The sequence below is a fragment of the Lachnoclostridium sp. An138 genome (genome assembly GCF_002160765.1).
Lineage (GTDB): Bacteria > Bacillota > Clostridia > Lachnospirales > Lachnospiraceae > Laedolimicola > Laedolimicola faecalis.
The window spans coordinates 1-115,343 of sequence record NZ_NFLF01000008.1 but is presented as its reverse complement, the minus strand read 5'-3'; the positions used below and the strand labels follow the sequence as shown (position 1 = coordinate 115,343).

Sequence of the window (115,343 nt, the reverse complement as noted above, 5' to 3'; positions counted from 1 at the left end):
AGATGATATTTGGAATAATGGACGGCCGCCGCTGTCCGTTCCAGATTCAGCCTGCCGTCCAGATGCGTTTCTATGAAATCAATGACCGCCCGGACGCTTTGAAGTCTGCGGCTTTCCATGGGATTTCCTCCTTCCTGTGTACAGAATAGCAGAACAGAAGCCGAAGTTTTTTATCATTCTTGCTGTTCTCACCGCATCTGCTTCCGTATCTCTCTCCACTCGGGCATGTGCAGATCCAGAAACGCCTTGAACCTGGCGTTGTGGCTTGGCTCGTAAAGATGGGCCAGCTCATGGAGCACCACATATTCCACACACTCCCGGGGCTGCCGGGCCAGCATCAGGGCAAACCACAGTTTTCCGGTCCTGGTATTGCAGGTGCCCCAGCGGGTCTTCATATCCCGGATCTGCCAGCAGGAACAGTGAAGCCCTGTCCTTTCCTCCCATTTCGGCAGAAGCTCTGCGATCTGCTCCCTCAGAAAAACGCGGTCCTTCTCGTCCAGCGGCCGAATCTGCGGGCTGCTGCCGTTCCTGCTGCCTGGGCTGTCCATGCTCTCTGTGCCGTACTGTTTTCTGTATCTTTCCTGCCGCTTCTCGATCCAGCTTCTCTTCTCCCGGACGAAACGCTCGATGTTCTGCCGGGGCATCCGCATGGGCGCGGATACCGTGACCGCGCCCTCCGGAGGCTTTACATACAGATACATGTTCTTTATTTTCTTTCGGTTTACCTCCACCGGAATTCCGTCAATCACCAGCTCCATGTCCCTGCTTCCTGTCCTCCTGCATCTTCTCCACCGGAATCTCGCTTTTCAGGCAGAAGGAATAAATCACCTTTTCCTTCACCCGCTTTCCGGTCAGCCGCTTCAGCGCGATCTCATAGTAATCCAGCTGTTTTTTATATTTTTCCAGAAGCTCTCGGCCGCTCTTCACATAATCTGTCTTGTAATCCACGACGACGATTTCCTCTTCGCCCTTTTCATTTTTCTCATAAAAGAAGGCGTCAATGATTCCCTGAATCAATACCGGCTCTTCGCTCTCACAGCCGATCTCAAGTTCGTTTGCAGGCATACGGATTACGAAAGGCTGTTCTGCGTGAAAGGCCTGCCTTGCCCGTGCCGCCGTCATCCGTTTCGCAAGATCTGATTTTGCAAACGCATAGATATCATAAGGCCGCACTGCGTCTGCCTGTTCCTTCGTCATCCTGCCTTCTTCCACCAGACGCGCCAGCTCCTCCTTCACCCGCTCAGAATGATAGAGGCCGGAGAAATCCAGACATTCCAGCGCCCGGTGGTAAGCAGTTCCCCGGGCCGCTCCGCTGACGGGCTCCGTATCCTGCATAAACCGCGGAATATAGGGCACGATTTCCTCTTCCGGATAAAGAAGCGTATCCTCGTCCTCCTCTTCCGTCTGACCGGCCCTTTTCAGCTCCGACACGCTCAACTTTCCCCGGAGGCTGACCGCCTCCTCATAGGGATAGACATAGGAAAGCCGTTCCTCCAGCGCTTTTGCATAAGCCGGATCGGAACCGGGAAGGTTCTCCGGGTGGGAGAAAATTTCCTTTTCTTCTTCCATCAGAATCTGCCGGCCCAAAGCCCTTCCGGCCTGCTCTCCCGGTGTCACTTTTGCCACCGCAAACGGGGAATCCTCCGGTACTGCTGCCGAGGGCAGAATCCAGTCCAGATACGTGCCTGCCGAAGAAATGGCCCGGAAGGAAAGGACCTCTCTCCTCCCTTCCGCCTGAAATTTCTGCAGCTTCTGGTCCAGTCCCGCGGCGCTTCCCAGAAGAATCAGCTTTTCCTTCGCCCTCGTAAGAGCCACATACAGAACCCGGAGCTCTTCGCCCAGCATTTCCAGATCCAGCGCTTTCTGCAGAATCCGTTTGGGCAGAGTGGCGGTCTTCGTCCTCTTTTTCGGGTCCACCCAGTCGACGCCGACTCCCAGATCCGGGTGGATCACCACCCGGCTTCTCGTGTCCTGACGGTTAAAGCTTTTTCCCAGGCCTGCCACAAGCACCACCGGGAACTCCAGTCCCTTGCTCTTATGAATCGTCATAATCCGGACTGCGTCTTCATTTTCTCCCAGTATGCCCGCTTCTCCGAAATCCTCATTGTAGCTCTGAAGCTGTTCTATATACCGCACAAAATGGAACAGTCCCCGGTAGCTGGTCTTCTCAAAGGCCAGCGCCCGCTGAATCAGCATCCGCACATTGGCCTGCCGCTGGCGGCCGCCCGGCTGGGCGGCCAGATAGTCGCCGTATCCGGTGTCTTCGAGAAGCTCCTCGATGAGCTCATGGATCGCCAGAAATTCCGCGCGCTCCCGGTATCCCCGGAGGCGCTCCCAGAATTTTGCCAGGCGCTCCCTTAAGGCCGCGTCTTCTCCTTCCTCCCGGTAGCGCATGCAGCTCTCATAAAAGGCCTTTTCCGGAAACGCACTCCGAATCTGCGCCAGATCCAGATCCGAAAAACCGCCGATCATGGATTTGAGCACCGCCGCCAGAGGAATATCCTGGCGCGGATTGTCCACCACCCGCAGCAGATTCAGCAGAGTCTGTATCTCTATGGTCGTAAAATACCCCGTTCTCGATTCCGTATGGGCCGGAATGCCCTCTGCCGTCAGCACCCGGGCATACTCCTCTCCCCATCCGGTCAGGCTGCGGAGCAGGATCACAATATCCCCGTACCGCACCGGACGGAACGCTCCCGCGTCCCGATCCCAGACCTTTTCTCTCTCCATCAGCTCCCGGATGCAGTCCGCCGCGGCGTGGGCTTCCAGCTCTCTTCCTGTGAGCTCCGCCTCCCTTTCTTCTCCGCCTTCTTCCGGCATATCCGTATCCAGCAGGAGCAGCTCCGGCGTGTTCATCTTCAGGCCGTCCCGGAAAGTTCCCGCAGTCCACGGGGAGACGGCGGCGGCTTCTGCTGCGCCTTCAGTCTCTCCGGCTTCTTCCTCCGGCTCAGGCATCTCTGCTCCCAGATACAGGGCCGCGGCGCTGTCGTAGCGGATTCCGCCCACGGCCTCCGTCATCAGCCTGGCAAAGACGCTGTTGGTCCCGTCCAGCACCTCTCTCCGGCTGCGGAAATTTTTGTGAAGATCAATCCGGATTTCCGAAGCCCCGTCTGTCTGGGGATAGCTGTGGTATTTCTCCATGAAAAGCTCCGGCCTGGCCAGGCGGAAACGATAGATGCTCTGCTTCACATCGCCTACCATAAAGACATTGGGCACGCCCTGTCCCCGGGCTACGCTGTTTAAGATAATCTCCTGTATCAGATTGCTGTCCTGATACTCGTCAATCATGATCTGCACATAGCGCCCGGCCAGCTCCCTGGCCGCGTCCGTCACGACAAGCTTCATCTCCCGGGTTCCGCCTTTCTGCTCCTGCCCGGCTTCTCCGGCGGAAACCTGCACGTCCTCCACCAGAATCTCCAGGGCCAGATGCTCCAGGTCCGGAAAATCCGCCAGATTCTTCAGGCGCTTTTTCTCCTGATAACGGTCCGCGAACTCCCCGGCCAGCCGCAGCAGCTCTTCCGTGGCGGGAGCCGCCTTTGCAAGCACCTCTGCCGCCGCTGCCAGAGGCAGGGAAAAATACTTTTCCTTCAGATCCTTCAGGCTCTTCTTCATGCCCTCCCGGAAGGCCTTGACCTGGTTCTTTTTCTCCTCGTCCACGCTTTCGTCCTTTTTCGGCGACAGGCGCGCAAAGGAAAGCCCGGAGAGCCCAAGCCTTATCTCCTCGTAGGTTCTGCAGGAGGCCAAAGTTTCCGCCTGTTCCAGATCCGAGCGGATTGCATCCTCATACATATAGGGACCACCGGAAGTTCTGCAGAATTCCCGCATTTCCTGAAGCTCCTCTTTCAGATCCGAAAAGGTCTGCCCGGCCAGCGTAAGAAGATATTCCATCCAGCTGCTCTTTTCCAGAGCTTCAGGGCTCACATCCCGGTAAGCGTCCATACACTGGGAAAGCCAGCGTTTCGGATACGGGTAGCTGATGGCGGCCTCGTAGAGCTGCAGGATCAGCGTCTCCAGCCCCGCGTCGCTTTTCCCTGTGGCATAGGCTTCCACAAATTCCGTAAATCTGGCGGCCTCTTCCGGGTCCTCCTCTGCGTAGTGATCCTCCAGAAGCTCCCGGACCACATCCCCCTTCAGAAGCTTCAGCTCTCCCTCGTCTCCGATGCGGAAAGACGGGTCCAGATCAATCTGATGAAAATAATTGCGGATCACATACTGGCAGAAGCTGTCGATGGTGGTAATCTGGGCGTTGTGAATCAGCGTCTGCTGTTTCTGCAGATGTTCGTTTTCCGGATCTGCCTCCAGCCGCCGTTCCAGCGCCAGGCCCACGCGCTCCCGCATCTCTGCCGCCGCAGCCTTTGTAAAGGTCACCACCAGAAGGCGGTCCACATCCACCGGATCTTCCCCCTCCATATCTCCGCACACGATAGAGAGAATCCGTTCCACAAGGACCGCCGTCTTTCCGGAACCTGCCGCAGCAGACACCAGCACGTTTTTATTTCTGACGTCAATGACTTTTTTCTGTTCCTCTGTCCATGTCATGCCCATCTATGCTTCTCCTTCCGGATTTTCTTCCCCGATCCTTCTCCAGATCTCCTTATCGTCAAACACAGGGAGCCGCCGCACATGGAAGCCCTTCGTCCTGGCGTCCAGCCCGCATACGCCCCGGTAAGCGCAGAAATCACAGGCCGTCTTTCCCTTCAGCTCATAGGGCGCCACATCCATCCGCCCCTCCAGCATCTCGGAGCCGATCTGCTGAATCTTCCGGTTTACATAAGAAGTCAGCTGCGCGAACTGCTCCTTCGTGGCCACAGGAGAACCGGCCCTTAAGGAGCCGTCCTTGTTGCAGGAAAGGGGCAGGACCGAGGATTTTCCGGGCATACTCTGATCCAGCAGCCGGATCACCTCCGGGTCCGCGTTTACAAGTCCGCCGGGCTTCAGCTTCTCCAGCATCCGCTGGGAGGCCTCATGCTCTTCCAACTCTTCCTCCGCATCCAGTACCGGGTCCTGAATCTGGTAATAAAGCACTCCCGCCGGAACCACATCTTTCCCCGGATGCTCCTGCCGCATCAGCTCCATGGCCGCGTTCAGGTAGACCACCAGCTGAAGCTGCAGGCCATGGTAGAAGGACAGAAGCTGAAAAGAGGTATTGCCGGATTTGTAGTCTATGACCTTCACGTAGACGTGGTTTTCGTCCTCACAGGTATCCACCCGGTCGATCCGGCCCCGGAGCCGCAGCTTTTCCTCCGGAGAAAGCTCGATATTGACCGCCTCCAGATCCGACACGCTGGAAAAGGAAATCTCATAATTTTCCGGTGTAAACAGTCCCTTCCGGATCTGTTCGCCCAGCGCCCAGACCGTCCGTTTCAGAATCCGTTTCATCCGCCGGACCATGTACGCGTTTCGGGCCGTGCTGTTCAGAACCGTATTTCCATAATCCACGGTCAGACGGTCCAGACACTCCTCCACCCAGCGGTCCGCCACCTCTCTGGGAAGCGTCTTCCAGTCATACTCACTTTCCTCCAGACGGCGGGAAAAGGCCTCCAGCGTCTCGTGAAACACCGTTCCCATGTCCACCGGATTGAATTCATACTGCTCCCGTTCCTTCAGACGCAGGCCGTACATCAGAAAATGCGCGTAGGCGCAGGCGGCGTACTGCTCCAGCCTCGTGACGCTGTTTTCCAGCACTGTCCCGTACAGGGCATGGGCCACCGCCTTTCCCAGACGGCTGTCCCTGTGGACGGAAAACGCGGCGTCCACAAGCTGGGAGAGCTTTTTTTCATAGGGTTCCCGGGCTGCGTACCAGCGGTAAAGCTCATAGAAGCGGGCGTCCCGTTCTCCCTCCCGGTATCCCTGCAGCCCCCGGGTCAGAAGCCGGATGCCTTCCTTCCGGGTCTGGGGCAGAATCCGGGACAGCTCCTCCCTGCTTTCTTCCCGCAGGGCAGAATCTCCCTCCTGCTCTCTCTCCTCCCTCTGGACAGAAAGCCCCGGAAACATCCGTCTCAGCACGTTGATAAGATAAGAGGGCCGCAGCGTCTTTCCGCTGCCGTCCAGCAGACAGAAGGACACATAAAGCCGCTCTGACGGCTTGGTCAGGTTCAGATACAGATAAAACCTCTGGATATAGCTCTGTTCCCGGGCCGTGGGCGCAAGCTCCAGCCCCTTCTGGCGGAGCTGCTCTCTTTCCATATCCGAGATCAGGCCCGCCCGGGAAGTGGTCCCCGGCACGCTGCCTTCGTTGACGCCCAGGAAAAACAGGACCTTCACATCCTTCAGACGGGTACGCTCCATATCGCCCGCCACGACCTGATCGACGCCGGGCGGAATCACGCCCACACGGGCCTCCGCAAAGCCCGCGTCCAGAATCTCCGCATACTCTCGGAGGGTCAGTTCTTCCTCTCCCAGCAAATCCACCAGCTTATCAAAGAGATCCATGATAATCCCGTAGATCTGATGGTATTCCTTTGCCAGCACCTGACTGCCCTCTCTCTTGAATCTTTCCTCAAAAGCGGCGAGCCTGGCCTGGACACCCCGGCCTTCTATGAGCTCATAGAGGGCAAACGTCCGCTCGCGCACTGTCACATGCTTCTTCCTCTGCAGCTTTGCAAAGGGAATCAGGGCGTCCGAAACACGCTGGCGCAGCCCGTCGATCTGCTCCAGCTCCTCCTCGCTCAGTCCCCGGTAAGACCGGACAAACCGGTTTTCCCATTTTTTCGCGCCCCGGATTCCCAGCGCCAGCACATAATTTTCCAGAATATCCGTCTCCTCATGCGCCATGCCGGAGAGACCGCTTCGGAGATAGCGGAACACTGCTTCGTAGGAAAAATCCTGCTCCACAATCTCCAGGGCGGCCCGGATAAATTCCACAAAGGGATTTTTCAGAACGCTCCGCTTATTGTCCAGAAAGCAGGGGATCTCGTAATCCTCCAGCACACGCTCCAGAACCGGGCTGTAGGCTTCCATATCTCCGGTGATCAGCGCAAAATCCCGGTAATGATACCCCTTTTCCCTTACCAGGGCACGGATCTGAGAAGCCGCCCAGGCAGCTTCCTCCTCCGGATTTTTCAGCACATGAAGGCTGATCTCCTGCTGTTCTCCTTCCGGCGCTGCGGCGTCTTTCCCGGAAGCTCCCTCTCCTGCTGCCCTGCGGCTGTTCACCCATGGCTTCTGCCGCAGGCGGAACAGGTTCTGTTCCAGAGACGCAAGGGCGCTTCCTGCCCGAAAACGGCTTTTTTCTGAAGGGCGCACAAAAACAGGCGGCTCCGCCTTCACCTGCACCTCCCCGGCCAGGCGCATCAGGGTCGTCACCGTCTTCTTGCTCATATAAAAAAGCTGATGCTCCCCTTCCAGGCGGTAAGGGTCCTCCCTTTCGTCCATGGTGACCGTCACAATCACCTTCTTCGCGTACTGCATCAGCTTCTGCATCAGCTTGTTCTGAATCGGCGTAAAGCCTGTGAAGCCGTCCAGGACAATCACGCTCTCCTGAATCTTCTTCGAGCGTTCCACCGTCTGGCAGAGCACATCCAGAAGCTCCTCCGCCGTAATATACTGATCGGCCAGATACGCGTGGAAAGCCTTATAAAGCACCTGCACATCACAGAGCTTGTAATAGAGATGGGGCCTCTCTTTGCTCTCCTCCAGAAAACGCTCCAGCATTTCCTCCGATACGGCATACTGGGTCAGCTCCGAAATCAGGGATTTGATTTCGTTGATATACCCCATCTTTTTCAGACCGCCGCTTAAGACCTTCAGCTCTCCCTGGTGCTCCTGGGCGATTTTCCGGAGCACCAGATTCTTGCCTGTCTCCTCCAGCACCTTGCCCACCGGCGTCCCTGTCTCCTCAAAGACACGGTAGGCCAGACGCTGAAAGCTCAGGACGTCAATATTCAGAATGCCCCCGTCCGGATGCAGGCTTACCAGCTCCTTCTGAGTCTGCATGGTAAACTGCTCCGGCACAATGACCAGGAACTTCTGATCCGGATGCTCCCTCGAATCTTCAATGACCTGACGGTACAGTGTATAGGATTTTCCTGAACCCGAATTTCCAAAAATAAACTGCAGTGACATTTCTCTCTCCTTCATCTCCGGATTTTTGTTCCGCATTCAGCAAAGAAGCAGGATAACTCCTGCTCTCTGCCTATTCTACACTTTTCAGTGACTCTACCATATCAATCTTCCGGAGCTTAAAATACTGCATGCCATTTACAATGATGGAAAAGGCAAATGTCAGAAGGATGCTGAAGATAAAGCTGTGGGGCCGAATCACCCGGCCAAACATCAGTGTATCCGTCTCCACCGTGGTCATCACATATCTGTGAAGGGCCACTCCCATGAGCAGTCCCACAGCCGTCCCGATCACGGTCAGCATAATATTCTCACGATTGACATAAGCCGACACTTCGCCATCGAAGAACCCCAGCACCTTCAGCGTCGCAAGCTCCCTTTTTCTCTCGCTGATGTTGATATTGTTCAGGTTGTACAGTACAATGAAGGCCAGCATTCCCGCGGAAATCACCAGCACCGCGATCACCACGTTCATCGTATCCAGCATATCGTACACCGTCTCCGCCGTGCCGCTGATAAAAGTCACGCTCTGCACCGCGTCGAGCTCCATATATTCCTCCTGAATCTTGGCCTCAAAGGCCTCGTCCGTCTGGGTGGTATTCACAAAGAGCATATTCCATTCCGGCTCGTTTCCGTAAAGCTTTTCATAGAGCTCCTTGCTCATATAAATATAGTGCATAAAATAATTTTCGGTGATATGCTCCACCACAGCTTCCACATGTTTTTCATCTTCCGTCAGAATGACCGTATCACCCTCGGACACATCCAGCAGCGTCGCAAGCTTCTCAGAAATAATGATTCCGCTGCCGTCCAGCTCATAGCTTTCCCCGCTTTTCCGATCCTGAAGAAGGATATAAGAGTCCAGCTTTTCTTCATCGGAAGGCACAATCAGGTACGCGCTTTTCTGGCCGTTTTCCCCTCCATCCTTTTCCACATCCACCGCTGTCTCCAGCATTTCCATGGAATCCGTGATCCGGTCGTCCGAAGCCGCCATGTCGAAAAATTCTGACTGCACGTCCGCTTCCGCATCAAAACCGATGGAGGCGTCATAGACAAAGATCTTCTCAAACTGCCCCTCTCCAAGGTAGGAGACGGAATCCTTCAGGCCAAAGCCCATGATCAGAAGGGCCGTACAGCCTCCGATACCGAACACTGTCATAAAGAACCGCTTCTTATAACGCACCAGATTCCGCACCGAAGACTTCTGGCTGAAATTCAGCCTTTTCCAGAGGAATGTGACGCGCTCCAGAAAGACTCTCTTTCCCGCCTTTGGCGCGGCGGGCCGCATCAGCTCCGCCGGAACGGAAAACAGCTCTTTATAGCAGGCCGCCCAGGCCGCTCCCGCCGTACAGAGCACGGCTGCCGCCGTGGCCATCACTGAATACTGGAAATTCAGGGGCGTCAGCGTATATGTAAGATCCGGATACAGGATCTGGTAAGCCACCATAATCACCATCGGCAGGAACTTCTGCCCGGCTACAAGTCCGATCAGACTGCCCAGCAGACTGGAAATCAGCGCGTACAGAATGTACTTTGCCGCAATGCTTCCCCTGCCATAGCCCAGGGCTTTCAGGGTTCCGATCTGCGTTCTCTCTTCCTCTACCATACGGGTCATGGTTGTCAGGCACACCAGGGCCGCCACCAGGAAGAAGATCACGGGGAATACCCGTCCGATTGCTCCGATCCGTTCTGCGTTCTGTCCATAATCTACATAAGAAGCGATGTAATTGCGATCAAGCACATACCATTCCGGAACTTCCATATCCGCAAGTTCTTCTTCCGCATCGGCAATCTGCTGGCGGGCGTCCGCGATTTCCTCATCTGCCTCCGCCTTTGCGTCGGCATATTCTGCCTCTCCGTCTATCAGCTCTTCCTCCGCGTCCGCGATTTCCTGCTCTCCGTCCACAATCTCCTGGCGGGCGTCCTCCAGCTCAGCCCGGCCGTCCGCAAGCTGCTGTTCCGCGTCGGCAAGCTCATCCTCCGCGTCAGAAAGCTGCTCTACCGATTCGCTGATCTTGCCGTTCGCAGCATCTATCTCAGCCTGGGCCGCGTCAAGCTGTTCCTTGCTGGCCGCAAGCTCCTGCTCTCCGGCTTCCAGCTGAGCCTTCGTCTCCTCAATCACAGGGCCCAGCTGGGCCATTCCTTCCTGACAGGCCGTAAGCTGGGTCTCAAGCTCTGAAAGCTGGGTCTCAAGCTCTCCCTGCTGGGTCTGAAGCTCCGCAAGCTGGGTCTCAAGCGCTTCTTTCTGCTGCAGCAGCTCTTCAGAACCTTCCGGTCTCTGTTCAGGGGGAAGAGCCTCGATACCCGCTATCTGGTCCAGCAGGGCCTGAACCTCTTCCATTCCGGACTGAACCTGCCCCAGTCCTGTCTGGACCTGTTCGATTCCGGACTGAAGCTGGCTCTCTGAGCTCTCCAGCTGGGCATACTGCTCCTCGTAAGGCTCCAGAGCCGCATAGCCGTCTTCGATCTGTTTTTTCCCCGCTTCATACTGCTCCCAGCCGCTCTCCAGCTGGCGCTCCGCATATATGATTTCCCGCCTGCCCCGGTCCGCCTGCTCCCAGCCGTCCGAAGTCTGCTGTCTGGCGTCCAGGTACTCCTGCTCTTTTTCCGCAAACTCGGCTTCTCCGTCTTCCAGCTCTGCCCGGCCGTCCGCAAGCTCCTGTTTCGCGTCTTCCAGCTCTGCCCGGCCGTCTTCCAGCTCCTGAGCAGCGTCCGCCAGTTCCGCTTCCGCATCCGCGATCTCGGCCTCGGCGTCCGCAATCTCCTGCTGTCCTTCCTCCTGGACTTCCGCATAGCGGATTTCACACCGCTCATCCGCGATTGCCTCAATCCGATCTGCTACTGTATCCACAAGATTTTCATACTCGTCTCCGTAGCAGTTCAGCTCTGCCGCGCCCGCCACTCTTACACAGATCTGAGTATAATAATCCATCGAAAACGCGCTCTCCGGAATCACCAGAAAACCGTTCAGCGTTCCATTTCCGATACTGGTCGTTCCGCGTTCCAGCGACAGATAATACGGACTTTTCACGGCTCCTACCACCGTGAACTCTGTAACGCTTAAGATATCCTCGGTATCCGTATCCGTAGCGGATCGAAGCGTAACGGTATCGCCTATTTGAAAGCTTCCGTCCTCCAGAAGCTGATTATCCACGACGCACTCATTTTCCGTCTCCGGCATCCGTCCTTCTGTCACAGCCAGAAGATTTATCGTATCCGGAACAGACATGACCTGCAGGTTGAACTGTTCCTTTTCCACCGTACCGAACATGTCCATGGAATAATAGGGCATAACCTCTTCTACGCCCTCTATGGCCGCGATACTCTGCGCGTCCTCCTCTGTCATGCCCAGGGCGCCCTGCACGCTGATATCCATGAGCCTGCCTTCATCATAATAGGTGTCCGCCGAAAGTTCCATATCCGGCTGCGTCGCCCGGATTCCGGAAAAGAAGGCTACTCCCAGCACCGTAATAAACAAAATTGACAGGAAACGATTCAGGGTTTTGCGGACTTCCATATAGAATTCTTTTCTCAGTGCCTTTTTCTTCATACCGTCCCCTGCCCGTTACCACTCGATTGTCTCCACAGACACCGGATGTTCATTCAGTTTCATCTGGCTGACACGCCCGTTCCGGATTTTGATAATCCGATCCGCCATAGGCGCAATCGCTGAGTTATGCGTAATGACAATCACCGTCATTCCACGCTCCCTGCAGGTGTCCTGCAGAAGCTTCAGAATTGCCTTGCCGGTACTGTAATCCAGCGCGCCTGTAGGCTCATCGCAGAGCAGAAGTTTGGGATTTTTCGCAAGCGCGCGGGCGATGGCCACACGCTGCTGCTCTCCTCCGGAAAGCTGTGCCGGAAAATTATCCGTCCTGTGCCCCAGTCCCACTTCTTCCAGCACCTGCCTGGCATCCAGGGGATCTTTGCAGATCTGAAGGGCCAGCTCCACATTTTCCAGAGCTGTCAGGTTCTGAACCAGATTATAAAACTGGAACACAAAACCGATATCATCTCTCCGGTAAGCCGTCAGCTGCTTCCCGCGAAGCTTTCCCACATCTCTTCCATCCACCCATACCTCGCCTTCCGTACAGGTGTCCATGCCTCCCAGAATATTCAGCACCGTCGTCTTTCCTGCGCCGCTGGGCCCGACAATTACCACAAATTCTCCTTTTTCAATTTCAAAATCAATACCATCCACGGCCGGAATGTCCACTTCGCCCATGTGGTATATCTTCTTTACCCCCCTAAGCTCTACAAAATGATTCAAGGAATATCCTCCTTTTCGCTTAGTCTCTCTCTATTTTAGCCTGTGCGCAGAAATTATTCAAGCAAATCTGCTTCTCCCGCTCCGAATGCTGACAAATCTTTGCTGAGCTCTCAGCCGGCGAATGGCTGAACGCGTCCGGACAGCAGCGCATTCCTTTTTTCGGACATAAAATCAGCGGGCATCAATTACTTTCATTCATTGACACCCGCTGTCATACTATGCTGTCCATTGGACTTATACCTCTCTTTTCCTATTCTGTTTTTTGTTCTTTTCAATTTTCTGAAGTCCCATTGACTTCTTTTGTTCGACTTCTTCTGTTCTCGGCTTTTTTTGTCTTTTCTTATAAAGCTTTTCTTTTCCGGTTAATTGTTCTTCTTCTTTTCTTCTTTTCCGGCTTCTTCTTTGTTCTTCTGCCGATTCTCATCGAACATTTTCTTTTTACCCTGATCTCCGTTCATATTTCTTTTGATTCAGATGTGTTTTACACCTGTTTCTTAAGTAATATCAGAAGATCACCTTTACGTCTTCGGTGGACTGTACCTCCTTTTCTTAGATTATAGGGTAACTCGTTAAGTTTTGGTTGGACCGTACCTCTCTTTCTTAGATTCACCTCATAATCTATATTAAATATAATTAATTATATTCTTTTAAGATGATGTGGTGTTGTTTCTTTCTTTTTCCTATCTCTTATCTTTGATTATATTATAGTCACCCCTTTCTTATTTGTCAACACTTTTTTGAAAAAATTTTTATTAAATCTGCTTTTATTTTCTCTTTCTATTTTTTCTGCATTAATTGTGCTTATTTTTATAAATATTCAGATTTTTCAGCCAAGTTCTATATTTACAAAATCGCCCAGCACATGAGGCACTTCCATGCACAGCCAGGTCTGGCCATCCTCCTGATAGGAATACCCGGCCGGATGCTCATTCTGTCCTTTTCCAAAATCGAAGCCTCTGAGCGCCGCGGCCAGCTGCTCTGCGTCTCCATAGAGAACCGTCAGACGCTCCTGAAACTCTGAGGCCAGTTCACCGCTCACCGTATAGTTCTTCCCATTCATCATATCTTCCGCAACCTGATTTACATTCACGTGATGGGCCAGGCGGATATTTTCACCGGTCTTCATATCTATATTGTAGGTATACTGGAACCGGGAGGGATATGCCGCTCCAGCCGCTGAAATCTCTCCGGACACCAGAATGGAAAGAAGCTCGTCATTCATGGTTTTGACATCAAAAGCGCCCTGAAGGGAACTGCCTTCCGCCAGACCTTCCGCCATCTCTTCCGCCTTTTTTTCCATTATACTGTTCCATTTCTCCTGAAGCTCTGTATTGGAGCAGTCCTGAATCTGAGGATAGGAAAAGGTCACCGCGCCCTCCTGAAGCAGACCTTCCGACACGGAATAGGAAGCCTGTACATAACTGTAAAGCTCCAGCCAGCCGTCATAGACCTGATGTCCTGTCTCCAGAACAGCGCCATCCACCGTCACTTTTATGGCAGAGGCGTCGTAGGCATCCAGGAAGGTGTTGACCAGGCTGCCCATCACCATCGTCTCTTCGGAGGTTCCCATGGAAGACAGCCAGGTGCCGAAATCCTCTGACAGGTTCAGCGTCAGCCGTTTATCCGTCACAGTGCCGTCCTTTGCCGTCTCCGTTCCTTCAGAAAAGCTTTTTACCGTCACCGTATCTGGCAGCATTCCGTAAGAGGCCAGATTCATGATCAGAATTTCCGGGGTAATCTCTTCTGTCATAGCCGTATTGACGCAGATATTTTCCGCTGCATCATCGCTGTGGTAGATTCGGATCGTGATTCCTTCCACCTCTCCTGCCGGAGTCTCCCGCTCATTCAGAACCGGCCGTTCCTGCTCTTCCAGGGTTCCTTCTGCCTGCGCTGTCTCATCCGTGCCGCTGTCTTCCTTCTGGCCTGCCTGTACGCTTTTTTCTGCCGTCTCCGCATTCTGCGCCCTGTCTCCCCCCGCAGAGCCGCAGCCGGCCCCGGCTGTCAACAGCACCGCAAGCAGTAACGCCAGAAATCCCCGTCTTCTTTCTCTCATACAGCTCCACGCCTCCTTCTGCCTGACAGCGGCTGCCTGGCGTATCGCACAAAAAAAGCAGCCGTTCTACTGATTGTAAGTATAACAGCTACTTTTTAATATTTTATGAAGAAAAACACCTGTTTTTACTAATTTTGAAGTATAAACAGTCTATACCGTCCTCTAGTTCTCTTCGGATCTCTCGCCGGTGATGGCATACTCCACCCACTCTGCGATGTTGGTCGCATGATCTCCGATACGCTCATAATACTTGGTGATCATGAACAGATCCAGAAGCTCCTCGCCTCTGCTGCTGTCTTCCCGGATAGCGTCCAGAATCTCGCCGCGCACTTTCAGGAACAGCTCATCTACCTCATCATCGCTCTTGATGACCTCTCTCGCCAGATCCAGCTTCATGTCCACATAGGCATTGACACTGTCATTAACCATTTTCATGGCCACAGTGCCCATCTTGCAGATATGCAGGAACTGATCCGGAAGCTTCTCGTTCATCTGAACCACGATCTCGGCAATATCCGCCGCCTGGTCTCCCACACGCTCCATATCTGTCACCATCTTGAGCGCCGCAGACACCCGGCGCAGGTCGCCCGCCACCGGCTGCTGGTGGAGCAGAAGCTTAATGCACATGGCCTCGATATCCCGCTCCTGCTGATTAATCTTGGCATCTCCGTTCATAACTTCCTTCGCCAGTTCAATATCACCGTCTGTCAGAGACCTGGTCGCGTCGGCAATGGCCTTCTCACAAAGGCTTCCCATGGCAATCATCTGTGTGTGCAGCTTCGTGAGCTGCTCTTCATAATAATCTCTCATTTTATTATCAACCAAACCTTCCTGAGATATAGTTTTCTGTACGCTCATCCTTCGGCATGGAGAAGATCTGATCGGTCTCGCCCATCTCGATGACTTCACCCAGAAGGAAGAATGCAGTCTTGTCAGAAATACGCGCTGCCTGCTGCATGTTATGCGTAACGATAATAATAGTATAATCCTTTTTCAGCTCCATGCAAAGATCTTCGATCTTGGAAGTTGAAATCGGGTCAAGAGCAGAGGTCGGCTCATCCATCAGCAGGATGTCCGGCTGTACCGCAAGGGCTCTCGCGATACAGAGTCTCTGCTGCTGTCCGCCTGACATGCCCAGGGCGCTGGTCTTCAGACGATCCTTTGTTTCATCCCAGATAGCCGCGTTGCGGAGGGATTTCTCTACGATGTCATCCAGCTTCGCCTTGCTGCGGATACCATGGGTTCTCGGTCCATAGGCAATATTGTCATAAATGCTCATAGGGAAGGGGTTCGGCTTCTGGAACACCATACCTACCCGTTTTCTCAAAAGGTTCACATCCATGCCATTGTAGATGTCCTGCCCTTCCAGCGTCACCTTTCCGGTGATTCTGCAGCCCTCAACCAGATCATTCATCCGGTTCAGAGTCTTTAAGAATGTGGACTTACCGCAGCCGGAAGGTCCGATAAAGGCCGTAATCTCATTGGCCTGTATTTCCATATTTATGTTTTTGAGAGCCTGAAAATCTCCGTAAAACAGATCCAGATTCTCGATTTGCATGATACTCATTCTATTTTACTCCCATCTGTCCTGCAGTGCATGAGATGTTCCTTCTCAGGCTCCTGTCTTTTGTCTTAATTTCTTCGCTACAAAGCTGGAAAGCGCGTTGATTCCGATGACGACCACCAGCAGTACCACGGCTGTGGCGGAGGCCTCGTTTACATGAAGGGCTTCGCTTGTCAGCACGTACATATGAAGCGCCAGGGTACGGCCGGAATCCATCGGCCCGGCATATTTGGCTACGGTACCGGAGGTGTACATCAGAGCCGCCGTCTCGCCCACGATACGGCCGATGCCCAGGATGACGCCCGCCAGGATTCCCGGTATCGCGCTGGGAAGCACGATGCGGAACACGGTGCGCAGCTTTCCGGCTCCCAGTCCGAAGCTTCCTTCCCGGTAAGAATCCGGCACCGCCAGCAGGGCTTCCTCCGTAGTACGCATAATCAGCGGCAGAATCATGATAGCCAGGGTAAAGGCGCCTGACAGCATGGAGTAGCTCCATTTCAGGGTCGTCACAAAGAACAGCATACCGAACAGGCCGTATACGATAGAAGGAATACCAGAAAGCGTCTCCGCCGTCACGCGAACCACGCTGACCAGCTTATTTCCCTTCTTCGCGTATTCTACCAGGTAAATAGCCGCAAAGATTCCAAAGGGCACCGCCAGCAGGAGGGACATCAGAATCATCAGCAGCGTATTGACCACCGCAGGCATCAGAGATACGTTGTCTGAATTATATTCCAGCGCAAACAGGGACGGCGTCAGATAGGGGACGCCTCTCACCAGGATATACGCAATCAGGAACACAAGCACCGCAAAGGTAATGAGGGCTGCCAGCATCACCAGAAGGAACAAAATCAGGGAGCCTGGATGCTTGAAGTAGGCGCGCAGTTTGTCGCCTGCGCTCTGTCTGTTAATCGCCTGCATTTTGTCCCCTCCTCAATAATGATACGCTTAAGTTGATAATCAGGATGAACACAAAGAGCACCACGGCTGTAGCAATCAGCGCCTCTCTGTGAAGCCCTGTGGCGTAGCCCATCTCCAGCACGATATTCGCGGTCAGGGTACGCACGCCCTTTAAGAGGCTGGTCGGCATCGCCGTCTGGTTGCCGGCAATCATGATGACCGCCATGGTCTCGCCGATTGCGCGCCCGATTCCCAAAACCACTCCGGTCAGCACGCCGGACTTGGCCGCGGGAAGCATGACGGTGAAAATCGTCCGTTCCTTGGTCGCTCCCAGGGCGAGGGCTCCTTCATAGTAGGTTCTCGTAACGCTTCTGAGGGCAGACTCTGTCGTTCCGATGATCGTCGGCAGAATCATGATTCCCAGCAGAATGCAGGCAGTCAGCATGACGTTTCCCTTGCTGCCCGTAGTCTCACGGATAAAAGGAACCAGAACCAGCATACCGAAGAAACCGTATACGACGGAAGGAATTCCGGCCAGAAGCTCGGTGGCGGCCTTTAAGGGCCGGTAAATCTTCGCCGGGCAGTACTCCGCCATGAAGATGGAGGTCAGAATTCCTATGGGAACTCCGATGACGATCGCTCCGGCCGTCACATAAATACTTCCCAGGATAAAGGGAAAGATTCCATATAAATCATTGGCAGGCCTCCAGGTTTTACCCAGAAGGAAATCAAGAGGCCCGATTTCCGCTATAGCAGGAAGTCCGTTTGCAAACAGGAAAATGCAAATCAGGGCTACCGCTAAGATAGAGGTGCAGGCGGCTATAAAAAACACCGCCTGCATTCCTTTTTCTTTCCAGTGACCGCTGAAAGCCTTTCCTGTTCTAGTTCCGGGTTCCTGGCTTTCCATCACTTTACTCATCTGTCTTACTCCTGTAATTACTGAACGTCAGCCCAGGTCGTCGTTGCTCCTGTGTAGATGCTCTGTACCTGCTCGGAGGTCAGTCCCTCAATCGGGTTCTCGTTGTTTACGATTACAGCGATACCATCCAGCGCAATCTGGGTTCCGGTCAGCTCTGCAGTCTCCTCTTCCTTCAGCTCACGGGAAGCCATTCCAATCTGGCAGGTTCCGTCGATAGCGGAGGTCATTCCGGAGGTGGAGTCTGTGGTCTGAATCTCAATGTTTACATCGCCGTTCAGAGCCATATAAGCCTCAGCCAGCTTCTCCATTACCGGAGATACGGAAGAGGAACCAGCAACTACGATGTCGCCGGATACGCTGCCGCCCTCGAATGCCGGAGCCGCGTCGTCGATGGTGATGTAGCCTTCCTCGCTTACGATTGCCTGTCCCTCAGCGCTCAGGATGTAGTTGATGAAATCCTGCGTGGTCTCGTCCGGAGTACCCTTGGTAGCGATGTTGAACGGTCTTGCTACCGCGTATGTACCGTCCTTTACGGTCTCCACAGAGGGAGCCACGCCGTCGATGGTCAGAGCCTTTACCGTCTCATTCATGGAACCAAGAGATACATAGCCGATAGCGTACGGATCTCCGGCTACGCCGGTCATCATAACGGAAGTGTTGTTGGTAATGGTAGCGTCCGGAGTAGTCATATCAACCTTCTCGCCGGACTCATCCTCCTGCTCGATTCCCATCAGCTCGATGAAAGCGCCTCTGGTTCCGGAGCCATCCTCACGGGAATATACGGAAATTGCTGCAGAAGTATCAAAATCACTTGCTGTCTCAGCCGCGTCTGCAGTCTCCTCAGTCTCAGCTGTGTCTGCAGTCTCGGTTGTTTCAGTTGTCTCAGTTGTCTCAGTCGTCGCTGCATCATTAGATCCGCCGCAGCCTGCCAGCATAGCAGCGCACAGAGTAACAGCTGTTAAAATGCTTACTACTTTCTTTTTCATAATTTCTTCTCCTTCTGGCCCGTGTCCTTGTGGGCCTGTTCTTCGTTTTCTTCCTCAGGGCTTTCTTTCCTGCCCTGCTTTTTTATCTTAAATTTCAAATGTTAAGTCTAAAAGCACATTTAGGTTAAGCTTATGTAAAGTAATCGTTATGTATTTGTTGATTTCCCCTGTCCCACTATGCTATAATAGGAATGTCGCCGGGTGACGGTTCCTGCTTATTTCTGTCGTCCGGGGAGCCCTCGAGCTTCTTATATAGAGGGAAGTCTTTTTATTTTTCTATATTTTTCGGAGGTCGTTATGGACTTATCTATGGAATACTTTCTTGCACAGGTGACATCCAATCCCCTGCTGCTGATAGCGGTCCTGCTCACGCTTGGCGTTATTCTCGTCAATGGATGGACGGACGCGCCGAACGCAATCGCCACCTGCGTGGTGACCCGGTGCATGCCTGTGAGAGCCGCTATTCTTATGGCCGCAGTCTTCAACTTTCTGGGCGTTTTCCTCATGAGTATACTGAACGCTACCGTAGCCGAGACCATCACAAAGATGGTGGACTTCGGTACCAATTCCCATGAGGCCATCGTCGCTTTAAGCGCCGCCCTCTTCGCCATCGTCGTATGGGCCGTTCTTGCCTGGTATTTCGGAATTCCTACAAGTGAAAGCCATGCGCTGATCGCGGGCCTGACCGGAGGAGCCATTGCTCTGCACGGCGGACTGGAAGGCGTCAACGGAAGCGAATGGATCAAAGTCATCTATGGTCTGGTCATCTCTGTAGTTATGGGCTTTGCCCTGGGCTTTTTCATCTGCAAATGCGTGGTTCTGATTTTCCGGAACGTGGAACGCCAGAAGACGGAAGGCTTTTTCCGGGGAGCTCAGATCTTTGGCGCCGCCTGTATGAGCTTCATGCACGGAGCGCAGGATGGACAGAAATTCATGGGCGTTATCCTGCTGTGCCTGCTTCTTGTAAACGGAAGCAGCCCGGGTACCGAAATCGCCGTGCAGATGCCCATCTGGCTGATGCTGCTCTGCTCTGTCGTCATGGGTCTGGGAACATCCATCGGCGGCAAAAAAATCATCAAATCCGTAGGCATGGATATGGTAAAACTGGAGAAATACCAGGGCTTTTCCGCTGATATCGCGGCTTCTCTTTCGCTGCTTTTCAGCTCTGTATTCGGCATCCCGGTATCTACCACCCACGCAAAGACCACAGCCATCATGGGCGTGGGCGCCGTAAAGCGTCTGTCCGCCATTAATTTCGGAGTGGTAAAGGACATGGGGCTGACCTGGATTCTGACCTTCCCGGGCTGCGGTTTTATCGGCTTTCTGATGACAAAGCTCTTTATGTGGCTGTTTTAAATTGTGAAGTCAACGAAACATCCCGCGCTGTCCGCGGGAATAAGTGATAAGTGAAATCATATTTTTTAAAATGAAAGGGAGAAACAATGGCAAACAAAGCAGATCGTCAGTATTTTGAAAATTTTATCGAAGCCTCCGACTACACCTGCCAGGCTTCCAAATACCTTGTAGAATGCCTGAACAACTTCAATCTGGACAACATCAAAGCCATGCTGGATACCATGCATGAGTTCGAGCACCAGGGCGATGACAAGCACCATGAAATGTCAGCCATGCTCGCCAAGGCCTTTGTCACCCCGGTAGACCGGGAAGATCTGGCCATGATCAGCCAGAGCATCGACGAGGTGCTGGACAAGCTGGAGGAAGTGCTGCAGCGCTTTTATGTGGACCAGATTCAGAAAATCATTCCGGACGCCATCACCTTTGCTGAAAAGCTCATGAACTGCTGCGAGCTCCTGAAGGGAATCATGGAAGAGTTCATCAATTTCAAAAAACCCGCCAAGCTCCATGAGATGGTCATCAAGCTGAATCAGATCGAGGAGGAGTGCGACGTCCTGTACCTGGAAGCCACCCTGAATATCCGGCAGCACTGCGCCGACGTCATCGACATTATCTCCTGGCGCGAAATCTTTGATTATATGGAAGACTGCGCCGACGCCTGCGAGCATGTGGGCAATTATGTAGAGCTGGTGGTGCTGAAGAACACCTGAGAAAATGTGAATTTTAAGAGACCTCTGCAATTTTCTATATCTCGTGTTCGGACGTCTCACGTACAGCTGTATGCTTCCGGACGGACTAAAAAACAGTCCGCCTGAATCATACAGCCGTTCGCGAGAAGCCGGGACACTGAGATAATAGAAAACCGCAGAGGTTTTTTACATTTCAGATTTTCTCCTCCAATCGCTAGCGGTAGGAGGTCTATATATGGACTATATCTAAGCCATATCTGATATTCCTGTTATTTCTTCTGTCTGTTTCTGCAAACTGTCGCGTATCCTGCACAAAATAATGCAATGATAATAATCGGAATGATTAGATAATTTCCAGAGGCGATCTCGTAATACAGAATTGGGGAATTCTCACCGGCTGTTCCCATTGATATGTAGCCTGTATAGATAAAATTCCATATTCCGTGGGCCGCCGCACAGGGCCAAAAGCTTCCGGTTCTGCTCCGTATCAGGCCCAAAAGCAGAGCAAGGGCGAAGATATAAAGCACTGTCAGAAGCATTTCTGCAGGCTCCTGCCTGTTCATAATGTGCAGCAGTGCAAAGACAATGCCCGGAATCAGAACAGCGGCCGTTCTCCCATATCGATCTTCAAAGTATTTGAACAGGACTCCTCTGAAAATCATTTCTTCTGCAATTCCTGCCCCGATTCCAAAGTCAATCAGCGCCCGTAGCAATGCAAACGGTATCTCATTCTGCGGAAGCAATCTCCAGTTTCCGGGGACCAATACTACCCTCAGCACTAGAATCACTCCCTGAAGACATATCGTCGTCACTCCCCAGGTTACCAAAGTATCTGCTTTGCATCCGGGCATCCCTTCCCTTCTGGGCATGCCCAGGACCCGTTTCATATATGTACCTGTCAAAACATATATAGCAATAAGATAAACACCGGTGCTGCACAGAAGATATACTATCGTCCCGGCCACGGTGTTTCCAAAAAGCAGGCGTACCAGTAACGCCCCCATCATTCCCAAAATCTCGGAAGCGTACAGAATCACCAGCCCCGCCAGAATATCCCGCACGCTTCTCAGCACCTTCATAAACAGACAATCCTTCCTATTATGTACTGCTTCTGTGTGCTCCCCCACAGCTTTCTCCGCTCCAGTGTAAAATACCCCGCAGCTTTCCATTATCCAAGTGTCCGGCTTCTCGCGGACATCTGTATGATTCAGACGGACTGCTTTTTAGTCCGTCCGGAAGCATATGGATGTCCGTGAGACGTCCGAACACCGGATATGGAAACTGCGGGGCCCCTTTTACACAAACTTATATCCCATTCCCCTCACCGTCTGGATGTACTGGGGATGATCCGGATCTTTCTCAATCTTCTTCCGGAGATTTCTCACATGTACATCCACCGTACGGGTTTCTCCGGAGTATTCATATCCCCAGATCAGCTCCAGAAGCTGCTCCCGGGTAAATACACGGTTGCGGTGGCTGGCCAGCAGATAGAGAAGCTCAAACTCTTTCAGAGAGAGCGTAATGGGATTCCCGTCTACAGTCACTTCCCGGGCCGTGTTATTGATCATCAAATCACCTACCAGAATTTTGTCCTCTGGCTGGGATTCTATCTTTTCCAGGGAGCTCCGGCGCAGCAGAGCCTTGACTCTTGCCAGAAGCTCACGGATTCCGAAGGGCTTGCTCAGATAGTCGTCCGCTCCCATTTCCAGGCCGAGAACTTTATCAATCTCCTCGCCCTTAGCAGTCAGCATAATCACGGGCATAGCTGTAAGCGCCGGGTCTGAGCGCATGGTTTTCAGGACCTCAATTCCATCTATTCCAGGCAGCATATAATCCAGGAGCACCAGATCCACCTGCATGGTTTTCATGATTGCAAGGCCCTTTTCTCCTGTCTCCGCCCGCAGCACCTCATATCCGCCTTTTTCCAGATTGTACTCAAGCAAATCCAGAATATGTTCTTCATCATCGATTGTCAGTATTACTTTTTTCGCCATAACCTATTTCCTTCCCTTTCAATAAGGCAGTTTCACTGTAAATTCCGTACCTACGCCGGGCTTGCTCGCCACTTCAATCGTTCCGTTGTACAGTTCCACAATGTGCTTTACAATCGAAAGTCCCAGACCGGTTCCTCCCTGAGCCTTTGATCTGCCCTTGTCTACCCGGTAAAACCGCTCAAAGATACGGTCAAGCTGTTCCTCCTCCATGCCGATGCCCGTATCCGAAACTTCTATTACCAGCTGGCTGACGGTACTCCTGCAGGTGATCGTCACCGCTCCGAATTCTGTGGCCTTCAGTCCATTGTCCACCAGATTGATCAGGAGCTGTTTCAATCGGTCACGGTTGCAGCTGTAAGGGCAGACTGACGAATCCGGATGAAAGATCAGACGCACATGCTCCTTCACCTTTGGCTGAAGGAGTTCAACCACTTCTGTAATTACCGCGTTTACATCACAAGGCTCCCGCTTTGTGTCCTTTTTGCTCTCTATTTCAGAGAGAAGCAGGGTGTCGCTGATCAGATTGCTCAGGCGGTCCGATTCAATCTCAATGATATCCAGAAATTTATGGGCGATTTTGGGATCTTCGATAGCTCCCGCCTTCAGCGTCTCCACAAATCCCTTGATGGAAGTCAGGGGCGTTTTAAGCTCATGGGTCACATTGGAGACAAATTCCCGGCGCATATTTTCTACCTTTTTCATGGCAAGCACATATTTTCGGAAATACATGCCAAGGAAAAAGATCAGCGCTGCCAGGATTACTACCGCCATAAGCGTAGATCTTACAAACTCATCATCCATGTCCTGCAGCTCCTGCAGCGGAATCGCTGTACGGATAACGCCCTGAAAATTTCCGCTTTCCACCGGAACAGCGCAATAACAGTAATCCACATCAAAAGTATCTGAACGCCGGATAATGCTGTTGCTGTCTCCCTGAAGGGCCTTCTGCACCTCTTCCCGATCCAGATGATTATCCATCAGTTCTCCGGCTCCGCGGGATTCTCCCAGTACGTTTCCTTCTTTATCAATTACAGTAATGCGGATGCCGTATTTTTCCGCATAACTGTCCGCAAACTGTTCGAAAGCGTTCCCACCGCTCTGTTCCGCACTCTGGCCGGCTACATCTTCCGCCAGAAACAAATCCTTCAGAAGCTCCGTCTGTGTCAGATAGCTTCTCTCACTGTGATGTTCCAGATACCTGAAACCATTGGTCCAGAATGCATATTCAAAAGCAAGCAGAGCTACCACTGCCGCAATTACATAGCCTATCAGAACCTTTTTCTTCAATATTATTACTCCTCTCCCTCATCTGCCACATAGCCCACAATATTATTGGCGTGATCCGAGATACGCTCAATGTTGCTGAGCATATCCAGGAAAAATACGCCTCTCGCGGCTGAGCACTCGTTTCTCGCCAGACGATCGATATGCTCGGTCCTCAGGTCCTCTTCCAGATCGTCTATCTCATCCTCAATCTGAATCACCTGCTGCACATACGCCATTCTTTCCGTCTCTCTGGCCAGTACGGCTGCCTTTACAGAATCAATCGTCAAAGCTGTAATTTTTTCGAATCCTTCCATTGCCATATCGGAAAAGCTTAAGCCTTCCTGTATCATTTTTTCTGCCAGTTCGGCAATATTGTCGCAGTGATCGCTGATCCGCTCTATATCGCTGACCGTATAGAACAAATCATTCACTACCAGACGCTGGTGTTCTGTCAGAGAACCTTTGCTGATCTGAGCAAGATATTCTGCCATCTGCTTTTCATATTCATTCATAGTTTCTTCTATTTTGAAAGCTCTGTCCACTCGTTTCTGATTTCCGGTCCGCACCGCGTCAAAAGCTGTTTCCATATGGAGCAGAGCCATCTCTCCCATACGGACTACCTCCTTTACCGCTCCTTCCAGCGCAAAGGACGGTGATTCCAGAAGCCGCATGTCCAGATGGGGAAGCTCACAGCTGATATCCTCCAGCTCCTCCGCTTCTTCCTCCTTTTTCTCGTGATCCTTTACCAGAATTCCCGAGAGCTTTACCAGCTGGTTGCCGAAAGGATACAAAAAGGCAGTATTCAAGATATTAAACACCGTGTGAAATACGGAAATGCCCACGCTGTTCACTTCTGAAGCAGCCCAGGTCCTGTCCAATGAAAATATCAAAAACATTCCGGCACCAAATACCACTGCCCCGATAGCGTTAAAAAGCAGATGAATGACAGCTGCTCTCTTTGCCGTTCTGTTAGCCCCAAGGCTGGACAGAAGAGCTGTCACACATGTCCCGATATTCTGCCCCAGCGTAATAAAAACCGCAGAGCTCCAGTTCACCACGCCGTTGGCCGCCAGTGTCTGCAGAATTCCCACAGAAGCCGATGAGCTCTGAATCACAGCCGTAACCACCAGTCCGGTAAGGATTCCGAGAATCGGGTTGCTGCCCAGAATGCGGAAAGCCTCCGAAAACACAGGGGCTTCCCGGTAAGGCGTTATGGAATCTGACATAAAACTCAATCCCACAAAGAGTACGCCAAAACCTGTCAGGATTTCACTTATATCTTTTATTTTCTCCTTCTTGGAAAAGAGAAACAGAAACGCTCCGATTCCGATTAAAAGCGGAGCAAAGAACTCCGGCTTGAACACAGCCCCCCATTCGCTCATGGAGACCAGCCACGCGGTGATCGTGGTTCCGATATTGGCGCCCATGATCACGCCCACTGCCTGAACCAGTGTCATCAGTCCCGCGTTTACAAAGCCGACTACCATAACTGTGGTGGCAGAACTGCTCTGGACAATTGCCGTCACTCCTGCTCCCACAAGAATTCCCATCAGTCTGTTTCTGGTGAGAAACTCCAGAAGGTGCTTCATCCGGTTTCCGGCAGACTTCTGCAGGCCGTCAGCCATCACATTCATGCCGTATAAAAACATTCCAAGACCGCCTACAAAGCGGAACAACATTTCTATATGTTCCATGTCAAATCTCCTCCGTAGTATTATAGTCTCTCATGTTAAGTACATTATCAAGCTTACGTAAAGTTTAATCGTATTTTTTGTAAAGTTCTTGTAAACCAACGGCATCCCGCTGCTGTCCCCTTGCCCTTGTCATTCTACGGAAGAAACAGGAATCTCTTGTTCATATTTTATTCATATATCTTTCAAAAATCGTTAAACAGATAATCACACCTCATTCATTTTCCTCCCATATAATAAGACCATAAGATAAAGGAAAAAGCAATACCCCTTAAATAAGCCAATTACCTTTTTTGAATAAACTTTTTCATAATAAATGCCAGGCAGAGCAGCTGCCTGGCATCCTCCCATTTTACAGGGCAATGAGCAGAGCAGAGACATAAGAAAGGACGGATGACATGCTTGCATGGCAGACGTCTCTTTTTTATGGCTCTATTCAGCGAAGCCGATAAGCGAGATGCAGCGACTCTATCCCTTCCCCTCTTCTTCCCTCTCCAGGGAGCGGAATCGAGCTTAGCTCTGCTCATTGCCCGTCCGTCCCCAGGCAGAGCAGAAAAATGAGAACAGGGTGGAGGGACCGACATCTCTTTTTTTACTACACTTTTTTACTGCTCTATTCTCTCTTCCCAGTCTTCCCCGTAAAGCTCCTCCATGGTATACACCTTCACTACTGATTTATCCTCCACGTCCTTATACGCCGGCCACATAATCTTCACTACACAGAACAGCGCGCATCCGGCAATCCACAGGCATACCAACACCGTTCCCACAGCGAGGATTTTTCGAATCACAGCGCCTGCACACTGCTCGATCCAGCGCAGCAGATCATACAGTCCCCGGGTAATATAGTACATAAAAGGAATCAGCATCGGCATACTGTACCGCCCCTGGGGCTGGTAATCTGTCGCATAGGAATACCAGAAATTCAGCACATTGGGAACGATAACCGCTATCAGAAGCCCAAGATGCCAAAACAGCTTTCTGCAGTCTGCCGCTGTTCCGCGTTTCCTGCGGCGGATGCGCCCCGCCGCCTCCGCCAGCAGTCCAATAATTCCCGCCGCAAAAATCATACCGTAGCCTGCGTACATCCACCAGCGGAGAGCATACCAGAGCGGCCCCAGAACGCCAATAAAGCTTTTGATCACAGAAATCACAAAATCCGAGCGGAACAGCATATACAGCATGGAATGGCCCTGGTTCTGATAGGTCTGTCTGTTAGAAGGCTTCAGAATATCCATCGCATACTGCTCTGCGTATTCGTTCTGAGTCTTCAATCCCAGAATATCTCCATCATACAGGAAATAATTCCGCACAAACCACCAGCCCGACAGAATCAGCACGACCGCCAGAATCAGAATTCCCTTTTTCCAGAATTCTTTCCAGCAGTGTTCTCCTCTTCTGTTTTTCTCCAGATAATACCCGAAAAATACGACAGCGCCTGTGATCAGGAAGCCATACGCATTATAATAGGAAAGAATACAGATAGAAAAGCTGACAGCCAGCTTCAGGCAGGTGGGAACAGAAAAGCCATCCTCCATTCCCCTCAAGAGATACCATACAATCATGGCCGTCGCCATAAGGGCCATGGAATCGCAGTTCAGATAGGTGAACAGAAACGCGGCCTGAGGCAGGCACACTGTCAAAAGAGTAAACAGCCACTGAACTGCCGGACGGCCAAAGAGTTTTCTGGCGATTGCCCTTACATATCCCGCAAATACGAGACCGCAGAGAACGCTGCACAGTCTTCCCGCGAACAGAAGAGAAAAAGCATCCGATGTGAACAGCATTGCCGCGCGCACAAACAGCGCCTCGGCAATCTGCGGCAGAATCGGACGGAACCCATAGGTAAACCCCCAGGAATAGTCCATAATCTCCTGCTGATACCCTGTGGGCAGTTTTCCATATTCTACAATGTACTCTACAATCCGGGAACGCATATATTCATCCGGCCCCTCATTGAAGGGCAGAATCCAGGCCCAGGAAAGCCATATAAGCAGGATAAATGCAAAAAACAATATCTCCAGCCATTTTTCTTTCGTTATCTTTTTCATTTGCAGTCTGATTTCCTTCGCATAAAATCTGTCTGCTTTATTATAACAATTTGAAGGGGGAAACACAAGAATAACCGGTTTGATTCGGCCTGTCTGTCAGCCATTCGATTCGACTCGTCCGGCTGCGCCGGGAAAGCGCAGCCATAAGGTCGAATTAGATTCGCGGCTCGTGCCGCCAAAATAAAAGGGAGAGATAGGGCCTGGTGCCCCAAATATAGAAAAAAAGGCGTCACCACGGGAATTGGTAACGCCTTTGTTATCATTAGTAATTTGTATGTATTATCTTTTGTTGACTTTATTCTAATACGCTTTTATCGAAAAGTCAATGCACTTGTCTGTCGAAAATGCTGTCACTTTTTGGCACTTCTTCTCCATTCTGCACAAATACCGTCTTATCCCAGTATCAGCTTCGCGCAGCCATAGATTCCGGCGTCGTTGCCAAGCTCTGCCAGGGCAAAGGGCGTATCCTTCGCAGACTTAAACGCGCAGGGCTTATAATATTTCTGCACATACTCCAGAAGAACCGGACCGGCCTTTGACACGCCTCCGCCGATTACGATGATCTCCGGATCAAGAACTGCCGTCATACCGGCCACTGCTTTGCCGAGATACCGGCCGAAACGCTCTGCCACCTGAACTGCCAAAGCGTCCCCCTCCTTTACCGAATCAAAGACCAGCTTCGCTGACATCTCCTGACCGCGCATGATGGAAGGCGCGTCGCTTTCTTCCAGGATCTTTCTTCCCAGCCTTGCGATTCCCGTCGCGGAAGCGAACTGCTCCAGACAGCCCTGATTGCCGCAGCCGCAGCATTCCTCAATCTCATCATCCACATGAATATGACCGATCTCGCCGCCCGCTCCGTGGGCGCCCGTCAGGATCTTGCCATCCACTACGATTCCGCCGCCCACTCCGGTTCCAAGCGTGATCAACAGTACGTTGGTATGGCCTTTTCCGCCGCCCAGCCACATCTCGCCCAGGGCCGCCACATTGGCATCGTTCCCGGCTTTGGAAGGAAGCCCTGTCATCTCTGTCAGTTCTTTTGTCACTTCCTTATAGCCCCAGCCCAGGTTTGCCGTGTGAGGCACAATTCCATCCTCGGAAATGGGTCCCGGCACATCCACGCCGACTCCTGCGATTTCCTCCATCTTCAGGCCATGCTCCTGAATCTTTTCCCGGATAGAAGCCGCCATGTCCGGAAGAATCGCAGCTCCCTCATTCTCCGTCCGGGTCGGAATTTCCCATTTGTCCAGAACAATTCCATCCTGATCAAAGAGTCCGAACTTGACTGTAGTTCCTCCGATGTCGGCTCCAAAACAGTATTTTTTCATACCTTTCCACCCCTTGTCCCTGCAGCCTGCTACAGAGTATTTTTATTTTCCGCATCTGTGATCCGGCAGCATAACCAGAACCGCAGTGCTCTTCTATTTCTTTCTGGCCATGCTTTCCTGCACCCGGCGGTACAGCTCCTGGGCCGCATTGTAACCCATCTTCTTCTGCCTGTGGTTGACAGCTGCCGTCTCCACGATAATAGCCAGGTTCCGGCCCGGACGAACCGGCAGAGAGTGGCATACGACCTTGTTTCCAAGGAATTCCGTATATTCCTCCTGAAGTCCCAGACGGTCGTAGTCCTTGTCCTTATCCCAGTCTTCCAGCTTGATCACCATATCGATCTGCTGGGTTTCCTTCACGCATTCCACACCGAACAGAGTCTTTACATCCACGATTCCGATGCCGCGCAGCTCGATAAAGTGCTTGGTAATCTCCGGAGAGCGGCCTACCAGCGTGTCGTCGCTGACCTTGTGAATCTCCACCACATCGTCTGTCACAAGGCGGTGTCCCCTCTTAATCAGCTCCAGAGCCGCCTCGCTCTTTCCGATTCCGCTCTCGCCCATGATCAGCACGCCTTCGCCGTATACATCCACCAGCACGCCGTGAATGGAAATACGGGGAGCCAGCTGCACGTTCAGCCAATTAATAATCGCCGCCATGAAATTCGATGTAGTCTTATCCGCAAGAAAAACGGGAACCCGGTACTGATTTGCCAGCTCCAGCGCTCTGGGCTCCGGTCTTGTCTTTGAAGTGTAAATCACACAGGGAATGCCGCTGGAGAAAAACTTCTGATAGATAGGCTCCTTCTCTTCATCACTTCTGCTCTGCAGATAAGTATACTCGACGAACCCGACAATCTGCACCCGCTCCGAAGCAAAGTGCGCAAAGTATCCGGACAGCTGCAGTGCCGGACGGTTGATCTCCGGCGAAGCCAGCTTCATATCTGTGATATCGATATCAGGCGTAAGATTCTTCAGATTCAGCTTTTCTACCATCTTGGTCATTTCTACTGTCAATACGCTTGCCATAATCGTTCCTTTCTCAGAAATTCCTGTCGAAATATTCCGTAACTGTTCAGTACCTTCGCAGTTACGATTCGCAGGCCCATGAAAATCAGCTTCGCTGATGGGGACTGCTCACACCTGAATCACTTTCTTACGGCCTCATCAGCAAGTGATTCGGCCTATACTGAACAGTTACAATATTTCTTTCATTTTATCATACCCGCCATAAAAGTTGCAAGGCCAGGCGGGAAAATATGACAGCCTCAGTGAAAAAATTTCCACACTTTTTCCGCTGCGGCCCGGTTCATGGACGGCACCGCCGCCAGCGCCTCCACATCCGCCTCACGGATGGCCTCCAGGGACTGGAACTGGCGCATCAGCGCCTTTCTCCTGGAAGGACCGATGCCTTCGATATCATCCAGTACCGAATGTACCTGTTCTTTACTGCGCAGGGAACGGTGATATTCGATGGCAAACCGGTGGGCTTCGTCCTGGATTCTTGTAATCAGCCGGAAGCCTTCCGAATTCCGGTCAATCGGAATCTCTGCATTATTATAATAAAGTCCTCTGGTCCGGTGGTTGTCGTCCTTCACCATACCGCAGACCGGAATATCAAGCCCCAGCTCATCCAGCACCTGAAGAGCCACATTGACCTGTCCTTTTCCGCCGTCCATCATCAGCAGGTCCGGAAATTTCGTAAAGCTTCCCAGCTCCTCCGGCATCTCTTTATCCTGAAGCTCTTTTCCTTCTTCCAGCCCGTGCCGGAACCGCCTGGTCAGCACCTCGTGCATACTGGCATAATCATCCGGCCCTTTCACCGTACGGATTTTAAATTTGCGGTAATCGCTGCGCTTTGGTTTTCCCCGCTCGTACACCACCATGGAGCCTACCGACTCAAAACCGTTTGTATTGGAAATATCAAAGGCTTCCACACGGCTGATCCCTGACAGTCCCAAAAGGGAAGCGATTTCCTTCATAGCCCCGATCGTGCGCCCTTCTTCTCTCTTGATTTTCTCCTTATCCTGACTCAGTACCAGAGCCGCGTTTTTCCTGGCCAGCTCCACCAGTTTCTCCTTCGCTCCGATTTTCGGGACACGCAGATAGACCCTGTGCCCGCGCCTTGCGGTCAGCCACTGCTCTATCAGCTCCTGATCGTCTATGGCCTCCTGAATCATCAGCTCTCTGGGAATGTAGGGCGTTCCCGCATAAAACTGCTTGATAAAGCTTCCCAGTATCTCTTTTGTGGGCTCTCCCTCTGAGGTTCGCAGATAAAAATGGTCGCGGCCGATCAGCCGCCCGTCCCGGATAAAAAAGACCTGCACGACTGCGTCCTCTCCGTCCACAGCCATGGCAATGATATCCTTGTCCTCCATATCACTGTTGGTAATTTTCTGCTTCTGGGCAATCTGCTTCACGCTGTTCAGAAGCTCCCGATATTCGATGGCCTTTTCAAACTCCATGGCGTCCGAGGCCGCCTTCATCTTCTCTTCCAGCTCCTTCAGAAGCGGGCCGTAGTTTCCATTCAGAAATTCCAGGGCCTTTCCCACATTTTCCGCATACTGCTCTTTGGAAATATAGCCCTGGCAGGGGGCTGCGCACTGCTTAATATGATAATTCAGGCAGGGCCTCTCTTTTCCCATGTCTTTCGGCAGATTCCGGCTGCAGGTACGAATCTGGTAAAGCTTGTGAATCAGCTCAATCGTATCCTTCACCGCGCCCGCGCTGGTATAAGGCCCGTAATATTTCGCCTTGTCCTTCTTCAGCTGCCTGGAAAAAAGCACCCGGGGATAATCCTCATTTACCGTCACCTTGATATACGGATACGTCTTGTCATCCATAAGCATGGTATTATACTTGGGCCTGTGCTCCTTGATCAGATTGCACTCCAGAACCAGAGCCTCCAGCTCAGAATCCGTGACGATATATTCAAACCTGGAAATGTGGGTCACCATCTGATCAATCTTTACGCCCTTGTTGCGGCTGGACTGAAAATACTGGCGCACCCTGTTTTTCAGGGAAATGGCCTTGCCTACATAAATAATGGCGTCTTTTTCATCGTGCATCAGATAGACGCCGGGCCGGGCCGGGAGCTTTTTCAGTTCTTCTTCTATGTCAAACATATATGTCAATCCTTCCTGTTTTTCGAAAACACGCCGGATACGTCCGTTTTCTCAAGGATGATTATATACTATTTCGGGCCGGAAATCCATACGAAGGGAAAGAACACTGTTGTTATCTTGAAATAACCACAGTGTTCTTTCCCCGACTGCCTATTATAAACATTATCCGTCTATATGAATATCAAGAGAGGTTTCTATTCCTGCCAGACATTCCTCTACCAGCTTTTTATCCAGCATATTCATACCCGGATTCCAGTAATCCATTCCCAGGTATAGATATTTGTTGGCAGCATACCGGTGATAGGGAAGAAAATCTATTTCTTTCACCTTCATCTTTTCCGCAAATCGAATGACATCTGTAAGAGCCTCCCTGTCAAAATTAAACTCCGGAATCACAGGCACGCGGATAATCACTTCTTTCCCTGCCACACACAGCCATTCGCAGTTTTCCATAATCCGTTCACATCCGCCACCCGTATAATGCAGGTGCTTTTCACTGTCTGTATGCTTGATGTCGTAAAGGAATAAATCCATCCACGGCAGTATTCGTTCAAAATTTTCCCACGGTACATTCCCACAGGTTTCTATTGCCGTGCCAATCCTGTTTTCTTTACAAAGCCGCAATATCTTTTCCAGAAATTCTGCCTGCAGCAATGCCTCTCCACCACTAAATGTCACACCTCCACCTGTACGCTCATAAAAGCTTTGGTCCTTTTTCAACTCCTCCAATAGTTGTTCCGGAGACATCCTGGAATCTCTCAGATATTTTGCTTCCGCATAACAAACTTCTGCACAGGCTCCGCATCCAGTACACCGGCTGCGATCTACTGTTATATCTCCCAGCGTACCAGAAGCTTCATTAGGGCATACCCGTACACATTCGCCGCAGCCAATGCAAAGCTGAGGATTAAACATCAAAACAGGCTCCGGCAGCATAGCCTCCGGATTACAGCACCAACGACAGCGCAGACTGCATCCTTTCAGAAAGACTACTGTACGAATTCCCGGCCCATCATGGACAGAAAACCTCTGTATATTTGTGATCCTTCCTTCCATAATCAGTATCCCGTCAGGCTGGTTCGATCAATAATGTCATCCTGCACTTCCTTCCCCAGCGCCGTAAAGAAGGCACTGTATCCGGCCACCCGGACTACCAGACCTCGGTATTCCTCAGGATGTTTCTGAGCATTCAGGAGATCTTCTTTGGTTACCACATTAAACTGTGTTTCCCAGACGCCACAATCACAGATACTCCGCATATATTCACCAAACACCTGGTCGCAACCCTGTCCTTTGAAAATAGAGGGATGCAGAAGCTGGTTCAGCACAGAACCATGTCCCGCACGAACATTGCAGAGTTTTCCAGCCGATTTGAAAATAGCCGTAGCCCCCATCTTGTCATCCCCGTGCGTAGGCGACACGCCTCCGTCATTCAGCGGATCTCCTGCATGACGGCCATTAGGCGTAGCCGCTGTATGCTTTCCGTTTGGCACGTTAGCTGTCAGATAATAAATTCCGGCAGTAAAAATCCCACCTCGGGCATTTTTCCGTCCCTCCAGCGCATCGCAAAATACCGAAATAGCAAAATTACTCATAGAATCAGCTTCATCCATATCATTTCCATATTTAGGTGCCCGATTTTTCAACATCATACGCAAAGGCTCTTTCCCTTTGAAATCTGTCCGCAGCGCTTCTAACAGTTCTTTCATACTTAAAGACTTTTCATCAAAAACAAATTTTTTGATTGCCATCAGAGAATCGCCAACGGTGATTGGTCCTACGCCAAGAGGAGACGTAAAGTTATACACAGCTCCTCCTTCTTCGAAGTCTTTCCCTTTTTCGATACACCCTTCAATGACCGAAGAGCAGAAAGGAAGACGCAGATACATCTTATGACACATATCAATCACCCGATCATATTTCACGAGAATATCTGTAAAATAATTTACCTGCTCCCGGTACGCATCTTCCACTTCTTCCATAGATGTAAAAGTAGAGGCATCCCCTGTATGCGGTCCCATCTGCTGCCCTGTCAGCATACATCTGCCATCGTTTAATGCCAGCTCCAGACATTTGGAAAGATTGATATGTCCGCTGTTTCCCCAACTGTTGGTCTTTCCGTCTACTACAGGCTCACTGCAGCCCAGGAAACTGAAATTCCAAGCATCTTCATCCGCTATTCCAATTCTCTTTACTGCTTCTGTAATCAGCACATCATTGTATATTTTGACCTTGTTCAGCCCCATTTTTACATTTCGGATCACTTCGTCAATCAGCCGCTGCGAGGTATTTCTGTGAATACGTACCGCAATGTCTGGCTGTGCAAGAGCAATTCTCCGATCAGCTTCCAGCACAAGGATCGAGATATCATTCGTAATATCGCTTCCATCAGCCAGTGTTCCCCCAATGGTAATGGTCTGTCCATGAGCCGGCCCCGTATTAACCGCCGTGGACTCATTGGATGAAATCTTGTCAATTTCTCCCAGCTTCAGATACAGGCACTCCATCAGTTCCAGAGCTTCCTCATGGCTCAGATGCCCATTTTCCTGATCTGCTTTATAGAATGGATACAGAAATTTATCCATTCTTCCTATGCTGATAGCAAGGCCATTTCCCTCCATCTGAATAGAAAGCTGTACAAAATACAAAAACTGCAGTGCCTCCCAATACGATTTCGCTGGACTTGCCGGCACATGCGCACAATTTTCAGCTATCTGAAGCAATTCCTTTTTTCTCTGTGTATCCGTCTCTTTTTCTGCCATTTCCAGAGCCAGACTGGAAAATCTCTGTGCATAGAGAATTACGGCCTGCATGGCTTCGATACAGGACTTATAAAATTCTCTTTTTTCCACATAATCATCTTGTTCCAGATCGAGATCCGCCATTCTCTTTCTGCAATCTGCTATCATTTTCTCAAATCCGGTGTTTAAAAGTCTCTCATAATCTGGTACCAGATGTCCTGGTGATTTGGAAGAATAACTGGCATTGTATACCACACCCAAATCTATCACCTGCTGAAGTTCTTTGGGAATACAGGTTTCTATACGCTCGTCCAGCGCCTTTCCTTCCCAATATTCCAGGCATTCACGCATAGTCGCCTTCTGTTCTTCTGTAATAGCAAACTGATCTCCCGGCCTGGTCGCAAAATCATCCATCTGTCTGGAGATCCATCCTGCTGCATACTCCGGAAACAAAGGTGTGCTTCTTACCTTCTGCGTATGACATCCTACAATCAACTCATTCTCATGAATGGCAATTGTCATATGCTCCAGAACATGCCTAAGAGCCAGAGCCTTCTTCATCGGCTCCGATTTATCCTCATTCATCCGATAACTTTCTGTAACAAGGACTGCGCGCTCTGTATCTGCGGCTCTGGTCGCATTTAAAAAGGCATTTCTTAATTCTGTAATCCGATCCTTCATGTTTGCTCCTCCTTCCTTTCTATCTTCATTATAGGCAAACAGTTTTTCAGCGAAAAGTCACAATCCCGCCCGGAAAAAGGGCAGGCTTTTGCCCGTTTTCTCTCTTCCTGCAGACTCTGATGTCAAAAAAGAAAAGTCCTGCAAAGATTTTAACTGTCTTAACAGGACCTTTCCCTTATCTCAGTTCTTTCTTAACCGCTTACAGCTCTCTTACCACTGTGCAGGCAGATAATCTTCTACATTATCCGCATTGATAACTGCCGGAGCCATAAATACATAATCATCAATTTCTTCACCATTAAACCACTTTGCTGCAAGCAGAACCGGAAGCGCACCATCCTGCATCGGAGGCTGATTGGTACCGCAGGTCAGTTTTCCTTCCTGAATATAATTAAGTGCAATCTCACTGTTGTCAATTCCACCAATCAGGATATCACTTCTTCCTGCCGCCTCACATGCTTCAATCGAACCCGTTGCCTGTACGGTCGTCTCAGATGTGAAAATAACCTTCAGCTCATCTCCATATTTTGTAATCCAGTCAGAAACTACCTGTTTCACATTTTCCGCAGAATCTGTTCCCGGAGACTGAATATCCAGGCACACCATATCAGGGGCAATCTCTGCCAGTTTTGTAATAACGCCATAAGCGCGGGCATAATATGCAGAACCGCCAGGATTATGGGTAATTACACAGTAGCCTCCTTCATAGCCGGCCTGCTCTGCCATGTATTCCGCCATCAGCTTGCTTTGATCCCAGTCAGCCGGTCCACAGAAACTCAAAAGATACTGGAATCCTTCATTGCTGGGCATTACATTGGAACCAATAACCGGAATTCCTGCATCATACATTTTTCTGAGATGGGTTACAGACGTTTCCTGATCTACAGGCTTATAAATGATTAAATCCGGATGCTCATTAATCGCCTGATCCACCTGCTGGGTCTGAATATTGGCATCCCAGTTTGCAGACATCACTTCTACTTCCATACCAAAAATTTCACACGCCTGCTGTGTTGCTTCTACATACGCTGTGTGATATGGATGATCTCCATTTGACAACAGAATTATTTTCTTTCCGATACATCCGTCCGCAGGAGACTCCGGCTGCTCCAGCTTTTCAACCTGAGCATAAGGATACTCAAAATCATACCAGTGAAGCTCATCCGTTTCCGGTAAAGCATCCGGATCTTCCGGCCTTTCCGGAGCTTCCGGAATCAGTGTGTCAATAAACAGGGGGTTGCCTGCATTGTCTGTAGCCGACTGCCAGTCAATAGCCTTGCTTTTTGTCAGATTATCTTCTCCACTCTCTTCTGTCTCGGACACTTCTCCCGCGCTTTCCTCTGCCGCATTTTCAGCAGTATCAGCCGTCTGTTGTCCTCCGCAGCCTGCCAGCATACTCACCGCAAGTACAGATGCTGTGATAATACTTATCCACCTTCTCTTCATGTTGTAAAAACCTCCCTTTCTTTTTATAATGACTCTGTCGCCAGATTATCATTTCTTATTTTTCTTTCAGCAAATCGCTTTTAGATCCCAGCAGTTTATTCTTTCGATATAAGCTTACCGCTTCCATAAGTACCACAACGATCAGCACCAAACCATTTACAAAAATCTGCATTTCGTAGCCCAGTCTGAAACAGGTAAGTCCATTGTAAAGCGCCGTCAATGTCAACACTCCAAAAAAACTGTTCAACACACTTCCCTTACCTCCCGTCAGGCTTGCTCCACCCAGAACAGATGCCGCAATCAGCATATTCAACGGGCTGATTCCCATAGCTCCAATATCTGCCATGGCAGAAGCCAGATAGCAGGCATAAACAGCTCCACCCAGAGCTGCGAAACCGCCATTAATAGAAAAAGCCGATGTCAGATACCTGTCCGTCTTGATTCCCGCATACCAGGCTGATTCTATATTTCCGCCTACCAAATAAAAATTCTTTCCAATCACTGTCCAGTTCATAAAAATTTCCATTACAAGTACAATAATAATTGCAAGCAGTGCACGGTTTGGGAGCAGCGGAATCCATTTCGCATCCAGAAAGTCTGTCATAGCAAAATTCGTAATGGAACGGGTAGCCGCATTATTGGAATAGCTCACCAGTCCCTGTATCAGGGTAGACATTCCCAATGTGGCAATAAAAGAATTAATCTTTGCTTTTGTAACCAGAAGACCGTTTACAGTTCCCACCAGAACACCGGCGACTGTGGCGGCCAGAATCGCCAGTACGAAATTATCGGTTTTTTCTACTACATAAATGGCTAGGTTACCAGCCAGATTAATAATAGCCACAGTCGAAAGATCGAGATGTCCACAAATCAGTACAATCGTAAATCCAACTACTACAATGCCGTTCAGCATCGCCGTACCCAATATAACTCCAATATTATAAGCATTGAAAAAATTAGGCGCAAAGATGCTTAAAATCAGAAAAACAAGCAGAAAAATCCAGTAAATTCTCCGGGCATTCAAAGCTGCCCACACCTTTTTCCTATCTTTAACCATTGAGCGCCTCCAATTTCTTTGTCGTGTAATTGGTAAACCAGACAATGACAATGAAAACAATACCTGTAACTACATTCTGCAGAAAGCTGTTTAGTCCCAGCAGGGTCATGATATTGTTTAAAAGGCCAATAGCCAGTACGCCACCAAACACACCTGCAATACTTCCTCTTCCGCCATCCAGCACCATTCCACTTAAAACTACGGCGGTAATGGCTCTGAATTCATACCCGGTACCATAGTTATAACAGGCTGATATGGAAAGTGACGCAATAAAAAGTCCCGTAACTGCTGCCGCAATACCGCTTCCCACAAAAGAAAGCACGATAATTTTCAAGACATTAATTCCACTGTATTTTGCGACCTCTTCTGAACATCCCACCAGTTTGAACTGTCTTCCAATTCTGCTTCGCGAAATAAAAATATGAAGCACTGCCATCAGAAGTACCATGACGATGACTCCCAAAGGAATAAAACCAAATACACGATACCTGGATATCTGCTCAAAAAGTTCCACATTGCCTTCTTTAGGATAAATATTGGCACTTCCGAAGACCACGCGAATCAGTCCCGCAAACACAAAACTCATGGCAAGCGTCCAAACCACTGTGTTGATTCTGAACTTTCCAATTACCAGCCCATTCAAAGCACCTATCAGGACGCCACTGGCAAGTGTACAAAACAGCATGGGAAACATTCCAAATTTCAAAGTCAGTATTGATACAAAGCTTGCTACCGCAATCGTAGACGGTGTAGATAGATCCACACTCTGTCCACAGTAAGTAACAAGAGCCATTCCGCTGGCCAGTATTCCCAGATACGATACAGCATCCAGAATATTTACAAGATTTGTGAGGCTCAAAAACTTATCTGAGACCAAACATCCAGCAATCAGCAGAAAGAGCACAATCATATATGTTCCAAATTTCCCTATATATTCTAATCCACTTTTCTTTTTCATAATCCTGCCCCATCTCCATTTGCCAGCATCAGAAGGGATACCTCAGAACAGTTATCCTGTTCCTTATCAATAATTCCTCTCTGACATCCATGATATAAAATCAATACTCTGTCGGAAAGCCCTCCCACTTCCATCAGATCTGATGAAATGATAATTGCTGCATTTCCTTTATTTACATGACGCTTGACAGCCTCATGAATCATACTTTTCGCTCCCACATCCACTCCTCTTGTGGGCTCGTCAAGAATCAGAAGCTTCGGATTTGTCATCAGCCATTTCGCCAGAAGCACTTTCTGCTGGTTTCCTCCGGAAAGCTGCCCTGTTATTTTATCTGTGTTCGGCGGATTGACCTGAAGTTCTTCCATTAATTTTTTTACCTGTCCCGTCTCCTCTTTCTCTTTGTACCAGAATGTTTTACTCTGACTGACTGTTTTTGCACTTACAATATTTTCTCCAATGGGGAGATTCAACATCAATCCCTGAAGCTTTCGATCCTCAGACAGATAAGCAATATTTCTGCGGATAGCTTCTGAATAGCTTCGATTTTTAATCTTCTCACCCTGATAAAAAAGTTCTCCTTCATCCCAGACATCGATTCCCACCAGTGCTCTGGCCAGCTCACTTCGTCCTGCTCCGGAAAGGCCGCAGATTCCAAGGATTTCACCCTCGTGAACTTCAAAACTGATATTTTTGAAAAAACCATAGCGTGTCAGGCTTTTCGCCTGCAGAACAACTTCCCCCACATCCGCTTTTCTTTCCGCATAAAAATCCCGGATATCCTTTCCCACCATATTTCGGATCACAGCTTCCGAAGTCGTATCCTCTTTTTTGACTGTATCTACATGCTTTCCATCACGCATAGTTGTAATATAATCTGAAATTTCAAATACTTCACTTAAGAAATGTGAAATATATAGAACTGCAAGCCCCTGAGCCGTCAGCTCTCGAATGATTCCGAACAGTCTCTTTGCTTCATCTCTTGAAAGTGACGATGTAGGCTCATCCATGATCAGAATCCCCGGATTGCTTGAAAGTGCCTTTGCAATCTCCACCAACTGTGCTTCATGCTGGCTTAAAGATGATACCAAAGCATTCGGGCTTATATAATCCAGTCCTACCATTTTCAGGTATACTTTGGACTTTTCTATGAGAGTCTTTCTATCAAGAAAAATTCCCTTTTTTCTCGGCAAAGCTCCAGACATGATATTTTCAGCCACCGTAATCGGCCGGGCCAGTCCAAGTTCCTGATGAATAATGGCGATTCCACACTTTTTTGCTTTTGTGGGACTGTCAATCTTTATCTCTTCCCCATTTATAAAAATTTGTCCTTCATAATCCGGATATTCTCCTGCCAGCACTTTCATCAGTGTAGACTTTCCAGCTCCATTCTCTCCACAGACTGCATGTACCTCGCCCTTCTGCACCTGTATACTGATATCATTCACTGCCAGAAAAGAAGAAAAGCGTTTCACAATATGCTTCATCTCTAGAGCGTATGTTTCCTTTTCCATTCACCTTCTCCTTTCGTCATTTTATGACAATTTCATACTAACATATCTGTAATTGGTGAAAAAGTAACAAATGCTTCCCCTTATTTTTTGCATTTTTACACTTTTATCACAATTTATCACGCATTTCCCATATGCTTCAGCACATCCAGCACTCCTTCTGCTGCTTCTTCCTCATCCTCTCCCGATACACAGAGCTCTATCTGCTCTCCCGCATTTACTCCCAGTGCAAGGATACTGATACTTTTTTTTGCATCTGCTGTTTTTTCCTGATACCGGATGCTGATATCAGATTTAAATTTCCCTGCTTCCATAGACAGCAGATAAGACGGATGGGCATGAAGCCCTATATGATTTCTAATTTCTACAGTCCTTACAATCATTCTGATTCCTCCATTCAAATCTATTACTTTAATTAAATAAGCGCAGTAAAGCCGTTAAAATCAGCCCCAGAATCCCATACTCTGTCTCGCCCAGCGAAGCCCCATATAGTCCCATTCCCTCATTTAAGGACATAAACAAACTCAAAAGCAGGATCACTGCTATTCCTGATGCCGCCCCGGCCAGTATTGCACCGCGTTTTTCTCCCTGTACGTTTCCAAATACACCAGCTACACCACCGGCAAAATACAGGCTTGTAAAACCCGGCAGCGGTACAAAAGGAACTTTCAAGAATACAAGCCCAGATACCGTTACCACTCCAGTCAGTGCTGCTGCCAGAAAGCCAGCATGCCAGGCGCCCGGAGACCAGGATATTACTGCTGTAGAATCAAGCCCCACTACCAGTCCGGGGATCATTTCTTTACCCAGGTCCCAGAACATCTGAATAAACAGTCCAAGAAACATCCGCAGTCCCTGCATAATTGCTGTCAGAGCTGCACCATAGAGAAAAGCCTCAACCAGACATTCCTGCATTTCCGCCAGTTCTGGAAACCCCTGTAAAAAAGTCAATATAAAAGCTATGCAAAAAACAGTCAGCACTCCCATGGAGGTGATGTGCCCGGTATTTTTCCCTTTCTTATCAAACCGTTCCGACATTTTCCCCCTGCTGCATAATTTCCCAATTCCTGCCCCAAGAAGGGCAGCTCCCGCTGCGGAATTAGCCAGACTGACCGGCGACGCGGAGTGAAAGGGTTTTATAGCAGCAGCGCTGATTCGAACGCTGATATAAGCATAAATACCAGCCGCCGTGCCAGCCAGCAGAACTGCTCCGACAGACATTTCTCCCAGGAAAACTCGAATCAGAGACAAGCTCATCAGACTTAAAAACAAAAGATGATGCCCAGTCAAAAACAAATACCCTCGTCTTGTCCACTTTGCAAGCAGAAGATTCACCAAGAAGGCAATCAGGAAGGCTGTAAAACCCGCATTTCGACATTCCATCAAAAGCCAGGAACCAAAAATTTCTGTGTTTATCACGCCGCCATGAATCCCCAGAGAAAGGACCAGCTTTTCTTCCAGACCCCCCAAAACATTCAATGACAATCCTGCTCCCAGCAGAATCAGATACCATCCAATTACAAGTTTTACTATATTTTCTATAATTTCACCGGCTGTTTTTTTCTTTTTTAACAAATACAGAGCAGCCACAGCAGCCGGAATCCATGGTATTTCCAAAAATTTCTCTGCCATTTATACACCCCATCCATATTTATTAAAATAATCTTTCAGTTTTCTCTCTATTTCTTCCAGGTCCAGAATATCCTCTATGAACAGAATCTCTGCGTCACCTAACAGTGTCGTATCCGCTTCCAGTCCATAAGGAATAATATAGAGATCTGCCTGTTCCATTACTCCGCTTCCCAGATCACAGGGTACCACTTCGCAGGATATACCCAAATACTCCAGAACTTCCTCAAGTTTTATTTTTAGAGCAAAGCAAGTTCCAAGCCCACAGGTGCATAATGTCACTATTTTCATTTTTCCTCACCTCCCGGATATCTCTGACGCACAATTTCAAGAACTTTTTCAGGACTTTCTGCCTGATTAACCATACCAACCGCTTCTTTATCACTGATAAAGCGAATCAACTTGGACATTTCCCTCATATGCTCTTTTTTATCTGCTGTCGCAATGCAAATTACCAGTTTTACCGGATCATTGACTCTATTACCAAAATTAACCGGTTCTTTTAAGGTAGTCAGGCTAATGCAGGAATGGAGAACTCCCTCAGCAGAAAACGCATGTGGCAGCGCAATTCCTTTTGTGATAACAATATAAGGCCCCATTGTTTTCACATTATTCACCATACAGTCCACATACTCCGGTGTCACATATCCTTTTTCCACCAGAGGAACTGCGCTTTTCCGAATAGCTTCTTCCCAATTCGCCGCTTCCGCCTGTACCTGAATCTCATTTATCGAAAGACTGTCCAGAAGTTCCGGCCGCTTCTCATCCACGGGGAAAATTTCTGCCAGCCGTTTCCGCAGAGTCTCCCCGTCCCGAATTTCGCAGGTTTCCATAATCGCTTTCATAACCTTTGTATAAATACCTGATTCTGAAGATGTCCTTCCTCTTTTCCCGTTTCTGCTTAAAAATATGCGGATCTTTTTCAGATCATCCTCTGTCGGCAGCGTGTTAACCAGGATCACCGGAATGTTTTGGTGCTCAAAGGGTACTGTAGAAATAATAAAGTCCGGCCTGTATTCTGAAATCTGCCCGGAAGCATTCCGTACAGCTGTCGTTGCTGCGATTCGTATCTGCGGAAAATACTGTTTAATTCGTGCCGAAACAATTTTTGCTGTTCCTATCCCATTATTGCAGACAATGACTGTGCTGTAATTAATGCTGTTCCTCACATAACTACGCTCATCTGCCGCCAGAAAATGGAGCATCAGAAGCGCACTTTCCGTCTCCCGATCAATATCCGGATTCACTTCCGGGAACTGTTCCAGGCATCCTCTGATACAATGATACAAAACTGGATTTTCCGCTCTTATAGGTTTGATATTTTCACCATCCGTCTCATAGCATACAAAACTGTTCTCTATCAGCGACATCAAATGCTTTTGCAGACTGAGCCGAAGCTCAGAATCATTAAAATAGGGCTTCCCCGTCTTCCTGCTTACTTCCAGCAGAATATTTTCTGCCATGGCCAGAGACAGGCTCTCCGATTTTTCCTGATTCTCCAGATTAAATATGCGGTCGATCTCCAAAAGGATATAGGCAGCTTCCTCTTCTCCAAAATTCAATTTCTTTTCCTGTGACATTCCTGTAAAGTAGCTGCGAAGATACCCTGGAATATCTCTGCTCGTTTTTTCAGGTATGGGGTTCATTTTGAATTTTCTTTTTAACGCCAAAACGCTCAGAATCACAATCATGTAATACTGGGCGTCTGTTATGGAGGCTTTTTCTTTTTGTTCCGCAGACCGCAGGACATCCTCGCAAACGCAGATGCCCCTGTCTCCGGCTGTTTCTCTCCATTTTCTTTCAATAATAATGCTCTTGTTCGGATAAATATCTCTTAAAATCTCCCAGAGTTCCAGAGGAGTATATTTTTCCAGAAGGCTGTCTGTAATCAGCTCCCGAAGCTGTAGCTCCGAACCATTATATCTTAGACCTTTCTTCGTTCCGAGAAGCTGAATTCCTCTTTTTTCACAATCCTCCTTAACAAGATGTACATCGTCAATCACTGTTTTACGGCTGACAAACAAAGCCTGAGAAAGCTGATCATATGTCAGATAATCTTTGGTATCAAACAGCAGCAGTTTCAGGTACAGAATTCTTTCCTCTTTGGAAAATACATAGGTTTCCGTATTCATATCCATTATGCTTTTGCGAAATTCTTCCAGCTCCTGCTGTTCCATATCCAGCGTAATTCCATTTTTCCTGTCTCTTTTCAGCTGATGCAGGCCGCTGGTCTTTAGATAGTAATCTATCCGTTCCAGATTGTTTCGCACCGTGCGATTAGAGATTTCAAAATGTTCCGCCAGTTCTTCAATCGTTGCGCTCTTTTGTTTCTCTGCCAACATGGCCAGATAACTCAATATTTTTAAATCTTTTTGACTAACCATTCTTTATCCTCGATAAAATGTCATAATTTTCTTTGATATCTTCATACAGTTTCCGATAAAGCGCATAATACTTTTCATAGACTGCATGCCGTTCTAGATCTGGATAATGGATCTGTTCTACGTGAATAAAATCCTTTGCCACATCAAAGCTTTTAAATATACCGGAAGCCACTCCTGCATTAATCACATTTCCCATAGGTGCACCTTTAGCTTCTTTCATATAGCTCAGTTCCACATTCATAATATCTGAAGCGATCTGTCTCCAGAGAGCACTTTTGGAACCTCCTTCACTAACCAGAATGGGACTCTTAATCTCCAGATGATTTTCCTGCATAATCCTCAGACAGTGATAGACCGCATATACTCCGCCTTCCATCATAGCACGTACCCAATGACCTCGCGTATGAGAAAAGGACAGGCCAAATACCATTCCACGGGCATTCGGATTCCAGAGCGGTGTCCGTTCGCCGGATAAATAAGGCAATACAATAAGACCGTCTGAACCGGGGGCAACCACTTCCGCTTCTTCCGAAAAAATATCATAGATATCCTTTCCTTCCTCTTTTGCCCATTTATTTTCTTTCTGCGTAAAAGTATCCCGCAGATAACGCAAAAGTCCTCCACAGGTAGATGTTCCTGCCAGTGTTGTATATAAATTCTCCGAATCCGCCGTATGAATAATCGTGGTCAAACTCTGGGTAAACCTAGGCTCTCTATGTACCACACCAAGGGCTCCCGCTGTACCCATAACAAAGCTGGCGTCTCCCGGCTGTACGGAACCATTTCCCAGCCAGGCCGCATTACAGTCTACCGTTCCTGCGGCCACCAGAGTTCCTGGGCAAAGGCCACATTCAGCTGCCGCCTCTTTCGTCACTTCGCCCACAACCTCATGACAGGGCGCAAGCCGTGCCAATTTATCCGGGTCCATTTCCAATCGCTCAAGCATATCCGTTCGCCATTTTCTTTTTACAATATCAAAAACAATGCCCGTCAGAGAAGCATTTGAATAATCCGTTACAAATTTTCCTGTCAGTTTCATAGTAATAAAATTTGCCGGATTCAGCATTTTATATGTTTCCTTGTAAATATCCGGATTATGATTCTTCTCCCAGAGCAGCTTTACCGCCCCGCTGTGAGGATCAAGAGGATTGGCAGAAACCCGAAAAATTTCATCATCATCATAAATATTTCGTATAAACTCACATTCATCTACTGCCCGTCTATCCATCCAGATAGGACTGCGCTTTAACGGATTCCCTTTCCTGTCTACCAAAATACAACATGGAGAACAAGCACTAACACTAATTCCAGCCACCTCTGATGGCTTTACTTTTGACTGCCGCAGAATTTCCTGCATGTTTTTTTTGAACACTCTCCAGTAATCCTCCGGATCATGTTCAAACCATCCCGTTCTCGGTGAGTACAGAGGGTATTCTACATAGCAGCTTCCATAAACTTTGCCTTCTTCATCTGCTATTACCGCTTTTGCTCCGCTTGTTCCAATATCACACCCAATAAGAAATTTTCCCATTCTATCACCCGTCCATCAGATTCACATTTCGGCTTCTGCCGTCTTTTTTCTGTTTTCATTATAACTTTCTGATATTCTGATTAAAAGTCACAAAGTTTTCCGATAAACGTGCAGGCTTTTATCTTTCGAAAAGTTTTTAATTACATATAAAAGGTCTGCTCCTTTTACGTAGCAGACCTCTTCACATCTCTTACTATGTTTTTATTTCTGAACCTTCCCATCATAAATTACGGCCTGGAGTCCCAGTTCCTCATCCAGCAGCACAATATTGGCAATCTTTCCGGGCTCGAGACTTCCATACCTATCATCTATGCCGATGGATCTGGCGGAATTGACCGCCGCGCATTTTACTGCGCTTTCCAGAGGAATTCCCATCTTTTTCACAGCAGTCCTCAGGCAGTCCATCAGGTTCGTGGCAGAACCTGCGATGGTGCCGTCCGCCAGTGTGGCCAGATTTCCTTTTACCTTGACAGGCTGCCCGCCCAGGGAATAGTCTCCGTCTGTCAGTCCCGTGGCCATCATGCTGTCGCTGATCAGAATGACTCTGTCGTCGCCAAAGAGCCGGAATACCGCCCGTACCATAGTGGGGCAGATATGAATTCCATCTGTAATCAGCTCCACATCACAGTCCAGCGTATCGAATGCGGCTCCTGTCACGCCCGGTTCCCTGTGGGAAAATGGCGGCATGGCGTTGAACAGATGAGTTACATGGCTGGCTCCTCTTCGAAAAGCTTCCATAGACGTCTCATAATCCGCTGTGGTATGAGCCAGGCTGATAACAGCCTCCTCTTTCAGCTCATCGATAAACTCCATAGCTCCTTCCTCTTCCGGCGCAAGAGCAATCAGCTTATACAGCCCATCCGCCTCCTTCTGCAGACGGCGGAACATATCTGCATCCGGTTTTCGGATATAGAGGCCATTCTGAGCTCCTTTTTTCTTTTCGGATACAAAGGGCCCTTCCATATTGATTCCCACAAGCCGCGCGCCGGAAGCATTGTCATAGTTCGCTGCCGCCCGGCTGATCTGCATCAGCGTCTCTTCGGCCAAAGTCATAGTGGCGGGACAGATTTGCGTAATGCCCTGGGATAACTCATATTCTGCCAGAGCCTTTATCGCTTCCGGCGTTCCATCACTGAAATCATGGCCTACACATCCATGAAAATGGATATCTGTCAGACCTGGTATCGCGTAGGCTCCTTTTCCATCCAGAATCTCTTCCGATCCGGAATCCTGAGACATATCTGCAATCCTGCTGCCGTTTATATGTATTTCTCCCGCCTTAAATGCTCCGTCTTTCTGAAAGACCTTTACGTTCCTGATAATCATCGTCCGCTCTCCTTCCATTTGGAAAGCGCAGCTTTATCTGCCACCAGTGTCACATCCGGGTGGAACTGCAGAATCGAAGCCGGCACTTCCGGAGTCACAGGCCCTCCGAAGGCCTTTGCCGTAATTTCCGCTTTGTCTTCCCCGCTGACTACAATCAGAATCTTTTCTGCCTTCATAATACTTCCGATTCCCATCGTATAGGCCCGGCGGGGCACTTCATCAGCGCTGCTGAAGAATCTCTTGTTCGCCTCTATAGTACGCTCTGCCAATGTCACGCAGCTGGTCCCTTTTGAAAAATATTCGGATGGCTCATTAAAGCCTATGTGTCCGTCATGTCCAATTCCCAGCAGCTGCAGATCAACACCTCCTGCCTCCTCTATCACTCTGTCATAATCCCGGCAGGCCTTCCCGCTGTCTTCCTCGGCTCCATCAGGCACGTGGGTGTTTTCCAAGCGGATATTGATGCCGGAAAACAGATTCTGATTCATAAAATACCGGTAACTCTGGTCATTGTCCGGCTTCAGCCCCTTATATTCATCCAGATTCACTGTCTTAACATGTGAAAAATCCAGAATTCCTTCCCTGCACCAACGAATCAGCTGCTGGTAGGCTCCCACCGGCGTAGACCCAGTAGCCAGCCCCAGCACGCAGTCCGGTTTTGCAATTACCTGAGCCGCAAGAATCTCCGCCGCTTTTCTGCTCATTTCCTGATAACCTTCTGCTTCAATGATTTTCATGTTCTCTCTTCTTTCTACTCTTCACATTCCACTATATCGGAAGCTACAAAAGCCAGCACATCCTCTATAGCGTTTCTGCTTTCAAACAAAATCGTTTCCTGCTCCTCGTTTCCAAGAATAAACGTCATTAGCATCGGTACATTCATTCCGGAAATCAACCTGCTTCCTTCTTTTCCCATCAGCTTTTGAACTGCTACGTTACAGGGCGTACCACCCATCAGATCGCAGAAAACTGTAACCTCTCCGTAAGCAGACGCCTTTTCGTACGCGCTGTCAAACTTATCCGCAAATGCTTCCGGGCTGTCTGAGACTTCCAGACACGCCGTGAAAAGCTGCGGACACTCGCCGCACAGCATTTCTGCCGCTTCCTTCAACCCTTCCGCAAAACGTCCATGGCTGATAAGTAAAATGCCTCCCATATCACTTTCCTCCTAACTGCTGTCTTTCCCTGTTGTCAAAAATGCTTCACTCTGGATTCATACTTTTCATACAAGCTGTCGTTGTTGAAACCATCTACGTTCTGAGACGCAAATACCGGCAGCGGCTCTCCCTCAGCCGCAAGAATCTTTAATGCCTCTGTCACCACCGTATCCAGCAGAAAAATACTCGACAGTGAAGAACCCGGGCCCGTTTTTATGCCGCCTACTTCCATCAGGCTGTCTCCATCCGGCACGCCGTTGTCCATAACCAGATCCACGCACTCAAAAAGCCGCAGGCCGCTCGGATGACGACTGACCGTATTTTGAGACTGGTGGAGATTGGTAAGTGCCACCGTATAGATTCCTTCTTTTTTTGCTCTCATGGCCATTTCAATGGGTAGGGCATTTCTTCCGGAATTGGAAATGACAATCAGAATATCTCCGTCCCGGAAACAGTATCTGTCATAAATGATATCTGCCAGACCTGTAAGTTTCTCCAATGCTCCGGAGCGCCGGGCTCCGAAATTCGGAAGTGCGTCCGGGTCCAGCACTGCATCCACATTCGCCAGACCGCCGGCCCGGCAGAACAGCTCAATTCCAATCATATGGGAATGTCCCGTTCCGAACACATGGATGATATGATCGTTTTTGATGTTCTCTGCAAATTTCTCCGCCAGAAGACGGATCTTATCTTTTTCCGAGTCGTGTACTTTCTGAAAAAGCTCCTCGACCTGGTTCATAAATTCGAACTCGTACATAAAAACTCCTTATTTATTCGGAAGCGTCCAGAAGTTCCATAAAATCCACCTCCGGATCAGTCGGAACCAACTGAGATGTGAAATGGATTTTTCCGCTCAGTTCACGGAAAACAGCCTCATCCTCCGGTGTAACATTTACTGCCTTTTTCACAAACTTTGTATTGCTTTTTCCTGAAATATTCCCTACATTTACTTTATCCAGTTCCAGGCCTTCCTCCACCACAGATTTCAGGGTTTCCGTTCCTTTGACTACAATAAATACCCTTTCTCCTTCATACTTTCCGCTGTTCAGATTAGCAACTGCCTTTCCTGGCGAAAGAATAGAAAGCTTGACTCCCTGCGGGCAGGCCATCTTTAAAGCAATTTTCTGAATTTCTGTTTTTGCCGCCATGGCATCGATTACCATCAGCCGGTCTATCTTCAAGCTTCCCACCCAGGCTGCGGCTATCTGTCCGTGAATCAGCCTTTCATCAATTCGAAAATTTACGATTTCTTTTCTCATTTACTTCATTCCTTTCACAAATTGCTGTGTAATGAAATGAGGACGGGTAATTGCGCTTCCGACTGTCACTGTCCAGGCTCCACATTCAAACGCCCGCTTTACCTGCTCCGGTCTGTGAAAACGTCCTTCCGCATTGACAGGCAGCGCCGTATTCTTTACCAGCTCTTCTACCAGTTCATAATCCGGCTCTTCTATATGCCTGCTGTACTCCGTGTAGCCGGCGATTGTCGTAGCTATGATATCCGCCCCGGCTTCCTCAGCCAGAAGTCCTTCTTCCAGAACACTGACTTCTCCCATTACCAGAACATCCAGATTTTCTTTGATTTCCCTGATGAGATGAATGATATCCTCCCTTGTGCGCCCGCCGCGCAGCGTAGCATCCACCGCAATAATATCAGACCCTGCATAATAGATGGCCTGTGCGGCACGAAGGGTAGGGGTAATGATCACATCCCGCATTTTATTATAATTTTCCGGCATAATTTTATTAATTCCGAAAATGGGAAGATCTATGTTTTTACGAATAGCGCTTATATTTTCAGGCCAGCTTGCCCTTATAGCGGCGGCGCCGCCCTGCTGGGCGGCTATCGCCAGTTTTACCATAATATCCACACTATAAAGAGGTTCATTTGCAAATGCCTGACAGGATACTACAAGCCCGCCTGTAAGCCTCTCTATCAGCTTCTTCTGTTCTTCATTCATGCTGTGCCATCTCCTTTCAGGCAAGAATTCCAAAGAACTTTCCTGCCAGACAGATAACAAAGAGCGCCAGAATAATTTTACCCATAGATACTTTCTTTTTATCCATCAGATACCAGCACGCAAGTGTAATCAGAAGAGGAAGGGCACCCGGGAAAATTCCATCCAGCACTCCCTGAATATCCATGGTCATTTCTCCGGAGGTGTAAACCCAGCCAATATTAAATGACACATACTGACCTGTGATACAGCCTACCACTACCATTCCAAGGATATTGGCAAAACGTACTACCTTGTCCATAACTCCGCTTTGGTAAATGGTCTGTACAGCACTTATACCAGATCGATATCCCCATTTATAAGTAAGCCAGGTAAATGGAATCATAATAATCAGCCATGCGGCTGCGTAAAACAGCGGACCTGCTATGCTCCCATTTTCTCCTACCAGCCCCAGTCCTATACTTAAAAGGATCGGAATCAGAGTGCCAATAAACAGTGAATCTCCAATTCCTGCAAAAGGACCCATAAGACTTGTCTTCACGCTCTGGATCAGTTCATCTGGAACCTCTTTTCCGCATGCTCTTTCTTCTTCCATACCAAGAGCAATTCCCGTAACCATGGAGCCTACCATAGGCTGTGTGTTGTAAAACTGAGTATGACGCATCATCAGTGCCTGTTTATCTTCAATGCTGTCATACAGCTTATTTGCTACTTTCCCCATCACCCCTGCAAAAGCCGGGGCTTCCATTCTCTCCATATTTTGACAGGAAAGGGCAAACATCATCCAGTACACGTATGACTTAAAAACATCTTTCTTTGATAATTTAGACTTTGTAATGTTTTCACTCATCTTCCTCTACCTCCATTTCTATTTCTGCTTTTCCTGCGCCCGATCCCATGTATTTAATATCCAGGAATCCAAGGAAGCAGGCTACGATTGTCGCTGCAATAATCGGCATTCCAAGAACTTTAATCAACACAAAACCTACCAGGAAATACAGAATTTCCAGATTCTTTTTCAATACAAAGCGGAGAAGCATCGCAAAGCCTACTGCCGGAAGCACACCTCCAAAGGTTACAAAAGTATCTCCCAGCCACTCCGGAATAGCAGCCACTAAATCAGTAATAAACTCCTGTCCGAAATAGCAGGCCAGAAAGATGGGAACAAAACGTGCCAGGAATTGTACAATAGATGCGTAAACCGGCACATTTGCCGCTTTTTCGATTTTTCCTTCCGCAATCCACTGTTCCTGTTTTCTTACCCAGAATACATTCACAGAAGCAACCACATAAACCAAAGATACACCAAGAAAACTCAAAGGTACAGAAAGTCCCAGTGCGTACTCTGTATCCGCTCCAGCAACCATTGCCAGAGGAATTCCCATATATGATGCAAAATTCAAATCAGCCGGCATCGAAAGTCCTGGTGTCACAAGACCGATGTACAGCGTCTGCACTGCTGCGCCCATAAGAATTCCTGTCTTAACATCTCCCAGAATAATACCTATGATAAATCCAGATACCAGCGGACGCCCCATGGTATACCAGCCTCCCAGCTGTCCAAAAACCCATGGACTGTAATTCGATGACAGATAACCAAACAGTGCTATCAGTATTGCCTGCAATAAATTCATAGTCATTCCCTCCTAAGTAAATTAAATTCCCTTTCCTGTTATGATAAATCCCCTTTTTACAAAATTTAAATCCGATACAATCTATCTATATATTTTTTCTCCAGATTCTCATTGTATTCCCGTCCTCCGTCAATATTCTGAGACTTGTAGATAGGCGGATGATAGCCCCGGGAAACCATGATCTGCGCGGCCCGATAGGTAAGCGCCTGCAGAAGAATGGCTGTGGTAATTGTGGACATGCCGCATACCTTCGCGTCCACGCCTTCCATATCCAGGCAGGAATCTCCCAACGGAATCTTGTTATCCAGAACCGCATCTGCTACTTCGAACAGCCTCAGACCGCTGCTGTGCCTGCTCGTAAGGGCTCTGGAAGCTTCCAGGGCTGTTACTGCAATGATTTTCGCTCCTTTTTTCTTACATCCCATGGCGATCTCCAGCGGGAGAGGATTCCGGCCCGAGTTGGAAATAACCACAACTACGTCTTCCGGACGTACATCCACTTTTTTCATAAAATTTGTTCCCACACCCTCAATGGATTCATAAGCTCCCCCAGCCGGCTCCTTGATATTTTTGCTGGGAATAAAACCTCCCGCCCGATGCGTCAGTTCCAGCGCCCCCGCATTGGAATGTCCTGCGCCAAAAGCCTGCAGAATTCCTCCATTCATGATACTGTCTGCGACCATGGAAGCAGCCTGCTCGATCTGCTCCTGTTCCGTATCCCTTACTTCACGAAGCAGAGCCTCCACATAGTCAAACACTCTGTTTTCCATCATTCCTTCTCCTTTCTTTTCAGTTTTTACATTTTGTTTATGACTTCATATTTCATATATTATATCTATTTTATGAATTTGTCAACCGCTATAATTATTTATTTTTACAGAGATGCTTTGAAAAAAATGCAAATTATTTGTTAAATTTGTCATTGTACACTAAAATTTCATGTGATAAAATTAGAAATAATGATATTAAAAGGCAAGATGCAGATTCACTTATTAAAGACTTTTTAATTCATCAATTTATATCAAAGGAAGACTAACACTATGTACACAACCAGACTTCGAGCTGTATCTGACAAGCTCACAAATACCGAGAAGAAAATTGCATCCTATCTGGAATCCAATCCTCAGCAGAGCCGGATTATGACCTCTTATGAACTGGCTACCCAATTGGACATCGGACAGTCTACGATTATTCGGTTTTCCAAGAAACTGGGATATAACAGTTTTCGGGATTTACAAGTTGATCTGATCAATTCTCCTTCTCCTGCCGCCATCGAAGACATTTCCGTGGATGAGCCTACCAACGCTACAAGCTACAAAATCACGCGGCAGTATCAGGAAATCATCGATCTGACTTACGCACAGAACAGTGATGTCACGATCGAAAAGGCGGTTCAGTATATTCGGTGCGCCAGAAGAATTCAAATCCATGGCATAGGCAATTCCAATCTGTTCGCTCAATATTTTGCCAACCAGCTCACAACCATAGGCGTGCTGGCTTCCTGCGCCAGCAATAATCATGTGGTCTATTCCACTATTTCCTGCTATGGGCCGGACGATCTGGTCATTCTCATTTCAGAATCAGGCGAAACACCGGAAATACTCCAGGCCGCAAAAATAGCCCAGAATCATGGCGTGCCTGTGATTTCCATGACTCGGGCTGTCAAAAACAAGCTGTATGACTGTTCCGATCTGATTCTGCGTACTGTCAACCGTATGAGCCGCACCCGTCTGGAAACCATGACCATGCGCTGCTCTCAGCTTTGTCTGATTGACATGATTTATCTGAATCTTTTCAAAACAGATTATGAACGATATCTGAAGGCTCTGGATGAATCCAAGACACTGGCCTTCACCAAGGAAAGATAGTATTTCTCCCTTCTCTCCCTTGACCGTCTCTCCCCGCACAGGTATAATAGAGCGGGAATGGCGGGCAGACAGTCTCAAAGTGCTGCTTTTCTGCCCGGAACGGCAATTCTGAGAGGAAAACACCATGAATTATAAACTGCTTCTGGATACGGCTGTGGCCGCAGGGGAGCTGATGCTGGAAAACGGGGCGGAGACCTACCGGGTAGAAGATACCATGCACCGGATTCTCTCCCTTTCCAGACTTCAGACGGCGGAAGTCTTCGTGACCATGACAGGTTTCGTAGCTACGCTGGACGACCCTTCCATTCATTCTATGACTGTGGTGCGCCGTATTACAAACCGAAGCACCAATCTCGATATGATAGACAGGCTCAATACTCTTTCCCGGAAGCTCTGTACCGGAGAACTGGAGCTGGAGGAAGCTTTCCGGCAGGTGAAAGTTCTCAAAGAGCATCCGTGGAAGCCCGGGGCCTTTCTGATTTCCACACCGGTGGTGACGGCAGCCTTCGCGCTGACTTACGGCGGCTCTCTGTCCGAGGCTTTTGTCTCAGCTCTGACCGGCCTGATTACTGCTGTCTGTCTGTATGCCTGCAGACGGCTTCGGATACAATCTTTTTTCGGAACGCTTTTGAGCGCTGCCGCCGCGTCGATGCTGGCTTCCGGATTTTTTCGCGTATTTCCGGGAGCAGGCAGTCTGGATGCTGTTGTCATCGCTTCTATCATGCCCCTGGTTCCAGGCGTTGCCATCACCAATGCTGTCTTCGACACCCTGCATGGCGACTATCTGTCCGGAACCGCCCGCATGCTGGAAGCCTTTGTGACCGCGGCCGCTGTCGCCATGGGGATCGGCATCGGCCTGGGCGTCGGATGAATCTTTGCAGACATTAGGAGGTGCCTGACATGCTTCTGGAAACCGCCGGCTCTTTTCTGGCCGTGGTAGCTTTTTGCTTTATCTTAAATACTCCCCGCCGCCATATTCTGTTTGCCGGGCTGGCCGGAGCGGCCGGGTGGGCTCTTTATCTGCTTCTGGAAGACCGCGGGCTGAATGTGGGGACGGCTACTTTCATCTCCGGCTGCCTGGTTTCCCTCTGCGCCCAGCTTCTCGCCCGGATTCTGAAGACTCCTGTGACAGTCTTTGTGATTCCCGGTATCCTGCCGCTGGTTCCCGGCGCCGGAATGTATCATATCGTAGATTCCATGCTTCGGGCGGATAACCTGACATCCCACTATGTGACAGAGACACTGGTGGCTGCCGGCATGATTGCCATGTCTATTATTGTCATGGACGGATTGTTCCGTCTGTTTTTCAAGAAAAAAGGAGAATCTTATGTGGATCGCCAACAACTGGACTGATTATGAAATACTGGATACTTCCAAAGGAGAAAAGCTGGAACGCTGGGGCTCTTACCAGCTGGTACGCCCTGATCCCCAGGTCATCTGGGATACACCGCGCACACTGTCCGGCTGGAAGAAGCCGAACGGTCATTACCACCGGAGTAAAAAGGGCGGAGGAGAATGGGAATTCCGGAATCTTCCGGAGCAGTGGACCATCCGCTATCCCCTCTGCGGCTCCACCCCTCTCACCTTCAATCTGAAACCCTTCAGCTTCAAGCATACCGGCCTCTTTCCGGAGCAGGCTGCCAACTGGGACTGGTTCGGCGGACTGATCAAAAACGCAGACCATCCCGTAAAGGTGCTGAACCTGTTCGCCTATACAGGCGGCGCCACGCTGGCCGCGGCCGCTTCCGGCGCAGCCGTCACACATGTGGACGCTTCCAAGGGCATGGTAGGCTGGGCCAGAGAGAATGCCCGCTCTTCCGGACTTGCCGAGGCTCCCATCCGCTGGATTGTGGATGACTGCATGAAATTTGTAGAGCGTGAAATCCGCCGTGGGAATCACTACGACGGCATTATCATGGACCCTCCTTCCTACGGCCGTGGTCCCAAGGGAGAGATCTGGAAGATCGAAGATGCCATCCATCCGCTGATTCATCTCTGCGCGCAGCTTTTAAACGAGAAGCCGCTGTTCTTTCTCGTCAATTCCTACACCACAGGACTGGCCCCGGCCGTACTGACCTACATGATTTCTCTGGAACTGAAGTCTTTTGGAGGAACCGTAGACTCTCAGGAAATCGGCCTGCCTGTCACATCCACGGGTCTTGTGCTTCCCTGCGGCGCAAGCGGACGCTGGACCCGGTAAATCACAGGAAAAAGCTTACAGGACAGAAAGCTTGTAAAGCCGAAGCCTTGTATAATAGAAGGCTTAAAAGACAGAAGCTTTATGAAACAGGAGGCTTATAAAAATGAGTGAAATACATATTGACCGTCACCTTTATAACACACGACCTGAACCGGAAGGCCGTCTTCCCAGGGAAATGGCAGTCTACGATCTTCTGGAAAAGCTGGAGATTCCTTTCGTCCGCGTTGACCATGATGTGGCCATGACTATTGAAGACTGCAAGGGCGTGGACGATCTTCTCGGTATCGATATCTGCAAGAATCTTTTTCTCTGCAATGCCCAGAAGACGAAATTTTATCTGCTTCTGATGCCGGGCGGCAAGCAGTTTAAGACAAAAGATCTTTCCAAGCAGATCGGGTCCTCGCGCCTTTCCTTTGCCCCGGCCGAGTATATGGAAAAATACCTGGGCGTGACTCCCGGTTCAGCCACGATCCTCGGGCTGATGAATGACTCAGATAATCAGGTTCAGCTGATTATTGACAGGGAGGTAACAGCTCAGGAGGAATTCGGCTGCCACCCCTGTATCAATACCTCCAGCCTGAAGCTTAAGACCTCGGATGTGCTGGACAAGCTGATTCCGGCCCTGGGCCACGCGCCGGTTTTTGTAGAATTATAAAAGCGGAAAAGGCACATACGAGCTTTTCCCAATCCACAATATTTACCGAATGGTAATACCGTTTGGCTCACAGTCAATCCTCTGCGGCATCCGCCAAAGGGATGCGTAAACGTATCCGCTTGGCTCACTGCCCGCCGGAATGGAAGAGGCTCCGGAATCTTTCATGCTCCGGAGCCTCTTCCATTTCAGCCTCTGCTGTTCAGGGCCGTCTTTCATACTTCTCTTATACTTCTCTCATACTTCTCTGATTCTGGACCTGTCTTTTCCTTAGTCGTCAATTCCATACACGAATTCCAGCGTGTCTTCTGCCGCATCCAGCTTATCTTCCAGAAGATCCGCTTCTCTTTCTTTGGTCCGGTAATCGTCACGGGTCAGAGAGCCGTTTCTGTACTGATACTCCAGATCATCCTCGTAACGCTCCAGGCTGCGGTCGATTTCTTCCGCTTCCTGCTTCAGCGTAAAATAATTTTCCAGCGTTTTTTCCGCAGAGGAGGCCGCTTCCGCGTCAGCCTTCTGCACAAACTCATCTACCTTTGTCGTCAGTTCATCGATAGTCGGAACCGCTGTGCTCCCTGCTGTTTCCGCAGAGGAAGCCGACGTGTCTGTGGAAGACGCATCTGCTGCGGATGTGTCTGCGGAGGTATCCGCTGCCGCGTCTGTGCCTGTGTCCGCTGCCGCTGTATCTGTGCCTGCATTCGCAGTGTCATCCGCTGTATCGGAAGCACCATTGCTGTTCTCCAGCTCTGTCACCTGCTGTTCCAGCTGGGCTATCTGCTGCTTCAGCTGCTCAGTCTCACTGCTGCTCGTATTCTGGCATCCCGCCAATACCAGTAATCCAATCACTCCGGCCGCCGCTAATAATTTTTTCTTCATAACAAGTTCCTCTCTTTCTTCTATTTTTACTTTGATTTTCTTTTGGGTGTCTCCCTTTGATGAGTCTATCCTATCTTATGAAAATTAAAAGAACATTAAAAGAAAAAACAATCTCAAAAAAATTTTTTAATGCTATTTTCATCTGGATCTCTTATAATGAAGAAAAATACCGGAGCAGAAGACCAGTCCTGGACTGCTTCCTGTTCCGGCGGCAGAAAGGATGAGGCAGATGCGGCTTCTGGTAGTAGAAGACGAAATTCATTTACAGACTATTATAAAGAAACGGCTTTTAAAAGAACACTACAGCGTGGATGCCTGCGGCGATGGGCTGGAAGCCCTGGATTATCTGTCAGTATCGCCTTATGACGCAGTGATTCTTGATATCATGCTGCCGGGGCTTTCCGGCATCGAGGTATTAAAAAAGATACGCGCGGAGGGAAACCGGGTTCCAGTCCTCTTTCTGACAGCCCGGGACGGCGTGGACGACCGGGTCGCCGGTCTGGACTGCGGAGCAGACGATTACCTGGTAAAACCCTTTGCCTTTGAGGAGCTTCTGGCCCGTATCCGCGTCATGCTGCGGCGTTCTACAGAGCACACCACCGATGAACTGGTTCTGGGAGATCTGACCGTAGACCTGAAAAGCCACATGGTCAGCCGGGCCGGACACTTCATAGAACTCTCCGGAAAAGAATACGCCATGCTGGAATATCTGATGCGGAATCAGGGACGTGTCCTTTCCCGGGAACAGATCGAGCAGCATGTTTGGAGCTTTGACTATGAAGGCGGCTCCAATATGGTAGATGTCTATATCCGCTATCTGCGGAAAAAAATTGATGAAGGCTTTTCACAGAAGCTGATTCACACAGTCCGGGGCGCCGGATACGTCATGAGGATAGAATCATGAAAAACATGAAAAAACAGGGAAAAAAACATTTTTCCGGAAAAGGCTTGTCCATCAAGCAGAAGGTCACTCTCTGGTATGCCTGCATGCTGGTTTTGATCGTTCTGCTCCTGTTTGGATTTATCTTTTCCATTTCCAGAAGCCTTCTTCAGAGAGAATCCGATTCCCGCCTTGAGGAAGTCGTCCTGGATTTTGTGGATGATATTGATTTTGAAAATGGTTCCTACGAGCTGGACGATGATATTCGTTTCTATGAAGATGGAGTGATTTTCAGCATTTACGATGAGCAGGGACGGCTGATCGCCGGCAGCGTCCCTACAAATTTTCCTGCGGACACGGTTCTGAAAGCCTATTCCTTCCAGACCTTTTCCACCGGAGAAAGCACCTGGTCTGTCTATGACGCAGCTCTCTCTCAAGACGGTCAGATCCTCTGGATACGCGGCGTTCTTCCCTCGGAAACCCTGTTCTCCGTAGAGCGCACCATGCTTCTCGTCCTCCTGATTGCCTGTCCCCTGCTGATTGCCGTAGCGCTTCTGGTGGGTTATTCCATCACCCGGCGGGCTTTTCTTCCCATAGAGGAGATCCGGCAGACTGCTGAGACCATCGGCGCAGGCGGAGACCTGTCTGCGCGCATCCCCACGGAACGTACCCAGGGTGAAATCCGGCAGCTTGCTGATACCTTCAATGAAATGTTCGAACGCCTGGAGACCTCCTTCGAGCATGAGCGCCAGTTTACCTCTGACGCTTCCCATGAGCTGCGCACTCCTGTGGCTGTCATCACTTCCCAGGCGGAATATGCCCTGCTCCCCGATGCGACACCGGAGGAGCAGAAAGAAGGACTGGAAATTATCCTGGAGCAGGCCGGAAAGATGTCCTCTCTGATCTCTCAGCTGCTGATGCTTGCCCGGGCAGACAACGGAAGCCAGCAGCTCACCATGGCTCCCACTGACTTAAGCCTGGTGGCATCCATGACTACGGAGCAGTGCCAGGATATGGCCGGCCAGCGTCAAATCCGCATTGACTGCGAGATTGCGCCGGAAATCATTGTGGACGGTGATCAGGCAAGTCTGGTCCGGGTCTTTCTGAACCTGCTGGAAAATGCCGTTCAATACGGCCGCTCCGGCGGATTCGTCAAAGTTTCCCTCTCAGCCCGGGACGGCTCTGCGCTGTGCAGCATTGCCGATGACGGCATCGGCATTGCCAGTGAAGATCTGGAACGGATCTGGCAGCGTTTCTACCGGGCAGATCCTTCCCGCAGTCCGGGAGGCAGCAACACCGGCCTGGGTCTTCCTCTTGTAAAATGGATTATTGAAGCCCATCATGGAACTATCTGGGCAGAAAGTAAGCCCGGGAAAGGCAGCTGCTTTACTTTTCAGATTCCGCTGAGGCAGAAGCAGAACAAAGATACCCTGCTTTAACCTCTGAAACCCAAAAAGGGGGACAGTCCCGCAGCATTCAAGCTTTCCCATGCCTTGAATTTCAACGGGACTGTCTCCCTTCTTCCGTTTTTTCAAAACTGCATCAGCCGGCTCTGTCTCTGTCAGCCGCCATCTGCCCTCCAATCAGCAGCGGCAGCAGAGCATGCAGAACAGCTGTGCCAGACAAAAGCTGCGGCAGAACCTGTCCATTCCTTCCGCCTGACGCTGGTAATCCTGTCCATTCTGATTGTAATTGTTCTCCGCATAACGGAAGCTCTGCAGTGTCCTCTGATACAAAGCGTTATTGGGGTCCAGCTGCAGGGCCTTCTGAATCTGGGAAACTGCCAGCATCTGATTATTCAGTCCGTAATTGGCCAGTGCGCTTAAGTAGTACCATCTTGCGTTCCTCTGCGATCCCGGCATGGCGTTCAGCGTAGAATCCGCATACTGATACCGGCCCATATTAATAAAATCAATGGCCTGTCTGATGTCCTCGCTGTCGCCGGGCATGCTGCGCGGCTGCTCCGGCCCGGTATGCATTCCCCAGAATCCGCCGAAGAAATCCTCAAAGCTTCCAAAACCGCCAAAGGGGTCCTGGCCGTACCCGCCGTTCCCATACGAGCCGTTCTGGCCATAGCCTCCATTACCATAAGGCCCCTGGTGGCCATAGCCTCTCTGGCTCTGGCTTCCTCCGTAAGAGCTCTGGCCGTACCCGCCGTAAGCATTCTGCTGCCTTTTATATTTCTCAGGATTATTCAGCATATCATAGGCTTCATTGATCTCATTCATCTTTTCAGCCGCATGAGGATCATTCGGATGCAGATCCGGATGGTATTCTTTCGCTTTTTTCCTGTATGCTCTTTTTATCTCTTCCTTTGTCGCGTCCCTGGACACACCAAGAACCTTGTAGGGATCGTCAATCATGATCCGTCTCCTTCCCACGCAGCTTTGCGTAATACTGCTGCCATACTCCTCCATACAGAATATTCCGCAGCAGATGCGCATCCTGCACCAGCGGAAGTCTTTCGAATACCTCCATAGCATTTCCGAGAGGCAGACTCAAAGACGCCTCCATTTCTTCCGGCTGCTTTCCCATTTTAAACAGAGGATTATAATTGCGTTTTCGAAAATCTTTTTTATAATCCAGCGTAGCATCCATCAGATAAATAAAGCGGCCCAGCTCATAGCCAAAGGTCCGCAGACTGTTGCTCCAGAAATCCTCTTTCCAGACAAAGAGCTCCGACAGCATCCTGCCTGAGCAGTTGATAGCCTGATCGGGATTGGAATCCCTGTCTTTCTCGATCAGTTCCAGTTCCCGGATGCTGGATGATACCGCCTGGCACTGCCTGGGATATGCTTTCTCCACTTCCTGATAAGCCTTGCTCAGTATCCCGGCGTACCAGCGCTTTCCCGGCTTTTTTTCGTCCTTCCAATCGTCCAGGGCCTTGAAATACGCCAGCACAACTGTCATATCCGCCGCGTATTCCGTAAATTTATTTTCCACACTTGTCCGCGTCTTCAGGGGATGAATACTGCAGCGGAATTTCTCTACCTTTTCCTCCGGTTCATACAGAGAAGAAAGAAACAGCACCGCAAACGTCATGTCATAGCTCAGACTGAGCCTTTCCATTCCTCCATATCTCTCTTTCAGGTTCCTGCACAGACCACAGTACACACTCTGATAACGTTCCAGTTCTTCTTTGGAAAGCTTTGAGCGGTTGCATTCAATATATCCAAACATTCGCTCACTCCTTTGATGCTTTCTTCAGCTGTCCGGAGCTTTCCTCTTTTTTCTCAGCCGAAGGATGTTTTGCGAATCACATAATGCCTGCTATTTTGAGATCTTAACACTTACAGAGACAATGTCAATCCTTTTCACAATTCTTTTATATATTTCCTAGTTTTTTCATAATTACCAGGCCATGTTCCGATATGCGGCAGGGCATCCCGCAGACTGTGTAAGCAGCCTGCAGGATGCCCTGCCCTCATATCCCGCCTCTGCGGTACTTCCTGTCAGTTATATTGAATCTTTTTACACTTCCACCGGCTCTTCTGCCTCTTTCTCAGAAGCTTTCTCCAGCTCGTCGTACTCCTTTGCCTCTGCCTCGTCTTCCGCCAGATCCAGCTCTTCATCCAGAGCAAAATTCTCATCCTCCAGATCCTCATCCAGATTCAGCTCGGAAAACTCGTTCATCTCTGTGCTCAGGCGCACATTCTGGTAACGCTTCATACCAGTTCCGGCCGGAATCAGCTTACCGATGATGACGTTCTCCTTCAGACCAATCAGCGGATCGACCTTACCCTTAATAGCGGCCTCGGTCAGAACCTTGGTGGTCTCCTGGAAGGATGCGGCGGACAGGAAGGAATTGGTTGCAAGAGATGCCTTTGTAATACCCAGCATTACCTGCTTTCCTTCTGCCGGACGCTTGCCTTCGGCTTCCAGCTTCTCGTTCATTTCTTCGAAGTCCAGAACATCTACCAGAGTACCCGGCAGTACATCGCTGTCGCCGTTGTCCTCTACGCGGACTTTCTTCAGCATCTGATGCACAATCATCTCGATGTGCTTATCGTTGATATCTACACCCTGCAGACGGTATACACGCTGTACCTCGCGGAGCATGTAGTCCTGAACTGCCCGGATACCTTTGATCTTCAGAATATCATGCGGGTTTACGCTTCCTTCTGTCAGCTCGTCGCCGGCCTCCAGCACCTGTCCATCCTGTACCTTGATACGGGAACCGTACGGAATCAGATATGTCTTGGACTCTCCATCCTCACTTGTTACCTGTACCTCTCGCTTCTTCTTGGTATCCAGAATTGTAACAGTACCAGGAATCTCCGTGATAATCGCAAGTCCCTTCGGCTTTCTGGCCTCGAAAAGCTCCTCTACACGGGGAAGACCCTGTGTAATATCACCGCCTGCCACACCGCCGGTATGGAAGGTACGCATGGTCAGCTGGGTACCCGGCTCACCGATGGACTGTGCCGCGATGATTCCGACAGACTCACCTACCTGCACGGCCTCTCCGGTCGCCATGTTGGCGCCGTAGCACTTCGCGCACACGCCGATATGAGATTTACAGGTCAGAATGGTACGGATTTTCAGCGCGTTGTACGGATTTCCATTCTCATCCACGCCATTCTTGATGATGGCTTCCGCGCGCTTCGGCGTGATCATATGATTTGCCTTCACGATTACATTGCCATCTTTATCTTTGATCGTCTCACAGGAGAAACGTCCTGTAATACGCTCCTGCAGGCTCTCAATCTCTTCCTTTCCATCCTGGAATGCGCGGACAACCATGCCCGGAATCTCATCCCTGCCCTCGCAGCAGTCTACCTCGCGGATAATCAGCTCCTGAGATACGTCTACCAGACGACGTGTCAAGTAACCGGAGTCTGCGGTACGCAGAGCCGTATCAGACAGACCCTTACGCGCTCCATGAGCAGACATGAAATATTCCAGTACGTCCAGTCCCTCACGGAAATTGGACTTGATAGGCAGCTCGATGGTATGACCTGTCGTATCGGCCATCAGTCCACGCATGCCGGCAAGCTGCTTGATCTGCTTGTCGGAACCACGGGCTCCGGAGTCTGCCATCATATAGATATTGTTGTAACGGTCCAGGCCATCCAGCAGCGCCTTGGTCAGCACTGCGTCTGTCTCTTTCCAGGTCTCTACAACCTCTTTGTAACGCTCTTCCTCGGTAATCAGACCACGCTTGTAGTTCCGTGTAATCTTATCCACAGTATCCTGTGCCTTCTGAATCAGATCCGGTTTCTCAGGCGGTACGGTCATATCGGAAATGGATACGGTCATGGCCGCGCGGGTAGAATATTTATATCCCATGGCCTTGATGTCGTCCAGCACCTCTGCGGTTCTGGTAGCTCCGTGGGTATTGATAACCTTTTCCAGGATCTGCTTCAGACCCTTTTTGCCTACGTGGAAATCCACTTCCAACTTCAGTTCATTGCCCGGGATCGTACGATCCACAAAGCCCAGGTCCTGCGGCAGAATCTCGTTAAAGATAAACCGGCCCATGGTGGACTCGATAATATCAGAAATCTCGCTTCCGTCTGCCAGCGTCTTGGATACACGCACCTTAATGCGGGACTGCAGCTTGATGGCGCCGTTTTCATAAGCCAGAATTGCTTCGTTTACACTCTTGAATGCCTTGCCTTCTCCAATGCTGCCCGGACGCTCCTGGGTCAGATAATAGATACCCAGAACCATATCCTGAGACGGAACAGCCACAGGGCCTCCGTCAGAAGGTTTCAGCAGGTTATTCGGTGAGAGCAGAAGGAAACGGCACTCCGCCTGAGCCTCTACGGACAGGGGCAGATGCACAGCCATCTGGTCTCCGTCGAAGTCTGCGTTGAACGCGGTACACACCAGAGGATGCAGCTTGATGGCCTTACCTTCCACAAGAATCGGCTCGAAAGCCTGGATTCCCAGACGATGCAGCGTAGGAGCACGGTTCAGCATAACCGGATGCTCTTTGATAACCTCTTCCAGCACATCCCATACCTCGGGCTGTACCTGACGCTCTACCATCTTCTTCGCGCTCTTGATATTATGGGCAGTGCCGTTCTGCACCAGTTCCTTCATTACGAAGGGTTTGAACAGCTCGATAGCCATTTCCTTCGGCAGACCGCACTGGTAAATCTTCAGTTCGGGACCAACCACAATAACGGAACGTCCGGAATAGTCTACACGCTTTCCGAGCAGGTTCTGACGGAAACGTCCGGACTTACCCTTCAGCATGTCGGACAGAGACTTCAGCGCTCTGTTTCCGGGGCCTGTCACAGGACGGCCGCGGCGTCCGTTGTCAATCAGGGCGTCTACCGCTTCCTGCAGCATACGCTTCTCGTTGCGGACAATGATATCCGGAGCGCCCAGCTCCAGCAGTCTCTTCAGTCGGTTGTTGCGGTTGATAATTCTTCTGTACAAATCATTCAGGTCAGAGGTCGCGAAACGTCCTCCGTCCAGCTGTACCATCGGACGCAGATCGGGCGGAATCACCGGAATCGCATCCATAATCATCCACTCCGGCTTGTTTCCGGAACCACGGAAGGCTTCTACAACCTCCAGACGCTTGATGATACGGGCACGCTTCTGTCCGCTGGCATCACGGAGACCCGCCTTCAGTTCGGCAGATTCTTTCTCCAGATCGATTGCCTGCAGCAGTTCCTTGATGGACTCAGCGCCCATTCCCACGCGGAAACGGTTTCCATATTTCTCGCGCATATCCTGATATTCTTTCTCTGTCAGTACCTGCTTATACTGAAGCTCGGTGTCTCCCGCATCCAGTACAATATAGGATGCGAAGTAAAGCACCTTCTCCAGGGTACGTGGAGACAGATCCAGAATCAGTCCCATCCGGCTGGGGATTCCCTTAAAATACCAGATGTGGGAAACAGGAGCAGCCAGCTCAATATGCCCCATACGCTCACGGCGCACATTGGACTTGGTGACCTCAACGCCGCAGCGGTCGCAGACCACGCCTTTGTACCGAATCTTTTTATATTTTCCACAGTGACACTCCCAGTCCTTGCTGGGTCCGAAGATTCTTTCGCAGAACAGGCCGTCTTTTTCCGGCTTCAGAGTCCTGTAGTTGATGGTCTCCGGTTTCTTTACCTCGCCTCTGGACCACTCCCGAATCTTCTCCGGAGACGCAAGACCGATGCGGATTGCGTCAAAGGTCATCGGCTGATATACTGCCTGATTCGTTGTTTCTGGCATGAATGGCACTCCCTTCTATTATTCGTTATACGACTACTCTTCATAGTCTTCTTCAAAGTCCACAAAATCGTCGTCATCCGGCTCTTCCTGTATGTCTACCAGCTCTTCGCCTTCAAATTCCTGCTTGCTGAAGCCGTAGTCGCCGAAAGATTCCTCGTCCTTGTCGTACCTCCTGTCGCCTTCGATGATGGAGCGCAGATCCACTTCGCCGTAATCGCTGGTCTCCATGATCTCAACCTCAGTATTGTCATCTCTGAGCACTCTTACATCCAGACCCAGGGACTGAAGCTCTTTCAGGAGCACCTTAAAGGACTCGGGAATACCCGGCTCAGGAATATTGTCTCCCTTGATGATTGCCTCATAGGTCTTCACACGGCCGATGACGTCGTCAGACTTCACGGTCATGATCTCCTGCAGGGTATAAGACGCGCCGTAGGCCTCCAGAGCCCACACCTCCATCTCTCCGAAACGCTGGCCGCCGAACTGGGCTTTTCCACCCAGAGGCTGCTGAGTAACCAGAGAGTACGGGCCGGTAGAACGGGCATGAATCTTGTCGTCTACCAGATGGTGCAGCTTCAGGTAGTGCATGTGGCCGATGGTAACAGGGCTGTCAAAGTACTCGCCTGTACGGCCGTCACGAAGACGAACTTTTCCGTCTCTGGAAATGGGCACGCCCTTCCATAACTTCCGATGTTCTCTGTTCTCTGACAGATACTCCATAACTTCAGGAAGCAGTTCTTCTTTATGCTTGCTTTCAAAGGTCTCTCCTGACCATCCTTCTCCGCAGGCGTTGGTCTCTCTTCCCTCTGCCTTCCAGGCGGCCGCCTCTTCCTCATCAAAGGGCAGGTTCGCATAGTCGTTGGCCAAATCCAGCGTATCCATGATATCGCTCTCTTTCGCTCCGTCGAAGACAGGAGTCGCCACATTAAAGCCAAGGGCCTTGGCCGCCAGACTCAGGTGAATCTCCAGTACCTGTCCGATATTCATACGGGACGGCACGCCCAGCGGATTCAGTACGATATCCAGCGGACGGCCGTTCGGCAGGAACGGCATATCCTCCACCGGAAGCACACGGGAAACCACACCCTTGTTTCCGTGACGGCCTGCCATCTTGTCGCCCACGGAAATCTTACGCTTCTGCGCTATATAGATGCGGACTGCCTGATTTACGCCCGGAGACAACTCGTCGCCGTTCTCTCTCGTAAATACCTTGGCATCCACCACAATACCATATTCTCCATGAGGAACCTTCAGGGAGGTATCGCGGACCTCTCTTGCCTTCTCACCGAAGATCGCTCTCAGCAGACGCTCTTCTGCGGTCAGCTCAGTCTCTCCCTTGGGGGTAACCTTTCCGACCAGGATATCTCCCGCGCGGACTTCTGCACCGATGCGGATGATTCCCCGCTCGTCCAGATCCTTCAGAGCGTCGTCGCCGACACCGGGAACGTCTCTTGTAATCTCTTCCGGTCCCAGCTTGGTGTCACGGGCCTCTGCCTCATACTCCTCGATGTGCACGGAGGTATATACATCCTCCTGCACCAGACGCTCGCTTAAGAGAACGGCATCCTCATAGTTATATCCTTCCCAGGTCATGAAACCGATCAGAGGGTTCTTGCCCAGCGCGATCTCTCCGCCGGAGGTGGAAGGACCGTCTGCGATGACCTCGCCGGCTTTCACCTTATCGCCCTTAAATACAATCGGTCTCTGGTTGTAGCAGTTGCTCTGGTTGCTTCGGGAGAACTTCGTCAGATGATATACATCCTTCGTTCCGTCCGCGCACTTAATCACAATCTCATTGGAAACGGAACGCTCCACTACTCCGTCATGCTTCGCAATCACGCAGACACCGGAGTCCACAGCCGTCTTAACTTCCATTCCGGTTCCCACTACGGGAGCCTCCGTAGTCAGAAGCGGCACGGCCTGACGCTGCATGTTCGATCCCATCAGAGCACGGTTCGCGTCGTCGTTCTCCAGGAAAGGAATCAGAGCCGTAGCCACGGAGAACACCATTTTCGGAGATACGTCCATATAATCAAACATGGAACGCTCGTACTCCTGAGTCTCCTCGCGGTAACGACCGGATACGTTCTTACGGACAAAATGTCCTTCCGCATCCAGCGGCTCATTCGCCTGTGCTACATGGTAATTATCCTCTTCATCCGCGGTCATGTAGACTACCTCATCTGTAACCACCGGATTCTTCGGATCTGTCTTGTCAATCTTGCGGTACGGCGTCTCAATAAAGCCATACTCGTTGATCCGCGCGTAAGTCGCCAGAGAGTTGATCAGACCAATGTTCGGTCCCTCAGGCGTCTCGATGGGACACATTCTTCCGTAATGGGAGTAATGCACGTCGCGGACCTCGAATCCCGCACGGTCTCTGGACAGACCGCCCGGTCCCAGAGCGGACAGACGGCGCTTATGCGTCAGCTCGCCCAGCGGGTTGTTCTGATCCATGAACTGGGACAGCTGGGAGGAACCGAAGAATTCCTTCACGGCAGCCGTCACCGGCTTGATATTGATCAGAGACTGCGGCGTAATATTGTCCTGATCCTGCGTAGTCATACGCTCGCGGACCGTACGCTCCATTCTGGAGAGACCGATGCGGTACTGATTCTGCAGCAGCTCGCCCACGGCACGGATACGGCGGTTGCCCAGATGATCGATGTCATCGTCATTTCCGATACCGTACTCCAGATGGATGTTATAGTTAATGGAAGCAATGATGTCTTCCTTCGTAATATGCTTCGGAATCAGCTCGTGAATATCACGCTTCACGGCTGCCTTAATCTCCTCCGGATCGGAGGTTTCTTCCAGTATTTTTTTCAGAGCCGGATAATATACTAACTCCGTAACACCCAGTTCCTTCGGATCTGCGTCCAGATAGTGGCGCAGATCTACCATCATGCTGGAGATTACGCGCACAGCCCGCTCCTCGCACTGGATCATAACGAAAGGAACGGCCGCGTTCTGGATCTCATCTGCCAGCTCCCGGGTCACCTGTGTGCCTGCCTCGGCGATAATCTCGCCTGTCTGGGTGTCCACCACATCCTCAGCCAGGATATGGCCCGCGATACGGTTGCGCAGCATCAGCTTCTTGTTGAACTTATAACGGCCCACTTTTGCCAGATCATATCTTCTCGGATCGAAGAACATGCTCATAATCAGGCTTTCAGCGCTCTCCACTGCCAGCGGCTCACCCGGACGGATCTTCTTGTACAGCTCCAGAAGACCTTCCTGATAGTTCTCCGCCGTATCCTTGCTCAGGGTAGCCAGGATCTTCGGCTCTTCACCGAACAGATCGATGATCTCCGGATTCGTTCCGTAGCCCAGGGCACGCACCAGTACGGTTACCGGCACCTTTCTGGTTCTGTCCACACGTACATAGAAAATATCGTTGGAATCCGTCTCATACTCCAGCCATGCACCGCGGTTCGGGATGACCGTACAGGAATAGAGGCCTTTTCCTACTTTATCATGATCAATCGCATAGTAAATTCCGGGGGAACGAACGAGCTGGCTGACGATGACACGTTCTGCGCCGTTGATCACAAATGTACCTGTCTCTGTCATCAGCGGCAGGTCACCCATGAATATCTCATGCTCATTGATTTCATCTGTTTCTTTATTATAAAGACGTACCTTGACTTTCAGAGGAGCTGCGTAAGTGGCATCTCTCTCCTTGCATTCCTCAATGGTGTACTTGATATCGCCCTCACCCGTACAGAGCGTGAAGTCCACAAATTCCAGACTTAAATGCCCGCTGTAATCGGCAATCGGGGAGATATCGTCGAACACTTCGCGAAGTCCTTCTTTCAGGAACCAGTTGTAGGAATCCTTCTGAACTTCGATCAGGTTCGGCATCTCCAGGACTTCTTTTTGTCTGGAATAGCTCATTCTGTAGCCCTTTCCGGTGTTCACCGGACGTATTCTGTTCTTTTCCATTGACGTTCACCCCTTATTTAATATGGAAGTCAGCTGCTATTTCGTCATTTTTTTCATAAAAAATAAAATGAATTTAGAGCCCAGCTCACCACAATAGTGCACTGTACATGATACCACAATGCAAAATTTGTGTCAAGCACTAAATTCAAAAATTTTCAGCATTTCTTTTATATACTTTTTCTCTGCCCGCAGCGTCTCCGGAAATTCCGTCTCACTACGCAAAAAGAGGACAGAAACCACTGTCTCTGTCCTCTCGAATCCTTTGTCTGAAAGAACTTATTTCAGGGTTACGCTTGCTCCCTGCTCCTCCAGCTTAGCCTTCAGCTCGTCAGCCTCAGCCTTGGATACGCCCTCCTTGATTACCTTCGGAGCGCTGTCTACCAAGTCCTTAGCTTCCTTCAGGCCAAGTCCGGTTACTTCACGAACAACCTTGATAACCTTAACCTTGGAATCTCCAGCGCTGGTCAGCTCTACGTCGAAGGAATCCTTCTCCTCAGCTGCTGCTGCCTCGCCAGCTCCTGCTGCCGCTACAACTACGCCTGCTGCTGCAGATACGCCAAACTCTTCCTCACAAGCCTTTACCAGCTCGTTCAGCTCTAATACGGATAACTCTTTAATCGCTTCAATAAACTCAGCGGTTGTTAACTTTGCCATTTTATTTTCCTCCTGATTTTTTCATTTTTCTTTATCCGGAATTCCGCAGAATTCCACTTATTTCATAAGTCTCTGTAGACTATGGCTGCAGCCTTCAGGCTGCGGCCCGCTGTTTTTGAAGAAGCAGACTGCTTATGCCTCTGCTGCTCCATTCTTGCTCTCCGCGATCTGATTCAGAACACGCGCAAGATTTGCAATCGGGGACTGAATGCTTCCAAGCAGTTTTCCGAGCAGCTCGTCTCTGGACGGAATCTTGGATACCGCATCCATGCCTGCCGCGTCGTAGTAGGTTCCCTCTACGATTCCGGCCTTGATCTCAAGAGCTTTTGCGTCTTTTGCGAACTTCGCCAGAATTCTGGCCGGAGCCGTAGCGTCTGTCTTGCTAATCGCAACAGCGTTCGGTCCTTCCAGGTGCTGGGAAAGTTCCTCACAGGGAGTTCCCTTGAACGCAAAATTCATCATCGTATTCTTGTAAACCTTGTAGATGATGCCGTTCTCTCTGAGCTCTTTACGAAGTCTGGTGTCTTCTTCTACAGTCAGACCGCAGTAGTTTACCAGAACTACAGACTGAGCGCCGTCGATATTCTCGGCAATCTCCTCTACGATCGGTTTCTTTAACTCGACCTTTGCCATGAATGGTATACCTCCTTTTAGATTTTTGTGTACACCAACCCGATACCGGGAAATCCATGGATCGCTCCATGAAAAAACCTCCCTGCCCGCATAGACAGAGAGGTTCTGAAAGTCATTCCATAAATGAATGTATCGTCCTCGGCAGGCGTATTTACCTTATGCCTTACGGCACCTGCTGTCTTCGGGTCGTGTTACATGCTATGATAGAATAGCATACTTTTTTCTGTATGTCAATCAATAAATTACGCAAGCTTTACAGGATTCAGCTTTACGCCCGGTCCCATGGTCGGAGCAAGAGTTACGCTCTTCAGGAACTGTCCCTTTACAGCGGAAGGTCTTGCCTTATTGATTGCATCGATCAGCGTCTGGAAGTTGTCTGCTAACTGCTCCTCGGTGAAGGAAGCTTTTCCAATCGGCACGTGGATAATGTTTGTCTTGTCAAGACGGTACTCGATCTTACCAGCCTTGATCTCCTGGATAGCCTTGGTCACATCCATGGTAACGGTTCCGGCTTTCGGGTTCGGCATCAGACCCTTGGGTCCAAGTACACGGCCCAGACGTCCTACAACGCCCATCATATCCGGTGTAGCTACTACTACATCGAAATCCAGCCAGCCTTCGTTCTGGATCTTCGGAACCAGCTCCTCAGCTCCTACAAAGTCTGCGCCTGCAGCCAGTGCCTCGTCGGCCTTTGCGTTCTTTGCGAATACCAGCACACGGGCAGTCTTACCTGTTCCATGAGGAAGAACTACGGCGCCGCGGATCTGCTGATCTGCGTGGCGTCCGTCGCAGCCGGTGCGGATGTGAGCCTCGATGGTCTCATCAAATTTTGCGGTAGCGAGCTTCTTTACGATAGCTACTGCCTCTTCTTTATCATACTGAGTCTGTTTGTCGTAGAGCTTTGCAGCCTCAACATACTTCTTTCCATGTTTCATATTAAATAACCTCCTGGTGGTAATTGCGGGATTACGGGTTTCTCCCTCCCACGTCTGACATTGTTATACAGTTTCTATTAGTCCGTTACAGTGATACCCATGCTGCGGGCTGTTCCTGCGATCATGCTGATAGCCGCGTCGATGCTGCCTGCGTTCAGGTCCGGCATCTTGAGCTCTGCGATCTTCTGAAGCTCTGCTCTTGTGATGGTAGCCACCTTGGTCTTGTTCGGAACTCCGGAACCAGACTGGATGTTGCATGCCTTCTTCAGCAGAACTGCTGCAGGCGGAGTCTTTGTGATGAAGCTGAAAGATCTGTCTGCGTAAACTGTGATAACAACCGGGATGATCATTCCGTCCTGATCTGCGGTTCTTGCGTTGAACTGCTTTGTGAACTCAACGATGTTCACACCGTGCTGTCCAAGAGCCGGACCTACAGGCGGAGCCGGTGTTGCCTTTCCAGCAGGAATCTGCAATTTAATATAACCTGTTACTTTCTTTGCCATTTTAGGCACCTCCTTGTGGTAATTGCGGGTTTCTGGGTTTCTCCCTCCCACTTGCTTGTTTGTAGGTGTTACATTTTTCTGATTTCAGAGAAGCTGATCTCCACCGGTGTCTCTCTTCCAAAGAGATCCACGTTGATGATCACGCACTGCTTGCTGTGGTTCATGGACTGAATCACGCCTACTGTGTCGGCCCAGATTCCTCCTGTAACCGTGACAGTATCGCCTTCCTTGAAATCAACTACGACATTTTCAGACTGGATTCCGAGCGGACGCATCTCCGCCTCTGTCAGAGGAACCGGTTTGGAACCCGGTCCAACAAAGCCGGTCACACCTCTGGTGTTGCGCACCACATACCAGGTGTCGTCATTCATGACCATATTAATCAGAACATAGCCCGGAAACATCTTCTTCTGAACCTGCTTCCTGGCTCCGTTCTTCATCTCGACCACGTCCTGCATGGGAACCCTCACTTCGAGGATCTGATCCTCCAGGTGTCTGTTTTCAATCGTCTTTTCAATGTTGGCCTTTACCTTGTTCTCGTATCCGGAATAGGTATGGACTACATACCAGTTTGCCTCTGCCATATTCTCACTCCTATAAACTGATCAGCACATCGATTCCATAAGACAGTATAATGTCCAGAATCTTAATGATAATGCCCAGAGCTATGGATGTAAGCACAACTGCGACCGTCTGCTTCGCAACAGTCTTCCGGTCGGGCCACATGATTTTCTTAAACTCGGCCTTCAGACCCTTGAACCAGCTCTTTTTCTGAGGCTTCTCGGTTTTCTTCGGGGCCTTTTCTACTGCTTCGCTCATCGTCCCACTATCCTTTCCTGCACCTTATTTTGTTTCCTTGTGCAGTGTGTGCTTTCTGCAGAATCTGCAATATTTGCTGGTCTCCATCCGGTCCGGATGGTTCTTCTTCTCTTTTGTCATGTTGTAATTCCGCTGCTTGCACTCGGTACATGCCAATGTGATTTTTACACGCACAACTTCCACCTCCGCTTAATTTTTACTTTTTGCTGGCACATCCGGCTATCTGAAGGGCCGGACTGCCGATTTTTAGGCATAAAAAAAAAGCCTACTTCCATTCGCCCTGCTATCATATCACGGACGCACGGCGCTGTCAAGGGTTTTTACAGGACCTTTATGAAATCAGGCCGCCCACCAGGCCCGGTTTCACAAAAATCCCAAAGGCTAATCTTCCAGAATACCTCCCAATTCTTAGTTATCGCTTTTTCTTTGAATCTCATTCCCATTCAGCAATATAATACATTTCCGGCTTTCTGTACTGCGCGCACTTTTCCTCAAATCCCGCGCGGGCCGCGAGGTAAGCCTCTCCGTGGTAATCTCTTGCCTTCTCAGGACAGACCGCGATGCAGGCTCCGCAGGAAATGCAAAGCGCCCCGTCGGTCTCACGGGGATTCTCCCTGCTGATCGCTCCCTGCGGACAGACCTGAACACACTTTCCGCAGCCGACGCACTTTTCGTCTCCGTCCGGATGGAAGGGAACCCCTTTGAATGCAGACGGGTCATAAGATGCCTTTCCGGGCACCTGGATCTTTTTGTCTTCCCACAGCTCTCTCCGGGCCAGAAGGTCTCTGCACCGTCCCGCAAATTCTTTCATGGCTGTCCGGTCGTCTTCATCGGGCCTTCCGGCTGCCACGGTCGTGAAAATAGAATGCTCCGCGAGAAAGGCTCCCGCCGCGATCACGATAAATCCCTGTTTCTCCAGCAAATCCCGCATCTGCACCAGCGCGTCGTCATAATGCCGGTTTCCGTACACTGCCGCTATGACCGCCGGCGTGTGATTTCCCTCCAATGTAGAGACACGCTCTGCGCAGATATGCGGAATAAAGCCGCCGTAAACAGGCATGGAAAACAGCAGCGCCTCGCCGGCAGGAATCTGGATTTTTTCCTGAACGGCCGCGGGCGTCAGCCAGTCGTGTTCTTTTACTTCCATTCCCATTTCGGAAGCAATGCAGTCCGCGCAGGCTTTGGTCGTGCCTTTTCCGCTGAAATATACGTTATGTAATACCATATCTTTCTCTCCTTCTCTTGCCTCACACATTTTTATTCTCTGCCAGTATACGGCCCTATTCTTCCCACCTCCCGGAACATCCTGCGCCGTGCGTTTACACTGTGACCTCGATCTGGTTTCCCTCGATTCCCACAATACAGCTCTCGTAATAGCCGTCTCCTGTGGTTCTTGGCCCGCTGAGCGCCTCATAACCGTCCGCTTTCAGAACCGCAGTCAGTTCGTCTACCTTTTCTCTGCTCCCCACGCTGAAAGCAAGATGGATCAGGCCCGTCCGCGCCGGCGTCTTCTCCGGGTCCTCCATAGACGGACGGTTCATGATTTCCAGCCTGGCTCCTCCTTCAAAGGAAAGGAAATAAGAGCGGAAATCTGTATTTTTATTGTGATAGCCCTCATTGGATACCGCGCCGAAATATTTCACGAAAAATTCCTTTGCTTTTTCCAGATCATTTACATACATGGCAATGTGTTCTATCTTCATGGATCTTCTCCCGCTCTTTCTATATGCGCGCCGTGGCCGGCCTTCTATTTCAGGTATTCCGCGTATTTTTCTTCGCTGGCATTCAGGAATACGATTCCGATGATTCCCGGACCCGTATGGGCGCCAATGGCGCAGCCCACCCAGGAACGGATAATATCATGGCAGTGATATTTTTCCTCCAGCATGGCGCATACCTTTTCACAGGTCTCGGGATCGTTTCCATGCACTACGCTGATAATCTGCTTATCCAGCTCTACGCCCCGCTCTCCTACAAGCTCCACGCAGCGTTTCAGCGACTTGTGGCGGCCGCGGATTTTTTCGGTGGCGACCAGAGCGCCATCCTGATTGATCTCAATGATAGGTTTCAGGTCGAGCACTCCGCCCAGCACAGCCGAAGTCTTACTCAGACGTCCGCCCTTATACAGGTATTCCAGCGTCTCCACCGTCACAATGTGCTCCATATGCGAACAGAAGTACTGAGCCGCCTCAATGATCAGCTCCTTCGGCGCTCCGTTCGCCTGCATGCGCAGAACCTTTTCCACAGCCAGTCCGAATCCCATGGAAGCGCATTTCGTATCGATAATCGTTATTTTAAAATCAGGATACTCCTCCTGAAGCTCTTCCTTTGCAAGATTTGCCGCATTGAAGGTTCCGGCGATTCCCGTGGAAAAGCACAGGTACAGAACCTCATCCCCGGCTTTTGCGTAAGGCTCAAAATTTTCATGGAACATATACTGATTGATATGATAGGTTTTGATGTCGGCTCCTTCCGCCTGAATCTTGTAAAACTGCTCTGGAAAAATCGTCTTTCCGTCAAAATAGTCGGTTCCGTTGATCGTGACCGGCGTAGGGATCACATGAAGCTGGTATTTTTCAATGATTTCCTTTGGCAGATCTGAAGCGGAATCGGTAATAATCTTAAAAGCCATTGTCTCTCTCCCCTGTCTTTCTTATTTGATTGAGCGGGCAGACGCCCTGTTTCTGTAAAGTTTCGCAGCTGTTCAGCGCCTTCACGGTTATGGTCCGGCCTGTGCTGAATCATTACAATGTCTCAAGTTCCTTCAGCCATATGGCCGCGCTGGCGTCACTGGGCATCCTCAGGTCTCCTCTGGGCGACACTGCCACAGATCCTACCTTGGGACCGTCCGGCAGACAGGACCTCTTAAACTGCTGGGTAAAGAACCTGCGGTAAAAGGTCTTCAGCCATTTCAGAATCGTATCCTCCCCATATGCTCCTGCAAAAGCCAGACGGGCCAGACGATATATCTTCGCCGGCGTGAACCCGAAACGAAGCACATAATACAAAAAGAAATCATGCAGCTCATAGGGACCCACCAGGTCTTCCGTCTTCTGAGCGATCACTCCGTCTTTTGGCGGAAGCAGTTCCGGGCTCACCGGGGTATCCAGCACATCCAGGAGGGTGGCCGCAAGCTCCGGGTCTCCACAGGTGTCGGCATAATACCGGACCAGATGGCGGACCAGGGTTTTGGGCACTCCGGCGTTAACACCGTACATGGACATGTGATCCCCGTTATAGGTGGCCCAGCCAAGAGCCAGTTCCGACATATCGCCTGTTCCAATTACCAGGCCTCCGGACTGATTCGCCAGATCCATCAGCACCTGCGTTCTCTCTCTTGCCTGGGAATTTTCATAAGTCACATCATGAACTTCCGGATCGTGTCCGATATCCCGGAAATGAGTCGTGACCGCTTCCCGGATATCCACCTCCCGGAGTGTGCCGCCCAGCTTTCTCACCAGCTCGCAGGCATTCCGGTAGGTCCGGTCCGTGGTTCCGAAACAGGGCATCGTCACACCCAGAATGCCTTTCCGGGGCAGTCCCAGACTGTCAAAAGCCCTGACCGCCACCAGAAGCGCCAGAGTGGAATCCAGTCCCCCTGAGATTCCCACCACAGCCGTCCTGGAGCGGGTGTGCTCCAGCCGCTTTTTCAGGCCCATATACTGGATCGCGAAGATTTCCTCGCACCGTTTCTGCCGGTCCTGGCTGTCATCCGGAACAAAAGGAGCCGGATCGATAAAACGAGAAAGCTTTGTCTCCTCTTTGTTCAGATGGAAACCTATCTCTGTGTAAACCGCGTCGGTCCTGGAGAAAAATGTGGTCATCCTTCTCCGCTCCCCCACAATTCTGGCAATGTCCAGATCCGCGTAAATGGTCTCATTCTTAAAACGAGCGGAACGGCTCAAAATCTTCCCGTTTTCCGCAATCAGATTATGGCCGCCAAACACCAGATCCTGGGAGGATTCTCCCTCTCCCGCATTGGCGTAAATATATCCGCAGACCAGCCGGGCAGACTGCCCGCTGATCAGCGCTTCCCGGTACGCGTCTTTTCCCGTGGTTTCATCGCTGGCGGAACAGTTGACGATTACGGTCGCTCCGGCAAGGGCATGGTGGATGCTCGGCGGGTCCGGCACCCATACATCCTCACAGATCTCCGCCGCCACTGCCAGTCCCGGCATCTCCTCACAGGTAAACAGAAGCCTTGTTCCAAAGGGAATATAATCCCTTTCTCCATCTCCGGAATCCGTCCAGACAGCATCCGCTTCCTGGTTTCCCCGGGCAAAATGCCGGAGCTCATAGAATTCCCCGTAGTTGGGAATGCAGGTCTTTGGCACCAGGCCAAGCAGCTTTCCTCCCTGAAAGACCGCAGCCACATTGTAAAGCTTTCCTTCCTTTTCCCAGGGAAGCCCTGCGAAAATCAGAGCGTCCAGTTCCCTGGTCTCCCGGATAATCTGCAGAAGAGCTTCCTTTGCGCTCTCCAGAAGCAGCTCCTGCAGAAACAGATCCCCGCAGGTATAGCCTGTGATGCAAAGCTCCGGAAATACAATAATCTTTGCCCCGTTCCCCGCAGCCTCTTTCGCAAGACGGATAATTTCCCGGGCATTCCCTTCCGGGTCCGCCACCTGTACCTTCGGCGTCACAGCCGCCGTTTTAATAAATCCGTGTATCATACCATTCCCTCTCCGGAAGCAGGCATTTTCAGCCCCTTCCTTATAAATCCCCTGCCGGTCCGGTTCTACCGCTTTGCCTTTGCCAGGATTCTCTTCAAATCCTCCACATCAAAAGTGTACGCGCGGTCACAGAACTGACACTTCACCTCAATGGGTTTATTTTCCTGGATCATTTCGCGGATATCCTGGCTGCCGATGCTTACAATCGCCTGCTCTACCCGCTCTCTCGTACAGTTGCAGTAATAGGCGGCCGGAAGGGTATCCGTGATCTCCAGGCCAAAATCACCCAGAAGATAGGAAAGAATCTCCTCCGGCGTCATTCCCTGATCCAGAAGAGCTGTCACGGAACTTACCTCAGACAGCTTCTTTTCCAGCGCGTCAATGATATGGTCATCCGTAAAAGGCATCAGCTGAATGATAAAGCCGCCCGCCTGCCGCACCGTGTTATTACGGTTCAGGAGCACACCCAGGCCCACAGAAGAAGGAACCTGCTCCGAAGTGGCAAAATAGTACGTAAGATCCTCCGCAATCTCTCCGGTCTGAAGCTCGGTCTGTCCCACATAGGGCTCCTTCAGTCCCAGATCCTTGATCACTCTCAGCATTCCATTTCCAATGGCTCCCGCCACGTCCAGCTTGCCCTTCGCATTTGCGTGAATCAGCACCGCAGGCTCGTTTACATAGCCCTTGACCCGGGCTTTCGAGTCCGCCGTCACCGTAATGCCGCCGATGGGGCCGTCTCCCTTAATCTGCAGGGTAAGTAGATCCTGCTCTCCCTTCATCATGGCTCCCATCATAGAACCCGCGCTTAAAAGTCTTCCCAGGGCCGCCGTAGCCACAGGGCTTGTGTTATGAATGGAGCGGGCCTTCTCCACCAGCTCCCTGGATGTGATGGCAAAGGCACGGATCTGAAGATCCGCTGCCGCCGCTCTGACAATATAATCTGACATATCTGCTCCTTTATTCTGTCTCTGCTTCTCTGTCTCTGCTTCTCTGATTCCGCCGCTCTATCCGTCTGCTCTTTTCCGCGCTGCCACAAAGAGCCGCTCCGTCTCTCTCCGGAGCTCTCCCCCCGTCTCATCGTCCAGCATTTTTTCTACCTGAAATCCGGCTTTCTCCAGAAGCCCTTTCACAGCCTCAGCTTCATACGCTCTCTGAAAATGGGTTTCTTCGAACCTTTTGTATCTGCCGTCCTCTTCCTTTATGTAGAGTGTCAGATCATATTCGTTCAGCTTTTCTTCCGGATCATAATAATTCTCCCAGATAAAGCTTCCCTCTTCCCGGTTTTCCGCAATGACAGACTCTCCCAGAATCTCTTCATATTTATAAACGGTATTCAGGTCAAAAAGGATGACCCCATCCGGGTCCAGATAGTTATGGGCCAGGCGGAAAACCTGAAGCAGATCCTTTTCCTCTGTAATATAGTTCAGGGAATCACAGGCGCTGACAACCGCCCTGACTGTGCCGTACAGTTCGAATTCACGCATATCCTGCAGGAGATAAAGAATATCGTGTCCCGATTTTCTCTTTTTTTCATCGGCCAGCTCCAGCATCTCCTCTGAAGCGTCCACGCCAATCATATCATACCCCGCATCCGCGAGAAGCTCCGTAATGCTGCCTGTGCCGCAGCCCAGATCCAGCACCAGACCCTCACGAATTCCATATTCCTTCAGATTTTTCACGATCCGTTCCGCCCATTCCCGGTAGGGAACGCCATCCATAAACAGATCATAAACTTCTGCAAAACCGGTGTATGCGTCCATCTGTGCCTCCCTGTTCCAGTCTCTCTCCAGTCCGGTGGACACGCAGTAATCCGGCCGGAATTCTGTCCGGACTGCTGCTGTTTCCCATGATCCAGAGGTATATTTCATCATAGCAAATTTCCCACAAAAATACAAGGACTGCCGCATCCTTTTGCGGCAGCCCCTGTGCATCCTTCTTACTTGCTGCTTAAAAACTTTTCTATATTGGCAAGAGCCTCTTCCTCGTCTTCTCCATTGGCGGAAACGGTCACTGTCTCGCCCGCGTAAAGACCCAGGGTCATCATTCCCATGATGCTCTTGGCGTTCACTTTCTTGTTGTCACTTTCCACATAGATTTCGCTGCCATACTGACTTGCTACCTGCACCAGCAAGGCCACCGGTCTGGCCTCCAACCCATCTGGAATTTGAATCGTGATCTCCTGCTTAATCATAATATTCTCTCCTCCTTGTGTTCCCTTAGCTCCTCTGCAATAAAACTCAGCTTCCTGAGTCTGTGGTTCACCCCTGATTTTCCCACCGGCGGAGTGAGCATCTGTCCCAGCTCCTTCAGTGACATTCCAGGCTGCTCCAGACGCAGCCTGGCTATCTCAGCCAGATTCTCAGGCAGCTTTTCGAAGCCGATTGTGCTCTGGATATACTGGATATCCTCAATCTGCTTCACCGCTGCAGAAACGGTTTTATTCAGGTTGGCAGTCTCGCAGTTCACCTGCCGGTTTACAGAATTCCGCATTTCTTTCAGGATACGGATATTCTCAAATTTCATCAGCCCCACATGTGCTTCCATCACATTCAGAATATCTGCTATCTGTGAACCTTCCTTAACATATAGAATGTAACTGTGCTTGCGAAGCGTAATCTTCGCTTCAATTCCAAAGCTTTCCAGCATGGCGGAAAGCTGCTCTGCTCTGGCAGAGTCGGCGCATACAATCTCGAAATGATACCCCTTTTCCGGGTCGCTGACGGAACCGGAGGCCAGAAACGCTCCACGGATATAAGCGCGCCTGCAGCATGGATTCTGGATCAAAACATGCCTGACCGCTGTCATATCCGTCAGGGCCGTAATCTCAAAGCTCCTATTCCCATGAGGCTTTCTGTTCTGACGAACCGACACGTTCATGTTTATATTAAATGTTTTTTTCAATAATGTAAAGTATTTTCTTGCAACTGCCAGATTTTCCGTATGCATTCTTACATTTCCGGTTCCCTCCGTCCCCGCTTCCACATGGCTGCAGAAGCTTAGAATGGCGGAAATCTCCGCAAGACGGCAGTGTCTGGCAGACGGGAGCTGCCAGGACAGCTCCTGCTTAATTTCACTGGAAAATGACATCTGTCACCTCATACTGTTTCTCAGGCCCGGTTCGGGAACCGCCGCGGTTCACAAAACCGGGACACCAAACTCTTTCAGTGGGCCTTCACAATTGCGTCCTTTTCAATATCCCGGTGCTCAATCCGGACCGCGTAATCCGCATTTTCCCGCAGACGCTCATACAGCCTGTTGGCCAGCGTCACAGAACGGTGCTTTCCGCCTGTACAGCCGATGGAAATCACCAGCTGGTTCTTTCCTTCCAGCACATAGTTGGGAATCAGAAACTGTATCATATCGATCAGCTTGTCCAGAAACCGGTGGGACACCTCGAATCCCATCACAAAGTCCTGAACCTCTTTGTCATTTCCGCTCAAGGCTCTCAGTTCTTCATAATAGTAGGGATTCGGAAGAAATCTCACGTCAAACACCAGATCCGAGTCATTGGGAATTCCATATTTGAAGCCAAAGGACAGGACTGTAATCACCAGATTCTTGAAGTCCTGATTCTGCACAAAAATCTTATCCAGCTCCTGCTTCAGCTCCCTTGTCAGAAGGCTGCTGGTATCAATAATGTAATCTGCCTGCTTTTTCAGAAAGAGCAGTTTTTTTCTCTCCTGAACAATTCCCTCAATGATGCGGCCCTCCTGCGCAAGCGGGTGATTTCTTCTTGTTTCCTTGTATCTCTTCACCAGGACTTCGTCCGAAGCATCCAGGAACAGAATTTCATATTTATATCCGGCCATGGTCAGCTTCTCCAGTGTGGAGGTCAGCTCATCCAGCGTCTTGCCGCTGCGGATATCCAATCCCAGAGCCACCTTGGAAATCTCACTGGTGCTGGAATAAATCAGCTCCGCAAATTTGCCGATCAGCGAAATCGGAAGATTATCCACGCAGAAATAACCTGCATCTTCCAATATTTTCAGCGAAGTTCCTCTGCCTGCACCGGACATCCCGGTTACTATCACAAATCTCATTTGTATTCTCCCTCAAATGCCTCTCCTCTTGCTGCCATTCCCGCTCCATCCCGGCGTACCCTGCCTGATATATCTTCTCCGCAGCAGGAGTCCCGGAATTCTTCAGAACCCCAGTGTCTTTACTTCCATTTCCAGTTCCACGCCAAACTGTCTGCTGACTTCGGACTGCACATGCCGGATAAGGTTCATAACATCCTCCGCCGTGGCGTCTCCCGTATTGATCACAAAACCGCAGTGCTTTTCAGAAACCTGCGCTCCGCCCAGACGGTATCCCCGAAGCCCGGCATCCATAATCAGTTTTCCAGCGAAATAACCTTCCGGCCTCTTAAAGGTACTTCCAGCGCTGGGGTATTCCAGCGGCTGCTTCTCCGTCCTTGCCGTCCGAAGCTCCTGCATACGGGTCTCGATTTCTTCCGGATCGCCCTTTCGAAGCTCCAGAAGCACGCTCAGCACCACGTAGCCCTCCCGGGCAATCACACTGGTCCGATAGCCCAGCTCCAGCTCTTCCCGCTTCAGTCTGAGAAGCTTTCCGTCCTTTCTCATCACAAGCGCTTCCCGCACTACGTCTTTCATTTCTCCGCCGTAGGCTCCCGCATTCATGACCAGGGCTCCTCCAAGCGTCCCCGGAATCCCGGAAGCAAATTCCAGGCCGGTAAGCCCTTCTCTGGCCGCCAGGTGTGCCGCCTTCACCAGAAGCACTCCTGCTTCCAGCTCCATCAGGCACCCTTCGATGCGGACCGCTTCGAAATTGTGAAAGAGCTGTATCACCACACCGTCATATCCATCATCGCTCACCAGCACATTGCTGCCGTTCCCCAGAATATACCAGGGCTCACCCGCTTCTTCGCAGGCTTCCACCGTCTCCGCAAGCTGGGCCGCTGTCTGCGGAAGGCAAAAGCAGCGGGCCGGGCCGCCGATTCGGAAGGTCGTGTGCTTTTTCATAGGCTCATCCCGAAGTACATTTTCCGCCCCGTTTATCTCACATAAGGTTTTGTATAAATTCTCATTCTTCATATCTGTATACAGTGTCCTGTTCACTTTCATTTTACTTCGTTACGATACATTATATGCAAAATTTGAAATTTACACAACCCCTGCGTTAAGAGCGGACTTTTCCCATTCCGTCTCACATCTATTTTCTGGGCTTCAGATACTTTTTCAGATACCGGCCTGTATAAGACACCTCCTGCTCAGCCACCTCCTCAGGCGTTCCCCTGGCAATCACAGTGCCGCCGCGGTCTCCGCCTTCCGGGCCCATATCAATGATATAATCCGCGGTCTTAATCACATCCAGGTTATGCTCAATGACAATGACCGTATTGCCGCCCTCAGCCAGGCGCTGCAGGATCTCCGTCAGTTTATGGACATCCGCGAAATGAAGTCCCGTGGTGGGCTCGTCCAGAATGTAAATGGTTCTTCCTGTACTGCGGCGGGAGAGCTCCGTGGCCAGCTTGATTCTCTGGGCCTCTCCTCCGGACAGGGTCGTGGAAGGCTGGCCCAGCCTGATATAGGAAAGCCCCACGTCATTCAGGGTCTCTATCTTTCTGCGGATAGAAGGAACCGGTTCAAAAAACTCCAAAGCCTCCTCCACAGTCATATCCAGCACATCGTAAATGCTCTTTCCTTTATATTTAACCTCCAGCGTCTCACGGTTATACCGTTTTCCCTGGCATACCTCGCAGGGCACATACACATCCGGCAGGAAATGCATCTCTATTTTTATGATACCGTCACCGGAACATGCCTCACAGCGGCCGCCTTTCACATTAAAGCTGAAACGGCCCTTTTTGTAGCCTCGGCTCTTGGCGTCGGGCGTAGAGGCAAAAAGATCCCGGATCTGATCAAAAACTCCCGTATAAGTAGCCGGATTTGATCTGGGTGTGCGTCCAATGGGAGACTGATCAATGGCAATGACTTTATCCAGCTGCTCCACACCCTCCATAGATTTATATTTTCCCGGAATCGTCCTTGCGCGGTTCAGCTTCTTTGCAAGGGTTTTATACAGAATCTCATTGACCAGCGAACTCTTTCCCGATCCGGATACGCCGGTCACGCAGGTCATAACGCCCAGAGGGAACGCCACCTGGATATTCTTCAGGTTATTTTCTGCCGCTCCCTTGACCGTAAGCCAGCCTGTGGGCGTCCGGCGCTTTTCCGGCACCGGAATCTGAAGCCGGCCGCTTAAGTAGGCGCCTGTAATGGACTCCGGGCAGGCCATGATATCCTCCGCGGTTCCCGCGGCCACCAGACGGCCGCCGTGTTCTCCGGCACCCGGTCCGATATCCACAATATAATCTGCCGCAAACATGGTGTCCTCATCATGCTCCACCACAATCAGCGTATTGCCCAGATCCCGCAGGCGCTTCAGCGTCGCCAGCAGCTTGTCATTGTCCCTCTGGTGAAGGCCGATGCTGGGCTCATCCAGAATATAAGCCACACCCACCAGGCCCGAACCTATCTGGGTCGCCAGACGGATTCGTTGAGCTTCGCCGCCGGACAGGGTCCCTGTAGCCCGGGCCAAAGTCAGATACTCCAGTCCCACATCCACCAGGAATCCGATTCGGGCGCGGATTTCCTTCAGAATCTGGGCGCCGATCAGCTCCTGCTGGGGCGTAAGCCGCAGGTCCTTCAGAAAATCATACAGCGTCCGGACAGACATGGCGGTAATCTCCGCAATATTTTTATCCGCTACTGTCACTGCCAGAGAAGTCTTTTTCAGACGCTGGCCGCCGCAGGTCTTACAGGGTGTGATCCGCATAAACGTCTCGTATTCCTGTTTTACGATTTCCGAACCCGTCTCACGGTAACGCCGTTCCACATTTTTAATTAGTCCCTCAAAGGCCACATCATAAACGCCCTGGCCTCTCTGCCCCTTATAATGGACCTTCACCTTGCGGCCGTCCGTTCCGTGAATCAGTATATTCTGGATTTCCGGAGACAGCTTTTCATAGGGTGTATTCAAATCAAAATGATATTCTTCCGAAAGTGCCTTCAAAAGAGCATAGGTGAAGCTGGACGGGTCCGTACAGGACTGCCAGCCCATAACTGCAATGGCTCCCTCCGCAATGCTTAGGGATTTATCGGGAATCATCAGATCCTCATCAAATTCCATCTTATAACCCAGTCCGTAACAGTCCGGGCAGGCGCCGAAGGGATTATTGAAGGAAAAGCTTCTGGGCTCAATTTCCTCCATACTGATGCCGCAGTCCGGGCAGGCATAGCTGGAACTGAAGGACAGAACTTCCTCCTCACTTCCTCCTACAATCTCCACAATCAGAAGTCCCTCTGCCAGATTCAGCACAGTCTCAATGGAATCCGCCAAGCGCCGCTCAATGCCCGGCTTCACCACCAGACGGTCCACCACAATCTCTATCAAGTGTTTTACATTCTTTTCCAGTTTGATGTCCTCAGAAAGCTCGTAAAGATTTCCGTCAATCTTCACACGCACAAAGCCGCTTTTTCTGGCCTGTTCCAGCACCTTCACATGCTCGCCCTTGCGTCCTTTTACCACCGGAGCCAGCAGCTGAATTCTGGTCCGCTCCGGCAGCGCCATGATCTGGTCCACCATCTGGTCCACGCTCTGCTTTTTGATCTCCTTGCCGCATTTGGGACAGTGGGGAATTCCAATCCGCGCGTAGAGCAGACGGAAATAATCGTAGATTTCCGTCACCGTTCCCACCGTAGACCTGGGGTTCCGGTTGGTAGACTTCTGGTCAATGGAGATAGCGGGAGACAGACCCTCTATGCTCTCCACATTGGGTTTCTCCATCTGTCCCAGGAACTGGCGCGCATAGGAAGACAGGGATTCCATATACCTTCTCTGTCCTTCCGCATAAATGGTATCGAAAGCCAGCGAGGACTTTCCGGAACCGCTTAACCCCGTCAGCACAACAAATTTATCTCTGGGGATGTCCAGATCCAGATTTTTCAGATTATGTTCATTTGCTCCTCTGATTCTGATACAGTTTTTCATAATACTCCTCTTATCTTTTGCTCTATAGCCTGCGCCGGAACCCGGAAAATATTCCTGCCGGATTTCCGCCGGGTATCGTCTGCGGTTTTCTTCCATTATTGCACAGATTTCCCGCGATTTTCCTACAGATCCGCAAGCTGCTTCTTCAGCTCAATCATCTTGTCGCGCAGCTCTGCGGCCAGCTCGAAATTCAGCTCCGCGGCAGCCTTCTTCATCTTCTTGTCGATATCCGCAATCAGCTTCTCCAGTTCCTTCCTGCTCATGGACTCCGGATCTTTCTCGAACCGCAGCTCCTCCTGGGCAATCTCCTTCGAAATGCTGATAAGCTCCCGGACTGATTTCTGAATGGTCTTCGGCGTGATACCGTGTTCCTTATTGTATGCCTCCTGCAGCGTCCGTCTTCTCTCCGTCTCATCAATAGCCAGACGCATGGAATCTGTGATGGTGTCCGCGTACATGATGACATGACCTTCCGAGTTCCGGGCCGCGCGGCCGATAGTCTGAATCAGAGATACCTCCGAACGCAGAAATCCTTCCTTGTCCGCATCCAGAATTGCCACCAGCGTGATCTCCGGAATATCCAGACCTTCCCGGAGCAGATTGATTCCCACCAGCACGTCAAAGACATCAAGACGCATATCCCGGATAATCTGCGTCCGCTCCAGCGTATCGATATCAGAATGCAGGTATTTCACGCGGATGCCAAGCTCACGCATATAATCTGTCAGGTCCTCTGCCATCCGCTTGGTCAGCGTCGTAATCAGAATTTTATGGCCTGCCGCAGTCTCCTTATTGACTTCGCCCACCAGGTCATCGATCTGTCCTTCTACCGGGCGCACCTCCACCTTCGGGTCCAGAAGTCCTGTAGGCCGGATAATCTGCTCGGCCCGCAGCATCTCATGATCCGCCTCATATTCTCCCGGCGTGGCTGATACAAACAGGATCTGATCTATTTTACTTTCAAATTCTCCAAAATTCAAGGGGCGGTTATCCATGGCAGAAGGCAGGCGGAAGCCATAATCTACCAGGGTTTTCTTCCGGGACTGGTCCCCCGCGAACATGCCCCTGATCTGCGGAATCGTCTTATGAGACTCGTCAATAATAATCAGAAAATCATCCTTAAAATAATCCATCAGAGTGTTGGGCGGCGTCCCCGGCGCATAGCCTGCCAGATGGCGGGAATAATTCTCGATGCCGGAACAGAAACCCGTTTCCTTCAGCATCTCGATATCGAAATTCGTCCGCTCTGCAATCCGCTGGGCCTCCAGCAGCTTATCCTCGCTCTTGAAATACCGGACGCGCTCCTCCAGTTCCTCCTCAATGGCCGCGGCCGCCCGTTTAATCTGCTCCGCAGGCACCACATAATGGGAGGCCGGAAAAATCGCCACATGATTCAGTTCTTCTTTAATCTCCCCGGTCAGCACATCAATCCGGGTAATCCGGTCGATCTCGTCGCCGAAAAATTCCACCCGCACGGCAGTCTCCGCCTCATTGGCCGGAATGATCTCGATCACATCTCCCCGCACCCGGAAGGTACCGCGCTTGAAATCCATATCATTTCGGTCATACTGGATATCCACAAGCTGCCGCAGCACCTCGTCCCGGTCCTTTTCCATTCCCGGCCGCAGGGACACCATCATCTTCTCAAAGTTTTCCGGTTCACCCAGGCCATAGATACAGGACACCGAAGAGACGATGATGACGTCGCGGCGCTCGATGAGCGCCGCAGTAGCCGACAGGCGGAGCTTGTCGATCTCATCGTTGATGGCGGAATCCTTGGCAATGTAGGTATCTGTAGAAGGCACATATGCCTCCGGCTGATAATAATCATAGTAGGACACAAAATACTCCACTGCGTTCTCGGGGAAGAACTCCTTAAACTCCCCGTAGAGCTGTGCCGCGAGGGTTTTATTGTGGGCGATGACCAGCGTCGGCTTGTTCAGCTGCTGAATGACATTGGCCATCGTGAAGGTCTTGCCAGATCCCGTAACCCCCAGTAAAGTCTGGGCTTGGTTGCCTTCCCGGAACCCTTTTACAAGCGCCTCGATCGCCTGGGGCTGGTCGCCGGTGGGCTGATATTCTGAGTGTAATTTGAAACCGGCAGCTTTTTTGCCGGTTTCATGAGCAGGGAGCTGGTCTTTGCCAGCGGATTGCGAATGTCCTTGATTTCCCATTTTCTATTTTTCCTCCCAGATGACCGTAGTAAAAAGTTCGAGTATATGCCCGAAATTCGTAAAATTTGAGTATTTTGGCCTGGCATATACACGAACTTTTTCTTTTTTACGAATTCAGGTCACCAAAATGTGTTTTTCAAAACTGCGTAACACCAGATAAACAAAAGTGAAATTGGCATTTCTAAAGGTCACCAAACATGCCAGAATTCACGTTGTTCATTCTGGCACGCTCAGAACCTTCGGTTCTTCGCTGCCTAACCAGAGAAAAGCAAATGCTCCCTCCGGCCGCGCTTGCTTTTCTTCCAGTCAGGCAAATTATAGCATGGATAGTCAAAAAAGTATAGCCGCATTTTAGAACATCCGTTCCTCTCTGCCGCTACACTTCTTTTTCTAGTATGTTCAATTTTACTTAAGATAGTCATCTGCTGAGATAACCACTTCTATATTCTCTGTCTTAATCTCAGAATCTTCATCCTCTGTCGGCAGGACTTCATCAATAAACGGCTGTATCTCATCCACACAGTCAGCGATAATTCCCCGGTTGTCTCCATATACATCCATTGTGATAATCTCTTTTGCGTGGCCCATCAGTTTGGAGACAGCTTTCGGATTGAAGTCATTTTTCAAAAGAAGAGTACAAAAGGTACTTCTTAAATCATGCCAGCGGATGTTGGGTAAGTTATTTTCCTTCAGAAGTCGCTTATAATGTTTAAAATGAAAATCCTTGCCACGTGAGCGCCCGTAACTGGAACAGCAGATGTAATCATCATCCTGAAATTGGTTCTTTCTGCGGCTCCGGTTCCTCTCGTATATCTTCCTCTGCTCCAGAATCGCTTCAAATACATAATCCGGTATAGGGATATCCCGGTAGCTGGACGGTGTCTTCAGCCTCACTTCCTGCTTTGTAAAAGTCTTGGGTGCAAAATCCTCCTTCTTTGTGTTGAGCCTCTTCCCCAGCTGCCGCTCTACTCTCAGCGTCCGGTTAATATAATCCACATCAGAGTATTTCACTCCATTGATCTCCCGGCGCCTGAGCCCCATCAGTACGTTGAACAGCACCTGCATATGAATCGGCGTGTCCCTGCTGGCCTCCAGCAGAATCAGTGTCTGCTCCATATTCAAAGTTTTCTGCGTGTCGATGTTTCTGGTATGGTATGGCTTTTTTGCCACCTTTTTTGGCAAGTCTATGCCCTCCGCCGGATTATCTGCACGGACCTTCTTATCCACTGCATACTTCATGGAAACATTCATCACGGTTTTCAGGAGCCTGGCTACAGAAGGAGAATACTCTGTCTTTTCCTTATAGAGCTTTACTACATCCCCTCTGTTAATGTCCGTCATTTTCCGCTTCCCCCAATGGGGAACGATGTGGTTCTTCACAATGTCCCGGTAATTATCGTAGGTCTCTGCACTTCCCACACGGTTCCGGATATCATTTTCCAGCCAGAACTCCAGGAACTCCTTCACACTGACATTGGAATATACCACATAGGTCCCCGCATACAATTCCAATGATACCTTCTTATCCTTTTACTGTCCGGGGAGGGTGTCTGCAGAAAAATCCCGGATGCTTCCGTTCCCGCTGTCTGTCCATATCATACCTCATATAAATTATAGTGTATGGATGGCCGAAAAAAAGGACCCTGCACTGTCTTTTCAAAGGCAATACAAAGTCCTTTCCCTTCTTTTTTCTCTTATGCCAGTCCCTTTTCCTCTAACCAGTTATCCAGAGTCCTTTTTCCTCTTTTCATCTTAAGGGTCCGGATCTGGAACTCCAGAATGGTCAGCAGGGTAAAGACGATCCACAAAACGGTCAGGAATATTACGGCTTCCTGAATACTTTCTCCTCCTGATATGGTACTTCGGAAGGCTTCCACCGTATAAGTGAACGGTACCCAGTCATGAAGATAAGGGACAAAGCTTCCGGACAGTTCCAGGGGGTAGGTTCCCACAGAACCTGCCAGCTGGATCACCATAAATACCAGCATCAGGAAACTTCCCACTTTGCCAAAAGTATTGGTAAAGAAATACATCACAGACATAAAAGCCACCGAAGCCAGACAGGCCACCGCCAGGGTTTTCCCCATTTCCACCGGCTCAAAACCGTCACACAGATGAAGCATAAAGATCATCACCGCTGCCTGGAGCAGGGCAATCAGATACAGTACCGATGCCTTGCTTCCCCACCAGGCCAGACCGGATTTCAGCTTTCCGCTGTACTTCGTCAGCGGATACATAAGACTAAAGGCAATACAGCCTACCCAAAGTGCCACAGACATCATATAGGGGGCCATGGCATGGCCGTTATTTTCTACCCTGGTGATCTGTGTTTCTTTTGTTTCCACAGGAGCTGCAAACATATCCGCCGTATCTTCTCCTTTATTCGTATCCCGGATCTGTTTTGCCCCATCTGCCAGACTGTCTTTTAAAGTCCTAGTTCCTTCCGCCAGCTGTTCAATCCCGGATCCAAGAGTTTTACTTCCGTCATGAAGCTGGGAAGCTCCGCTGCTGATCTGGGAGGCTCCGTCCTCCAGCTGTACCGCTCCTCCAAGAAGAGCCTGATTGTTTGCAGTAAGCTGGCCGGTTCCCTGGGACAACTTGCTGGTTCCGGCTACCAAGGTATCCATACCCGCCGAAAGAGTTCCTGCTCCCTGAGAAAGGGTCTGGGCTCCTGTCTTCAGACTTCCGGTTCCCTGTTTCAGATCCTTTGCTCCCTGGGACAGCTGTTCCACTCCCTGGGAAAGAGCCGGAAGCTGTCCCTGCATTTCCTGTACTCCTTTATCCAGATCAGAACTTCCCTGTACCAGACGGCCAAATCCCTCATCCAGCTGCCCGGCTCCCTGTACCAGTGCTTCCGTTCCCTGTGTCTTCAGTGCTCCGGCTCCATCCTTTGCACTCTGGATTCCGCCGGCAAGTGCAGGTGCCGCCTCAGTCAGCTGTTCTACTCCCCGGTTCACTTCTCCACTTTCCTGGGTAAGACGGTCAGCACCTTCCCTCAGCTGAGACAGGCTGTCTCCAACCTGTGTGCCGATTCCGCTCTTCAGCTGCTCCATGCCGCTGTCCACTCCTGCCAGATACTGTTCTCCGGCTGTTTCTGTCTGAGCAGACAACTGTCCCAGACCTTCTGATAATGCCTGAAGACCCTTTACCACACTGCTCAGGTCTGTAGAATTTTCCCCTGCCAAACCGGCCCCGGTCATATCCCGGGCCTGCCGGGCTGCCTCTGCCATGGTCTGCTGAGCCTGAGACAGGGCGGCACTGCTGTTCCCAAGAGCCTGAGAAGCTTCCTGGAGACGGCTTCCCGCCTCATTGGCTGCATCGGCGTTTTGCTGTGCAGCTGCCACTGCCTCCCAGGCAACGGATGCCACTGCATCTATATCTCCTGAATCAATTGCCTGCTGCAAGGAATCACTTAAATAAGAGGCGTCTGTACTTTCCACACCTCCCAGATTTTCTGCCGCAGCCTGGGCTGCCTCTGCCTGGTTTCCGGCTTCCTGGGCATTCCCCTCTAAAGTATCGCCCAGCTGGTCCCCACTTCCTGTTTCCTGGGACATGCTCTCCGTTCCCTGAATCCCCGCAAGGAGCTGATCGGTACTGGACTTTAACTGGTCCGCGCCCTCTTTCACAGAGTCAAAAACCTGTTTTCCTCCATCCTGCAGCTGTCCGTTTACCTGATCAATACTGGCAGAAATGCCGGGGACTGCCTGTTCTTCCAGAAGCTTCATTCCCTGGGAAAGCTGGGCTGCCCCTTCATAAACCCCATTTGTACCTTCCTGAAGTTTCTGTGTCTGCCCGGGAAGCTGGGATGCTGCACTGTTCAGCTGATCCAATCCTTCCTGTAAAGATGCAAGACCCCTGTCTGTCTGTTCAGCTCCTGCCTTCAGACTTTTGCTTCCCTCTCCCGCTGTCTTGACACCTGCGGCAAGCTGGGAAGACCCCTGGGATAATGCCCGGACTCCCTGAGAAAGTCCCGGGATCTTTCCTTCTAACTGTCCCATGCCCTCTTCCAGGGACTGGGCTCCTGCATCCAGGCTTTCACTTCCGCCGGCAAGTTCTTTTGCCCCGCTGTCCAGGGTTTTCGTCCCCTTGTTCAGTTCACTGGCCCCATCCTGAAGTTCACGTGCTCCCTTGTCTGCGGCTGTTACTCCATCTGTATAAGTCTTTAGTCCCTCTTCCAGGGTCTGACTGCCATCTCTGAATACCAGAGCACTATCTGCCAGAACCTGTAAATTCTCTTCGATCTGTTCATTTCCTGAGGCAAGTTCCCGGATTCCCTCCTGGAGCTTCCCGGAACCATCTGCCGCTTCCTCCATTCCGTCCCCGGCCTTACCGATCTGTTCAAAAACCGCTTCTGCATAGGTGCGGGTAACTTCTTCCCGGACAGAACTCTGGATTTTCTCCATAGCTGTCTCGCTCATCTTAGAAGCAATGTAATTGGTACCCGGGTTTGTTTCATAAGAAAGTTCCATTTTTTCAGGTTTTTCCCGGGTAAGGGTGGCTGCATTGGCTGAAAAATCCTCCGGTATGGTAATGACCATATAATAACTTCCGTCTTTCAGCCCCTGCCGGGCCCTTTCCTTATCTGTAAAAGAAAAATTCAGAGAACCGTCCTCTTTCAGATTCTCCACCATTTCTTTTCCTATGTTTAATGTTTCTCCCTCATATTCTACCGGTTTATCCTCATTCACCACAGCCACGGGCAATTTGTCCATATTGCCGTAAGGGTCCCACATGGATCCCAGAAAAAGGGTGGTATAAATGGTAGGAATTGCAATAATCGCAACAATAACTACCAACATGAGTTTATTACTCAGCAGCTTTTTCCACTCTAGTTTCAGCATTCTCCTGTCTCCTTTCTGTCTGCGCAACTAGTTGTAGTTTAATAGATATTATGTTGATTATTTACACATACCGCATTATACTAAGGTTATAAATACCTTACAACCGACAATAATCCTTCGTTGCGTCTATTAATAGACAAAATGTCTATCTAGTGTCTATGGTTTATAATTTTTTTATATTTTCGAAAGGAGAAATCTATGAAAGAAAAAACTGACCGGAGAATCCGCAAAACAAAATCCCAGCTTCGAGCCGGGCTTGCAAAACTTATGCAGGAAAAAAGTATTAAAGAAATTACTGTAAAAGAACTGGTAGAGGAAGTGGATATCAACCGTTCTACTTTCTATCTCCATTATACGGATATTTTCAATATGCTTTCCACCATTGAAGAAGAACTGCTGGAAGAGATCCGCCAGACCATTCAGAATCATCCGGTTAGTCCCTTTAACGAATCCAGCTTTCCTTTTATTGAGGATATTTTTCAGATCCTGGCAGAAAACAAAGATATCTGCAGCGCCTTGCTGGGGCCAAACGGGGATATCGCGTTTATCCATCGCATTGAAAATCTGATTTCCACCCACAGTCTTAACGTACTGCGCCGGACTTTTCCGGACACTATTGAAGACCTGAAATATTCCTATTCTTTCTGTCTTTCCGGCTGCATCGGTCTGGTGAAAACCTGGCTGACCTCCGATACCGATGAAACGCCTCAATATATGGCCCAGCTCACCTTCCGGCTGATCATGAACGCCCTCCGTCATATGTATCCTGATAACACGCCCTCACAGACACCTCTGTCAGGTTCCAAAAGCCCTCTGCCGGATTGACTGCTCCAAACGTTCATCTAACATGGTCAAAGGCTGAGCACTATCGTCAATGACAAGCACTTTGGAACAGTCAGCGCCAGCCGACAGCAAACGAGGCTTTATGGTGTCCCCAGCCCGTCTTCTGCGGTCTGGTAGAACACATTGACTAGCTCGCCTATCTGTTCTGTTGGTTTTTCCTCACCATCTTTTTCCGGCAACACAGGCTCACCTTTTGTCAGCTTTGCTATAATCTGTAACACCATTGTTGTTTTTCCCTCTCCCGGATCTCCCTGTATAATAGTAACTTTCCCATAGGGAATGAATGGATAGAGTAGTCATTCCACCTGCTCCACCACCACATCCTCCATATTGATCAGTCGGAGTCCCGGCTCTGCTTTTCTGTTTTTCAAAATTACCTCCATTTCTGGTTGAAAGCATTATAGGACTCTGGTAGAATACAGATAGATTGATTTTGGTATTTTACCATATACATCAAGTTTGATAGCCGTTTCTTACACAACGGCCATTTCCCGCTTTACATAGTTGCCTTCTTTTTTGAGGTACACAATATCCCTACATCTGATTTTTACAGTTTTATCATTTGAACAACCTATCAGATATTGTCTATCCTGGTTTTTCCTTTTTTCGAATATTTTCTGCATAGCCTGATATGCTTCAGGCAGTTTCTGGCTAAGTACAGTCTTGGGAATATATCGAAATGTATTCACTTCAAAAGCCGCTATCGCATACTGAACGTAATTAGTTATGTAAACAAGCAAAGGTGTTTCTCCTCTTTCTCGAATATATTTTGCTGCTTCCAGACCATTTCCGTCTGGTAATTCTATATCAAGCAAATAAACATCTTCTTCTTTTCCCTTTTGAAAATCTCTCAGCAGTTCATCTACAGAAGTATAAATATATATATCATATAATAGATGATGCTCCTTCATGAATTTCTCTGTAATATGACAAATAAGATTGATGCACTCCTGCTCATCTTCCAGCAAAGCTATCTGCCACATCACTTTTCCCATCTCCTCAAAAATCTCCTTCAAATAGTAATACGATTTAACTATCTAAATTCCCAAGTCTACTATCTAAATCCTGCTTTACAAAATTATTGTATTACTGCTTAAAAAACTGGCAAAGCACTTTCTTTATCTTTGCGGCTCTTTCTTTTTCTGCTTTTGCTCTCTCTCCTTTTCCTCATTGTCAAGACTCAAAAATTGCTCTACATTCTTCTTTGCTTTCAAAATTTCCTTCATCTCTGAACGTGCTTTCCGATATTGAACGTAAACAGCTTTCTTATCTGCCAAGACCTCTGCATATTCCTTCGACAACTCTTTCGTCTTTGGCAATTTCTTTACATTCAGCTCATCAAAAGCAGCCTTCGCCGCTTTATGCAGAGTGATAGCTTCCTTATGCAGTTCAAAAAATTGGGAGATATATCTGGACTTCCTATATTCGACATATATTTCCCGCGTTTTGGCATAATTGACAATATGCCTTTTTAAACACGCAATTTCTACCAGCCATTCTTCAAGACTTTTAACCTTATTGTCCAAGGCTTCCCTACTTCTTTCTATTCTGCAGGAGTCTCTTCTCCCGTTTCTGCCTTCTTTTTTTCTTTCTCTTTTCTGAGAATATATGCCTCCACGGTCTTCACAAAGGTCTCTGCATGCTCCAGTTAAACAGATGATTCTTCTTTCGAGGCCAAAAAGAAATCACTATAGTCGCATTTTTCTCTAATGCGGTAGGCTCCATCAATAATCTTATATATTCCTCGGTCAAATTTACCTGTATGTACATAATACTGATTAAAATGAACGATGTTTTATCAGGTCCATACAGTCCACCTAGTCCACAATATCTGGTATAAAAAACACGAAATACCACTAAATAGCATACCTAAAGGGTCCTCTCCCTACTAGGACACAAAATACTCCACCGCGTTCTCGGGGAAGAACTCCTTAAACTCACCGTAGAGCTGCGCCGCGAGGGTTTTATTGTGTGCAATGACCAGCGTCGGCTTGTTCAACTGCTGGATGATATTGGCCATTGCGAATGTCCTTGATTTCCCATTTTCTATTTTTCCTCCCAGGTGACCGTAATAAAAAGTTTGTGTATTAGGCAGAAATTCGTAAAATTTAAGTATTTGGGCCTGGCATATACACGAACTATTTCGATTTTACGAATTCAGGTCACCAAAACGTGTTTTTCAAAACTGCGTAACACCAGATAAACAAAAGTGGAATTGGCATTTCTAAAGGTCACTAAACATGCCAGAATTCACGTTGTTCATTCTGGCACGCTCAGAATGACCAGAGAAAAGCAAATGCTCCCTCCGGCCGCGCTTGCTTTTCTTCCAGTCAGGCAAATTATAGCATGGATAGTCAAAAAAGTATAGCCGCATTTTAGAACATCCGTTCTTCTTTGCCGCTATTTAGAGACTGCTTTCTATTCTGCCGAAGTCTCTCCTTCGGTTTCTGTCTTCTTTTTTCTTCCTCTTTTCTGAGAATATATGCCTCCACGGTTTTCACAAAGGCCTCTGCATGCTCCAATTGAACAGCTGATTCTTCTTTTGAAGCCAAAAAGAAATCACTATAATCGCATTTTTCTCTAATGCGATAGGCTCCATCAATAATCCATATATTTCTCGATCAAATTCACCTGTATGCACATAAGGCCGATTAAAATGTGCGATCACAGAACTATGCTTGGAAGCATCAAATCCATCAAGTATATTTACTGCCCGGATGCTATGGAAAATCGCATAAGCATTATAAGATCGATTAGATTCATAGACGCTTTGGACAAACCGGAACTGTGATCGATACGGGTGCCTGCAAATCCTCTTGTGCCCGTTCCAGCCGGTATCTGCACAAGATTTCTATCTCATGCTGCATAAACCACGGCTCCTTCCCGATCCACGTTCTTATAGAATGGGGAAACTGTTTTCCACTCCTGATACTCCTGATATTTTACATCAATAATGGAGAATACCTTTACTTACTTCATCCGATTACCGTATACATGTTTAAGAAGTTCTCCCATTTCCTGCAAAATTTCTCTCAGCTTTCCATCTGCAATCTTCTCCATATCTTCAAACCTCCCGGACAGGCAATTTAAAAAGAGGATGTTCTGCTTACACTCCCTTTACCAAATATTACGCTCGCGCACGCATAAACAATTTTCTCTGTCCACTATTAGTATACCACACATCATCCTCTTCTCTCCCGGACCCTGTCTCCGTCTTCCAACCTTCCGCACAGAAGGGGCTCTTCCGGGGAATACTTCTCCCGATACCTGCTGATCACGCCAGGGTTATAGTTGGCGTAACAGTATCTGCAGCCATGGCCGCAGGTATTGTACACGCCAATATCCACGCTGGCGGCGCAGCCGCAGAGAGGCCGCTGATTCCGGTCCCGGCCAGCCGGGACCGGGCGGCGGCCAGGCCGTTTCAGGCTGCCGCCGGCAGGCTGCGAACCGCTGTCAGACAGATTTCTGTCTTCGTCCATACCGCATCTGATGCGATCCAGCCGCGCGGCGTCCACACAGCTGGACGGAAGAATTCCCAGCGCGCCAAAAGCCGGGGCCTCGGCGCAGGTTTTCAGACACAGGCCGTATCCGGCCGCGGCCTGCGACAGCTTTCTCAGGAATACCGTCTTTTCCTCGAAAGACAGGTCCATAAGTTCCAGCCCCCGCATCTGCCTCTCCGTATTCCGGTAATAATCCAGGAAGCTGATCACACATTCTTCCGTGTACCCGGACAGCCGGGCAGCCATCTCATGAAACCGCTGCAGATGCCATTCCGGTGTGTGTACCCGGCCGAAGAAGACAGGGTCGTAACGCCAGACGACGCGTTCCTTCCCGGCCCGGCGGGACAGCTCCTGAAATACCGGAATCATAACCTGCTCCTTATCAGGAAGTCCCGGCTCCACATCCTTCCCGTAGGGCGTCAAAGTAAACTGGAAATAATAAGGATAGTCTTTGAGGGCAGAAAGCCTGTCCAGCATGGGCGCCGGATTTTTGGTCCAGAGCACGATGCCGTCCACCTCTTCCGGCGCAAGACTAATCTGGCTGATCTGACGCGGGTTTCTCGGATTGCGTGTCAGCACATAGCCTTCCTTCAATCTGTTTTCCAGCCATTCTGAGTAGAAAGCCGGAATATCCGTTCTTCTGCTGGCGCTGACGATCACAGCAACGCTCCCTCCTTTCTCCTGTCAGGCTGGCGCCGGCGTGCCAAGGGACAATATGGTCAAACACGGCCCCTTGTATACGGACGCTGACCTCATAAAATAATCAGCTTATCCTGATACTTCATATCCTCCAAAAGCTTCACATAAGCGCCGGGCGTGATATTGGCAAACCGCTTGAAATCCTTCTGAAAATGATTCTGGTCGAAATATCCTCCTGCTGCCGCTGCCTCAGAAAGACTTTTGAATCTTCCCTCATTCAGCTGCTTTAAGACAGACTGGAAGCGGATATAAGTGCTGAAGCTTTTAATGTCCAGTCCTGTGGTTTCCTCGAAACTGCGTACCAGATGTCTCCGGGAATAGTGGAGCTTCTGCTCCAGCTCACTGACCCGGATCACGCCGTCGTTTTCATAGATTTCATGCAGCACGGCAGACGCCACCCTGTGGGACCCATTGTCAGAGGTGCCGGCTTTTTCCGAGAAAACTTTTGTAAACAGCTGAATCTGATCCTCAAAAGAATCCAGATCCGCTATTTCCCCCGCAAGCCCGTGTGTCCCCAGAACCTCTTCCAGAGAATATCTGTGATTCATCAATTCCTTCATGGAGGCTCCGCCCAGATTTTCCAGAATCCCGGGAAGGAGCCGCACGCCAAAATACGTCGTACTGTCAGAGAAACCCGCGTCCTCACTCTGCTTTACCGTGCCGCAGATTTCCGCGGAAGGCGCGTCTTTGCTGCATTTAAAAATAATGTCCACAGCGCCGTCCGGCACCGCAAAGCACTGTCCGCTGTTCTGGTTTCCCGTAAATCTGTAAAAATGGGACACCGCAGGCAGCCCGGAGAGCTTCTTATAATACGCCGCAGAGCTCAGTACAAAATATGGCTGTATGGGATAAATAATCTTTTCCGGCATGGCCGCCACCTCATTCTGAATAATCTCCTGACAGACAGGCTCCCTTTCCCCGGCTGAAAGGGTTCCGGATGTCCGCGCACAAAATACTTACATACAAAGAAGGCATCTCAGAAGCATGCCCACTTCCGGGATACCCTCTCATTATACCGCACCAGCCTCCGGAAAAACAGAGCCTTTCCCTATTGTTCCCCAGGAGACTGGCGGGATATTTTGTTTTATCCGTTTACAGTCTCATATATTTTTTTCACCGATTTCTCAAAGGCATCCGCCACATAATCCAGATCTTCTTTTCTGATCGTCAGGGGAGGCAGGAAACGGAACACTGCCGGATTGTTGATGGTGTGGTTGGCTTGTATCCGGTAGATATCCACCAGATCGTTGTTGATGGCATCCGCATAATAGTCTCCGAACTGTAACTTGTATGCTTCCGGCGTCTCATAGGTCTCCAGACCAATCATCAGTCCCTTCCCGCGGATTTCCTTAAAGATGCCGGGATATTTCTCCCCGATCCGCTTCAGTTCTCCGATGAAGTATTCTCCCTTCTCAGCCGCCGCGCTGATCAGGTCGTGCTCCAGGATGTATTCCAGGGAGGCGAGGCCTGCCGCTGCGCTGATGCCGTTTGGGGAGCTCCCCAACAAGCATTTTTGCGAGGCCCTCGGCCCTGCAAAAATTTCGAGTGTGCCCACACTCGAATTGCTTGCCGTTTTGTACAACCCCCGAAAATGGCGCGAAAAAACGGAGGCCCTTATTCTGGAACCTCCGTTTCTCTGGCTTTCTTGAGCCCTTCGGCTGTGGCCTCCATGACAACAAGCTCTTTCTCATTCATCGAGCTTAAAAGCACATCAATGTGCTTTCTGCAACTGTTCTCTCCACGCTGATCTTCTGTATAGAAAAACTGATCTACGGAAATATCGAACAGAGTGACGAGTTTGAAAAACAGGTTGAAGCTGTGGTGCTGACCTTTGTTCTCAATATTCATAATGGTACGGTCTGTCTTACCGACCAACTCCGCCACATAGGCTTGCGTCCAGCCCTTTTCCTCTCTGGCCTGTTTCAGAGCCAGACCGAGCCCGTGAAAGTCAAACCTTCTTTCATCTTGGTTCATTCTCATATCACCCTATATCATTGTACATTTCAGGTTAGATTATGAGAATGTAATGGAATTTGATGTAATGTAGTATTTTATTTCATCTTAAATTCAAAAGAAATAGCGCCTACGCAGCAGCTTTTACCAGTTACTAATTATCATAAATGGTAGCTATATCATGTATTTTACGCTTTATTTCTTTACGGACGTGAATAGGCTCCAAACATTCACATTTATCCCCAAAACTGAGAAGTATGCCATAGTAGTATTCGTTTTCAAAGAATGGGAAGTTCACAATGTAATGTGTATCACCGTCCGGTGTAAAGTGTTCATAAGTGCAAAACTCAAGCACTCTGTCCATCACGGATTTATGAATACGAATTTTAATTTCTGTTTGCAGTGTCTCCAGAATGTCTGTAAAGTCCAAATTTGGTTTTTGATAATCTCGTGGAGTAAAAATATCCTGCTTCATTTGCAGACCAGATATTCGGGACAACCTGAATAGGCGATAATCATTTCTATCATAACAGTACCCGTGAAAATACCAATGGCTACTTTTCAATACGAGTTGATATGGTTCAACTGTCCTTGTAGTTTTATTTCCTTGGTGAGCTGTATATTCAAAGAAAAGCAATTTATGCTCCTGTATGGCAGCCTTGATCGTTTCTATATATGGCTGTATATTTTCGTTCCCTATCCACGGGCTTAAGTCTATACATATCTGATTTACTTTTAATTCAATATCTTTAGTTCTGTCGGCAGGGATAAAACTTTTGACTTTTGCAAGGGTGGTTACCAGTTCTTCACCTCGTACCATATTAGAGAGGCTGGAAAGCCCCATCAAGATTGCAGATAGATCGGCAGTCGAAAAGACCTTTTTGTCAATCTTATATTCCGGCATGATTTCAAAGCCGCCACCTACTCCGGATATTGAGCGAATAGGAATTCCTGCCATGCTAATTGCATCTATGTCACGGTAAATTGTACGAGCAGAAACTTCAAACATATCTGCCAGCTCCTGTGCGCCTACACGTTTTTTATCAAGAAGTATCATAATAATACTAACGAGTCTGTCTATTTTCATTTGGTAGCCGCCTTTCAAAAATTCATCTCTGTTATTATAAATTGTTGCCATTCTGGTGTCAACAATCGCATGGTACAATAAAAATGGAATTAAAATAAGCAATAAAAATGGAGGAAAATATGTTTAAGATTTATGTTTATATCTTCGATACATTGGCTGACTGGGAGCTGGGGTATGTCATTGCGGAACTAAATTCTGGCCGCTTTTTCAAAAAGGATGCACCAAGAGTATCAGTCAAAACAGTCGGTATTTCAAAAGAGCCAGTCAAAACAATGGGTGGCCTGACCATCGTTCCAGATTGTGTAATTGACGATATTGCAGTAAACGATAAGAGCGTGTTGCTGCTGCCGGGCGGAAATACTTGGGACAACCCGAAACATGGCACTATCGTCAAAAAAGCAGAGGAACTGCTTTCGGTCGGTGCTACTGTGTGTACTATTTGTGGTGCAACCGTTGCTTTAGCCAACGCTGGTTTATTAGATCAGCGTCCCCATACAAGCAACGGAACAGGCTTCCTTGAAATGACCTGCCCCAGCTATAAAGGGCAGAGTCTCTATATTGACAAACTGTCCGTTTCAGATCATAACCTGATTACTGCAGGCGCTGCTGGCGCTTTACTGTGGACAAGACAAATTATTGAACATTTAGGTGTTTTTCAATCTGATACGCTAGATTTTTGGTACGAGTTTTTCAACACTGGCGATCCACAGTTTTTCTTTGCTCTTATGCAAACACTATCCAACACCGACAAGTAATGCACCATATAAAGGAGAATTTCTTCCGGAATAATTAAAAATCTGCCGCACGACGGCAAAAGAAAAAAGCTGTCGTACAGCAGCCATATTGACGCGCCTATTCTATCTTGCGGTGGTTTTGGAATACCAGAACCACCGCTTCTTTTTGTCTGAAAACCAACAACGCCTCCACACATCATGTGACCAGCACGGCGGCAACAGGAGGATGCCGCCATGCCAATTTTACTTTTTCTTAGTCCCCATACCCTGTACCAGCTAAAAAAAGCATAGCCTCTCCACCAGCCTCCGTTTCGGTCACTCGTTCACCCCACACTGAAACGGAGGTTTATAATGACTACTATCAATCTGAAAGATTTTTATTATTGGTACTTACAGGATCAGTTTATCGAGGTTTCCGAGGAAGTGGCCGAGGCGCTCCGGGCCAGCGTCCGCTATGAAGCGACCTACCAGCGGCGGCTCACCCGGCACAAGGCGCAGTATTCTCTGGACTGCGAGGACGGGATCGAATACTCCGCCTGCCTGCACGAGCCCACTCCCCAGGAAGTTCTGGAGCTCAAGGAGCGGTTTGTCCGGCTTTGGAACGCCCTCAATTCCCTGCCGGAGATCCAGGGCCGTCGGATCGACGCTCACATCATTCTTGGCAAAAGCATCAAAGAAATTGCCGAGGCCGAGGGTGTGCATGAGGAGTCCGTCCGCCAGTCTATCAAGCGGGGCTTGGAACGCATGAAAAAAACTTTTTGATTTTTACTGTTTCCCCACTTGGAATTGATGCAAAAGTGTCTTGGTTAGTAGAGAGGGAAATACGCAAAAGGAGCAGAAAAATAAGAGATGATTTCTTATCCTTCTGCCCCTTTGCAGCTTACCTGTAGTCTACACGGTTCAGGTAAGCAGGTATAGTAAAAATGAGACATTTAAAATGTCAAAGCTTTACAGACGAAGCTTAAAGGTCTTCGGCGCCAGCCGGTACACCAGCACGCAGGCAATCACACTGTAAGCCACGCAGAATACTATCGTCATAAGGCCGAAGATGAGTGTCGGCATCTGCACCCGCATCATCAGATAACAGACAAAATAAGTGACAATCATCACAATCCTGTAAGTTCCGCTTTTCATCTCCGCTCCGGCTGTGTAGGGCTGAAGCAGGTAGTAGATCATCAGGTAGTGGACCGAAAAAAACACGCTCATGCAGAGCACAGACACCACCAGAACCGCGTAATTGATCGGATTATCCGTTCCGCCGGAAGCAAAAAGGAGCACGGCCAGACCTGCGCCGATCACAAAGGCGGGAAGCAGGTTGATCTTGATGATTTCCCTCAGGCGGATGCGGAACAGCCTCAGAATCTGGCCTGGCTTTTTATAAAAGGAATAGGTCAGAAGGCTGTTGTCACAGTTCATAAAAAGGGCCTGGGTAAAACCGGTTCCCCGGTTGATGGCGTACAGGATAAATACAAAATACGGCAGGAACTGCAGTGTCAGCTCGTTTGTCACAGGCCGGGCCGCCGGATACAGCTGGAGAGTAAGCAGGGCTGCCAGCACCAGCACCAGACAGACAAAAGCTATTTTCTCCGAGGCTTTCCAGAGAATTCTCTGGTGCCGTTTGATAAACAGCTCGTTCAGATATTCAAAGCCCTTCCGGCTGCTGGTGATGCCCGCATCCATGGAGATGGCTTTTTCGCTCTGCATTCTGGCCGCGATGGCATTTTTGGAAGCGCCGCTGGAAATTCCGCTTTTGTCCATCTGATCCATCCAGTCCCGCAGAAGCTCCTGATACATCTCCCGGTAGGACGCAAACCTCAGAATTTTCACGATGGAAAACGCTCCCGCCGCCACACAGCAGGCCATGAAAATCAGGCTTGCAATTTCCGGCAGAAAAATATTCAGAGCCGGAAGGCCAAAGGCTGCCGTCAGCCCCACAAGCAGAGCAATCCAGTAAAGGACCCCCACTTTATTTTCATTGGACGCCTGGCCTGTCTTCTCATAATCCCGAAGCATGTAAGCCGCCGCGAAAAGCTTGACGCCTGCCGCAAAGAAAGGAAGCAGCGCTCTCTGCCACCAGGGCAGATCCACCAGCCCTCCGGCCAGAAAGCCGAACAGCAGGTAGGCTGCCATAAGCTTTGCGATGGCATAGCCGTAATTGACCAGCGTATAGGATCTGGCATTCATCCGAAGCAGAATCAGCGCATAGTATTTATCTTTTGTGGGGTTGAACATATAGGTGTTCACAAAGCCGCCAATGACCGTACAAACCACCATCAGGTACAGGAAGAGCGGTCCTTTCTCCGATGCCGGATAGAGCGCGGCGGCTCCAGACAGTATCAGAAAATAGATGCCTTTTCCTGCCAGCGCAGAGAAAATCTCCCAGATCACGGAGATCACGTTGGCCAGAATCTTAAGCCCTCTCTCCTGATACAGGGTTTCCGGCAGAATCCGGCCAATCAGCGGAATCTGTTTCAGGGCATACAGAATGTTATTGACACGGTACGTATTGCGCAGGGAAAAAGTAATGCGCAGCGTCTTCCCTATGCCGTTTCCATGCGGGATGCCATTTCCATGCGGGCCGCTCATAAGCTTTCCTCCTTCAGGGCTGCGATAATTTTTTCTTTAAACTCCTGATCGTCCAGATTGGACTTGTCCACAGACTCCAGTTCTCCGTGGGAAAGCAGCACAATCTCATCGCACAGGTCCACAGCCAGATCCAGCAGATGAGTAGAGAAAATCGTAATTCTGTCTGTCTTCAGAGACCGGAGCAGCTCCTTCATCTCCTCCGCCATCACCACATCCAGGGAGGTCAGAGGCTCGTCCAGAAGCAGAATATTAGGCCGGGCTATGACATTAATCAGCATCTGCATCTTATTTTTCATCCCGTGGGAATAGGTCTTCATCAGCTTGTCCCGGTCTTCAGGCTCAATGCTCATGAAATCGAAATAGGCGTCCAGAGGCATGGGATTCTCTATCTCTCCCTCATGAATATCAAGAAAGAATTTCAGGAATTCTCTTCCCGTCAGAAATTCCGGCACGGTAGGCGTGGAGAGCACATAACCGATATCGTCAGGGACCACATCTCTGCGGGACGCGCCTTCTTCCAGATAAAAGCTTCCGCCGTCTGCCTTCATATCCTTGTTCAGGCAGTTAAACAGCGTTGTCTTTCCGGCTCCGTTTCTTCCCAGCAGACCATAGATTTTTCCGCTCTCGAAGGTAAAATTGATATCCCGCAGCACTTTTTTCGTCTCAAAGCTTTTAGACAGATGGTCAATGATAAAATTCATGTGGAACCCCCTCCTGCTGATGCGGACGCTGCCGGGAGATTCTTTCCCGCCGCGCCGTCTGTTATCATTCTGTTGTTTGTAATAGTCCTATTATTGTACTAATGTAATAATACAGCGGAACCCATGAAGATTTCCACAGGAAAATTCTTAATTCTTTTTGAAGCTCCTGCTGGCAGAAGCCTGCATGAAATGAACTGTGATCTGATCTGTCTGTATTTTCTGTTATCATTATTTCCTCACATGCACATTTGAAGGCGTCTCTTTGTTTCCGGACTGTAACGTCTTAAGAACCTCCTTTTGTCTATGTTCGTTTTAAATGTATGTTAATATTCGTTAAAAACGTAAGATTCAATTGCTTTTTACATACCTCTATGATAAAATATTTTGTAATCATGCATAAGGCAGGGTATCAGAATGTATGTTATAGGCTTGGGCTGCCTCGGATTTATCTGTTATTTTCTCTACGATTATAACAGCGTCAAGAAAATCGCCGGATGGATGAGAGCGCTTTTCATGGCCGGAACCCTTTTTCTGGCAGCCGCGACGTGTATTTTATTCTGGAAAAACAAAGCTGTATTATTTCAGACGTCTTCTGACGGTATCTGGATGGCAGGAAGCGTCTTTTTTCTGTGTCTTCTTGTCTACACACTCTTTTTTGCTCTGCCTTTTGAAGCAACCTATGTGGAAGAATGTAAATACCGGGAAGCTTACACAGAAGGGGTCTATGCTCTGTGTCGGCATCCCGGTGTTTTATGGTTTGGGGGATTTTATCTGTGTGCGGCAGCACTGTGGAAAAGCCCGGAGGGGACTCTGTTTTCCGTAACGGTTGTGATCCTGGATATTCTCTATGTGCTCTTTCAGGATCTGTACAGCTTTCCCAGAACCTTTTCCAACTATGGGAAATACAAGGAATCCACCCCTTTTCTGATTCCCAGCAGGAAAAGTCTGCTGCACTGCAGAAATACCCGGAGAGGAGCAGGGAGAAAATGAGTCTTTCAGAGATGCTGAAGGAGCGGAAATACCAGGAAATATGGGATCAGTACTGCAGTTTTCTGGATCTATCCATAGAAGATTACATGAAAATACAGCGCCGGCTGATGGAAGAGCAGATACAGCTGTGGTCAAACTGTGAGCTGGGCCGTTCGATTTTAAAAGGAAAACAGCCGAAGACCATAGAGGAATTCCGGAAAATGGTCCCGCTGACCACCTATGAGGATTATGCGGATATTCTTCTCCAGAAGCGGACGGATACACTGCCGGGCAACCCGGTCATCTGGATTCAGACTACCTGGGAAGGCGGACGTCATCCCATCAAGCTGGCGCCGTACACGAGAAGCATGCTGGACGTGTACAAAAACAACGTTATCGCCTGCCTGATCCTGTCCACCAGCCGGGAAAAAGGAAAATTCGACATCTCAGATACAGACAAATTCCTGTACGGACTTGCGCCTCTGCCCTTTGCCACAGGACTGTTTCCTCTCGCCCTGAATGAAGAGATCGGAATCCAGTTTCTTCCTGCAGTCAAGGACGCAGTAAACATGTCCTTCAGCGAACGGAACAAGGCCGGCTTTAAGATGGCGATGCAGAAAGATCTGGAATTTTTCTTCGGTCTGGGGAGCGTCGCCTACGCGGTCAGCCAGAGTCTCTCCACCCTTTCCTCGAAGGGCAGTATCAGCCTCAAGGAGCTGTTCAAATACAAGCCCTCCATGCTTCTTCGAATTCTGAAAGCAAAGCGGATATGCAAAAAAGAAAACCGGCCTCTGAAGCCAAAGGATCTGTTCCACCTGAAAGGTTTTATGGTGGCTGGAACTGACAACTGGTGCTACAAGGATGATCTGGAGGATCTTTGGGGAATCCGACCCATGGAGCTGTTCGCCGGAACGGAACCCTCCATCTCGGGGACGGAGACCTGGACCAGAGACGGCATGTACTTTTTCCCCGATACCAGCTTTTATGAGTTTATCCCTGAGGAGGACATGCTGAAAAACCTGGAGGACCCGTCCTATGTGCCCAGAACCTGTCTGATGGACGAGGTGGTGCCTGGGGAAAAATATGAAATCGTGATCACCCTGTTCAAAGGAGGAGCCTTCGCCAGATACCGGGTGGGTGATACCTACCGCTGCGTGGGCCTGCAGAACCGGGAAGATCACACAAGGATTCCCCGGTTTGAGTATGTGGACCGCGTCCCGAATATCATTGATATCGCCGGCTTCACCCGCATCTCCGAGAACGGAATCCAGAGCGTCATCAGTCTTTCCGGCCAGCCGGTCACCCACTGGACCGCCGTCAAAGAATACAACGAGAACAACCGGCCGTATCTGCATCTTTATATTGAAATCGAGCGGAACGCTCTGATCAGCCATGCAGTGACCACAGACATCATGAAGAGCCTGCTCACCACCTATTTCAAATACATCGATCAGGATTACCGGGATCTGAAAAAAATTCTCGGAATGGACCCCTTATGCGTCACGATTTTGCGGTGCGGCACTTTTGAGAAATACCGGAATAAAAAGGGAAAAGTCATCGGGAAGATGAACCCTTCTCCCTATGAACTGAAAGAATTACTGGAATTACAGAACGAACAGAAAGGATAAGGCTATGCAAAATTACGGATATATTTCTATTATTGCTTTATTTTTCTACTGTTTTATCTTTCTGACTTTCCTGGCCGCAAAAAAGGTGAAAATCGTAAACTATTTTCTGCTTCTGGTGGCAACCATGATCTGCTGGGCGGCAGGCTCCGCGTTTATGCGCCTGCAGCTGTATCCGTCCTATATTTTCTGGTATCACGTATCCCTGGGCGGCCTGCTGCTGATGCCCTACGCATATTTTCTGTTCGTCAATGCGTTCGCGGACCGGGAGGAACGCTTTTTCAACTGCCTGTACGGAATTCTGCTTCTGGGACTCTTCCTGCTGAATATCCCCGACGGACTCTTTCTCAGATGGCCGGAGCTGGTGCTGAAGAACGGCGAAGCCTCCTTTGAATACCATTACACCTGGAGAGTGGCCCTTCTGTTCGGCGCAGCGGCAGTGGTGCTGCTGCACTGCTTTGTCAATGTGGTACATATCTGTCGAAAAGATCCCTGGTACAAGAAGCAGTTTCAGCCGATCATCCTCGGAATCATCTGCCTGTTTGCCGGAAACCTGGCTCTGCTTGTGCCGGTTTTCCGCGGATTTCCCATCGATCTGGTACTGGGAATCGTGAACGCGCTGTTCCTGATCTACGCGCTCTTAAGCAGGCGCCTGTTTCAGCTGAAGCTGCTGGCCTCGGAAAGCTCCTGCTATGGAATGGGAATACTTCTGACTTTCCTGCTGTACTACAATCTGATGCCATACATCTCAGGCCGCATTTCCAGCAGCTTTCCCATGGCCAGAGAATATACCATTCTGATTTTTGCCGTCCTGTTTCTGCTCACCTTCTGTCTGCTGGTATTCCTGTGGCGGAAAATCATTGAAAACCTGTTTGTCCGGGAAGAAGAGCGTCAGACAGAAAAGATAAGAAAATACAACAATCAGGTGGCCAGAAGCCTGCACCTGGATGAGATTCTGGCCGAGACCGTAGATATTATTCATGAGACCGTGGAATCCTCGAACATCTATATCTGTATTCAGGAACATGGCAGCGGTGATTATCAGGCCCGATACAGCAACCAGCCGCTGAACGATCTGTCTTTTACGATTCGGAAGGACAATCCACTGATCCGGATTCTTGAACGGAACGAAGGAATTCTCATGAGGGAATTCAGGACCATGATCGATTACAAATCCATGTGGGAGACAGAAAAGCGGAATCTGCTGGACCTGAGAATCGAAGCCTGCGTGGGACTGCGGGACAAGGAGAAGGTCGTGGGAATCATTCTGCTGTCCAATCCGCCGGGAAACCGGAAGCTCAGCCGAACCGACATGGACATGACGCTGACCATCGCTTCCAGCGCCTCCATCGCTATCAAAAATGCCCGTCTCTACGAGACGGCCTGTTATGAGGCACGGACCGACGAACTGACTAAACTTCTGAACCGGAAATATTTTTTCGAGGTTCTAAACCAGGAGTTCGAAGCAAACCAGGAGGGCTCTCTGGCCCTGGCCATCATCAATATCGACGACTTCAAGCTCTACAACCAGCTGTATGGAACCCAGGCCGGCGACAATGCCCTGCGCAGAATTGCGGAAATCATCAAAAGCAGCGTGGGAGACAGCGGCTATGCAGCCCGGTACAGCGGAAAGGAGTTTGCGGTCCTGCTGCCTAAATACGATGTATTTTCCGCCCAGAATCTGGTTAAATCCATCCAGCGCCAGATCTTCCAGATGACAGATACGACGGTGGATTACAAGCTGAAGGTGCTGACCGTAAGCGTAGGAATCAGCGCCGCCCCCTATGCGGCAAAGACTGCGAAGGAGCTGCTGGACAATGCGGATATGGCCGTGAATCACGTCAAGCGGACCGGGAAGAACGGGATCAAGATCTTCGACACCATCCTCCGGGAAAACTCTGTCCGGGAAGATGTGACAGATCACAGAAATATTTACAAAGAATATGAATCTACCATCTACGCCCTGACTGCCGCCATCGATGTGAAAGACCATTATACCTTCAGCCACTCCAACAACGTAGCCTACTACGCCACCAGCCTGGCCCGGGAGCTGAACCTGAATTCCGACATAAGGGAAATCATCCGTCAGGCCGCGCTTCTCCACGATGTAGGCAAGATCGGAATTTCCGAGGCCATCCTGAATAAGACAGGGAAACTGACTGAAGAAGAATATGAAACCATCAAGGGACATGTGGAGGCGTCCATCGGAATCATCCGCCATCTGCCGTCTCTGGACTATGTAATTCCTGCCGTCATCGGCCATCACGAGCGGTATGACGGAAAAGGCTATCCGAGACGGATCGCCGGCGAGAATATTCCTCTCTCCGCCCGGATCTTATGTATCGCAGATTCCTTTGACGCGATGACCACCAAGCGCTGCTATAAGGATGTCATCCCGAAGGAACGCGCCCTGGAGATTCTGGAAGAGGAAGCCGGGAAACAGTTCGATCCCCGCCTGGTGCCGGTCTTTGTACGGGGCATGCGGGAAGGAAGAATCCTGATGGCAGGCGAAGCTGCCGGAGGAAAATAGAAGCCTGAAATAAAACAAAAATAAAACAGGCTGGGACCTGTAAAAACTGCTCTCTGAAATAGGGCTTTAATCTCTAAGCTGTCACTATCAGACCAGACGCAGGAGCCGGCGGCTATGCCGCCGGCTCCTGCTGTACTCCAGAATTTCTATTCCTTTTTCTATCCCTGCTTTTCTTCTGCGCCGTCTGTACTGTCTATAATCTCTATACTCTCTATACTGCCATATTATCTGTACTGTTGTCCGGCTCGTCCGGATTCTCTTCATTCGGTATTTCTGCATCTTCATCCTCCTCTTCATTTGGTGTTTCCGCGTCTTCATCCTCCTCTTCATTCGGAGCTTCCGGCACTCCTTCCGGGCGTTCCTCAGGCAGACCGCCTTCTGTCTGGCTGCCTCCTGTCTGGCCGTTTTCTATCTGGTCATTCTCTGGCCTACTTTCTCCTGTCTGGCCTTCCTCAACCTGGCCATTCTCTGGCCTACTTTCCTCTGTCTGGTCTTCTGCCTGCTCCATATCTTCCACCGGTTCTTCTGCCTGCTCTTCCAGCAGAACATCATGTTCCACAACCAGGTTCTCGGTCACTGTCCTTTTGGTTTTCACAGCCAGCAGATCCTGCAGTTCTGTTTCGGCTGCCGTCTCTGAAAAGCTCAGATTTCTGATCATCGCGTACTGCAGATCCCCGAACAGGGGCTGCGCCAGCCCTGACACGCGGAAGCCGCCGCCATCGATGACCCCGATAAAACGTCCGGGAATATAGCTTCCCCCGTCCGCCTGGATTCCGCTGAAATCAAGATCGTTTTCCAGACGGTAAAAACCGTACGGGTTCCGGGCCGCAAGCTCTACGAGCTGTTCCGCCGAGGATACTGCTGTTACTGACGGACTTTCATAGATGCCGCCATCGCTGAAGTCTCCTGTCGCCCGCTTCACAATGCCGAAAAGAGTCCGTTTCAAATCGATGCTCTGACTCAGCCTGCCATTCCGGCTGTCGGCTTCAAAGGCCTCCTTAAACATCCTTATCACTTCACCGCTGTCAAAGTACGGGATCTCATCCAGCTTTTGCGCCGCATTCTCATAGCGCTTCATTTTATAATCTTTCCAGGTAATTGTATCAATGCCTGTAATTTTCCGCAGCGCGTCCAGATCATTCTCACTGAGTAACGACATGTATACCATATAACCATCTTCATAACCTCCGATACCCAGCATCTCCTGCCCCAGGCGTTTAAAGGAATGGGAGTCCGGAGAACCGCTGTCATTGTGAGACTGATACCAGTTCATCCAGTAGAAAGATTCAAATCCATAGCTTCCCGATGTGGCGGTGGCAACGATCTCCGGATTGCGGATGCCGATCCGGTTCTCCCAGAGATCGTCCATATTCTCCAGCTTCATATTTCTGAAATCTTCCGCAGTCAGCCTCCTGTACTCTGTAGAAAAGGAATCTGTACCGCCGGGCGTATGCTCGGCCTGCACCGCCACTGCCGCCTGCTGCTCCGGTTCCAGTTCCAGAAACGCCTGGGCCGCAAGGTAATCCAGCACATAACCCGTCTCAAACATTTCCTCGTAGTAGCTCTTAAGCTTTTCAGCCGAATCGATTCTTTCATAACTGAAGTTATTCGTCATCTCGGTTCCGATATCACAGATCTTCGAGATATTAAATACCATATTCCCATCCTTCATCTCCTGGGTAATATTCCCGTCCGCATGGGCCTCTGCGCCTGTGCCTCTTCTTCTTCCCTCTCCGGCATAGAAATATTTACCGTCCTGGTTGTGGGCTGTCTCATGGCTGAAGAAATAAAAATCGAGTCCCAGCGCCGCATACTGCATCCAGTGTACCTCCGCTCCGGTCGCATAAGCCGCGCTGCCATTGATGCCGCTCCAGGTGCCTGCAGCTTCGTACACCCATTTGATCACCGGGTCCGTCGTCTCTCCCTTTTTCTGTTCCCCCGCTGCCGCCTTGTCGCTTGCCGGGAAATGGATTCTGGTGTCAAACTGTATATCCACAAAACTGTTCAGAATTTCTGCGGAATCCTGTCTCCACCGGGCAGAAATCCCATAAAACAATCCCATGCTTCCCGCGTACTCTTCGATCAATGTACGCATACGCGCTCTCTCATTTCCATCCTTATTCAGATAAGTCTGATAACGGTTCATGCTGCCCAGCATCAGCTGGGAAGGCATAGATACCAGGTACATGTCCTCCTGGGGCGCCGTGAGAATCGGAAGCACAAGAGTCTTCCTGTTCTCTGCCAGTCCGCTTAAGATGTCCCAGATCCGGTAGCGGAGCCGATCCGTCTCATATCCTTTCTGTTCAAACAGAATTCCGTCAAAATTGTCAGCAAACCAGTCGTTTGGATTGTCATAGCCCGCCACAGTCAGGGACAGATCCCCCAGAAAAGCCATCAGTTCTTTGCCTGTATCATTTTTCAGCGCATGATTGTAAAAGGCCACGGTTCCTGTTGTCTCCCGCTGGGCCTGGGAAGCGGAAAGCAGCCGGTCCGTCAGCTCTGCCGCCGTCAAACCCTCCGCCATCAGATCTCCGTTGAAAAACAGAAGATCACTTAAAATGACACCATTGTAGTCGATGCGATACCATTTGTCATAATAATTATAGGCATACAGGATTCTTTTCAGGCCAGTCTCCGAAAGAAGCCTCTCTTCTGCCAGGGCCTGAACTGCCGGATGCTCACTGTAAAAGGGATATTCCTCCTGGCTGGCAGCCAGCTTTTCCGCCAGACTTTCCAGCTTTTTTCTCACAGTCTCATTATAATAATCTGTGTACAGGCGGCTTTCCTCCTCGTCAGTAAGGACTGCCAGATCTGCCGTATAATCATAGCCTGACGCGATCTCCGCAGCCCGGCTGGCTGCCGCTCCATCGGCGGAAACCGCGTAGCGGCGGAACTGATACTCCAGCCCCGTCCCTTCTACTCCGTAAGAAGCTATCAGGTTTCCGGTAAGCTCCCGGTAAAATACAGGATATTCCCGCATCTTCTCATCCGCAAACACCAGACGGATTTTCTGAATCTGACCTGCCGTGTCTCTGCGTATTCCCGTCACCAGTTTTCCTTCTCCATCCAGAGGCAGAATATACTGAATCTCTTTTACGGCAAGAGCGTCTCCCTCCGAAAGAGCATTTCCGGAAGCTACCCACACACCGGTATCGGCAAATGGCATCAGCTTTGCCATATTGGCATATGCAGGCTCCCGATCCGGCCTGTAGTCCTCGTTTCGTCTTAAGCCCCCGTAATTCGGTATGGCAAGCTGATTCTCCTCCACCGGGGCGGCATGCAGATTCGGCTTTTTCCCATAAGAGAGAAACTCCAGATCCCAGACTGCGCTGTCAAATCCCAGCGTTTCTTCATAAAAATCTCCATTCCGCCGCCTTTCAGTTGGCGGCACAAATAGTAATGAAAGTTTCGACTTTCTCCACGTTTTGCCTTATACTAAAAGCGAGAAGCTATACTACAAAGCACGAGGGGAGGAGTCGTAAAAACTCTCTCGTTTTAGACAGCATAAAAATCAGTGTAAGTTCTACCTTCAAGCACAAATAAGTGGATCTCCAAAGACCGTACACTAAGAATTGTTTTAGCTCTTGTTAATTGTGTGGTGGAACAGTCAATGGCTTCTCTCCATTTTTCAGAAAGGAGCTTTGCCTGTGAAAGTTGTTTATCAAACCTGCTGTGGCGTTGATGTCCACAAATCGTTTCTCGTTGCCACCATCATTAAAACTACTTCCGGAGTTCAGCCTTCTTATCAGAAGAAACGCTTCTCCACCTTTAACAATTCCATTCTCGAGTTTAAAAAGTGGCTGCTGGATAATTCCTGTCGTGATGTCTGTATGGAATCTACCGGTAAATATTGGGTTCCTGTGTTCAACCTTTTGGAGGACGAAATCAACGTTACCATCGCCAACCCCAAATGGGTAAAGGCTGTTAAAGGGAACAAGGACGATACCAAGGATTCCAAATGGATTGGGGATCTGTTCAGACTGGGGCTTGTGCCGGGAAGCTATATACCGTGCAAACCAATCCGTATCCTCAGAGAGTTTACGCGATACCGGTATAAACTGACTTCCTGCAAAAGCAGTGAGAAAAATCGTTTTCAGAATGCGCTTACCATCTGCAATGTCGCATTAGATTCGGTTGTTTCCGATATTTTCGGGAAATCAGCCACCTCTGTGATAGATTACCTTCTCAAACAGTCCGACAATTCCATCAACCACGAAGAAATATCCTCCAGACTGCTTCGTTCGCTCAAGAAGAAGTCTGAGAGTGTCATTGAGTCTATCGAGGGTTATCAGATGACTGATGCCCAAAAATACCGCATGCGCCTTGTCCACGCACATATAGATTATATCACATCTATGATTTCAGATATAGACTCTATGATTGATTCGTTGGTGGAACCTTATGAAAATGCTGTCCAGTTACTTTGTACCATTCCCGGAATAGACCGCAGCAGTGCGATCACAATTATCTCTGAGATTGGTACGGATATGACACAGTTTTCCAATCCCAAACGTTTATGCTGCTGGGCTGGCCTGACTCCCGGTAATAATGAGTCAGCCGGTAAGAAGAAATCTGTTCGGATCACACGTGCCGGCGTCTACCTCAAACCTGCATTGGTACAAGCTGCCCATGCAGCCGTGAAATCCAACAAATCTCCTTACTACAAAGCCAAATATGAACGCATCATGAAACGCCGTGGTAAGAAGCGTGCCATCATTGCGGTCGCCCGGATGATCCTTACCGCTGTCTACCATATGCTGTCTACGGGAGAAGCCTGGAATCCAACCGACCTATACAAGATTGATATGCCTGAACCCCTGAAAAATAAGCAGAAGGAAAAGGCTGTCAAACAGGCTATGAAACTTTTAATTGCCGAGGGAATTATAAAAGAACCCTTGCTTGCTTCTTAGCATATCTCAACAAAATCAACCTTGTTTCAAATGGCTATTTTTCAATAGCTTGTTTCAGTGCGCCATTTTTCGGCTGGCCTCTACTTTCTTTCACACTA

The 115,343-nt window shown here is 49.7% G+C and carries 92 protein-coding genes, 2 pseudogenes and 1 other annotated feature (1 of these 95 running past the window's edge); of the genes and pseudogenes, 16 read left to right on the top strand and 78 right to left on the bottom strand.

Translation table 11 applies throughout. From position 1 onward, the window contains the following. From B5E82_RS08805 to B5E82_RS08750, 12 genes are all read right to left on the bottom strand, one after another. Positions 1-119, bottom strand: the beginning of a protein-coding gene (locus B5E82_RS08805) for a helix-turn-helix domain-containing protein (RefSeq protein WP_087307193.1). Its footprint begins 742 nt before the window's first position; only the first 119 of its 861 coding nucleotides appear in the window; it begins with the start codon at positions 117-119; its stop codon lies beyond the left edge, outside the window. Between the two features lie 69 nt (positions 120-188). Next, positions 189-758 (bottom strand): M48 family metallopeptidase, encoded by a 570-nt coding sequence (locus tag B5E82_RS08800; RefSeq protein ID WP_087307192.1) that lies wholly within the window; start codon positions 756-758, stop codon positions 189-191. Next, entirely contained in the window at positions 742-4,545 is a 3,804-nt protein-coding gene (gene addA / locus B5E82_RS08795) for a helicase-exonuclease AddAB subunit AddA (RefSeq protein WP_087307191.1), read from the bottom strand. Before addA ends, B5E82_RS08800 begins: the two co-directional genes overlap by 17 nt. After that, positions 4,546-8,064 (bottom strand): helicase-exonuclease AddAB subunit AddB, encoded by a 3,519-nt coding sequence (addB, locus tag B5E82_RS08790; protein ID WP_087307223.1) that lies wholly within the window; start codon positions 8,062-8,064, stop codon positions 4,546-4,548. Positions 8,065-8,134: 70 nt separating this feature from the next. Next, positions 8,135-11,611, bottom strand: a complete 3,477-nt coding sequence (locus B5E82_RS08785) for an FtsX-like permease family protein (RefSeq protein WP_087307190.1) — start codon at positions 11,609-11,611, stop codon at positions 8,135-8,137. A gap of 15 nt (positions 11,612-11,626) precedes the next feature. Next, positions 11,627-12,331 (bottom strand): ABC transporter ATP-binding protein, encoded by a 705-nt coding sequence (locus tag B5E82_RS08780; RefSeq protein WP_087307189.1) that lies wholly within the window; start codon positions 12,329-12,331, stop codon positions 11,627-11,629. An 826-nt stretch (positions 12,332-13,157) separates the two neighbouring features. Next, positions 13,158-14,384 (bottom strand): GerMN domain-containing protein, encoded by a 1,227-nt coding sequence (locus B5E82_RS08775; protein ID WP_087307188.1) that lies wholly within the window; start codon positions 14,382-14,384, stop codon positions 13,158-13,160. 162 nt (positions 14,385-14,546) lie between these two features. Next, positions 14,547-15,194, bottom strand: a complete 648-nt coding sequence (gene phoU, locus B5E82_RS08770; RefSeq protein ID WP_087307187.1) for a phosphate signaling complex protein PhoU — start codon at positions 15,192-15,194, stop codon at positions 14,547-14,549. Between the two features lie 7 nt (positions 15,195-15,201). After that, complete coding sequence (gene pstB, locus B5E82_RS08765) at positions 15,202-15,951, bottom strand: phosphate ABC transporter ATP-binding protein PstB (protein ID WP_087307186.1); 750 nt, start codon at positions 15,949-15,951, stop codon at positions 15,202-15,204. Between the two features lie 45 nt (positions 15,952-15,996). Continuing rightward, the gene (gene pstA / locus B5E82_RS08760; protein ID WP_087307185.1) at positions 15,997-16,869 is read right to left on the bottom strand and encodes a phosphate ABC transporter permease PstA; all 873 of its coding nucleotides are present in this window, start codon (positions 16,867-16,869) and stop codon (positions 15,997-15,999) included. Further along, positions 16,856-17,755 (bottom strand): phosphate ABC transporter permease subunit PstC, encoded by a 900-nt coding sequence (gene pstC / locus B5E82_RS08755; RefSeq protein WP_087307222.1) that lies wholly within the window; start codon positions 17,753-17,755, stop codon positions 16,856-16,858. Before pstC ends, pstA begins: the two co-directional genes overlap by 14 nt. Before the next feature lie 29 nt (positions 17,756-17,784). Further along, entirely contained in the window at positions 17,785-18,753 is a 969-nt protein-coding gene (locus tag B5E82_RS08750; protein WP_206415662.1) for a substrate-binding domain-containing protein, read from the bottom strand. Between the two features lie 297 nt (positions 18,754-19,050). Here B5E82_RS08750 and B5E82_RS08745 point away from each other — a divergent pair, with 297 nt between their 5' ends. Beyond that, on the top strand, positions 19,051-20,109 hold the full coding sequence (locus tag B5E82_RS08745; RefSeq protein ID WP_087307183.1) for an inorganic phosphate transporter: 1,059 nt from the start codon (positions 19,051-19,053) through the stop codon (positions 20,107-20,109). A gap of 86 nt (positions 20,110-20,195) precedes the next feature. After that, complete coding sequence (locus B5E82_RS08740) at positions 20,196-20,819, top strand: DUF47 domain-containing protein (RefSeq protein ID WP_087307182.1); 624 nt, start codon at positions 20,196-20,198, stop codon at positions 20,817-20,819. 248 nt (positions 20,820-21,067) lie between these two features. Here B5E82_RS08740 and B5E82_RS08735 read toward each other — a convergent pair whose 3' ends face one another. From B5E82_RS08735 to B5E82_RS08595, 28 genes are all read right to left on the bottom strand, one after another. Further along, positions 21,068-21,877: a CPBP family intramembrane glutamic endopeptidase gene (locus B5E82_RS08735; RefSeq protein ID WP_162610744.1), complete on the bottom strand. Its 810-nt coding sequence runs from the start codon at positions 21,875-21,877 to the stop codon at positions 21,068-21,070. 216 nt (positions 21,878-22,093) lie between these two features. After that, positions 22,094-22,792 (bottom strand): response regulator transcription factor, encoded by a 699-nt coding sequence (locus tag B5E82_RS08730; protein WP_087307180.1) that lies wholly within the window; start codon positions 22,790-22,792, stop codon positions 22,094-22,096. Between the two features lie 18 nt (positions 22,793-22,810). After that, positions 22,811-24,079: a sensor histidine kinase gene (locus B5E82_RS08725; protein ID WP_087307179.1), complete on the bottom strand. Its 1,269-nt coding sequence runs from the start codon at positions 24,077-24,079 to the stop codon at positions 22,811-22,813. 5 nt (positions 24,080-24,084) lie between these two features. Further along, positions 24,085-25,752 (bottom strand): Na/Pi cotransporter family protein, encoded by a 1,668-nt coding sequence (locus B5E82_RS08720; RefSeq protein ID WP_087307178.1) that lies wholly within the window; start codon positions 25,750-25,752, stop codon positions 24,085-24,087. A gap of 602 nt (positions 25,753-26,354) precedes the next feature. Next, positions 26,355-27,800, bottom strand: a complete 1,446-nt coding sequence (locus B5E82_RS08710; RefSeq protein WP_087307176.1) for an ArnT family glycosyltransferase — start codon at positions 27,798-27,800, stop codon at positions 26,355-26,357. A gap of 392 nt (positions 27,801-28,192) precedes the next feature. Continuing rightward, a complete protein-coding gene (locus B5E82_RS08705) occupies positions 28,193-29,128 on the bottom strand; it encodes an ROK family glucokinase (RefSeq protein WP_087307175.1) in 936 nt (311 codons plus the stop codon). Between the two features lie 93 nt (positions 29,129-29,221). Continuing rightward, positions 29,222-30,157: an HPr(Ser) kinase/phosphatase gene (hprK, locus tag B5E82_RS08700; RefSeq protein ID WP_087307174.1), complete on the bottom strand. Its 936-nt coding sequence runs from the start codon at positions 30,155-30,157 to the stop codon at positions 29,222-29,224. A gap of 239 nt (positions 30,158-30,396) precedes the next feature. Next, positions 30,397-32,253: an excinuclease ABC subunit UvrC gene (uvrC, locus tag B5E82_RS08695; protein WP_087307173.1), complete on the bottom strand. Its 1,857-nt coding sequence runs from the start codon at positions 32,251-32,253 to the stop codon at positions 30,397-30,399. Between the two features lie 162 nt (positions 32,254-32,415). After that, positions 32,416-33,309, bottom strand: a complete 894-nt coding sequence (locus B5E82_RS08690; RefSeq protein WP_087307172.1) for a glycyl-radical enzyme activating protein — start codon at positions 33,307-33,309, stop codon at positions 32,416-32,418. 2 nt (positions 33,310-33,311) lie between these two features. Next, on the bottom strand, positions 33,312-35,675 hold the full coding sequence (locus B5E82_RS08685) for a glycyl radical protein (protein ID WP_087307171.1): 2,364 nt from the start codon (positions 35,673-35,675) through the stop codon (positions 33,312-33,314). A gap of 210 nt (positions 35,676-35,885) precedes the next feature. After that, positions 35,886-37,121 (bottom strand): sugar ABC transporter substrate-binding protein, encoded by a 1,236-nt coding sequence (locus B5E82_RS08680; RefSeq protein ID WP_087307170.1) that lies wholly within the window; start codon positions 37,119-37,121, stop codon positions 35,886-35,888. Positions 37,122-37,176: 55 nt separating this feature from the next. Next, the gene (locus B5E82_RS08675) at positions 37,177-38,178 is read right to left on the bottom strand and encodes an ABC transporter permease (RefSeq protein ID WP_087307169.1); all 1,002 of its coding nucleotides are present in this window, start codon (positions 38,176-38,178) and stop codon (positions 37,177-37,179) included. After that, positions 38,171-39,136, bottom strand: a complete 966-nt coding sequence (locus tag B5E82_RS08670) for an ABC transporter permease (RefSeq protein WP_087307168.1) — start codon at positions 39,134-39,136, stop codon at positions 38,171-38,173. Before B5E82_RS08670 ends, B5E82_RS08675 begins: the two co-directional genes overlap by 8 nt. Next, positions 39,133-40,647 carry a sugar ABC transporter ATP-binding protein gene (locus tag B5E82_RS08665; RefSeq protein ID WP_206415660.1) on the bottom strand — a complete coding sequence of 505 codons (1,515 nt, stop codon included), beginning with the start codon at positions 40,645-40,647 and terminating at the stop codon, positions 39,133-39,135. Before B5E82_RS08665 ends, B5E82_RS08670 begins: the two co-directional genes overlap by 4 nt. A 116-nt stretch (positions 40,648-40,763) precedes the next feature. Further along, positions 40,764-41,027: an HPr family phosphocarrier protein gene (locus B5E82_RS08660; protein WP_087307167.1), complete on the bottom strand. Its 264-nt coding sequence runs from the start codon at positions 41,025-41,027 to the stop codon at positions 40,764-40,766. Between the two features lie 28 nt (positions 41,028-41,055). Then, positions 41,056-42,276, bottom strand: coding sequence for a PTS transporter subunit IIC (locus tag B5E82_RS08655; protein WP_087307166.1), 1,221 nt, complete (start codon positions 42,274-42,276; stop codon positions 41,056-41,058). Further along, entirely contained in the window at positions 42,277-42,564 is a 288-nt protein-coding gene (locus B5E82_RS08650; RefSeq protein ID WP_087307165.1) for a PTS sugar transporter subunit IIB, read from the bottom strand. It lies immediately after the preceding gene. Then, positions 42,561-44,657, bottom strand: coding sequence for a BglG family transcription antiterminator (locus B5E82_RS08645; RefSeq protein ID WP_087307164.1), 2,097 nt, complete (start codon positions 44,655-44,657; stop codon positions 42,561-42,563). The genes B5E82_RS08650 and B5E82_RS08645 overlap by 4 nt, the downstream gene beginning before the upstream one ends. Next, positions 44,650-46,188 carry an FGGY-family carbohydrate kinase gene (locus tag B5E82_RS08640; RefSeq protein WP_087307163.1) on the bottom strand — a complete coding sequence of 513 codons (1,539 nt, stop codon included), beginning with the start codon at positions 46,186-46,188 and terminating at the stop codon, positions 44,650-44,652. Before B5E82_RS08640 ends, B5E82_RS08645 begins: the two co-directional genes overlap by 8 nt. A 201-nt stretch (positions 46,189-46,389) precedes the next feature. Next, positions 46,390-47,514 carry an N-acetylglucosamine-6-phosphate deacetylase gene (nagA, locus tag B5E82_RS08635; protein WP_087307162.1) on the bottom strand — a complete coding sequence of 375 codons (1,125 nt, stop codon included), beginning with the start codon at positions 47,512-47,514 and terminating at the stop codon, positions 46,390-46,392. Further along, on the bottom strand, positions 47,511-48,251 hold the full coding sequence (nagB, locus tag B5E82_RS08630) for a glucosamine-6-phosphate deaminase (RefSeq protein WP_087307161.1): 741 nt from the start codon (positions 48,249-48,251) through the stop codon (positions 47,511-47,513). Before nagB ends, nagA begins: the two co-directional genes overlap by 4 nt. A gap of 14 nt (positions 48,252-48,265) precedes the next feature. Further along, positions 48,266-48,670, bottom strand: coding sequence for a PTS sugar transporter subunit IIA (locus B5E82_RS08625; protein WP_087307160.1), 405 nt, complete (start codon positions 48,668-48,670; stop codon positions 48,266-48,268). A gap of 35 nt (positions 48,671-48,705) precedes the next feature. Beyond that, entirely contained in the window at positions 48,706-49,428 is a 723-nt protein-coding gene (locus B5E82_RS08620; RefSeq protein WP_087307159.1) for a sugar isomerase domain-containing protein, read from the bottom strand. Positions 49,429-49,441: 13 nt separating this feature from the next. After that, complete coding sequence (locus B5E82_RS08615; protein ID WP_087307158.1) at positions 49,442-49,930, bottom strand: PTS system mannose/fructose/N-acetylgalactosamine-transporter subunit IIB; 489 nt, start codon at positions 49,928-49,930, stop codon at positions 49,442-49,444. Beyond that, positions 49,931-50,632, bottom strand: a complete 702-nt coding sequence (locus B5E82_RS08610; protein ID WP_087307157.1) for an N-acetylmannosamine-6-phosphate 2-epimerase — start codon at positions 50,630-50,632, stop codon at positions 49,931-49,933. A 16-nt stretch (positions 50,633-50,648) separates the two neighbouring features. Continuing rightward, on the bottom strand, positions 50,649-51,479 hold the full coding sequence (locus tag B5E82_RS08605; protein ID WP_087307156.1) for a PTS system mannose/fructose/sorbose family transporter subunit IID: 831 nt from the start codon (positions 51,477-51,479) through the stop codon (positions 50,649-50,651). Continuing rightward, entirely contained in the window at positions 51,472-52,263 is a 792-nt protein-coding gene (locus tag B5E82_RS08600; protein WP_087307155.1) for a PTS mannose/fructose/sorbose/N-acetylgalactosamine transporter subunit IIC, read from the bottom strand. The genes B5E82_RS08605 and B5E82_RS08600 overlap by 8 nt, the downstream gene beginning before the upstream one ends. Before the next feature lie 65 nt (positions 52,264-52,328). Beyond that, positions 52,329-53,036 (bottom strand): SIS domain-containing protein, encoded by a 708-nt coding sequence (locus B5E82_RS08595; RefSeq protein ID WP_242966283.1) that lies wholly within the window; start codon positions 53,034-53,036, stop codon positions 52,329-52,331. A gap of 267 nt (positions 53,037-53,303) precedes the next feature. On the opposite strand from B5E82_RS08595, the gene B5E82_RS08590 reads away from it, so the two are divergent. The 5 genes from B5E82_RS08590 (at position 53,304) to B5E82_RS08570 (ending at position 56,986) form a co-directional block, all read left to right on the top strand. After that, positions 53,304-54,131: a MurR/RpiR family transcriptional regulator gene (locus B5E82_RS08590; RefSeq protein ID WP_087307153.1), complete on the top strand. Its 828-nt coding sequence runs from the start codon at positions 53,304-53,306 to the stop codon at positions 54,129-54,131. A gap of 124 nt (positions 54,132-54,255) precedes the next feature. Beyond that, positions 54,256-55,002 (top strand): threonine/serine exporter family protein, encoded by a 747-nt coding sequence (locus tag B5E82_RS08585; protein WP_087307152.1) that lies wholly within the window; start codon positions 54,256-54,258, stop codon positions 55,000-55,002. Positions 55,003-55,031: 29 nt separating this feature from the next. After that, complete coding sequence (locus tag B5E82_RS08580; RefSeq protein ID WP_087307151.1) at positions 55,032-55,484, top strand: threonine/serine exporter family protein; 453 nt, start codon at positions 55,032-55,034, stop codon at positions 55,482-55,484. Continuing rightward, positions 55,459-56,331 (top strand): class I SAM-dependent methyltransferase, encoded by an 873-nt coding sequence (locus B5E82_RS08575; protein WP_087307150.1) that lies wholly within the window; start codon positions 55,459-55,461, stop codon positions 56,329-56,331. The genes B5E82_RS08580 and B5E82_RS08575 overlap by 26 nt, the downstream gene beginning before the upstream one ends. Before the next feature lie 103 nt (positions 56,332-56,434). Then, on the top strand, positions 56,435-56,986 hold the full coding sequence (locus tag B5E82_RS08570) for a prolyl-tRNA synthetase associated domain-containing protein (protein WP_087307149.1): 552 nt from the start codon (positions 56,435-56,437) through the stop codon (positions 56,984-56,986). A 267-nt stretch (positions 56,987-57,253) separates the two neighbouring features. Here B5E82_RS08570 and B5E82_RS08565 read toward each other — a convergent pair whose 3' ends face one another. Further along, positions 57,254-57,859, bottom strand: a complete 606-nt coding sequence (locus tag B5E82_RS08565) for a hypothetical protein (RefSeq protein ID WP_087307148.1) — start codon at positions 57,857-57,859, stop codon at positions 57,254-57,256. 229 nt (positions 57,860-58,088) lie between these two features. Between B5E82_RS08565 and B5E82_RS08560 the strand changes: the two genes are divergently transcribed. Beyond that, on the top strand, positions 58,089-58,763 hold the full coding sequence (locus B5E82_RS08560) for a response regulator transcription factor (RefSeq protein WP_087307220.1): 675 nt from the start codon (positions 58,089-58,091) through the stop codon (positions 58,761-58,763). After that, positions 58,760-60,178, top strand: coding sequence for a sensor histidine kinase (locus B5E82_RS08555; protein ID WP_087307147.1), 1,419 nt, complete (start codon positions 58,760-58,762; stop codon positions 60,176-60,178). The genes B5E82_RS08560 and B5E82_RS08555 overlap by 4 nt, the downstream gene beginning before the upstream one ends. Positions 60,179-60,322: 144 nt before the next feature. Here B5E82_RS08555 and B5E82_RS08550 read toward each other — a convergent pair whose 3' ends face one another. The 25 genes from B5E82_RS08550 to B5E82_RS08430 form a co-directional block, all read right to left on the bottom strand. Next, a complete protein-coding gene (locus B5E82_RS08550; RefSeq protein ID WP_087307146.1) occupies positions 60,323-61,102 on the bottom strand; it encodes a DnaJ domain-containing protein in 780 nt (259 codons plus the stop codon). Further along, entirely contained in the window at positions 61,095-61,919 is an 825-nt protein-coding gene (locus B5E82_RS08545; protein WP_087307145.1) for a DUF5685 family protein, read from the bottom strand. Before B5E82_RS08545 ends, B5E82_RS08550 begins: the two co-directional genes overlap by 8 nt. A gap of 291 nt (positions 61,920-62,210) precedes the next feature. Then, on the bottom strand, positions 62,211-65,921 hold the full coding sequence (gene rpoC, locus B5E82_RS08540) for a DNA-directed RNA polymerase subunit beta' (protein ID WP_087307144.1): 3,711 nt from the start codon (positions 65,919-65,921) through the stop codon (positions 62,211-62,213). 33 nt (positions 65,922-65,954) lie between these two features. Further along, a complete protein-coding gene (gene rpoB / locus B5E82_RS08535) occupies positions 65,955-69,866 on the bottom strand; it encodes a DNA-directed RNA polymerase subunit beta (RefSeq protein ID WP_087307143.1) in 3,912 nt (1,303 codons plus the stop codon). A gap of 276 nt (positions 69,867-70,142) precedes the next feature. Beyond that, entirely contained in the window at positions 70,143-70,520 is a 378-nt protein-coding gene (rplL, locus tag B5E82_RS08530) for a 50S ribosomal protein L7/L12 (RefSeq protein WP_087163576.1), read from the bottom strand. A gap of 132 nt (positions 70,521-70,652) precedes the next feature. After that, positions 70,653-71,153: a 50S ribosomal protein L10 gene (gene rplJ / locus B5E82_RS08525; protein ID WP_087307142.1), complete on the bottom strand. Its 501-nt coding sequence runs from the start codon at positions 71,151-71,153 to the stop codon at positions 70,653-70,655. 62 nt (positions 71,154-71,215) lie between these two features. Further along, positions 71,216-71,356 (bottom strand) — a sequence feature (ribosomal protein L10 leader region). Positions 71,357-71,395: 39 nt separating this feature from the next. After that, the gene (gene rplA, locus B5E82_RS08520) at positions 71,396-72,088 is read right to left on the bottom strand and encodes a 50S ribosomal protein L1 (protein WP_087307141.1); all 693 of its coding nucleotides are present in this window, start codon (positions 72,086-72,088) and stop codon (positions 71,396-71,398) included. A 77-nt stretch (positions 72,089-72,165) separates the two neighbouring features. Further along, positions 72,166-72,591 carry a 50S ribosomal protein L11 gene (rplK, locus tag B5E82_RS08515; protein ID WP_087163573.1) on the bottom strand — a complete coding sequence of 142 codons (426 nt, stop codon included), beginning with the start codon at positions 72,589-72,591 and terminating at the stop codon, positions 72,166-72,168. A gap of 68 nt (positions 72,592-72,659) precedes the next feature. Continuing rightward, entirely contained in the window at positions 72,660-73,175 is a 516-nt protein-coding gene (gene nusG / locus B5E82_RS08510; RefSeq protein ID WP_087307140.1) for a transcription termination/antitermination protein NusG, read from the bottom strand. Positions 73,176-73,185: 10 nt separating this feature from the next. After that, positions 73,186-73,410 (bottom strand): preprotein translocase subunit SecE, encoded by a 225-nt coding sequence (gene secE / locus B5E82_RS08505; protein WP_087307139.1) that lies wholly within the window; start codon positions 73,408-73,410, stop codon positions 73,186-73,188. A gap of 24 nt (positions 73,411-73,434) precedes the next feature. Further along, positions 73,435-73,584, bottom strand: a complete 150-nt coding sequence (gene rpmG, locus B5E82_RS08500; RefSeq protein WP_140393106.1) for a 50S ribosomal protein L33 — start codon at positions 73,582-73,584, stop codon at positions 73,435-73,437. Between the two features lie 259 nt (positions 73,585-73,843). Continuing rightward, positions 73,844-74,635 (bottom strand): EFR1 family ferrodoxin, encoded by a 792-nt coding sequence (locus B5E82_RS08495; RefSeq protein ID WP_162610743.1) that lies wholly within the window; start codon positions 74,633-74,635, stop codon positions 73,844-73,846. A gap of 94 nt (positions 74,636-74,729) precedes the next feature. Beyond that, a complete protein-coding gene (locus tag B5E82_RS08490; protein WP_087307137.1) occupies positions 74,730-75,113 on the bottom strand; it encodes a VOC family protein in 384 nt (127 codons plus the stop codon). Between the two features lie 44 nt (positions 75,114-75,157). Then, positions 75,158-76,042: a DegV family protein gene (locus B5E82_RS08485; protein ID WP_087307136.1), complete on the bottom strand. Its 885-nt coding sequence runs from the start codon at positions 76,040-76,042 to the stop codon at positions 75,158-75,160. Between the two features lie 112 nt (positions 76,043-76,154). Then, the gene (locus tag B5E82_RS08480; protein WP_087307135.1) at positions 76,155-78,080 is read right to left on the bottom strand and encodes an NAD(+) synthase; all 1,926 of its coding nucleotides are present in this window, start codon (positions 78,078-78,080) and stop codon (positions 76,155-76,157) included. 65 nt (positions 78,081-78,145) lie between these two features. Then, positions 78,146-79,027 carry an Hsp33 family molecular chaperone HslO gene (gene hslO, locus B5E82_RS08475; RefSeq protein ID WP_087307134.1) on the bottom strand — a complete coding sequence of 294 codons (882 nt, stop codon included), beginning with the start codon at positions 79,025-79,027 and terminating at the stop codon, positions 78,146-78,148. Positions 79,028-79,084: 57 nt separating this feature from the next. Next, a complete protein-coding gene (locus B5E82_RS08470; RefSeq protein ID WP_087307219.1) occupies positions 79,085-79,840 on the bottom strand; it encodes a class I SAM-dependent DNA methyltransferase in 756 nt (251 codons plus the stop codon). 176 nt (positions 79,841-80,016) lie between these two features. Further along, positions 80,017-80,271, bottom strand: a complete 255-nt coding sequence (locus tag B5E82_RS08465) for an HPr family phosphocarrier protein (protein ID WP_087307133.1) — start codon at positions 80,269-80,271, stop codon at positions 80,017-80,019. Continuing rightward, on the bottom strand, positions 80,268-81,167 hold the full coding sequence (whiA, locus tag B5E82_RS08460) for a DNA-binding protein WhiA (RefSeq protein WP_087307132.1): 900 nt from the start codon (positions 81,165-81,167) through the stop codon (positions 80,268-80,270). The genes B5E82_RS08465 and whiA overlap by 4 nt, the downstream gene beginning before the upstream one ends. A 74-nt stretch (positions 81,168-81,241) precedes the next feature. Continuing rightward, the gene (gene rapZ, locus B5E82_RS08455; protein WP_087307131.1) at positions 81,242-82,120 is read right to left on the bottom strand and encodes an RNase adapter RapZ; all 879 of its coding nucleotides are present in this window, start codon (positions 82,118-82,120) and stop codon (positions 81,242-81,244) included. A gap of 102 nt (positions 82,121-82,222) precedes the next feature. Then, positions 82,223-83,134, bottom strand: a complete 912-nt coding sequence (gene murB / locus B5E82_RS08450) for a UDP-N-acetylmuramate dehydrogenase (RefSeq protein ID WP_087307218.1) — start codon at positions 83,132-83,134, stop codon at positions 82,223-82,225. Positions 83,135-83,252: 118 nt separating this feature from the next. Beyond that, positions 83,253-86,093 carry an excinuclease ABC subunit UvrA gene (uvrA, locus tag B5E82_RS08445; protein WP_087307217.1) on the bottom strand — a complete coding sequence of 947 codons (2,841 nt, stop codon included), beginning with the start codon at positions 86,091-86,093 and terminating at the stop codon, positions 83,253-83,255. A gap of 122 nt (positions 86,094-86,215) precedes the next feature. Next, entirely contained in the window at positions 86,216-88,267 is a 2,052-nt protein-coding gene (gene uvrB, locus B5E82_RS08440; RefSeq protein ID WP_087307130.1) for an excinuclease ABC subunit UvrB, read from the bottom strand. Between the two features lie 405 nt (positions 88,268-88,672). Beyond that, positions 88,673-89,779, bottom strand: coding sequence for a tyrosine-type recombinase/integrase (locus B5E82_RS08435; protein ID WP_087307129.1), 1,107 nt, complete (start codon positions 89,777-89,779; stop codon positions 88,673-88,675). Between the two features lie 182 nt (positions 89,780-89,961). Beyond that, complete coding sequence (locus B5E82_RS08430; protein ID WP_087307128.1) at positions 89,962-93,108, bottom strand: YhgE/Pip domain-containing protein; 3,147 nt, start codon at positions 93,106-93,108, stop codon at positions 89,962-89,964. A 198-nt stretch (positions 93,109-93,306) separates the two neighbouring features. On the opposite strand from B5E82_RS08430, the gene B5E82_RS08425 reads away from it, so the two are divergent. Further along, positions 93,307-93,933, top strand: coding sequence for a TetR-like C-terminal domain-containing protein (locus tag B5E82_RS08425; RefSeq protein ID WP_087307127.1), 627 nt, complete (start codon positions 93,307-93,309; stop codon positions 93,931-93,933). On the opposite strand, the pseudogene B5E82_RS18840 reads toward B5E82_RS08425, so the two are convergent. The 9 genes and pseudogenes from B5E82_RS18840 to B5E82_RS08380 all read right to left on the bottom strand — a co-directional run. Next, positions 93,922-94,334: pseudogene (locus tag B5E82_RS18840) on the bottom strand (AAA family ATPase); the annotation flags it as partial. The gene B5E82_RS08425 and the pseudogene B5E82_RS18840 overlap by 12 nt on opposite strands. A gap of 90 nt (positions 94,335-94,424) precedes the next feature. Continuing rightward, on the bottom strand, positions 94,425-94,946 hold the full coding sequence (locus B5E82_RS08415) for a LytR/AlgR family response regulator transcription factor (protein ID WP_087307126.1): 522 nt from the start codon (positions 94,944-94,946) through the stop codon (positions 94,425-94,427). Positions 94,947-95,069: 123 nt separating this feature from the next. Continuing rightward, the gene (locus tag B5E82_RS08410; RefSeq protein ID WP_087307125.1) at positions 95,070-95,477 is read right to left on the bottom strand and encodes a hypothetical protein; all 408 of its coding nucleotides are present in this window, start codon (positions 95,475-95,477) and stop codon (positions 95,070-95,072) included. A gap of 365 nt (positions 95,478-95,842) precedes the next feature. After that, a pseudogene (locus B5E82_RS08405) lies at positions 95,843-95,992 on the bottom strand (DEAD/DEAH box helicase family protein); the annotation flags it as partial. A gap of 1,141 nt (positions 95,993-97,133) precedes the next feature. After that, entirely contained in the window at positions 97,134-98,111 is a 978-nt protein-coding gene (locus B5E82_RS08400; RefSeq protein ID WP_087307124.1) for a DUF1848 domain-containing protein, read from the bottom strand. A gap of 92 nt (positions 98,112-98,203) precedes the next feature. Further along, entirely contained in the window at positions 98,204-99,019 is an 816-nt protein-coding gene (locus tag B5E82_RS08395) for a helix-turn-helix domain-containing protein (protein WP_140393105.1), read from the bottom strand. Between the two features lie 215 nt (positions 99,020-99,234). Next, entirely contained in the window at positions 99,235-99,654 is a 420-nt protein-coding gene (locus tag B5E82_RS08390) for an aminotransferase class III-fold pyridoxal phosphate-dependent enzyme (protein WP_162610742.1), read from the bottom strand. A 110-nt stretch (positions 99,655-99,764) separates the two neighbouring features. Beyond that, a complete protein-coding gene (locus B5E82_RS08385; protein WP_087307121.1) occupies positions 99,765-100,124 on the bottom strand; it encodes a helix-turn-helix domain-containing protein in 360 nt (119 codons plus the stop codon). Between the two features lie 133 nt (positions 100,125-100,257). After that, positions 100,258-101,190, bottom strand: coding sequence for a helix-turn-helix transcriptional regulator (locus B5E82_RS08380; protein ID WP_087307120.1), 933 nt, complete (start codon positions 101,188-101,190; stop codon positions 100,258-100,260). Between the two features lie 119 nt (positions 101,191-101,309). Between B5E82_RS08380 and B5E82_RS08375 the strand changes: the two genes are divergently transcribed. Both B5E82_RS08375 and B5E82_RS08370 read left to right on the top strand, forming a co-directional pair. Then, positions 101,310-101,945, top strand: a complete 636-nt coding sequence (locus B5E82_RS08375; protein WP_087307119.1) for a type 1 glutamine amidotransferase family protein — start codon at positions 101,310-101,312, stop codon at positions 101,943-101,945. A 330-nt stretch (positions 101,946-102,275) separates the two neighbouring features. Then, the gene (locus B5E82_RS08370) at positions 102,276-102,686 is read left to right on the top strand and encodes an RNA polymerase sigma factor (protein ID WP_087307118.1); all 411 of its coding nucleotides are present in this window, start codon (positions 102,276-102,278) and stop codon (positions 102,684-102,686) included. A gap of 186 nt (positions 102,687-102,872) precedes the next feature. Here B5E82_RS08370 and B5E82_RS18480 read toward each other — a convergent pair whose 3' ends face one another. Both B5E82_RS18480 and B5E82_RS08360 read right to left on the bottom strand, forming a co-directional pair. Continuing rightward, the gene (locus B5E82_RS18480) at positions 102,873-104,510 is read right to left on the bottom strand and encodes a hypothetical protein (RefSeq protein WP_242966282.1); all 1,638 of its coding nucleotides are present in this window, start codon (positions 104,508-104,510) and stop codon (positions 102,873-102,875) included. After that, entirely contained in the window at positions 104,507-105,211 is a 705-nt protein-coding gene (locus B5E82_RS08360) for an ABC transporter ATP-binding protein (protein ID WP_087307117.1), read from the bottom strand. Before B5E82_RS08360 ends, B5E82_RS18480 begins: the two co-directional genes overlap by 4 nt. Before the next feature lie 414 nt (positions 105,212-105,625). Here B5E82_RS08360 and B5E82_RS08355 point away from each other — a divergent pair, with 414 nt between their 5' ends. The 3 genes from B5E82_RS08355 to B5E82_RS08345 are packed head-to-tail and all read left to right on the top strand — an operon-like array spanning position 105,626 to position 110,335. After that, complete coding sequence (locus tag B5E82_RS08355) at positions 105,626-106,201, top strand: hypothetical protein (RefSeq protein WP_087307116.1); 576 nt, start codon at positions 105,626-105,628, stop codon at positions 106,199-106,201. Continuing rightward, on the top strand, positions 106,198-107,808 hold the full coding sequence (locus tag B5E82_RS08350; protein ID WP_087307115.1) for a GH3 family domain-containing protein: 1,611 nt from the start codon (positions 106,198-106,200) through the stop codon (positions 107,806-107,808). Before B5E82_RS08355 ends, B5E82_RS08350 begins: the two co-directional genes overlap by 4 nt. Positions 107,809-107,812: 4 nt before the next feature. Continuing rightward, positions 107,813-110,335 (top strand): HD domain-containing phosphohydrolase, encoded by a 2,523-nt coding sequence (locus tag B5E82_RS08345; RefSeq protein WP_087307114.1) that lies wholly within the window; start codon positions 107,813-107,815, stop codon positions 110,333-110,335. 211 nt (positions 110,336-110,546) lie between these two features. Here the strand turns inward: B5E82_RS08345 and B5E82_RS08340 are convergent, their stop codons facing one another. Next, a complete protein-coding gene (locus B5E82_RS08340; RefSeq protein WP_087307113.1) occupies positions 110,547-113,726 on the bottom strand; it encodes a ZmpA/ZmpB/ZmpC family metallo-endopeptidase in 3,180 nt (1,059 codons plus the stop codon). A gap of 256 nt (positions 113,727-113,982) precedes the next feature. On the opposite strand from B5E82_RS08340, the gene B5E82_RS08335 reads away from it, so the two are divergent. Further along, a complete protein-coding gene (locus tag B5E82_RS08335; RefSeq protein WP_087307112.1) occupies positions 113,983-115,245 on the top strand; it encodes an IS110 family transposase in 1,263 nt (420 codons plus the stop codon). The last annotated feature ends 98 nt before the right edge of the window (positions 115,246-115,343 follow it).

Coding starts and splice junctions, on each gene's coding strand:
- B5E82_RS08800 (WP_087307192.1), bottom strand. CDS start 758: ATGGAGCTGGTGATTGACGGAATTCCGGTGGAGGTAAACCGAAAGAAA.
- addA (WP_087307191.1), bottom strand. CDS start 4,545: ATGGGCATGACATGGACAGAGGAACAGAAAAAAGTCATTGACGTCAGA.
- addB (WP_087307223.1), bottom strand. CDS start 8,064: ATGTCACTGCAGTTTATTTTTGGAAATTCGGGTTCAGGAAAATCCTAT.
- B5E82_RS08785 (WP_087307190.1), bottom strand. CDS start 11,611: ATGAAGAAAAAGGCACTGAGAAAAGAATTCTATATGGAAGTCCGCAAA.
- B5E82_RS08775 (WP_087307188.1), bottom strand. CDS start 14,384: ATGAGAGAAAGAAGACGGGGATTTCTGGCGTTACTGCTTGCGGTGCTG.
- phoU (WP_087307187.1), bottom strand. CDS start 15,194: ATGAGAGATTATTATGAAGAGCAGCTCACGAAGCTGCACACACAGATG.
- pstB (WP_087307186.1), bottom strand. CDS start 15,951: ATGAGTATCATGCAAATCGAGAATCTGGATCTGTTTTACGGAGATTTT.
- pstA (WP_087307185.1), bottom strand. CDS start 16,869: ATGCAGGCGATTAACAGACAGAGCGCAGGCGACAAACTGCGCGCCTAC.
- pstC (WP_087307222.1), bottom strand. CDS start 17,755: ATGGAAAGCCAGGAACCCGGAACTAGAACAGGAAAGGCTTTCAGCGGT.
- B5E82_RS08750 (WP_206415662.1), bottom strand. CDS start 18,753: ATGAAAAAGAAAGTAGTAAGCATTTTAACAGCTGTTACTCTGTGCGCT.
- B5E82_RS08745 (WP_087307183.1), top strand. CDS start 19,051: ATGGACTTATCTATGGAATACTTTCTTGCACAGGTGACATCCAATCCC.
- B5E82_RS08740 (WP_087307182.1), top strand. CDS start 20,196: ATGGCAAACAAAGCAGATCGTCAGTATTTTGAAAATTTTATCGAAGCC.
- B5E82_RS08735 (WP_162610744.1), bottom strand. CDS start 21,877: ATGAAGGTGCTGAGAAGCGTGCGGGATATTCTGGCGGGGCTGGTGATT.
- B5E82_RS08730 (WP_087307180.1), bottom strand. CDS start 22,792: ATGGCGAAAAAAGTAATACTGACAATCGATGATGAAGAACATATTCTG.
- B5E82_RS08720 (WP_087307178.1), bottom strand. CDS start 25,752: ATGGAACATATAGAAATGTTGTTCCGCTTTGTAGGCGGTCTTGGAATG.
- B5E82_RS08710 (WP_087307176.1), bottom strand. CDS start 27,800: ATGAAAAAGATAACGAAAGAAAAATGGCTGGAGATATTGTTTTTTGCA.
- B5E82_RS08705 (WP_087307175.1), bottom strand. CDS start 29,128: ATGAAAAAATACTGTTTTGGAGCCGACATCGGAGGAACTACAGTCAAG.
- hprK (WP_087307174.1), bottom strand. CDS start 30,157: ATGGCAAGCGTATTGACAGTAGAAATGACCAAGATGGTAGAAAAGCTG.
- uvrC (WP_087307173.1), bottom strand. CDS start 32,253: ATGTTTGACATAGAAGAAGAACTGAAAAAGCTCCCGGCCCGGCCCGGC.
- B5E82_RS08690 (WP_087307172.1), bottom strand. CDS start 33,309: ATGGAAGGAAGGATCACAAATATACAGAGGTTTTCTGTCCATGATGGG.
- B5E82_RS08685 (WP_087307171.1), bottom strand. CDS start 35,675: ATGAAGGATCGGATTACAGAATTAAGAAATGCCTTTTTAAATGCGACC.
- B5E82_RS08680 (WP_087307170.1), bottom strand. CDS start 37,121: ATGAAGAGAAGGTGGATAAGTATTATCACAGCATCTGTACTTGCGGTG.
- B5E82_RS08675 (WP_087307169.1), bottom strand. CDS start 38,178: ATGGTTAAAGATAGGAAAAAGGTGTGGGCAGCTTTGAATGCCCGGAGA.
- B5E82_RS08670 (WP_087307168.1), bottom strand. CDS start 39,136: ATGAAAAAGAAAAGTGGATTAGAATATATAGGGAAATTTGGAACATAT.
- B5E82_RS08665 (WP_206415660.1), bottom strand. CDS start 40,647: ATGGAAAAGGAAACATACGCTCTAGAGATGAAGCATATTGTGAAACGC.
- B5E82_RS08660 (WP_087307167.1), bottom strand. CDS start 41,027: ATGATTGTAAGGACTGTAGAAATTAGAAATCATATAGGGCTTCATGCC.
- B5E82_RS08655 (WP_087307166.1), bottom strand. CDS start 42,276: ATGGCAGAGAAATTTTTGGAAATACCATGGATTCCGGCTGCTGTGGCT.
- B5E82_RS08650 (WP_087307165.1), bottom strand. CDS start 42,564: ATGAAAATAGTGACATTATGCACCTGTGGGCTTGGAACTTGCTTTGCT.
- B5E82_RS08645 (WP_087307164.1), bottom strand. CDS start 44,657: ATGGTTAGTCAAAAAGATTTAAAAATATTGAGTTATCTGGCCATGTTG.
- B5E82_RS08640 (WP_087307163.1), bottom strand. CDS start 46,188: ATGGGAAAATTTCTTATTGGGTGTGATATTGGAACAAGCGGAGCAAAA.
- nagA (WP_087307162.1), bottom strand. CDS start 47,514: ATGATTATCAGGAACGTAAAGGTCTTTCAGAAAGACGGAGCATTTAAG.
- nagB (WP_087307161.1), bottom strand. CDS start 48,251: ATGAAAATCATTGAAGCAGAAGGTTATCAGGAAATGAGCAGAAAAGCG.
- B5E82_RS08625 (WP_087307160.1), bottom strand. CDS start 48,670: ATGGGAGGCATTTTACTTATCAGCCATGGACGTTTTGCGGAAGGGTTG.
- B5E82_RS08620 (WP_087307159.1), bottom strand. CDS start 49,428: ATGTACGAGTTCGAATTTATGAACCAGGTCGAGGAGCTTTTTCAGAAA.
- B5E82_RS08615 (WP_087307158.1), bottom strand. CDS start 49,930: ATGAGAAAAGAAATCGTAAATTTTCGAATTGATGAAAGGCTGATTCAC.
- B5E82_RS08610 (WP_087307157.1), bottom strand. CDS start 50,632: ATGAATGAAGAACAGAAGAAGCTGATAGAGAGGCTTACAGGCGGGCTT.
- B5E82_RS08605 (WP_087307156.1), bottom strand. CDS start 51,479: ATGAGTGAAAACATTACAAAGTCTAAATTATCAAAGAAAGATGTTTTT.
- B5E82_RS08600 (WP_087307155.1), bottom strand. CDS start 52,263: ATGAATTTATTGCAGGCAATACTGATAGCACTGTTTGGTTATCTGTCA.
- B5E82_RS08595 (WP_242966283.1), bottom strand. CDS start 53,036: ATGATGGAAAACAGAGTGTTTGACTATGTGGAGGCTCTGCTTCGTGAA.
- B5E82_RS08590 (WP_087307153.1), top strand. CDS start 53,304: ATGTACACAACCAGACTTCGAGCTGTATCTGACAAGCTCACAAATACC.
- B5E82_RS08585 (WP_087307152.1), top strand. CDS start 54,256: ATGAATTATAAACTGCTTCTGGATACGGCTGTGGCCGCAGGGGAGCTG.
- B5E82_RS08580 (WP_087307151.1), top strand. CDS start 55,032: ATGCTTCTGGAAACCGCCGGCTCTTTTCTGGCCGTGGTAGCTTTTTGC.
- B5E82_RS08575 (WP_087307150.1), top strand. CDS start 55,459: ATGTGGATCGCCAACAACTGGACTGATTATGAAATACTGGATACTTCC.
- B5E82_RS08570 (WP_087307149.1), top strand. CDS start 56,435: ATGAGTGAAATACATATTGACCGTCACCTTTATAACACACGACCTGAA.
- B5E82_RS08565 (WP_087307148.1), bottom strand. CDS start 57,859: ATGAAGAAAAAATTATTAGCGGCGGCCGGAGTGATTGGATTACTGGTA.
- B5E82_RS08560 (WP_087307220.1), top strand. CDS start 58,089: ATGCGGCTTCTGGTAGTAGAAGACGAAATTCATTTACAGACTATTATA.
- B5E82_RS08555 (WP_087307147.1), top strand. CDS start 58,760: ATGAAAAACATGAAAAAACAGGGAAAAAAACATTTTTCCGGAAAAGGC.
- B5E82_RS08550 (WP_087307146.1), bottom strand. CDS start 61,102: ATGATTGACGATCCCTACAAGGTTCTTGGTGTGTCCAGGGACGCGACA.
- B5E82_RS08545 (WP_087307145.1), bottom strand. CDS start 61,919: ATGTTTGGATATATTGAATGCAACCGCTCAAAGCTTTCCAAAGAAGAA.
- rpoC (WP_087307144.1), bottom strand. CDS start 65,921: ATGCCAGAAACAACGAATCAGGCAGTATATCAGCCGATGACCTTTGAC.
- rpoB (WP_087307143.1), bottom strand. CDS start 69,866: ATGGAAAAGAACAGAATACGTCCGGTGAACACCGGAAAGGGCTACAGA.
- rplL (WP_087163576.1), bottom strand. CDS start 70,520: ATGGCAAAGTTAACAACCGCTGAGTTTATTGAAGCGATTAAAGAGTTA.
- rplJ (WP_087307142.1), bottom strand. CDS start 71,153: ATGGCAAAGGTCGAGTTAAAGAAACCGATCGTAGAGGAGATTGCCGAG.
- rplA (WP_087307141.1), bottom strand. CDS start 72,088: ATGAAACATGGAAAGAAGTATGTTGAGGCTGCAAAGCTCTACGACAAA.
- rplK (WP_087163573.1), bottom strand. CDS start 72,591: ATGGCAAAGAAAGTAACAGGTTATATTAAATTGCAGATTCCTGCTGGA.
- nusG (WP_087307140.1), bottom strand. CDS start 73,175: ATGGCAGAGGCAAACTGGTATGTAGTCCATACCTATTCCGGATACGAG.
- secE (WP_087307139.1), bottom strand. CDS start 73,410: ATGAGCGAAGCAGTAGAAAAGGCCCCGAAGAAAACCGAGAAGCCTCAG.
- B5E82_RS08495 (WP_162610743.1), bottom strand. CDS start 74,635: ATGGTATTACATAACGTATATTTCAGCGGAAAAGGCACGACCAAAGCC.
- B5E82_RS08490 (WP_087307137.1), bottom strand. CDS start 75,113: ATGAAGATAGAACACATTGCCATGTATGTAAATGATCTGGAAAAAGCA.
- B5E82_RS08485 (WP_087307136.1), bottom strand. CDS start 76,042: ATGGCTTTTAAGATTATTACCGATTCCGCTTCAGATCTGCCAAAGGAA.
- B5E82_RS08480 (WP_087307135.1), bottom strand. CDS start 78,080: ATGATACACGGATTTATTAAAACGGCGGCTGTGACGCCGAAGGTACAG.
- hslO (WP_087307134.1), bottom strand. CDS start 79,027: ATGTCAGATTATATTGTCAGAGCGGCGGCAGCGGATCTTCAGATCCGT.
- B5E82_RS08470 (WP_087307219.1), bottom strand. CDS start 79,840: ATGGACGCATACACCGGTTTTGCAGAAGTTTATGATCTGTTTATGGAT.
- B5E82_RS08465 (WP_087307133.1), bottom strand. CDS start 80,271: ATGATTAAGCAGGAGATCACGATTCAAATTCCAGATGGGTTGGAGGCC.
- whiA (WP_087307132.1), bottom strand. CDS start 81,167: ATGTCATTTTCCAGTGAAATTAAGCAGGAGCTGTCCTGGCAGCTCCCG.
- rapZ (WP_087307131.1), bottom strand. CDS start 82,120: ATGAGATTTGTGATAGTAACCGGGATGTCCGGTGCAGGCAGAGGAACT.
- murB (WP_087307218.1), bottom strand. CDS start 83,134: ATGAAGAATGAGAATTTATACAAAACCTTATGTGAGATAAACGGGGCG.
- uvrA (WP_087307217.1), bottom strand. CDS start 86,093: ATGAAAAACTGTATCAGAATCAGAGGAGCAAATGAACATAATCTGAAA.
- uvrB (WP_087307130.1), bottom strand. CDS start 88,267: ATGGGAAATCAAGGACATTCGCAATCCGCTGGCAAAGACCAGCTCCCT.
- B5E82_RS08430 (WP_087307128.1), bottom strand. CDS start 93,108: ATGCTGAAACTAGAGTGGAAAAAGCTGCTGAGTAATAAACTCATGTTG.
- B5E82_RS08425 (WP_087307127.1), top strand. CDS start 93,307: ATGAAAGAAAAAACTGACCGGAGAATCCGCAAAACAAAATCCCAGCTT.
- B5E82_RS08415 (WP_087307126.1), bottom strand. CDS start 94,946: ATGGGAAAAGTGATGTGGCAGATAGCTTTGCTGGAAGATGAGCAGGAG.
- B5E82_RS08395 (WP_140393105.1), bottom strand. CDS start 99,019: ATGCCGGAAAAGATTATTTATCCCATACAGCCATATTTTGTACTGAGC.
- B5E82_RS08385 (WP_087307121.1), bottom strand. CDS start 100,124: ATGAACCAAGATGAAAGAAGGTTTGACTTTCACGGGCTCGGTCTGGCT.
- B5E82_RS08380 (WP_087307120.1), bottom strand. CDS start 101,190: ATGAAAATAGACAGACTCGTTAGTATTATTATGATACTTCTTGATAAA.
- B5E82_RS08375 (WP_087307119.1), top strand. CDS start 101,310: ATGTTTAAGATTTATGTTTATATCTTCGATACATTGGCTGACTGGGAG.
- B5E82_RS08370 (WP_087307118.1), top strand. CDS start 102,276: ATGACTACTATCAATCTGAAAGATTTTTATTATTGGTACTTACAGGAT.
- B5E82_RS18480 (WP_242966282.1), bottom strand. CDS start 104,510: ATGAGCGGCCCGCATGGAAATGGCATCCCGCATGGAAACGGCATAGGG.
- B5E82_RS08360 (WP_087307117.1), bottom strand. CDS start 105,211: ATGAATTTTATCATTGACCATCTGTCTAAAAGCTTTGAGACGAAAAAA.
- B5E82_RS08355 (WP_087307116.1), top strand. CDS start 105,626: ATGTATGTTATAGGCTTGGGCTGCCTCGGATTTATCTGTTATTTTCTC.
- B5E82_RS08350 (WP_087307115.1), top strand. CDS start 106,198: ATGAGTCTTTCAGAGATGCTGAAGGAGCGGAAATACCAGGAAATATGG.
- B5E82_RS08345 (WP_087307114.1), top strand. CDS start 107,813: ATGCAAAATTACGGATATATTTCTATTATTGCTTTATTTTTCTACTGT.